Raw genomic sequence first — 115,343 nt, 5'->3', positions numbered from 1 at the left:
CCACCCAAATAACAAAGTAACATCACACTTAGAACAATCCAATACGATATTTTATAATTTTCCAGTAATAAAGCAGAGGACCAAATCAATGCATTAGAGAGAGCTATAACTTGCATTATAATATGATTTAGCGTATTTCCTTTATCCATAATAAAATGAATTAATAGACAAATAAGTTGAATAAGAATGGCACTAACATATAAACTCTTTGAAATAGCGAAAAACTCATTGTAAGCAATAAGTAATGAGAACTGTAAAAGCACGAATGCAAACCAGTACGCTACACGATACATGAGTTTATAGCTTAAATTCAACATAACTAATGAGAATGCTAATTGTGAAATAATAAATAGTGATCCATTAATTTCTGTTAAGTCTACTAGAAAAGCACAGAGAAATCCGGAAATAATTGAAATTGTAACTAGCGTTTCTGATTTCCAACGTATTGATGAATATATAATTTGCGCAAATGCAATGAGATAGCACACGATAGCCAACGGTATCGGTAATATTTCATAAGCTAAATGTGCCACTGATATCGTAATGATTAGCAATCCATGCGAACCACCTAATAATACTTTTCCGAGTGCAGCTCGCTTATGACGGTACTGACTTAAACCCAATACGTATAGTACAATCGCCGCGAAAACTCCGAGCCAACAGCGTACTGGTTCCGTAAGATATCCTTCCCTCACTACTGCAACAAAGCCCCATAGCATCCCTACTAATAGAACGATTATAAATACTGTAGGCAGCCACACGCGGGCAAGTGTATCTTCAAAATTACGAGAAGATTTCTCTTTTTGCACCTTCATATACGGCTGACCATAGGCGTATTGTTGCTGCTGCGCTGGGTGCGCTCCTTGCGGCCCGGCTTGGTTCCACTGCTGTGGATTCGCTCCTTGCGGCGCGGCTTGGTTCCACTGCTGTGGATTCGCTCCTTGCGGTGCGGCTTGGTTCCACTGCTGTGGATTCGCTCCCTGCGGTGCGGCTTGGTTCCACTGCTGTGGGTTCGCTCCCTGCGGCGCGGCTTGATTCCACTGCTGTGGATTCGCTCCCTGCGGCGCGGCTTGGTTCCACTGCTGTGGATTCGCTCCCTGCGGGGCGGCTTGGTTCCACTGCTGTGGGTTCGCTCCTTGCTGTGCGGCTTGATTCCACTGCTGTGGATTCGCTCCTTGCTGTGCGGCTTGGTTCCACTGCTGTGGATTCGTTCCTTGCGGGGCGGCTTGATTCCACTGCTGTGAATTCGCTCCTTGCGGTGCGACTTGGTTCCACTGCTGTGGATTCGCTCCCTGCGGCGCGGCTTGCTGATCCGCTTCGTTTTGCATAGCTTTCAGCTCTTCTTCCAGCTTCGCTATCTGTTTTTCAATTTCACTCTTCTTATTTTGTGAATCGATTATGAACTCCTCCTTAACTACTCCTCAGAATTGATTAATCTAAGACCGTTTAGAAATATATCCCATTCTTGATGTATTATATCATATCAGTTTAATCTCTAGACTATTATCTATATTCTTTTTTGTTGGAGCTTTAAATAAAGCCAAAAGAATACAAAACAGTACAAGATCGGGATAGCTAATGCAGCAATAATTTCAAAATTAGAATAATTTACAAAGTTAGATAACATATCGATCAGCTGAAATGTTGGTGGCAATATCCATAATGGATATTCAATCCATAACCCAAACGCTTCTACAATTCCACCCTTCGCTAAAGTGACAACAAGTATCATTAGTATGCATGAAATAGCAAAACTACCACTTTTAATAAATGTTCTATTAAAAAATAAGGGGATAACAATTCCTAAAAGTGAAATTTCGAGATGGACAGCAAGAGCTAATACCGACATTTGTAGCGTTACTGGCTCGTTGAACATATTTGTGACAAGCGGATAGATAACTGCAACTAAGCACAATACACAACAAAGCACAGATACCATTACTATTTTCCCAATTAAATATGCGCGTATACTGCCAGCATGTAGAGAAATTATTTGACCTTGTATTGGATTGGTAGAATTAATAAAACTATAACAAAGCCATGCAGATATCAGATATAGGAAAACTGCAGATAACGCATAAGTTTCCATAATCGGATTAGGCTTATAGGAATACATTATCATTAAACATAGGAAAAAACATATTAAAGCTGGAAAATACCGATGTGAACGAATATAGCTTTTCAATAAATAGTTGATCAAATGAAGGTTCAACTAAATTCCCCCTCTGGATCATAGCTCGTAAGTTCTAACACACTTTTGCACTCTATTTCCTTGGTTAAAGAAGTAATAGAATATTTATGACGTAGTAATTGTAGCATAACATAATCCCGATGCTCTTCTTTAACAATTAGCTCATTACCATACTTGTGAGATAGAATCATTTCTAGATTAAGACAGTGAGAAATAGGAACTTCAGTACTTCCATTACTAGTGTAAATAATTTTGAATACTGACTCTCTGTTTTGTATATTTGGATTATCGGAATGAACTTTGCCGTCCTTAATTACTATAATACGATCAGCAATTCCATTTAGCAGAGAATTTTCATGGCAAGTTAAAATAATGGTTATTCCTTGATTTTTGAATAGTTGCAACATAGTTATTAATTCAAGTTGAGAGCTCGCATCCAATCCTGAGAGAGGCTCATCAAGAATAAGTACAGTAGGATTTCCAAGCACAGCTTGTAACAAATTAACTTTTTGAAGCATACCTTTTGAAAAATAAGTCATATGATATCTTTCGTTCAAGTTAAACTTATGAAGTAATTCTATTATTTCCTGCTTTAATTCGGACCTATGTAGCCTCTGAATACGCCCCATTGCATATAAATATTGTTCTGCAGTAAATCTCAACTTCGGAAATTGTTCAGGTGCATAGCCGATTTTACAGTCTCCTGCATAAATAATTTCACCTGAAGTACAAGGTATAAGACCTGCAATCATTTTCAAAACCGTAGATTTGCCAGAGCCGTTATGACCTAAAATTGCAACACACTGATTTTTCATCAAATTAATGCTGATTTGATCTATAACCATCTGACCCTTTGAAAACGACTTACTTGCTTTTCTAAGTTCAATCATTGATTCCATAATTCACCTCATAGTTCTATAAAAAAAGCCTCATTACATAAAAAGATAACATTATCTTTATATGTAATGAAGCTTAATAATTATAGCTAAATTCCTTTAGTAGTACTCTTTGAATAGTGGTTTAAAGTATTGAAGTCCTGATGATATGATACAAACATACGGTTCACCGTTATCATCAACCGTTGTCAGAAGAGCAATTTCAGTATCTGCTAATTTCCATACTGACAGTAAATCAACATCCCCTGCAATAAGACTATCTCCATACTTCTCAAAATCCACATCACCGATTATATCTTCTGACCAAAATTCAAGATCTACTGTTGGTTCGCCAAATGCTGCTTCAAGCTCATAATATAAATCATAAGTAGCGTAAATATAGTCCATATTATCGTCATAATAAGTGTCTACATAATACGTTGCTCTGCCTAGTTTATTATTCGCAAACTCATATTCTACATCAGCATCATAGCCTGCTACGTAAATACCACCGAAGTATAAATAATCTGTGTCGGAAGTGAACAGTTTACCATATTCTACATCTCTCACTTGTTTCATAGTCATACCCCAAGTTGCGTCGCTTAGAGTATTTGTGTCAAATACTAAAGGGATATAATCTGATTCAATTGTAATCGTACGTGTATCTTTGTTCCATTCAACTTCAGCACCTGTAGCTTCACTAACAAAGCGAAGTGGGATCATTGTATTTCCATCTTTAACTATTGGAGCAACTAATAAAGGAACTTTTTCTCCATTTACAATGGCAGTTTTATTACCAATCGTTAATTTAAGCGTAATATCATCATTATATCCAGTAACTGTTTTAGTTTTTTGATCCCAAGAGTAGTCTAACCCTAACGCTTTGAAAACTGTCGTAAATTGGACTAGCGTAGTTCCTTGCGTTTGAATAGGATCAATATCAAATACAAGCTGCTCGTTATCAACATACACCTTAATAATGGATAAATTGACTGCTGCCGACACTCCAGTTGGTACAAGTAACATCATCGCAAGTACTAATACGATTATCTTTTTCATTTCGTTTCTCCCTCATATGTATAATTGTATGGAAAACATACCCTTTTTCCTTAAAGCAGTATACCTATGTTTGTTGGGTTTGACAAGAGTAATTCACTATTTCTATGGTTTACTTCCATATAACACCACAAAGTTATAATATTTATAAACACAATCCACATCCGAGAATCCAATACTCTTCAAAGCTTTTAATTGATCTTGTAAATTAGACATTTTATCTAGTTTTGTTCTTTCATATGCTGAAACGATTTCCTCATCACTTAGATCACTAGCTTCTACCTTGCTTTTCCAATCTGATTTATAGAGAGAATCAAGATAGACCGTTTCTCCAAGAACTTGATCAGCATTAATAAATATACCGGAATCAGTCAAATTGCTATAGCTATTTTTATATAATTCATATTTTTGTACATCCGTTAGATGATGAATGGAAAGCGCTGATATAATAATGTCAAACTTCTCTTGTGCTATATAGTTAGTATAATCCGCTACGACATAGTTAACATTGGGATACGATTGAAGCCTTAACTTAGCTACATCGAGCATTTTCTCTGAAATATCAATTAAAGTAATCGAAGCATCAGGGAACTTTTTCAATAGCAATGATGACATTAATCCCGTTCCAGCACCCAAATCCAAAATAGTAGGCGATGGTTTATTACTATTCGCAAGTGCAGCCGCTATGCCATAAAAATCATCAAAACAAGGAATTAACTTTTTGCGTTGTTCATCATATTGCTGCGCAACATCATTAAAGCTAGTTATTATCTCATTATGATTATTCATTGAATCAACCTCCGCTATAGTTAAGTTTTCACTATCATATAAGAATGAGGCTTATTACTGAAATATATAATAACTATAGAAGTGATAGGTTTTGACTATAAATCTTTTCATAGTCAGAATTCGAACTATATTATAATTTAGTTATTCCAGTAATAAAAAGATTTTATAATATACTTAATACCGCTCTAAATAAAGCAGAAAAAATGCAGATCATACCAAAGAACCTAGCTAGTCTAATAGACAAACCTAAGGTCAAAGAAACATTTTCACTTCATAGTAGTGAATCAGTCAGGTGCGGTAAATTAACATTGTGAATAGTATAAAGTAATCTTTTTATTAAGATAGGTGAAATTATGAAAAACATAAAAAAATCTTCCTTTTGATTTTTGGCTTATTATTAATTATGGCATGTTCCAATGTAGAGGATGGATCACCACTATGCAAATATCTAAGGGGAGAGTGAATCAAATGACTGTATCAAATGTAAATGAGTTAATTTCTGATATGGGGATTGGATGGAATCTAGGCAATACTTTTGAATGCTATGTAGCAATTCCAAACAGAACTGATCTATTTACATTGGCAAGAAGCACACCTACTTCGTGGGGAACACCAACTACACGAACATGTTTCTTTGATACAATAAAACATGCAGGATTCAAGACAATTAGAATTCCAATTACATGGGCTAACCATATAGATTCTTTAACAAATAATATTGATATTGAATATCTTGACTACATTAATGAATTTGTATCATATACTGTAAATACATTAGATATGTATTGCATTATAAATATGCATCATGATGATAGAATCTGGTTTAATGCAAATACTATGGTAAATGATCCAGCTTTAATGCAAAAATATACACATTTATGGAGTCAGATTGCATCGTATTTCAAAGACTACGGACAAAAACTTATATTTGCAGGGTTGAATGAGCCTCTTGACAGTCAAGAAAGATGGGACAATGCTGATAGTGTTGGACTATCTAATGTAAATACTATCCTACAAAACTTTGTTACTTCGGTCAGAGCTGTTTCTGGTAATGAGGATAGATATTTATGCCTCAATACCTATGCATCCAAAGTATATGCTCTAAAGACACTTGTATTTCCAGATAATAAATGCTTTGCAGATGTTCATATTTATGCGAGTAGTGCAAATGAAATCAAGGCTAAGATAGATGATGCATCTAGTTACGGCAAGCCATATGTTATTGGAGAGTTTGGAATAGGTAAAAACGGATGGAGTTCAATAGAGTCTGTTTCCTCACAGTGCTTCATGGTGACTTATGCTAGAACAAAAGGTGTTAGTTGTATTCTATGGGATGATTATGGAAACATGCAATTCCTAAGACGGAACAAAGTCACGCAAAGTAACTATAAAGACGCTCAAAACTTTAATGGGTATTTATTAGACCTACCTAGAATTTTAGTTGATTCCGACATTGTAAAGGTTTCTGAGTTACAAGTCTCTACCAGAAATGACAATATGAGTATTGGTAAGACTTTAGATGTATATCCGACAAATGCACAGCTAAATAGAATAACTTACAACTTTAGTTCTGATAACTCTGTAGCTAAATTTTTAGAAGGAGTTACCCATAATAGACTAACATCTATTAAAAACGGGCTAACTGTAGTGAGTTCATATAGTCCCTACGGGCATGTGGCTCAAAAAGTGATTAGTGTTGGAGGACAGGATAGTAAGGTTCTAGATAACCACGCTCTATCTTTACAGAATGTTGATAATTGGTTTGTAACCCTATCGAGAGTAATTGATGTGCTACCTAGTAATCCTTATATTATAAAATGTCCTGCTGATTATAATATCACTCTAGAAGAGTTGAATATAAATGATGAAGTTACTAAGACTACCATTATCTCAGAAGATTATAACTTTGAAACAAGTATTGTGACAAAAAAATTGAAAATAATAATTGAACATGTTAGTAAAAAAGATTATAACACATTATGTAGAGACTTCTATAGTAACTCAATTGATATGTCTATCTTATATAGCAAGTATCAAGATGAAGTCGTAACTGAGTATAATGAATTTATTAACAGCATTGTCCCTTGTGACAATATTATATTAAGTCAGTCTTCTTATAATATGCTGAACAATGATGTAATATTTGACCTAAACGACTACATGACTATAGTTCCAGCCAACGTGACACAAGTTGTAAGATTCAATGCGGTTGATCCATCTATTGTTCACGTATCATTAAATGGGGTTGTTACACCATTGAAGGAAGGTACAACAAATATCATTATCAGATGCGGAAATAAGTTTGCTGAATTTAGAGTTTTTGTTGACTATTCTGTGAGTATTGCCAAGAAAAAACTTAGTGCTATTATACAAGAACAATTGTTTGTACAAAACATGATGGTCTCAAGTGGTATAGATAATGCCGATAAACTAGAGTTAGAAGCTTTAACTATTGCTTCAAATATGATGTTCAACTCATTAACTGCATTGAGTTCAGAAATATATGACCATATCGAACTTGTTGAAGATAAGCTATTCTTATTTAGTTATAATAACTCTTTATTCTATAAATACCTATCTAGCAAGACGGATTCCAACACAGGGAATAACAAATTAACAAACATGTTATTCGATAATACTAAGAAAATCTTAGTTACATTTGGTTTGACTGATAATAAAACTACCACCTTTGTATCTGGTACTAATTTCTCAATGAGATATGAAAATAAAGACATTCGTGTAGTATATGGTAGCCAAGGGATATTCCATACTCAAAAGCTAAAACCTGGACCTATTGCTGTCTATACATTAGAAGTTTGTAAGAGTTCTCCAAATAGAGCAGTTGTTTTGAATGATGAAGTTCTTACTGCAACCATTGGAACCGGAAGTATTCCAATTAATAACCCTTTAAGCATATTTATAATTCAAAAAGCTTTTAGACTATTTAATATTAAGATATATGATTATGCTACAAATAATCTATTATATGATTTGATGCCTATTCAAGTGGATGATAAATTAGTAATGCTTGATATTGTTAATAATGTACAAAATGAAGTAGGTACAATTAGTACGCATGAACTGGGAACTTTAATGCAGTAACCTTTATAGATATTGCAATTTACACAACAAAAAAAACACTCTCCCATCAGAATTGTGTTCTGAAAAGAAAGTGGTCTAGTTTACAATAAAGTGTGCAGCCCTGCACACTAACTAATTCAATTATGTAAAATCACGATAAGGTCATATATGGTGCGGTAAAGAGGACTCGAACCTCCACGGGGTTGCCCCCACTAGCCCCTCAAGCTAGCGCGTCTGCCGTTCCGCCACTACCGCACGTTGAAGTAATCTGTCACAATAAAATATTTTACAGGAAAACTACCGAATTGTAAAGGTTTCTATTTATTAATCTCATCTAATTCAGCTATGTTTTTCATCAGGATCTAACCAAATAAACGGACATACGATACGCTAATTGGAGGAATTAGTTACTATTTTGATATGAGCGGACAGGAGAGACTTTATTCCCCCCGAAAAACAGATATTTATAGGTGTTTCGAAGCTACCCCTGTCCGCAAGCGTGTCGAAAATGACCTATCATGCAAAATAACGTATCTACCGCCCACTTAAGGGGGCTTAGTAGCCACATTAAGGGGGCTTAGTATTGATTGAGCCTAATTTGTTACTACTTAAGGGATCTACTAAAATTTTTACCCGACACACAAATAAAAAAACCTAGTATACAAGTATACTAGGCTTCACTATATGATGGCTATCGCCAATTTTTACAATATAATACCATTCATCCAGCTGACTTGACTTAAGAAGTAAACTGGTGAGCCATGAAGGACTCGAACCTTCGACACCCTGATTAAAAGTCAGGTGCTCTACCAACTGAGCTAATGGCTCGCATGATAATCATTACTCATGTGAGTTGCTCTCATATGAATGGTTGTGGTGACCCGTAGGGGACTCGAACCCCTGTTACCTCCGTGAAAGGGAGGTGTCTTAACCACTTGACCAACGGGCCATCTTAGTTTGTCTTGAAAAGCGACAAGATGTATCTTATCACGTTTTTTTTCACAATGCAACACTTTTTTTCGCGATTTTTCCCGAGTATTTTTAGCAAATAAAAAAGACCGCTTGACGGTCCTCTAAAAGCAAGCCTACCAAGAAAAAAATATGGCGGAGAAGGTGGGATTCGAACCCACGCACCACTTGCGCAGCCTAACCCCTTAGCAGAGGGTCCCCTTGAACCACTTGGGTACTTCCCCATAATGGCTCCCCGAACAGGACTCGAACCTGTGACAACTCGATTAACAGTCGAGTGCTCTACCAACTGAGCTATCAGGGAACAACAATAAGATAAAGCGAACACTTAATAATTTACCATGTACGTTATAGCTTGTCAAGCTCTTTCATCATTAATTGCCCACTACATTTTCCGCATCTATATTTACTCACATCCATCCGACGCTTACGATAATATTTCAGCTCACAATCTCTACATATGAGCAGATACTTATAGTTCGCACCTGTACGATTGCTTCGTTCAGGTAATGTATTGCAATAGCGGGAACCACCGACATGAGATAGCAGTTGCTTAAAATCCATATCGCGATGTTTATATCCCCGTTTCAAAATATGCAAATGGTAATGACAGAGTTCATGCTTAATTATTTTCTCAGTTTCCTCTTGTCCGAATGCCTCTAACTGATGAGGACTAATCTCTATATTATGACTATTCGTGAAATAGCGCCCACCGGTTGCTTTCAATCGACTATTAAATGTCGCAGTGTGTAGAAACGCTCTGTCAAAATATTGCAGCGAAACACGTTCCACCCATTGTTGCAACTTCTGATCATCCATCATTTTTCACCTTCTAAAACTTTTTTTCTCGTCCAGATACACTTCCTTGCAAACAAAAAGTAGCTTCGGAAGCATAATCTAAAACTTTTTATTATCTTCCTGATACACTACCTCGCAAACAAAAAGTCACATCAGAAGCATCTTACTCCTACTTGAATTGTAAGCCTACAATAGGCTACACTGTCAAGTAGAATATGCTTTTATTTGAGGGGAGAGTACCAACTTATTATGGCTATTATGCGCTATGTGTTAATGCAACAACAAACTAAGCTAACATTCATAGAAATGCCCGCAACTCACGCTTATCAGTTAAGCGCATTGAATTTGCGTCTTCGTAAAGAAATCGACAAGCTTACTGCGGATGAAGTACCTAACTTACCTTACGCAGTTGCTGAATGTGATGCCGTAGAACTCCATACCGATCTCGTTCACATTCAATCTGGTCTTGATTACATTAATGAACTTGAGGCAGATTTTGCTGCTGTCAAAGAAAAATCATACCCATTAATTTCTTTACTTACTGAAATTCGTGCCCTTCAAGCCCAGCTTGAACAATGGTATGAAGAGCTAGAAGATCAACAATTATAGTGCATGTTCAAAACTAACATGGCCTAATGAGCATGTTAGTTTTGAACTACATCTTATAGTAACATTTGACAGCTGTCGCATTTGTTAGGCAGACAGACACCTATAATCTCCAAATGCCATATGGTAATGAATCATCATCGCCTAGGCTGGAGGGAGGAACTGTTCATGCCTCATTGGCTTCGCAATCAATTAATGAAAGCTTTCTTGAAACGTGATCGTCGGCAAATTCGTCTACTTAATGATTGTTGGTATTTCTATCGTACCCACAACTTTCATGTAAATTCGGAAGCTGATTCTAATTAATCTTATAAATCCAATAGCAATTGAAATAAGCCTAAAGCCGGTAAAAGCTTTGGGCTTATTTCACGATCACATGCGATCGACTTGGTATGGCTTAAGCGGAGAGAACTAATCGCTAGTGGTGAGCGGTCTCCAGTTGGAACAATGACATAAGATCGAATCAAACTTCTTCTAGCGAGGCTTCTTCATCGTTAGCCCTACACGATTCCGCTTCATATCGACTTCCAGCACCCATACGGTTACTGTATCTCCGACCGAAACAACATCCATCGGATGTTTGACGAAGCGATCACTAAGCTGTGAAATATGGACAAGTCCGTCATTTTTCAAGCCAATGTCAACAAATGCCCCAAAGTCGATCACGTTGCGCACAGTACCATGCAGCTCCATATCTTTCGTCAAATCCTCGATATTCAGTACATCCGTATGGAAGATTGGCGCTGGTAATTCCTCACGAGGATCACGGCCTGGTCGTAATAGGCTATCGACAATATCCTTCATCGTCGGCACGCCAACCTCTAACTTAGCCGCAGTCTCTTCTATGTTCAAAGCTTTAAGTTCAGATGCCAGTTGTTCACTACCAACTGCTTGCTCCTTCATACCAAGCTCTTTCAATAATGCCTTCACCACACGGTAAGACTCTGGGTGAATTGGTGTGTTATCTAGCAGTTGCTCACCTTCAACTATACGCAAGAAACCAACACATTGCTCAAATGATTTGGCACCCAAACGTGGTACCTTTTGCAGCTGAGCACGCTTAATAAAACGCCCATTCTCATCGCGATATTTCACAATGTTTTTGGCAATTGTCCCATTAATCCCCGCTACATAAGATAATAGTGATGCAGATGCCGTATTGACGTCTACTCCAACATGGTTAACTGCTGATTCTACAACACCAGTCAGCGTCTCATCCAGCCTTTTTTGACTAACATCATGCTGGTACTGGCCCACGCCAATTGCTTTTGGCTCGATCTTCACAAGCTCGGCTAGTGGGTCCTGCAGACGTCTTGCGATAGATACAGCACTGCGCTCAGCAACATCAAGCTCAGGGAATTCTTCCGCTGCTAATTTGGAAGCAGAGTACACACTTGCTCCCGCTTCATTCACTATAATATATTTCAGCTGCGTTGCTTTTGAATGATTTTTGATAAGCGCTGCAATAAATTGCTCCGTCTCACGTGACGCAGTTCCATTACCAATAACGATCAGTTCAATATCGTACGTATCGATTAATTTGCTAATTTGCTTCTCAGCTTCAGCAGTTTTATGATGCGGCGCTGTAGGATAACAGACGCCAACCTCTAGCATTTTTCCAATATCATCAATGACTGCAAGCTTACAGCCAGTTCGGAAGGCTGGATCGACTCCGAGCACTCGTTTGCCACGAACAGGAGGCTGCAATAGTAGATTACGAAGATTTTCCGAGAAAATATCGATCGCATGAACTTCAGCTTTATCTGTCAGTTCCGTTCTCACTTCTCGTTCAATCGATGGCCCTAGTAGACGCTTATACGCGTCAACAATAACCTCTTGAAGTACTTGAATAATGCCTGAACTTGAAGGAGCATCCCGCTTCACTGTCTGCCTATGCATATACTGTTCAATTCGCTCGCTATCTAGTACGAAGCTAACCTTCAAAATTTCTTCCCGTTCCCCACGATTAATCGCAAGTATCCGATGCGGTGGCAATTTACTGATAGGTTCTTGATAGTTATAGTACATCTCGTATACCGATTCCGTCTCAGCGTCCTTAACTATCGTTTTCAATATACCATTGCTAAATGTGAACGTTCTAACCCATGTACGAATCTTCGCATCATCCGCCAATTGCTCTGCAATAATATCTTTCGCTCCTGCCAACGCATCTTCCGCGCTTTCTACGCCCTTCTCAGCGTCGATATAACGAGCCGCTTCAACTAACGGGGTAATCGGGCTAGCCTGAGCTAACAACCACTCTGCGAGCGGTTCAAGCCCTTTTTCTTTGGCTACACTCGCTCTCGTCTTACGCTTCTGACGGTAAGGACGATACAAATCTTCAATTTCTTGCAGCTTTACACTTTTATTAATCGCAAGCGCAAGTTCATCAGTTAGCTTACCTTGTTCTTCAATTAGTCTAAGGACCTCTTGCTTACGAGACTCAAGATTGCGCATATATTGCAGCTTTTCTTCAATATCACGTAATTGATTCTCATCAAGCTCACCAGTCATTTCTTTACGATAACGTGCGATAAATGGAATTGTATTTCCCTCATCAAGCAAGCCCACTGCTGATTTAACTTTACTTTGCGGAATATTTAATTGCTTAGCGATCTCGCTTATCATGTGGATTACGCTCTGTTCCATGTATGTACCTCACCTTTACTTCTTATTTAGAAATTACGCTTTATGCAAGCAGAAGCATTCCTGTGCTACTGCTAGGAATGCTTCTCATGTTAGTTATTTCACGTATGGATTGTTAGCTTTTTCGTAGCCAATCGTTGTTTTTGGACCATGTCCTGAGTATACGATCGTCGCATCGTCCAGCTTGTACAATTTATTTTGAATAGAATGATAGAGATCGACTTCTTTACCACCTGGAAGATCAGTACGACCAACAGATAAGCGGAATAATACATCTCCCGAGAAAATATATTGACCGCATACGAAGCTTACACTTCCTGGTGAATGACCTGGCGTATGAAGCACTTTGAAGGAATGACCGATCAATTCTAGCACCTGTCCCTCATCCAATCCATATTCAGCTGGATCAGTCGAAAGCGGCGGTGTTACATCCTGCCAGCGCATCGAGCCGTTTTTACGAGGATCAGTTAGCCAGTCCGCTTCAAGATCATGAATATATACTGGACATTTGGCAAGCTTACGAACCTCATCAACACCACCCATATGATCAAAATGTGCATGTGTTAACAAGATAGCTTCAATATGAACACCTTGAATTTTCTCAATTAAACGCTTCGGATTCATACCAGGATCAATAATAATTCCACGTTTTCCCCCCGTAGCTTCTTCTTCAACCGTTAACAAATAACAATTGGTTTGCAATGGCCCCAATGAAAAACTAGTAATTTGAAATGTTGGCGTAGTCATAATTAGACGCTCTCCAATACTTCACGTAATTCAGCAACAATATGAGCTTGATAGCCAGTACCTTCGCCATATTGCTCCATAATGCCTGCACGAACAACAGCCATACGATCCCCATAATCAGCAGCTTCACGATCAGGGTTAGTCGCTTTGAATTGTGCCATAACTTCTTGCACATGTTTCGGACGAGGACCCCATTGACCTAGTACAACGCCGCCAGTGTCAGCAATAATTACGACCGGAATAGAACGGCCACCATAAGTTAGAAATTGATCAATCGTATCAAGATGGTCTTCCATAATTAGCACATCAATCGGAATACCACTGTTTTCAAGAACATTAAATACGACTGGAATATTACGAACGGCATCGCCGCACCAATCTGCCATAACAATTAAGCAACGAAGGTCATCACGATTGTTCAATGATGCATAGAACTCTTTATCTTCTTCAGAAGGCCATTCGAATTGCTCCTTCCAAGCTATAAATTGCTCTTGATTTTTCGTCATGCCTGCAATAAATTGTTCAGGACTAATCCCTTTACCAATTTTACTCGCTACATTTTTGCTCATTATATATCCCTCTTTCTGCATGTCTCATTTATATAACAATAATTTCAATTGATTTAATTATAGCTAATTTTTGCGGAATCTGCGAATGTAGAAAATAATAAATGCAATACCGCATATTGCGATTAATCCATAAGCAATGTAGGAGTATACATCCATAAATGCTACGATATCTTCCCAACGATCACCGAGCATTGATCCAAGCGTCACAAGAATCGTGTTCCAAATTAATGTTCCGAGTGTTGTAAATAGTAGAAAAGGTACTAACTTCATACCAGACATACCGGCCGGAATCGAAATTAAACTCCTAATTAGCGGAACCATCCGACATAGAAATACTGCCCAGTTTCCATGTTTATCAAACCAAGCATCGGCACGACGAATATCTTCTTTCTTCACACGCAATATTTTTCCCCAGCGATCAATAATTTTCTCTAATCTCTCAACATCGAGTACACGACCAATATAATATAAAATAATTGCACCGATCAGCGATCCGATTGTTGCAACGACGATTACACCAAGTGGCGTCATTGCTGTTTTCGTTGTCATAAACCCACCAAAAGTCAATATTAATTCCGATGGTATCGGTGGAAATATATTCTCAATTGCGATCAACAACAAAATACCAAAGTAACCAAACTGCTCCATAATCTCCGTTATCCAATTTTCCATATTCATCCTCCATCAGTTCTATTACTAAACGATATTCTATCATACCTGCGGACATGCTACCAAATTTCATTATGTGACCAGCCTAATTATAATTGCATATTATGAGTTAAGTATATAGAAGGAGCTGAACTCTTCATGAAACATCAGGCTGCTAATCATAATCCCCAATTACCTACTGCAAGGAAAATTCGCCGATCATGTCAAGCTGAGTTATACCGTACAATCAAACGACTAAAAGTATTTATCCTTCCTGAAAAAGTAGAGCAAGCAGAAACGATCTATTTCAAAAAAGTTACAAATCATGCGGTTTGGCTTCACGAGAATCGCAGTAATCGTAAGAAACAAGTAGATTGGTGGGAAGAGAACGTATGCGACGAGCTCGTCGCAGTACTAGAAGTTGATCGTGCAGAGTTTGTTACAGCATTTCGCGCTGCTTATGGTGGCTAATTTTCTCTCGGTATGGCAACATCGAGGTGCTAGATTGCGATCACTCCACTAATCCTTCCCTTGATCGTAGTTCCATATATTCGTTAACATTCACTTCATTTGTTCCTACCAAAATAAGCGCAGCTACTTTCAAATACAAAAATAAGCGTAGATGCCATAATGGTTCTGCGCTTATTTTTGTCACTTTGACTCCATAGACTATAATTTTATAGTCCACCGCTCGTATGGTTCGTCTGTAGCATCAATTTTGGCGTTACAGAGCCACATTCGCTCGAATGGTTCGCCTGTAGCGTCAATTTTGTTTTATTAAGTTGGTGAATGAACTAGGTAGTAATGAAAAAAGTTATATTCCCTTTATTCATTATCCACCGCCCTGCGAAGAGTACCTTAGCACTCCCCCACGCTCCAGCGGAAAGAACTAATCACTAGTGGTATGCGATAGCGGTCGTTTTTGTCCTCGGAATTATACCACTATTACCTTTACAATAAATCCGAGGACAACGGCGATCGGAACAGTGATTGGTTCTTGGAGCGACCTCCGATTGGAACAGTAATTGGTTCTCGGAGCACTCTACTCCAAATCCTGCTCCACAATAATTCCCATTGAATCAGTAGTTGTCTCATCAACTAATCCATTATGCTCTGTGACATATCCGCCACCGAGTCCCTCATTGACCATTCGGTCTACATCCATGTCGTAACTCTCTCGCCCTCCATGCTCATCTGTAACGATCTCTTGTTCTTCTTTACGACGTTGTCTATCGCTGTTCATCATGTTATCCACATCAATTCTCCTCTTAGTCATTCCGATAATTATTGGAATCTAATAATAAATCTAACGCTAATTTCCCCGAATTGCAGTCAATTCATACAGCTGATAAATAGAATCTTTCAGACAACTTTATTGCATAATGGCATGTTTTATAGTATCTCAGAATAAATAGTGATAGAACGTTCTAAATTTATGTAAGCTGGAAAACGGAAGGAGTATTTGTGTGAGGCATAAGCAGAACTCAAATTGGTCGTTTTTATTGATGCGCGGACCTGATCAGTCTGTGAAGCAATTTAACGTGACAAAGCGATCTCTTATTGCTACACCAGTCGCTCTCATAGCTGTAGTAACTAGTTGCGTCATCGGTCTACAACTGCAAGCAGCTTCCGAATTAAGACGGATCGAGAGCCAGCAAGCCTTGCTACAGCAGCAATATGATTCGATGCTTTCCGAGCATAGCTTGGAAATAAATAATAAGGAAAGTTACATTCATACATTGCAATCCGAGCTAGTTAATTTACAACAGAATCAAGCCAATATTGATGCAAAGCTTATTGATTTACAGAAGCTTGAGGTTCAACTCCAGCAATTTATCCAGACGTATGGAGAGGAAGTACCTTTGAGCTTGAATAGAAGCATTATGGAGGATGAGGACGGCACGCACATACTAGAGCAATCTTCCTATCGCGTAGCTACGATGGCATATCAAGCCAACGCTCCATTACAAGAAATGAGCGACTATATCGAAGCGATGGGAGTTTCTATGCAGCAAACGCTACGTCAAGCAAGTAAGATTCGCGAAGCAGTAGATGCATATCCTAATCTTTGGCCTACGGTCTCTACTCAACTGACTTCAGGTTTTGGTTATCGAAGCGACCCTTTTTCCGGCCAATCACGTTTTCATGCTGGTATTGATATTGCCGGCAAGAAAGGCGATACCATTTTCAGTGCTGCGGATGGTGAAATTATCGAGACGGGATACGACGATCAATATGGCAACTATATTGTCATTTCACATTTACATGATCTGCAAACGATATATATGCATCTTGATGCCATTGAAGCTAGTATCGGTGATATCGTCGTTAGGGGAGAGAAGATTGGCTTAATGGGCACTACTGGGAAAAGTACAGGCACGCATTTACATTTTCAAATCGTCCAAAAAAATGTAGCAGTCTCACCGTTACCCTTTCTGAACAATCAAAAACATATTTAGCTTATCATTCCGTAGCAACTTTTCATTGCAAAATAGCCGCTCTGAGAAGCCATCTGAAGTTTTTAAGGAGGAAAGCAATGTTAAAGGGAGCGAAACGTCTTACAGCAACTGACACGTTAATTGGGCAAGGAACTGTTTTTGAAGGTTCCATTCAGACAGAGGCTAATCTTCGAATTGAAGGTGAATTTCACGGGGAAATTACATCTCAATGTGAGATCATTATCGGAGAGTACGGCGTAGCAAAGGCAGAAATTAAATGCTTGAACTTAACAATTGCAGGTCAATTACATGGCGATATTACCGTTACGGGTCGACTCATTATTACTCCATCTGGACAACTAAATGGCAATGCAGTCGTACAATCCATTATCGTTCAAGAAGGTGCTACCTTTAACGGTCAATGCAAGATGATTAATGCTTCAAGTAAAGCAAGTAATGCAGAGGTAGAAACGATTAATAAAAATCTTGAAAATAAAGCGGAAAATCGTAAAGCAAAACAGGCAGGCTAGCCACTAAAAGAGCTTATGTAGCTACTTATTATCAATTTCCCGATGCTGATAATGCGTCCTGCATCACTTCGTTATCAAAGTATACTATTTGTACTACCTCAAAAATAGGATCGTCTCTCAAGCCATTGTAACAATGACTGAGCGACGATCCTTTTTCTTATATACTAGTAACTGCTGCAAGTTTTCATATCATATGATCGAATATGATTAGCTGTTATTTCAACGCTAGCAGTAATTCCTTCTTACTTGATTCAAATGCAACTAGTAATGCATCCTCGCCAGCATGACCCGCATCCTGTGCTAGCTTAATATGCTGTAGCATTTTTTTGTAATCTTTCGGAATGACTTTCACGAAGCGAGTTAGTTCCGCATTGAAATTACCGAGAATCCGAGACGCTACTTCACTTTCCGTATAGATTACATGCTTTTGCAGCATGGAACGAAGTTCTTCGACATCTTCATGCTCTTCGATATGCTCAAGCAGAATCATTTCGAGATTGCTACGACTTAATAATAGACGTTTTGGATCGTATACGTAAGCGACGCCACCAGACATACCAGCACCAAAGTTACGTCCTGTTTCACCAAGCACAACGACACGTCCGCCAGTCATATATTCACAGCCATGGTCACCGACGCCTTCAACGACTACATTAGCACCAGAGTTTCTAACTGCGAATCGCTCTCCAGCTATACCGCGAATGTATGCTTCTCCACCCGTTGCACCGTATAATACGGTATTACCAGTAATAACATTCTCCTCAGCAACAAATGTAGATCGTTTCGATGGCGCTACTATAATTTTACCACCTGATAGTCCTTTACCGAAGTAATCATTCGTATCACCCTCAACGGAAAGCGTAATTCCTTTCGGAACAAATGCACCGAATGATTGACCAGCTGTACCGACAAATTGATACCAGATTGTATCTTCAGGAAGTCCTTGCGCACCATAGCGACTAGTAACCTCATAACCAAGCGTAGTACCAACAACACGATCTGTATTCAAGATCGGGAATGTTCCACGAACTTGTTCACCGTTCTCAAGCGCCGTTGCTGCATTTGGGATAAGTTCTCTAGCATCAAGTGAAAGCTCAAGTCCATGATTTTGCCCCTTAGAATTATAACGAGTAGTACCTTCAGCAGGCTGCTGCTCGTGTAGAATCGCAGATAGATCAAGACCTTTTGTTTTCAAATGATCAGCAAGTACTTTTGTTTGTAGTCGGTCTACACGACCAACCATATCTTGAACGCTGCGGAAACCTAGTTCAGCCATAATTTCACGTAGCTCCTCAGCAATAAAACGAAGGTAGTTGACGATATGAGATGGATCGCCAGTGAATTTCTTACGAAGCTCAGGGTTTTGTGTAGCTACACCAACTGGGCAAGTATCTAAGTGACATACGCGCATCATGACGCAACCTAGAACGACCAGTGGAGCTGTTGAGAAACCAAATTCCTCTGCGCCAAGTAGAGCAGCAATGGCAACATCACGACCATTCATCATTTTACCGTCGGACTCAAGTACGATCCGATCTCGTAAATTATTCAACATCAATGTTTGATGCGTTTCAGCAAGACCGAGCTCCCATGGAAGACCAGCATGACGAATAGATCCGATAGGTGAAGCACCTGTACCGCCGTCATATCCACTAATCATAATTAGATCAGCGCGACCTTTTGCAACACCCGCAGCAATCGTTCCAACACCTGCACCAGATACTAGCTTCACGCTAATACGGGCACGAGGGTTAGCATTTTTCAAGTCATGAATTAATTCAGCCAAATCTTCAATAGAATAAATATCATGATGCGGTGGAGGTGAGATTAGACCAACACCTGGAGTAGAGCCACGAACTTCAGCAACCCAAGGATATACTTTCTGACCTGGAAGTTGACCACCTTCACCTGGTTTAGCACCTTGTGCCATCTTAATCTGAATTTCATCAGCATTAACAAGGTAATGACTTGTTACACCGAATCGACCAGACGCAACTTGTTTAATCGCACTACGACGTAGATCACCATTCTCATCAGCAATAAAGCGTGATGGATGTTCTCCGCCTTCACCTGTATTAGATTTACCACCAAGACGGTTCATTGCAATCGCTAAGCTTTCATGAGCCTCTTGGCTAATAGAACCGTAAGACATTGCACCTGTTTTGAAACGTTTCACGATAGCATCTATCGATTCAACTTCTTCAAGTGGAATAGATTGACCATCTGTTTTGAAATCGATTAGAGAGCGTAGCATAAGATGCTTTTTGTTCTCACCTTGAACTAGAGTAGAGAATTTTTTATATAATTTATAGTCGTTGTTACGAGCTGATGTTTGAAGTGTATGAATCGTCTGTGGAGTAAGTAGATGATCTTCACCATCACGTCGCCATTGATATTCACCACCAGAATCAAGTTCACTTTCAGCACCTGCTTGTGATGCGAATCCACGATCATGTGAATTTTGTGCATCTTTGGCAATCTGCTCAAGATCAATACCACCAATTCTAGATGGTGTCCAAGTGAAATATTTCTCGATCAAACTTTCTTGTAACCCGACTGCTTCGAAGATTTGTGCACCACGATAAGACTGAATAGTAGAGATACCCATTTTGGATAAAACTTTAACTACGCCTTTTGTCGCTGCTTTGATGTAGTTCTTAACAGCTTTTTCATAAGTTACGCCGCGCATTGATCCTTTGGCAACCATATCCTCGAATGTTTCATATACAAGATAAGGGTTAATAACGTTAACACCGTAACCTAGCAATAATGCAAAGTGATGTACTTCTCTTGGTTCACCTGATTCAAGTAAGATCGACACTTTTGTACGAGCACCTGTACGAATAAGATGGTGATGTAAGGAAGATACAGCAAGCAATGCTGGAATAGCTGCATTTTCTTGATTAATACCACGATCAGATAGAATGATTAAGTTATGCCCCTTCTCAATAACACGATCTGCTGCTGCGAACATTTCATCCAATGCTTTCTCAATTCCAGTAGCACCGCTACCAGCAGAGAAGAACATTGGAATTGTTATCGCTTTGAATCCTTCACGACGAATATGACGAAGCTTAGCAAATTGTTCATTAGATAAGAATGGTGTGTCTAACTTCACATGACGGCAGCTCTCAGGTTCAGCATGCAATAGATTACGCTCTGGTCCAATTGTCGTAATCGTCGAAGTAACAAGCTCCTCACGTATCGCATCAATTGGTGGGTTAGTTACTTGGGCAAACAATTGCTTGAAGTAGTTATATAGCATTTGTGGACGCTCTGACAACACCGCTAATGGTGCATCATAACCCATGGAGCTCAAAGGTTCTTGACCTCCAAGTGCCATTGGCTCCAGCACTTTACGAATTTCTTCGTATGTGAAACCAAAAGCTTGTTGACGTTGCTGCAAGCTTTCCTTTCTCACTTCCGGCAGCGTAGGTGCATCTGGCAAATCAGTCAGCGTTACAAGATGCGCATCAAGCCACTGTTGATAAGGTTGCTCGGCGGCAATCATCGCTTTAATCTCTTCATCCGGTACGATACAACCTTTCGCTGTATCAACAAGCAGCATACGACCTGGACGTAGACGGTCTTTATATACAATTTCCTCTGGGGCAACTGGTACTGCTCCTGCCTCAGATCCTAAAATGATATGATCATCTTTTGTTACATAGTAACGTGCTGGACGTAGACCGTTACGATCAAGCATTGCACCAATCTGTACGCCATCTGTAAAGCCCATTGCTGCCGGGCCATCCCAAGGCTCCATTAGCGTACTATGATATTCATAGAATGCTTTGCGATCTTGATCCATACCTTCATGATTGGACCAAGGTTCTGGAACCATCATCATCGCTACATGAGGAAGAGATCGTCCTGCAAGTGTTAAAAATTCAAACGTATTATCAAACATTGCCGTATCAGAGCCATCCGGAGCAATGATTGGTTTGATCTTTTCTAGATCATCACCGAACAATTCGCTTGCGAACAATGTTTGACGAGCATGCATCCAGTTCACATTACCTCGCAATGTATTAATTTCACCATTGTGAATCATATAGTGGAATGGATGTGCTCTTTCCCAGCTTGGGAATGTATTGGTACTGAAGCGAGAGTGAACAAGTGCCATAGCAGATTCAACCGCAGCATTATTCAATTCGATATAGAAGGAGCGAACTTGCTCCGTCGTAAGCATACCTTTGTATACAATTTTGCGAGATGACATACTAGAGAAGTAGAACATCTCTCCGCCCACTTGCCCTCCGTAACGAATAGCAAGCTCAGCACGTTTACGAATGACGTACAATTTTCGTTCAAATGAAAGAGTGTCCACAAGGGCAGCATTACGTCTAATGAATACTTGAGCCACATACGGCTTTACAGACAATGCAGATTGACCAAGTTTTTCATCATTTGTTGGAACTTCACGGAAGCCGATCAATTGTTGTCCTTCTTCAGCAATAATGGACGCTAATTTCTCCTCGATGCCAGAACGTTGCTCTGCATTTTGAGGCATGAACATCATACCAACCGCATAGTTTTCTGGTTCAGGTAGAATTAGACCTTCCTTATTAAGTTCACTTACGAAAAATGCATGTGGGATTTGAATTAAGATCCCTGCGCCATCTCCTGTATTCGGCTCACTACCTTGACCACCGCGATGCTCCATATTTTCAAGCAATTGTAGCGCTTTACTAATGACGTCATGAGACTTTACGCCTTTAATACTAGCGACAAAGCCCATTCCGCAAGCATCTTTTTCGAATTGCGGGTCATATAGTCCTTGTCTAGGAGGTAAACTAACTGTTTGGTTTTTCATCGTATATTTCCCCTCTATATTAAATATAAAGATTATTCATTAACGTCTTCTTCTTTATGGAAAGTTATTATAAAATAGTAGAGAACGTAATATTCCCTACAACCTCCCATTTTTTATTGTTCATCTTATCTAAAGTAAATGATATTTTTTTCGATTCTCACGCCATCGTTTCATAACTCAAGTAAAACAACGAATCGGAATGATATTATATTAGCACTATTTGAACAATAAATATAGAGGGGATATCACGTTAAACCTTGATATACAAGGGAATTAACGAGAGAGGATTTGTATTATATGTATACTAATTTACAATCTAAAAAATGGAGAGGAAGTGTGGTCACCGCTTCATTAACCGCTCTAATACTACTATTTTCTGTATTTTCACCTATTTTAGCCCACGCTGAGCAACCAATGATCAGTGACGGAAAAATGCAAACGAAAAAAAATATTTTTAATGTTGTCGTTTTAGGTGATTCTTTGGCTGCTAGTTATCAAAAAGGGTTCGATGCGACTTCTGTACCTTATGGATTCAGCGAAATCATCTATGAACAAGCGTTGTTTCAAGGTAATCATGCATCCTATACGAATTATGGAGTACTAGGATTACGTTCAGAAGGATTATTGAACTGGTTAACTGCTGTGGAGAAACAACAATCAATTACAGCAAATGGAGTACAACAAGGATTGAAAGATCCAAGAGTGGATACGCTAATTGGAGATACGAATACACTATATGAATCCGTTTCTAGTGCTGATCTTATCGTACTCGCTATTGGTGGAAATGACTTTTTGAATATTCTTGCAGGGTTAGACCTAACGAAAAGCGTCTCTTCTATGAGTGCAGATGAGAAAAACGCATTATTATCTCAACTACAAACAGTAACAGTCGAATACAAAAAGAATTTGACTGCTATTCTAACTATTATTCAAAAACTTAATTCCGATGTTATTATTGCAAGCCAAAACCAATATCTGCCTTTGCCAAAAGTAAAACTCAACGGTGTAGAATACTATACTAAAGTTTCACCAGATTTAGCGGAGCTACTTGTCAGCGCACAGACCAACTTAAATAAAGATTTTGATTCTGTGATTGCAGATTTCAAGAAATCCGGGTTAAACATTGGCTATATTGATGCCGCAGCAATTATCAACAGTAGCAGTGCGCTTGGACTTACTGATATTGCGACATTAGATGTGCATCCAAACGCTACAGGATATCAAAAATTAGGGGAAGCCTATAGTACTTTGTTGTGGGGAGAATTCAAAACTGCTGCGGCAAAAAAAGCAGGGGATTCATTATCTGTTGTCGTTAATGGCAAAGACGTAGTAAGTAATTATCCTACGAAAGTTATTAAGGGTCGTACTTATCTAGTATTACGTGACATTACGAATGCTGTTGGCGCTGATCTATCTTGGAGCAACAAAACTGAGACAGCAACCGTCAAATTAAACGATCGTACCGTAGAGTTGAAAGTTGGTTCTAATACTTATATCGTAAATGGTCAATCATATCCATTAGATGCACCCGTATTTTTAGAGACAATAGGTAAGGAGAGTAAAACCTACGTACCTATTGCCGCTTTGTCTTCTGGACTAGACCTATTCGTTCAATACTGGGCCAAACAAAAATTGGTGTTTGTTAATAATTAAATGAAGCTTTAGCTTTGATAACGAAGTCTGCTTTGAACTACCTTATTAAAATGAAGGTTCAGAAAGCGGGCTTTCAGAACCAAGAAGATGGAGTGCTACTTGAGAAAGGCGGAAGCGCAAGTGTACGTGTTTGGTACACGCGAACCGTACTTTCCAAGTTCGCTACATATTCGATGTCGAGTATGCTACGTTAGCATATTCTTCGTTATCAAAGTCCGCTTTTTGAACTACCCTTTATAATCTTGGAGTAGCTCATTGAGTATCTCGATACTCTTCCCAGTCCACTGATTGAGCTTGTATAATTGATTCAACTGCTGATTGGCAGCTATTAGCAACGATTCTTTATACTCTGGAATTGCACCATTATACAGTTGAACATCTCTTGGCAGTACTGTAGTCTTTTCAGTATAACTAAGCGCTCTACGTTCATGAAACATAGCTACATCAGGCTCATTAGGATTATGTAAATCTCCTTGGTCAGGATGCTTAACGACCGCCAGTATTTTTACAACAAGACGTGGAGCATAAATCTCATATACTTCACCAATATAAATACCTGATCTTACCTTTGCTTGTACAAGTTGACCAATTTCAAATGCTGATTGCTGTTCCATTTTGTACCTCCCAAAACTTTTCATTAGATTCTTGATACACTTCATTGCAATTGAAAAGTTACATCGAAAGCATATTCTTCAACTTTTCATTAGATTCATCATAGCATCATTGCAAATGAAAAGTTACATCGGAAGCATATCCTACAATTTTTCATTAGATTCTTGATACACTTCATTGCAATTGAAAAGTTACATTGGAAGCATATTCTTCGACTTCTCATTTAAAATTACTGTAAATGATGAACATATGAATGGCAAGTAGAATAAACTGGACTTGTATAACATGGCATAGGCAAGTAATATGATATATATAAAGAAGGTGAAATTTATGAGTAAGAAAAGAGTATTGCTGCTATCCGAAGGATTTGGTTCTGGCCATACCCAAGCAGCTCATGCTCTTAGTGAGGGTCTCAAACAGCTTAATCCCGATCTTTCAACGAAAGTGTTTGAATTAGGTAGTTTTCTCAATCCTATCGTAGCTCCACTAATTATTAGTGCCTACCGCAAAACAGTTAGTTCGCAGCCTAAAGTTGTCGGAATGATGTATCGAAGCAACTATCGTAAACCAGCAAATGGAATTGCTAAGCTAGCACTTCATCGCTTATTTTATACTCAAGCACTAAGATTAGTAACCCAGCTAAAGCCAGATATTATTATATGTACACACCCTTTACCTAATATGATTATCTCTCGACTAAGAAAACATCGCATAAACACACCATTAATTACAGTGATTACTGACTATGATGCACATGGCTCTTGGGTGAATCAAGAGGTTAACCAATACCTCGTTTCTTCTACTATTGTAAAAGAACGACTACTTGCTAAAGGTGTACAAGAAAATCATATTGCTGTAACGGGTATTCCTATTCATCCAAAATTTTGGAAAGTTAATGACCGTGATCAAGTCCTTGCTCGTTTTCAACTTAATAACCTACCTACAATATTAATTATGGGTGGTGGTTGGGGATTACTTACTGAGGATAACGCGTTATCTTATATGACCAAATGGCGAGAAACGACGCAACTGATTATCTGTATTGGCTCCAATGACGATATGCGAAAAAAATTGTTGGATGACCCACTATTCCAGCATCACAACATACATATTATTGGTTTTACTCCTTATATTAATGAGTTAATGGATATTAGCGATTTGTTAGTTACGAAGCCTGGCGGCATGACTTGCACTGAAGGATTTAACAAAGCTTTGCCTATGCTCTTCTACGAGCCTATTCCCGGACAAGAAGAAGAAAATTGTGATCATTTTATTAATATGGGCTTTGGAGAAATGCTAACCTCTAATGATACCGTTGATCGTTGGTTTAATTTACTTCATAACGAAGAGGGGCTAGTTCAATATCGACAAAAGCTAAAAGATAAGCGAGATCAAACTTATAGTCCTCTAGATTGTCCTAAGGCTGTACTGCAATTGTTGTAGTACAGCTTTTTTATTTTTGAAACCATTAACTGTGTAAATCGTATTATTCATTAGTCGTATTTTAAAATAAAAGGAGCACGCTTAGATGGATGCAATTCTCGATTTCATGGAGAGCTTTGGCCCTTGGGGATTAGCGATACATTCCTTCCTAGACGCCGTAATTTTTCCTATTCCCGCATTTTTCACTCAAGTATCTTTAAGTATTGCTCATCCACAATCCGCACTATGGCTTGCTACTATAGGTTTTATTGCCTGTTTGCTAGGTACTCCTGTAGGATACTATATCGGTAAATTTTTCGGTGTAGCAATTTTACAACGCCTCTTAAAACCTGAATGGATTGAAAAAGCTACCCATTATTTCAATACAAAAGGTTCTAGTGCAATATTAATCGGTGCTTTTACTCCTATTCCATTTAAAGTATTTACGATATTATCTGGTGTCATGAAATATCCATTATGGCAGCTAATGGCTTATGCAATAGTTGGTAGAGCCGTTAAGTTTTATGTTGTAGGTACTTTATTCTATATGTTTGGTAAAGCTGCAGAATCGATGGTTTCTAACGTGTCCTTATATATTTTCCTTATAGCCGTACCGATCATTGTTATCTTCATTATTGTTCGCAAACAGCTACAGAAGAAAAAAGCACTTAAAGCATTAGCATTACAAGAAAACAGCAATCAATCTGTTGATATATAATGTTCTATATTTTGTGGCACAAAAAGCAGCATCCATCTACAACGAGGTTTCCCCTCGTCGATGGATACTGCTTTTTTGTGCTTCAGTTACTTTTTATCCTTCCGTTCTCATCTGCAACAAAGATATGATTCATTATTCCGTATTGTAGAGCTTGGTAATTCTTTTCATTATATCATCGACATGTGTAATAAACTGCTAATTTCGACAATTACATTTAAAAAACTAAAAAGAATGCATAGTAATCGGACAGTTGAACTGTGCCATTACTATGCATCCTTCGGAATTTCTATTATGTTATTATTTCAAGGCACTACCGCCATATAAGAAACGGTATTCCCAACTATTCCCTGTCACTTTGCTTGTTGTTACGCCGCCACCAGCATTGGAAAACGTATGAAGTACTTTACCATCACCCAAGTAAATACCAACATGAGTAATTCTTTGAGTTGATTTGTTTATACCATTATAACTAGATTTGCTAGAACCTTTAGATGACATGAAGAACATTAAGTCCCCACGTTTCAAATCATTAATATCAGTTACTGCATTACCAAGGTTTTTCACATATGTCCCTTGCTGTCTAGAGTCAGCAGGTAATTTGATACCTAATGCATCAATAAAAGCTTGTCTAACAAAGTCTGAACAATCAAAAGTTGTTGTCGTATTACGGTTAGATCCATATTCATATGGAGTTCCCAAATATTTCATTCCTGCAGATATAACTTTTTCTACAGATGAACTATTAGCTGACGTAGAGCCATTAGAGCTTGAACCATTGTTTGAGCTAGATCCACTATTAGAACCTGAATTGTTGGATGAACTTCCTACAACTTCAGTGTACTTACTCCCATTCGAAATATATCCTTTATTACCATTTTGATCTTGGACTTGTAGCCATCCGTTAGATGCAAATCCAACAACAGTAACTTTCTCACCTTTTGATAACTTTCTTATAACTGAGCTACTTGAGTTAGAACTAGTTCTCATGTTAACTCCCCATGTTATTTCTGCCTGTTGATTAACTGCGCTTACCTCTGTTGTAGATGCGCTAGGAGTCGCGCTAGGAGTCCCAGTACCACTGTTATTAGAACCTGTATTGTCGTTGGACGAAACACCTACAACTTCAGTATATTTGCTATTATCAGAAATAAATCCTTTTTGACCATTTTTATCTTGTACTTGAAGCCATCCATTAGAAGTAATTCCGATAATAGTAACTGTCTCGCCTTTCGATATCATTCTTATTACTGAGCTACTAGAGTTAGAACTAGTTCTCATATTAACTCCCCATGTTACTTGTGCCTGTTGATTAACCGCGCTTACTTCTGCTGCATATGCGCTAGGAGTCCCAGTAATAGACAGACCTCCTACTAATAAACTTACTGCAATTGCTGCAGATGCTACTTTGTATTTGATTGAATAACTCATTCTGCTATTCTTCCTTCCTCTTGCTGTATTCGCTTCGTTAAGCGTTGATGCAATTATAGGATTAAAAAGAGGGACTAGGCATCTGACTACTTACCTAAATACGTGTGCCAGCAAAAGGTTGAAAAATAGGTCGTGAAATAGTGAGAGAATATTAATAAAGGACACATCTCAGAAGAGATGTGCCCTTTATATTCTCATTATTATAGTTACCTCGAAGCATATGCACATTAGTAAAGTGAGAAGCTTCTCATTACTTTCTACTTTTCCCAAATTAGCATATTAGGTCTTTTGAACCAATTTCTTAGGACCTAGACATTATTACCTACATTTACCATTACTTTAGGATCATAATTTTTATCCATTTTATTTTAATTACTGTATTTATATGTTATATCCATCAGTATTATTCTATTGTTCTAATGGTTCTACATGCACATTTACATTTAGTATATTATGTTTTTTGAACAGTCTACGCTCAATTTCATCACATATGGTATGACTTTCAATGAGTGATAATTCATGATCAACCTGAACACTTACTTCTACAAGCACATTATTTCCATGTACTCGTGCCTTCAAGTCTGTAATTTCACATACACCTTTCGTATTAGATACAGTGGTATGAAGCTTTTTCAGTACCTTCTCATCTATTCCATCAGTTAATGCATGTGTAGAGGTCGTAAAAATATCCCATGCCGTTTTGCAAATGATAATACCTACAATTAATGCCGCTACAGGATCTAGCCACGGCATATTAAGTTGCGCTCCAAAAATACCGACCGCTGCACCAATACTTACTAAAGCATCGGACAAATTATCTTTTGCTGCAGCTTTTAACGCCTGATTGTTAATTTTATTAGCAAGGCGATTATTGTACATGTATACAGCTACCATAACTATCGCTGCTCCTATTGCGACCCAAGCAGTAAGTATATTGGGAGTATGATATTCACCTTTAATCATTGTACGAATGGCACCGATAAGTACCTGAATCCCTACAGTAGCCATAATAAACGAAGCAACCATTGCTGCTATCGTCTCTGCACGAAAATGTCCATATGGATGATCTTCATCAGGTGGCTTCTGAGATATTTTCAATCCTATCAATACTGCAATAGAAGCAATAATATCGGTTAGATTATTATATCCATCAGCAACTAGTGCACCAGACAAGAAAATATAACCTATAGTAAGCTTAACTGACGAAAGCACTAAGTATGCAGCAATGCTGATCCATGCTCCTTTTTCGCCTTCTTTTATTTCCTCATATTGCGTCAACTTAATAACCTCCTGATCCGTACTAGAACACACTAACGTATCATACACGATACAACTAATGTGGGTCTACAGAAACAGTGTTGACCTAATGCGTAACTTTATGCCCCAGTGCAACAAGTTATCATTAATCCAACATTGTAAGCTTGTCTATAAATTTCAATATATGCACGTATATACATAAAAAAAGCCTCTGACAACCTAGATGTTGAACAACTAGGTCATTAGAGGCTTCTTTAATATTAAAGTGTACCGCTGTACAATTTTTCACGAAGTTCTTTTACTTCAGCATTTTCAAGATATTCATCGTAAGTCATTAGACGATCGATTACCCCGTTTGGCGTAAATTCGATAATACGATTCGCTACCGTTTGAACGAACTGATGGTCATGAGATGTGAATAAGATTGTGCAATCTGTATCCATCAAACCATTATTCAATGCTGTAATGGATTCAAGGTCTAAGTGATTCGTTGGCTCATCCATAATAAATACGTTAGCACCTTCAAGCATCATCTTAGATAGCATACAACGAACTTTTTCTCCCCCTGAAAGCACACTTGCTTTCTTCATAGCTTCATCACCGGAGAATAACATACGTCCTAGGAAACCACGTAGGAATGTTTCATCAGGATCTTTAGAATACTGACGTAACCATTCAACCAAGTTCAGATCAACATCATCAAAGTATGCTGAGTTGTCTTTCGGGAAGTAAGTACGAGTCGTCGTAACTCCCCAAGAGAATGAACCTGCATCTGGCTCAAGTTCTCCAGATATAGCTTGGAAGAATGCTGTTTTCGGCAAGCCATTAGGACCTACAAAAGCAATTTTATCACCTTTATTAATAGCCATCGTCAAGTTATCAATTACTTTTTCACCGTCAACTGAAACTGTAAGATTTTCAGTCATTAGTAAGTGCTTTCCAGCTTCACGTTCACCTTTGAATAGAATAAACGGATATTTACGATTGGAAGGACGAATGTCATCAAGCGTAATTTTTTCAAGCGCCTTTTTACGAGAAGTTGCTTGTTTGGATTTCGATTTGTTCGCACTAAAACGTAGAACAAACGCTTGTAGTTCTTTAACTTTATCTTCTTTTTTCTTATTTTCATTACGCATTAGCGCAAGAGCCAATTGACTGGACTCATACCAGAAGTCGTAGTTACCAACATACATTTGAATTTTACCAAAGTCAATGTCGGCAATATGTGTACAAACTTCATTCAGGAAGTGACGGTCATGGCTGACTACAATTACAGTACCTTCATAGTCGCCTAAGAAGTTCTCTAACCAACGAATAGATTCGATATCAAGATGGTTAGTAGGCTCATCCAGCAATAGTATATGCGGTGAACCAAATAGTGCTTGTGCTAGCAATACGCGAACTTTCTCGCTACCATCTAGTTCAGACATCTGCTTGTCATGAAAATCTGAACCAATGCCCAGACCGTTCAACATCTCAGCAGCTTCCGACTCAGCTTCCCAACCATTCATATCAGCAAACTCAGCTTCAAGCTCACCAGCACGCATACCGTCTTCATCAGTGAAGTCAGCTTTTGCATACAAAGTATCTTTTTCCTTCATAATATCATACAACTTTTTATGACCCATAATAACAGTTTCAAGCACTTGGAACTCATCATATGCATAATGGTTCTGACTCAATACCGCAAGGCGCTCACCTGGCGTAATATGAACTTCACCTGATGACTGCTCAACTTCACCAGAAAGTATTTTAAGGAATGTTGATTTTCCTGCACCGTTAGCACCGATAAGACCATAACAGTTACCAGGGTTGAATTTAATACTTACATCTTCAAAGAGCGCACGCTTACCAAAACGTAGCGTGATGCCACTTGTACTAATCATTACGTAATCCCGTCCTTCATTATCATTCTCGTTATCTCAGACTATTATAGCATAGTCTCAACTGTAAAGACGCCGTTTTCCATGAATTTTCTTATTCATTGTTCATAATTTACGAAAATCGCTTTATTAATACGTCACTATTTTGCTATTGTATAAATAACTGCTACTCTTATAGTGATGAAATGCTATGAGCAGCAAATACTGTTATAATAGGAGACACTCAGTGAACCAATTGCTGTACAGTCGGAGATCTCTATGAGAACTAATTGCTGTTACAATCGAAGATCGCTACGTGGATGAATAAATAAAGACAAAGGTACTTTTCTGCGGCATAAACTCTAATTTTATAGTCTATGCGGCAAGTTCACTTTAACCGCCGAAATACGTGCTTGGATTGTCAATAAGGCTATTCTTTTCTATAAAAATGAAGGCTGTTATTAGAGAGTGTTAAATAAAAAGTTTTGGGAGGATTAATTATGAAGTTATTGTCGATTGAACCTACACCTAGTCCGAATTCTATGAAGCTGAATCTCGATGAAGCTTTGCCTAGAGGCCGTAGACTTACATATACGACCAAAGAATCAGCTGATCTTGCCCAGCCATATCGCAGTTTGCTTACGATTCAAGGAGTCAGAAGTTTATTCCATACCGCAGACTTTATTGCACTTGATCGCAAACCAGGAGCGGATTGGGCTGCCATCCTTGCAGAGGCAAGAATTATTTTACAAGCCGATCAACAATTAGGTGCGGCTGTCGCACAAGGTTCCGATGGATACGGGGAAGCACAAGTACTTGTACAAATGTTCCGAGGAATTCCGATGCAAATCCGCGTTAAAACTGTTGATGGAGAATTTCGTGCTGCTTTACCGCAAAAGTTTATCGATGCCATTACTCAAGCTGCCGGTTCATCGATGATACGTGAACGAAAACTTGAAGAATTCGGCGTTCGCTATGGCGTTCCCGAAGAAATTGCGAATGAAATTGTACAAGAACTAGAAGCTAGCTACACAAGTGAACGACTTCATAATCTAATTGAAGCCTCTCTCGCTATTGGTAGTGGCGTTCCTATCGAGGTTGTTAGACCTTTACCACTTAATGGAGCAGAAGTATTAGAACAATTACATGAAGACGAGTGGCAAGCACGTTATGCCGCCCTAGAGCGTTATGCGTTAGATGAGGAAGCAATCGAAGTACTACAAATAGCTTTAACAGACAGTAATACCTCAATACGACGACATGCGGTTATACTGCTTGGTGATTTGCGTACAGATGATGCGTTGTCACTGCTGTACAAAGCATTAGCGGACAGCTCCCCTTCCGTTCGCAGAACTGCTGGTGACACATTGTCTGATCTAGGTGATGTTGGTGCGATAGAACCGATGATCGTTGCTTTAGCTGACAAAAACAAACTTGTCCGTTGGCGTGCTGCCCGCTTCTTATACGAAGTTGGCGATGAGCGCGCGTTGGAAGCATTGAAGGTAGCATCCAATGATTCAGAATTTGAAATTCAATTGCAAGCGAAGATCGCAATTGAACGTATTGAACGCGGTGAAGAAGCAGCTGGCTCAGTATGGCAACAGATGACAGCAGCTAGACAAAAGGAACAACAGTAAGTCAAGTTAATCTAAGTTGTTATTACCCCCTATAAATGAAAAGCTCGACTAACGTAAAGTGTTAGTCGAGCTTTTTCTAACATAAGACGAACTAGTCCGTTCTAGCAGACCCATTATCGTGAGGTTAACAATGTGAATTATTACCTGTATTCTATCGTAATCGTAACGAGATAATCTCCCGCTTTGTTCCATTCCTGATAGCTAGTTTGGTAGGACAGACTTTTGTTCAATGATTTGAAAGCTTTATTGATATCATCAACTAATTGCTCTCCACCTGTATAGCGAAACTGTAGCTCTGTCTCGTCAGTTCCAACTGCAGATTTCACCATAGCTTTCATCTGCTCATAACTTTCAATCGTATTACTCGAATCCTCCATATGGTACCCTAATTGCTCTCTTGATTGTTGAACCATAATAAATGCTTCCGAAGCTGGATCAGCAGTTGCTAGTTGCTCATTCAACAATTGTTGGTAACTCATTGTTGCGACGGGATAATCCGCTTTCCATACATGATCCTGAGCTAACTGTGTATCACTAACCAAGTAGTACTTATAAGATACATCATCTTCTGCCTGACCAATCGGATCATCCCATGTGAGATCAATCTGATACCATTGCCCTTCGATTTTCACTAAGTTCCAAGCATGTTCTCCCGTGTTTACACTGCCTTCAACAATTCTAACATCAAAGCCTGCCTCACTATAGAAACGATAGCCTAACAATGCATAACCTTGACATACTGTTGTACCCTCAGTAATCGCTTCGTATGCTGTGTAACGAGTCAAACTCTGATCGTATTGAACATGCTGCACAATCCAGTCATGTATTAGTTTTACTTGTTCAAATGAAGAATATTGCTCTAGTTCAAGTGTTTTAATTACTTGCTTCACATAACTTGTAACCTCTGCACTCATCTCATGACTTTCTCGATATACAACAGTAAGAGCAACCTCAGACCTTGATAATCCACTACTCATCGAGTAACTGTATGATTCCATCGTATATTTGATGTAATCATCGACATCTATAGCTTGTTGAAGCCAGCTAGCGAATTGATTCTTAACATCATCGCTATTACCTTGAATCGTAATATCAATTGCCGTTCTACCTTCAGCAAGCTCTTTAGCTATATATCGCACAATATGTTCACTATCTTTCGACGAAAGCTTTTCTTCCCCTGTCTTACTAGAAGACGAAGATGACTCTACTGTCAACCCATCCTTAATAAAAAATGCCGTATCGTCAACTGTCTCTTGGATAGTAGTTGTGACCTGCTGCTTCCAATCCATATCGGTATTTTGCTCAAACCATTGGTAGCATCCAATAGCAATTGCGACAATTACGACGATCCCGAATAATTTTCTCAAAAGCATCTCACCCCTCAATCTTCAGTTAACTATGCCGAATCCACTACGAAGCCAATCATCGTTATCATCGCTTCATATTCGATGTCGAGTATGCTTTTTGAACTTCCTATTACAATAGAGGTTCAAAAAGTGGGCTTTCAGAACCGAGAAGATGACGCGCTACTTGAGAAAGGCGGAAGCGCAAGTGTACGTGTTTGGTACACGCGAACCGTACTTTCCAAGTTCGCTTCATATTCGATGTCGAGTATGCTACGTTAGCAGACTCATCGTTATCAAAGCCCGCTTTTTGAACTTCCTCTTAAATTGATGCGGCTAACGTGGTAAAGCTTTGCACCTGCTCTGTAATATCATCAAACTTACCTAGCTTCGCATTTTCCAAATTAACTAGCTTCGTCCCCATACCAACGGCATTAGCGCCTGCTTCAAAGTATTGCCTAAAATTATCGTAATTAACGCCGCCAGTAGCAATAATAGGTATGTCTTTGATCGGACCGCGAATCTCGCTTAAGTAGTTTATACCGAGCGAAGCCATCGGAAATAGTTTAATAGCATCAACGCCCGCTTTCATTGCTTGAATAATCTCCGTTGGTGTCATAACGCCTGGCCACATCGGTATATTTTGCTGCTGAGCATATTGAACAACTTCAAGATCTAAATTGGGCGATATAAGAAATTGAGCACCTGCTGCAACTGCTCGCTTCGCATGTTCAACATCAATAACTGTACCAGCACCAACATAAGCAATTCCGTCAAATGTTGTACGCCATTGTTCAATCATAGTGGTCGCACCTACAGTATTCATCGTAATTTCCATAAATTTGACGCCACCATCGACAATGGCATGCCCCGTAGCTATCGCATATGAATCTTCGATCCCTCGTAATATAGCAATAATTTTATGCTCTAATAGTTCATTAAGCAGTGTAGATTTCATCTTATTATTCCTCTTTCTTCTTCCAATATTTCTGAATGACTTTCAAAAATAAATTCGGAAACGGAAGAGTATTCATATCCGCCTCATTAATAAATCGATATTGACTCCCGTTATCAGTAGCAACCTCACTATTGTACGGTTCACTTCGTTCAGCAACTAGCTGTTCCGAATACTCATTTATCTGTGAAACTTCTGATTTTCCATCCATATCAGCATTATAAAATCGCATCTTCCAGCGAATATGACTAAATATATGCTCTTCATCACTGTACCATTGATACGGACGTACTAGCAGCTTTTGCTCATTATAGATGAAAGAGGAAATAGCTGCGCCTAGTTCAGGCTGCTCTTTCGGTTCGGCGTCGAATAATGAAATAGCATTACTATTATCAATTAGTGTATGCGGTAGTTCCCACATTCCTGCTAACAATCCTTCATTAGGACGCTGACGAATAAGAATCTTACCTTCATTCTCACCAGTTCCTTCTACGATTACAGCAACTCTATACTCAACTCTAGCTTTTTTTGCTTTTGTCTTGATTGGTATTTCTAGTTCTCTGCCTTGAATTCTTGCTTCGCAATGCTCCATAACAGGACAGATTAGACAGCTAGGCGATTTCGGAGAACAGATTAACGCGCCAAGCTCCATTAGTGCTTGATTAAAGTAACGGGCTTTACCTTCTGGAATCATCGTTAAAACTAGTTTTTCGATATTTATTCTTGTCGATGCCTTAGCGATATCATCCTCAAGCAAGAAAAATCGTGATAGGACACGCATAACATTGCCATCAACAGCTGGTACGGACTCATTGTACGCTATACTCATTATCGCTCCACAAGTATACGGTCCAACACCTTTAAGCTTCGCTACTTCTTCCGCAGTTGTTGGCACCTGTCCGTTATATTGCTCCATGACCATACGTGCTCCAGCTTGCAAATTACGAGCGCGTGAATAATAGCCTAATCCTTCCCAGCACTTTAACACTTCATCTTCCGGTGCCTCCGCTAACGCTCGTACTGTAGGAAACTTCTCCATAAATGTATTATAATAAGGAATTACTGTATCTACTCTAGTCTGTTGTAACATAATCTCTGATACCCATATACGATACGGATCATGATTTTGACGCCAAGGCAAATCGCGCTGTATATGAAAATACCACTCTAGTATGTCTAAGCCGTATTTTTCTTTTATCTGTTCAACACTTAATATTGTCATGTAATGTACTACCATCCCTTGTGTACTTGCATTAGTATTCATCTATAATAGATTTATCTCTATATATTATATCATTTCTGAGTAAGCTCTGCTTCCGAAGCGACTTTTTGTTGGCAGGAAGCACTTCAAGTAGGTAACAAAAAGTTGTAGTATTTCCTTCCGAAGTACTTTTCATTAACTAGAAGTACTTCAGGGAGATTATGAAAAGTTGTAGGAGGTTAGCAATGAAAGCCGCGAAAACTATTATGTCTGTAGCTTGTACCATTATTTGCGTTAGCGTTATTTTATCAGCATGTGGACAGCAAGGCTCAAATTCATCTTCAAATGGGCAACAACAATCCTCGAAGCCGATTTCACTTTCAACTGCTTCAAGTGAAGTTCAATCGATTTATAAAGCTCGATGTATTAGCTGTCATGCTACTGATCTTTCTGGCAAGATGGGTGAACAAACTAATTTACAGCTAATCTATGAATCACTGAGCTACGATGATATTGTTGCAACGATTACTAATGGTGGTGAGATCATGCAACCATTCAAAGATAAGCTCTCCGAGCAAGAAATCAATTCATTAGCTGCTTGGTTATCTAAGCAATAACATTATGAAAACATGTAAGGGGTGCATTAGAAGATTATCTTCTAATGCACCCCTTACTAATTACGGTCTACTTTCAACGACAACAAATGCTGAAGCAAGCTCTCGTTCATGGGTGATGGAAACATGAATGTCAAGATTCATATCTCCATATCCAAGCGCTTCTAGTGCTGTTGTTGTAACACTGCAAACGGGTTTCCCATTGACACTTCGCTTAATTTCAATGTCATGAAAGCCAAGCTTCGAGCCTATCCCACAGCCAAAAGCTTTGCTTACCGCTTCCTTCACGGCAAAGCGACCTGCTACATATTCAACTTTACGTACCTCGCCTACTGTTGCACTAAGCTCCACATATTCCTGCTCGGTAAAAATACGATGTAGAAACTTCTCGCCAATCGTTCCCGCTAGCAGCTTTCTTACTCGTGAAAGTTCCGTCAGATCGTGACCTATGCCAATAATCATTCTAGCGTGCTCCATCCTTTTGCTCTTGGTTGTATAGCATATTTGCTAATATCGGTTTGTTCGGTAAAAAGTAAATGATCTCTTCTTTGCTAATTGGTTTACTTATGTAAAAACCTTGAATGTAATGACACCCTAATTCGTCTAATAGCTCCAATTGAGTGCTATCTTCTACACCTTCTGCAACGATACGTAGATCTAGACTTTTTGCAATATTTATAATCGCATTAACGATTTTATATCCCTTGTCATCTGTAACCATTTCACGTATAAAACTTTTATCTATTTTCAAAATTTCGATTGGAAAATTTTTCAACACGGATAATGATGAATAGCTAATTCCAAAATCATCAATAGCTACAGAGATACCTATTTTTCTGATCTCCTCAATAACATTCAACACAACATGTGATTGATCGATAATCGTAGTTTCCGTAATTTCAAATGTTAAATGTGCAGGATTCATTCCAGTTTCCTCTAATATAGCTCGTACCGAGGACATGAATTGAATAGATTTCAATTGCAATCCAGATATATTAATTGAAATTTTAACTGGTTCATAGCCTTGTCTAATCCATTCCATCCCCTGTATACAAGCCGCTCGGATGACCCATGCCCCAATCGGTACAATTAATCCAACAGACTCCGCTATCGGGATAAATTTATCTGGTGATAAAATTACACCACTTTCCGTACGTAATCGAAGCAGTACCTCAATCCCATATATTCGCTTTGAACGTGCATGCACTTGTGGCTGAAATACTAACAGAAACTGCTCTTTGGCTAGTGCTTCACGCAATATTTTCTCCATCTTACGTTTGTCTTGCTGATAATTAATCATATATGGTTCATATCTCATAAAGTTATTCTTACCATTATGCTTCACTTGATATAGCGCTATATCTGCTTTTTTCAGTAACTCATCGTACTCAAGTCCATCACTTGGATATAAACTAATCCCAACGCTAACCGATAAATTGATATCACGATTCATACCTACAATCCGCTGAGAAATTGCTTCAGATATTTGTGCTGCGAAAATATCAATCTCCTCAACTTGATCGAATTGGAACAAAATTACAAACTCATCTCCACCAAAACGTGAAATATGATCCCCTTGCTTAATACAACGAGTAAGCACATCTGACAACGTTTCTATTATATCATCGCCAACATGATGCCCATATAAATCATTAATAAGCTTAAAATTATCAATATCTAACACACATAGCGCAAATTCACGATGCCCTGCTTGAATAACCTGTTTAATTTCCTCGTAAAATCTTCTGCGATTTACAAGTCCATGTGCTAATTCATTGCCATCATCACTAATACGCAGCTTTGAAATATCCCTTATCGTACCAATTAATTTTTGAATATTTCCTACATGATCTCTCGTACTTTCAGCGCTAATAATTGCGAAGTAATATGGACCATTATTAATCTGAATTCTTAATTCTATATAGAAAGGTTTGTTATCGCGGAAATGCTCATAAAAGTGCTTCTTAAGCAAACTCACATCTTCAGGGTGGACGAACTCCTCGAGCCCTAAAAATGTTGTTGGTTTTACTTTGAAGTTAAGATTACGATTCAACCATACTTTTTTCTTATCAAAATTCACTTCAAATAAAATATCATCGCTTAATCGAGTAATCACATCTTGTCGTTCAGACAACTCTTGCTGCTTTTGTCTAAGTGTTGCTGATTCATCTAATAATGAAAGTCTATCAATTGTGTTAGATACAATATCAAATAAATGTACAATTCTCATATATTCAGAAGTTCGCTGATTCGTCTTTTCATGAGATGTACCGAATGAAAGTAAGCTCCAATTATTTTGAGTTTGTCTATAAGGAAGAACATAAATTATTTCATTATCAGATTTCAAACTTTGCGATGAGAATATTGGTGGGTGAGCTGGCAATGTCTCATATTGCTTCAATTTAATTTGCTTAAGTTCGTTTTTTCTAGTTGTAAAATTAAAATATTCTTTCATTATCAAATGAGGCTGCTGCTGAGCGTTATATCCTTGTTGCTCAGTAATCGAACCCCAATTAAAATAATTATCGATTAAATCTGCAATATCACGGACATGTTTAAAACTGTGGCTTAATATATAACGATTAAATTCATAGTTAACATTATTTTCAGTACGTAAAGCATTAATATGATTGGCGTATTCTACTTGGATAATACTACTCTCGTTAGTTTCATTACCTTCCTCGATCCCGCAACCGCAGGATTGACGTCTAATAAGTGTACCGTCGATAACATCCAGCTTAAATGTTTGGGGGTGATCGATCCGTTGACATAAGTTTTCGATCGCTTTTATTAATATAAGATCTAGATTCTGTTCAAAACTAGTAATTGAAATTTCAGAGTGTCGCGCGGTACTAGAATTATCGAAGCCGATTAAAGCAATATCCTCCGGCACGCTATATCCTTTTTCAAGTAATTTATCAATCATCCCAAATACACAAAGATCTGTACCCACTAACGCAGCCGTCATTGGGAATTTTTCACTGATGATTCTCTCTGCGATTTGTTTGCCGCCAAATACACTCATATCAACAGAATCATATATATAATTCGCTTTTACTTCTAATCCTAATTCCTGCATAGCAGATAAATAACCATCGTAACGATATTTCATATCATCCATCGTCATACTTCCTAAATAACCAATTTTGGTATGACCATGTTTATGTAAATGAAAAATAGCTTCTTTTGCAGCTTTTTTATTATTAACTACGACCATTCCACCATTCATATTCAACTGTCGAATATCTTTGGCCACTGTCACTATAGGTTTTTGATATATTTCTTCAAGTTGCTTCAAAAAATGATCTTCCACTGCATAATTAACGACAAGCCAGCCATCTACTTTGTCCATTCCAATCGGAACATCAAAGTATTTACCTCCTGTACGAATAATAATTAGATTTACATCAAGTTTTCTAGCAGTAAATTGAATACCTTGGATCACTTCTGTATAATAATTTCCGCCTAGAAAAGGAGTTAAGACGCCGATTGTTCGTTGACGCTGCATTTGAGTTCCTCCTTTTATCCCCATAATATTTCTAATATTAGTAAGAAGTATAGCATATTATGTAAGGCTAATGTATAAAATTCATGAATTCCAGCGAAATTTGAAAGCGTTTCACTGCATAAACTTCTTTTGTTAGAAAAAGCCTATCGCTAAGTATGCGATAGGCTCTGTCGTCTAGATCCCTGGAATCAGCGATCTTTTATGCTCTGTTTTTAAGTATTGTTTTTCAAGCTTCTCACGTACATCCTCTGGAATTTCTTTCCCTTCCAAATAATCATTGTTATGTGTGTACGTTATACCAAGCTCGTTCTCATCTGTTTGACCATCCCATAATCCAGCAGTTGGCGCTTTAATAAGAACTGATTCGGGCACACCAATGTATGCACCTACTTGATTGACTTGTCGCTTGTTCAAGCTACTAAGTGGTGTGATATCTACTGCCCCATCGCCCCACTTTGTATAAAATCCGGTAATCGTTTCTGATGCATGATCAGTGCCTACAACAAGTAAATTCATATCAAATGCTAGTGCATATTGAACGACCATACGAGTGCGAGCCTTCACATTACCTTTTCCACTGCGACTAATATGCTGATGTTTTCCAACTGATTTGAAGGCATGTTCAACCTCTAATGAAATTTCATCAACAGCTTCTTCAATATTTGTTTCAACTTTATGCGTAAGATTAAATGCTTCAGCTACAGCATAGCTATCAGCAATATCGGATTGCTCACCGTAGGGTTGGAATACAGCAAGTGTGATGTACTCTTTTCCACTTTCACTGCTTAGTTCATCTGTAGCTTGTTTGCATAGTCCTGCTACAACCGCACTATCAAGACCACCACTAATTGCAATTAACAATCCAGAGGTCCCTGTATTACGAACATGTTGTTTCAAGAAGTCAACGCGCTTACGAACTTCTTCAGCAGCATTAATACTAGGCTTAACGCCAAATCTTTCAATAATTTGCGTTTGTAATGTACTCATATATTAACCACAAAATTTATCAAACGCTGCAGTCAAATCAGCAGATATATCAGCAGCAGAACGATTTTCAATACTGTGTCGTTCGATAAAGTATACTAATTCGCCATCCTTCATTAGCGCAATTGAAGGTGAAGAAGGTGGATATGGAGCGAAATATTCGCGTGCTTTTGCAGTAGCTTCTTTATCTTGACCTGCAAATACAGTAAATAATTGATCAGGTGTTACTGCATGTTGAAGTGCATCAGCTACACCAGGACGGCATTGACCAGCAGCACAGCCACATACTGAGTTAATAACAACAAGAGCAGTTCCTTTTGCTGTAGGAAGATTAGCTTCCACCTCTTCTACCGTACGCAATTCTGTAATACCAACGCTAGTAAGATCATCTCGCATTGGTTGAATCATATCTAACATATATCTTTCAAATGACATGGACATCCATAACACTCCCTTAGTTTTTTGTATCTGACTCTCATTATACCTTCCGAGCATGAAACAGTGCAACTCATTAAGCTTATATTATGAGCTTAATTGCTGTTTCTCAATCGGAAATAAAATTTGGAAAATGGCTCCTCGTTCTTTATTATTTAGTACTTTAATATGGGCATTATGGCGTTTTGCAATATCTGCACATAAGGGAAGTCCCAATCCAGTTCCTGTATCCTTCGTCGAGACAAACGGTTCAAATATTTTAATTTTCATATCGTCAGATATTCCAGGACCTAGATCAGATACGCAGAGTAATATCCCTTCACTACATCGCGTCGTACTAATATGTAAATGACCATCTTGATCCATAGCTTCCATCGCATTGCGAGAGAGATTCAACATAAGTTGCTTAATTTCTCGCTCATTAATCGAAATAGGCGGAAGCTGTTCAGCTAATGTAATTTCCATAGTCTGACCTCTAAGATTTGCATCAGCAAGCAGCAGCGGAGATAAATCATCAATAACTTTATTAATTTGTTGGAACTCTTTTTTGACTTCACGTTGCTGTGCTAGCGCGAGAAAATCAGTTATAATCGCGTTTGCTCGATCAAGCTCATCTATAATTATACGAAAGTACTCATGCCCCTTAGAACCACTTTTTTCTTCGAGTAACTGTACAAATCCGCGAATAACTGCCATTGGATTACGTATTTCATGCGTAATACTAGCCGCCATCTGGCCAACTAAGCTTAATCTATCCATATGGTCTATTTCATGACGAAGAATATGTAACTCCGTTATATCTTGCACAAATAATGAGACCGCTATCATTTTCTTATTATCTTGAGTGGAAATTGGTAACGCAGAGTACATATAACATTTCTCACCATCAAATTGAGTAATATTAGCTGCTATTTTGTTCAAAAATACTTGTTCAACAAGTTGTGTAACAGACGAGCTGTTAGATGAAGGAAGTACATCATCAAGTTTTAGATTACAATCCAATTTATATCTTACACTCTGGAGAAGCGAATGCTCCTCATAGGCTTTGTTGTTTGCATATATAATTTCATTATTTACATTTACATTCATTACAGCAAAAGGTGCATCTTTTATGACTTGAATCCATGTGCTTAATTCATGATGATAAGTACGGTTCAATGATTGATATAAAGTAATTATTCGGTCTTTATCCTCTTGTCTAATGAGTGCCACAACTGAAATCAGCAGCGAGCTATAAAATAGTAGTCCATATTCGATTTGTTCCCACCATGTATATACAATATTGTTAACCATGAGTGGACCTGCACTTTGTATATAAAGAAGTATGCATAGTATGCCGGCTACTGTAACACTGCTCATTATTAATATAATTCTCCCGATATTATGTAAAGTTTGATACTTATAGTATATGGTGAAGGTTACTATAGAGATAATAAACACATAGGTGGTATAGATAAGAAATTCTAAACCCGAGGTATAATAAAATAGATGAAACAACACTGCGCCAACTGCGACCATTGCAAGGTAATGCTTCCCTGCATATAGGCCAGTGAAAAATAATGGAACCATTGCAAACCAGTATTGAAGATTATTTACATCCAGCATATAGTGAGTTTGTATGATGAATGAGCAGAGTGAGATTGCACTTACAGTTAGTTTGCGTGAAGATTCAGAGTTAGCATTCGTAGGGTAGAAGTACATGTATGCAGCGGGTAAAGTAGTAACAATAGCATATGATACAATCGCATAAAGCATCAAGAATCCTCCTCTAGCAAATTAACATTACTTCGCCTATCGCTTCGATTTATGTTAATATCTAGTATACACAATTACAAGCATCTTTGGTTATAATTCTTACATTTATAGCCAAAATAATTATATGCATTTTATTTGCTTTTTCGACATTTTTTAATAATAAATGAAAATGAGGATTAATATGTATTACGATATTATTATTATCGGCGCCGGTTCTTCTGGACTAATGGCAGCTGTAGCAGCTGGAAAAAACAGTACTAATGTCTTGCTTTTGGATAAGGGAGACAAGCTTGGTAGAAAATTAGGCATCTCTGGTGGCGGAAGATGTAATGTAACTAACGCAAAAGATATTGATGAATTAATTAAGAATATCCCAGGAAATGGTAGATTCTTACATAGTTCTTTAGCTACTTTCAGTAATTACGATATTATGGCATTTTTTGAATCGCTTGGTATTGCCTTAAAAGAGGAAGATAATGGTCGCATGTTCCCAATATCTAATAAAGCAAAGTCGGTCGTTGATGCTTTAGTTGGAGAAGTTCGTAGACTCGGTGTTCATATTAAAGTCAATAGTCCTGTTGCTAAAGTCATTTATGAAGAAGGTAAAGTGACTGGTGTCAGACTAATGTCGGGAGAAATCGTTCATTGTCAAAAAGTAATTGTCGCTGTTGGCGGAAAATCAGTCCCTCACACAGGTTCAACGGGAGATGGTTATGCATGGGCAGAGGATGCAGGCCACTCAATATCCCAGTTATTCCCAACTGAAGTTCCACTTACGTCCAGAGAGCATTATATTACAGATAAAGAATTACAAGGTTTGTCTTTACGTGATGTTACACTTTCTGTTTGGAGCTTAAAGGGAAAGAAGCTTATTACACATCAAGGTGATATGATCTTTACACACTTTGGAATATCCGGTCCAATTGTACTGCGCTGTAGTCAATTTGTCGTTAAAGAATTGATGAAAAGTTCAGGTACGCCGATTCGCTTAACCGTTGATCTTAAGCCTGAGTTAACAGTACAGGAAGTCCATGATCAATCCTATCTACTTTGTCAAAGTGATGCCAAGAAAATGGTGAAAAATGTTCTGAAATCATTTGTTCCCGAACGAATGATTCCACTATTGATGCGACGAGCGAATTTACAAGAAGAGATTACTTTCGATCATATTCCAAAGCAGGAATGGCTGGAGCTAGCCAATCTTATTAAAGCCTTTCCGATCCGAATTCATGATTCCTTATCGATTGAGGAAGCTTTTGTTACAGGTGGGGGAGTTTCTTTGAAGGAAGTTAATCCAAGTACATTGGAATCGAAGCTGATGAGCGGGTTATACTTCTGTGGTGAAATTCTTGATATTCATGGCTACACTGGCGGCTACAATATTACCGCGGCATTTACGACAGGCTATAATGCTGGTCGAGATGCAGCTGAAAGCTTAACTTTACAATAATAATAAATTAAACAGGCTGTAGTATTGAAGGTTTTTCACTCCTTCAATACTACAGCCTGTTATTGCGTGAAAGTTCAAAAGATCCGCTTTTTGAACTACCCTGAAAATGATGAAAGACCCTCAATCGTTGGCAGCCCATCCTCTTCGGCAATTAAATCTTCATTAACAACATATGCAGGAATTAATATCGCATCAAGTCCATACGCAGTTGAAGCAATCAGTTCATCTTGAATATGAGCTTGTTCAACTAGTGTACCTCCATTGGCCTGAGTAATCTCAAGTGCCGAAGTAAGATCCTCATTAATAACATGAATATGTAATCTCGTTGCATCATGTAAAGAGGGATCATATCCTAGCTCTTGTAACAAAGAAAAAGCATTTAACGTACTTTGTTCATCAGGGAAATCAAATACAATCGCCGTCGGTGATGACATAAAAACAGCTCCTTCTATTGGATGAGTCCATTCCTGAGCATATAGCTTTCGGGATGTATCTTAGTTATCCAACAAGAAGGAGCTTTTTATACATATGAATTATCCACGGAATGGAACAAGCTGTTCATTAATAGAAACGGTTTGCGCATAAATTTGCTGATAAATTCGGAATAAACCTGCATATTGTTCAACAGCTTGAGCATTAGGTTCATAGCTATCCGCATGCTTCACAAATTGACTTGCACATTCCTCAAGACTAGTGAACCATTGACATCCATATGCTGCAAGCATCGCTGCACCTAGACCAGGACCTTGTTCGTTCTCAAGTGAAACAACAGTGGCATTGAAAATATCAGCCTGCATCTGTAACCATACTGGATTTTGTGCTCCGCCGCCAATCGATACGACTTTATCAACAACTTTACCTGCTTGACGGAACATATCAACTGATTCGTTCAAGCTGAATGTAATTCCTTCCATAACTGCACGTGCAAAATGAACACGCTCATGAGAACCATCTACACCAATAAAGCTTGCACGAATGTTAGCATCTGGATGTGGCGTACGTTCACCAACAAGATATGGAGTAAATAAAAGCCCGTTCGAACCTGGTTGAACGTCTTCAATTCCTGCGAGCATTTCGTTAAATGACTCAGTTGCAGCAAATGTTTTCTTGAACCAACTCAAGCTATAGCCTGCAGCAAGCGTTACACCCATTGCATAGAATGAATTTTCCTTACCATGGTTGAAGAAATGTACTTTTCCTGCAAAATCTTTGTCCTTGTCGTTCTCATAAGAAAGAATAACACCAGAAGTACCAATACTGCTAAGCGTTAATCCTTCCGATAAAATACCAGCACCGATTGCGCCACATGCATTATCAGCACCACCTGCAAATACTTTAGTCGATGCAGATAGTCCGGATGCAGTAGCAACCTCTGGAAGAAGTGTACCAACTAGACCATGTGATTCTACAAGTGGAGGGCAGAAGCTTGCAGGAAGATCGAATGCTTTCAATACTTCCTTACTCCATACTTTACTAGCTACATCTAATAGTAATGTACCAGCTGCATCGGAATAATCCATATGCAACTCACCAGTTAAGCGGTAACGTACATAGTCTTTCGGCAATAAGAAGATCGAAGCTTGATCAAATAATTCTTTTTCATGCTTACGAACCCATAAAATTTTCGGCAATGTAAATCCTTCAAGCGCTGGGTTGCGCGTTACGCTAAGTAATGTATCTCCAAGTACCGACTCAATTTCACGGCACTCTGCTGTAGTACGTGTATCGTTCCAAAGAATGGCATTACGTACAACGCCGCCAGCCTCATTCAATAGCACAAGACCATGCATTTGACCCGAGAAGCTAATTCCTTCAATAGTCGATGCATCAATACCTTCTGCAGAAGCTACTTCATTCATCGCTTCAATCGTTGCAGTTACCCAATCCTCAGGACGCTGTTCGCTATAGCCTGGGCGGTCATGGAAAAGAGGATAACTACGAGTAGCTTCCGCTGCAATATTACCTTTACGATCCATGAGCAACGTCTTAACCGCACTCGTACCCAAATCAACACCAATAACATAGCTCATTGACTGTAACCTCCTAAAACTTTTTGTCTCTAATTTCAGATAATGCTCCCTGAAACGAAAATCGCTTCGGAAGCATTATCTAGTAAGTCTCATATATTTTACATTTACTCATAGCCATCAAAGCAATGTAACAAAACCTAGCAATGTGTACGATACAAGTACACGAGCGTCAATTGTTCGAAGCTTCCAATAAAGGGTCAAAGTCCGCTTTTTGAATTTCCACTTCCAATAAAGGGTCAAAAAGCGGGCTTTCAAAACCGAGCAGGTGGAGCGTTACTTGAGAAAGGCGGAAGCGCAAGTGTACATGATTACGTACACGCGAACCGCACTTTCCAAGTTCGCTTCAGATGCGATGTCGACTAAGCTACGTTAGCATCCCCATCGTTATCAAAGTCCGCTTTTTGATCTTCCTATTAAACGCTGTAAATTGCTTCGCTTAATTGTAGACGCAATCTCTCGATACGACCAGATCTGTTATCAACAACTGGGTTTGTTAATGCATGTGCTTCAAGAGCTTTAAGAGAAGATTTACCTGCAACAACATCTGCACCGATACCAGTTGTGAATGTTGCATAACGATCATCAATTAGGCTATCGAAAGTTTTTTCTTCGATTAGTTTCGCAGCAGCTTTTAGGCCCCATGCGAAGCTATCCATACCAGCAATATGTCCTAGAGCTAGATCATCCATCTCGAAGGAAGTACGACGAACTTTAGCGTCAAAGTTAACGCCACCGCGACCAATACCACCAGCTTTAAGAACTTCATACATAGTAAGCGTTGTAGCATATAGATCAGTTGGGAACTCATCTGTATCCCAGCCAAGAAGCATATTACCTTGGTTAGCATCAAGCGATCCAAGCATGCCATTAGTTGCAGCAACACGAATTTCGTGCTCGAAAGTATGACCAGCTAGTGTAGCATGGTTAGCTTCAAGGTTAAGTTTGAATTTATCTTGTAAGCCGTATTTTTGTAGGAATGCAATTGTAGTTGCAGCATCGAAATCATATTGGTGAGTTGTTGGCTCTTTTGGCTTAGGCTCGATTAAGAATTGAGCGTCAAAACCGATTTCGTTAGCATAGTCAATTGACATTTGGTATAGGCGAGCAAGGTTATCAAGCTCAAGAGACATATTCGTGTTAAGAAGAGACTCGTAACCTTCACGACCGCCCCAGAACACATAGTTTTCAGCGCCTAGTTCTTTACCAACTTCTAGACCTTTTTTAATTTGAGCTGCTGCAAAAGCATAAGCGTTAGCATTAACAGCTGTACCAGCACCATGTACATAGCGAGGGTTTGTAAAGTTGTTAGCTGTGTTCCAAAGAAGCTTTTTGCCTGTTTGTTTTTGATAGTCTTTCAACATAGCAACGATAACATCGATGTTTTTGTTTGTTTCTTGTAGTGTTGCACCTTCAGGAGCGATATCTGCGTCATGGAAGCAGTAGTAAGGAATGTTCAATTTGTCCATAAATTCAAAGTTAGCTTCTACGCGTGCTTTTGAACGATCAAGACCATCGAATTTATCCCAAGAACGAATCATTGTAGCAGTACCGAAAGGATCAGAACCGTTAGCATTAAATGTATGCCAGTAAGCAACTGCAAAACGAAGATGTTCTTCCATAGTTTTACCTGAAACTACTTCGCTTGGGTTGTATTGTTTGAATGCGAATGGATTTTTAGAAGTTTTACCTTCAAATTGGATTTTATCAAAGCTAGTAAAATAAGTCATATAATGAATCCTCCTAAAATAGATAATTTAATTGAATAAATTGATATCTGACTAGATAGTGACTTCAAAAATTCAGTATTGAAATCGCTTTATCTAGCAACCTTGATATAACAATAACATAACAATACTTAGTTTGTCTATTAAATAAACAAAGTTTTATGCTATACTACTTTCAGTATTATATTTTCGGACGGAGGTTTCACTTTGAAAGCCAAATCTACAGGTGATCTTGCTTTAGTCAAAAAACTGAATTCATATATTGTTTTGAATTGTATTCGTAAGCACGCCCCACTTTCTCGTGCTCAAATATCTGAACAAACAGGGTTAAATAAAGCGACTGTCTCTAATTTAGTAGCCGAATTAATCGAGCATAATCTTGTACTAGAGATCGGCCCTGGTGAATCGAGCGGTGGTCGTAAGCCTGTTTTACTCTTATTTAACGATAAAGCTGGCTATGCGATAGGCATCGATCTCGGCGTCAATTATATTCGCGGTGTCCTAGTCGATCTTAACGGAAACATTGAACAGGAATACTATCAAAAGCTGACTAACCAGAAACGTGAGCTAGCATTTGATGCATTAATTCAGAGCATCGACACATTAATAGAACAAGCTACAACAAGTAATTACGGTATCGTCGGGATCGGTGTCGGTGTCCCCGGTATTGTAGACCAAAATGGCACAATTTTGTTCGCACCGAATATGAATTGGCGCGAAGTTCCACTTAAGCAAATGCTAGAGGAACGGTTTGATTACCCGATCATTATCGATAATGAAGCGAATGCTGGTGCTCAAGGTGAGCAAAAATATGGTGCGGGCAAAGGGATACGCAATCAAATTTATCTTAGCGTCGGCTATGGTATTGGCTCGGGAATCATTCTCGATAAAGAGCTTTACAAAGGTACGTCTGGCTTTTCTGGCGAGCTTGGTCATCTATCAATTGATTTCAACGGTAAAGAGTGCACCTGCGGCAATCTAGGCTGTTGGGAATTATATGCTTCAGAAAAAGCTTTGCTAGAGGATGCTTCTGAATATGGCTTTGAGCATCTTGATGAATTGATACAGGCAGCTGAACAAGGTGATGAGCGTGTACTGCATTTATTCGAGAAGATTGGACATTACCTCGGCATCGGAATTGCCAATATTATCAATACATTGAATCCAGATAGCGTGATGATTGGCAATCGGATGAGTAGAGCAGCAGAATGGATTATGCCATCGATCGAGAAAACAGTGCAACAACGGGCACTTTCGTTCCATACAGAGCAGCTCCAGTTTTTATTTGCTGAGCTACAGGAACTGTCTGCTGTTCGAGGTGCCGCATACTATGCGATTGATCGTTTTTTTGAACAATTTAAGGCGACGCATCAATAGGCTTACACTGAATAGGATACATTAAGTACAAAAACGCAGAATGGGATGCCCCAAGGTGATGAATTACCTTAGAGTATCCCATTTGTATTTTGTTTATTTCTATCCTCGTTACTCCCGCTTAAATTAGAAACTCAATAGCGCATGTCTTCCCTTATCTCACCTATTTCCTTGTCTACTTCCAACGATGGAGACTTACGAATGATGATGCTTTACCGATAATTTCTATAGTGACGGTATGTTGTTTTACGACGCCATTAGAGTAAGTCGCCACAAAGATTACATCATACATCCCTTTCTTCATATCTGAAAATTCGATATGCCATAGTTCACCTGTCCATTTCGTAGCATTTTGACGAAGTAGAGTCGTACCGTATTTATTAAGTAGCGAAACAGTTACTTCTCTTGCATAAGTAATCCCTGTTGAATTTGAACTTGAGTCTATCGCCCCTGTATTTGTCGTGCTTGCCTTCAGTATGAATTTTTCACCCCCATAAAATTGATCGCTATTCCATATAGCAGCACCATTCGTTGTTGCAGATTGATTGTAGCTTAATCTATATTGCTCCCATAGATCAGTATGGACAACTTCTCCAATGAGATCTAATTCATTAACAGTGATGAATTGAGTGAGCAGCACCGTAGCGCTCTTCCCATCGGATACCGTTTGCTCAATTTTATATTTTCCTATTGCAGCATTATGAATACTAAATGCATCGCTACTATATTGAGCTTTTGTTAGTGAATAGTTACTAGTTTGCGGATACATTGCAATCGTTCCATCTGGCGCGGTTACTTTATAGCGAACAAGCAGCATATCTCCATCTTGATCATCCACTTGATGCTTGAGTTGAATATGATCACCTTCCCAAATGGTAGCTGGCGACCATGTAAATCCTGCTGTTGGCGGCTGATTCGTTATAATATTGAAATATTTATCGGTTGCATATACGCTCCAATCATAGCCGTCAAAGGATCTAACACTAACTCGGTATACCGTATTTTCAATAAGATTCCAGTTGCTAGGAATGATAAATGATTGAGCTGAACCTGTAGCAACAGATGACGTTTGCAATATCGCTCCACTAATAGATTTCAAAACTAATTCATACTTAACTTGCGGATCGTTATCTGCATCTGTCATTTTCCAGTGTATTGTAGGAGTTAATGAAGTGAAGGTGGTAGCAGTCGCGGGGGATGTTGCAGTTGGAGTAGTAACTTCAACGTTAGGAAGACGATTAATAATAGTTATCGGTTTCACAATCAATGCGGTCGCACCGTCATTGTCGGTTACCGTTTGTTGTATATTCAATTTGCCAACTGTTTGAAATGATCTTGTGAAATCGCCACTTGAGCTTAATGTAATAATAGAGCCATCGTCTGCTAAATATTCGTATTTTTGCTTATCAACATATCCATCCAAATCAGTAGCTTTGCTCACAAAATTAATATCTACCCCTCGATACGTAGGATTCGGATTCATCGTAAAGCCTGGTATTGGTGCTAGATTCAAAATCGTTATGTTCTTTTTATCGATTTCACTCTTCGCATCCAATTGATCCACTACCCAATTTTCTAATACATAAGATCCCTTTTCAACATAAGTAATAGATATGTTTTGCGTGTACCATTCCCTTACTTTGCCTGAAGGTGACGTTAATCTCCAAAAGGTCTGTAGGCTTGCAACATCTTCCGTATCGGCATCGGATCGGCTAGAGGTGTAAGCATACGGTTCATTAATGTATCCTGTAGAACGACCGCTTGTAATGGTCGTGGTTGGCACTTGGTTGACTACATTAAATGCATGAGTCATATAGCTACTCGCACCTAATGGATCACTAGCTTTCAATTCTAGCTGCCATGAACCTACGGCTAATTTACCTAATCCTCTATCTTTAATTTTGAAACTCGGATGCTGGGCTGTTCCTAGATTATAGGATTTATCACCATAATAGAGCTTCCATTGATACGTTACATTGTCGCTATCTTGATCGGGATTAGCCGTTAGATTGGTAACTTTGTTCACCGTATCTCGATACGTATCTTCTAATGGTTCAAAATCAGCAATCGGTGGGAAGTTAACAACTTCTAAGAAATCGGTATACGTTTCTGACCATAATTCAGCATCTTTCACACGCAACGATAACTTATAACTGCCTAATTGATTAAACCCTGCTGCTACTGTAGCTGCCTTAATTTGATTTAATGTAGGGGTTGTACCGCTATTTAGAATAACTTGATTGTCTCGATATACTTTCCATTCTCTTGTTGTAATGGTGTCACCATCGGGATCATACGATTGATCGGTTACAATAGCTTGCTTGCTCCAGGAGACTGACTTCGGATCAATCGTGAACAAAGCAACTGGTGGCTGATTGAATGGATTCGTGGTCACATACTTCACAACTTCACTTGACCAAGCCCCGTCAATATCTTTTACCTTTAACGCTACAAAATAATCGGTATTCGCTTGCAGTTGACTAGGTGGCTTACCAACAGTCCAATCTGCATCGTCTACCTTCTTCCACTTCCAAACCCATGTGGTAACCCCTTTGTTACGCTGTGAATAGCGGTCTAGGTCATAGCTGTAATCTTGAATCGTTAATCTCCTGCTCGAATTAACAATAGCGGAAAACTCGGCTACTGGCGCACGATGCACATATAACACTAAGCGAGATAATGAATCTTGACTCCATAAATTATAATTGCTGAACTTAGTATTGGTAGTAGGATCATCCTGCACTTGGACCACCATTTCATACAATCCGACCTTTGTAAATTTGGTGGTCGGTGACTCCTGGTACTGTCCGATTCCTTCCATTACGCCTGTGTTGTTCTCATAGACACTAGGATCATGAGTCGTGAGGAATCGTTCATTAATCTTCCGATCCTTCTCGAAATCCTCATAGTACGTATTAATCATTACATCGGAGCTATAATCGCCTGTCGTGCTGTCATAGTTCAAGACTAATGTATCTGAGACACGTTTTGGATTTTTAACGGCTGTAGCTTCAACGTACTTCTTCAGCTCGCCTGTCATATAAGTAATATTTGTTCCTGCAAAGAAATAACCATTGCCATTGTTGGAAGCAATTAAGCTTTCATTCGCTACTTTATTATTAGCACTTCCCATAGCAGTAAAGAACGTATAATTCCCTTTCAAGAGCAATGAAACCTCTTCTTCGACAAGCGGATCATTAAATTCTGACATTGTACCTTGATTCAACCATAGAACGTAATTGTTGCGATCATCACGCCAATTCACTTGATTCAATAATTCATACAATGTTGAGCTGTTTGTACCTTTGATATATTGAGGTGTCACGATAATATTTGATTTTTGTAATTGCGTGGTTAGATCTTTAATTGATGTTGTAACGCTTGCTTCTGCTACACCTGGATTAGCCATTAAAATATGAAGATCTACTTCTTTTTTATCTGTAATATAGCTACCAATACTACCAAATGCAGTATTAATTTCACTGATATTATAGCGTTGTCCTTTCCCTAAAGCGGATTGAATTTTATTCGTCACAACTTCATTACCGCTGCTGCCGATACTAATATAATCGATCTGCTGTTTCGAAAGTTCTGCAATAGTATTTCCTAATGTAGCTTGTCGGTCTAAATGTGGAATAGCCGAATCATCGAGCCGAACATAATATTTTTCTGCATCTGTACGATAAGGCACTTCTTGTAGTATATCTGTGATATATCGTTTTTTAGCTGTATACCAATCAGGTAATTTGGGAAATTTAAACGAGGAATACGTTATCTGTCCATCAGTATATGCTTCAATTACTTCTTGTGTCGCTAGATTAACAAAATAGTGTCTATACTTAGTATCTCTTAAAACAATATAATCTCCGATATAAGCGATAACACCTTGATTTAAATTGAGATCATTTAAAAAATCCAGTGAAACTTCTGATGATGGATCTCTATAATCCTCTAGATATCTCCGCTTAAATCCCGTGCTATAATCGGAGTATACAAGTTGTACTCCATCTAAGAATTGAGCTGTAACTCCACCTCTTTGACTTCCAAGATTACCTGGATTTTCAGATAACGTTCTTGTCTCACCTGTTGTCGGATTATATATAGCTAAAGCATAAGCAGGATTATTAAGTGAGCCTGTAGATGTGATACGTGATATTATAATTTCCCCTGTTTCTTTTGAATAAGATAATATTTTTGCAGCACCTCTTAGGTAGTTTCTTGTAGGGATTGTTGTCACTGTTGGATCAAAGTAATATTCATGAGCACCTTTTGCTATTATATTGTCGTACATCCACGTGCCATCAGAGTATATCAGGTCCCAACGAAAAGTAGGGTAATCCAGACTAGCGGCTACATGTTGATCTTTCATCTTAGTACTTTCTCCGTTTTTAATAGCTTCTAATATATCTGTCGTGCTTCTTTGCGAATAAAGGTATCTAGGGTCGTTCCAAGGATCATGATAACTTCTACGTGATATAGCCATCCCATTAGGTGCTATTTTTACAGAACTTGCCATCCGTGAAGTTACTGTCGGATATCCATTAGGGCTAAATCTTTCAGGTGGTACTTTAGTTTGGTCTGCAAGAAAAACATTCTCTCTTGAGAATAATAATGTTGTTTCAGGATCATATGCAACATCCCATGCATGGGAATAATTTGTAAGATACTCCTTTTTAAATTGTTTCGTTAAGATATCAAAAGAGTACAATGTAGTTGGAGATGAATTTACATAATCACGGTCTGTTGAAAAGTAATAATACTTTGTTATACCTTCACTCGATTTCTCTACATGAACCTTATAATCTAAACCGCTTGCTTGCAGTTTCGGTCTAAGCTGTTCATTGATCATACTATTGACTTGCTCCATCGTATAATCCGTATTACCGACATCTACAATTACATCTACTTTACGCTTTTCTTTTACTTCAAAATCCACAAAAGGAGGGAGATTCAAAATCTCCCCCTTTTCATCCTTCTTTTCAATAGCAAAGATAGTTGTGGAAAATGAAGAAAGTGTTAATAGCAGTACGAGCAACATTAGAATGGATTTACTGGCTACTTTCTTCATATCGATTGTTCTCCTTTATTCCCATGTATTAGATTTTCTTCGGTCATTGGCTGTTACAAAGGCATCTATCGTAGGTTGTCCAAATTCTTCTTGCACTTCAAGGAAGAATCGATATTTACCGACATGCTTACTCTCGTAAACTACATTACTTTCATTCCCACTTTTGAATAATACTTTGGTTTCATTGTAGATGCCATCGTTATTCGCATCAAAGATTACATACCAATTACGTTTAGCAATCGGATCTCCATCAGTAGAATAGGAACGATCAGTAAATTCAAATGTTGCTAGATTGCCCTTTACTGGATCTCGATAGATTTTCTCCTGGAACGTAAAGTTAGTATAAGGTACTTCATCGGGCTTGATCGTAACGGCTCGTTGAACGGTATCTTTGTAACCTGCTGTATTTTCAACAGTTAACGTCACTAAGTATTCTCCTGCTTTCTTAAACAGCACATCGATTTCTTTTTTGCCTGTCAGACTTCCGCTATATTTGATTTCTGTAGCAGGAATATCACTATACAGTGATTCGATTTTCCATATTGTTTTTGCTGCAATGACTGGATATTTTGTAGGGGAATTTGATGATTCTTTGAACGTTACCTTGCGAGTTTCTTTAAGCGTACCGCTTTGCTGAATGGCTGCTTCTACGGTTGGTTCTACGACAACCAAGGAATGATATGTGCCATGCTGCAACCCATCGTTATCTTTCACATACAACAGCACCCTTTGAGCACCTAGCTTGTCATACCAAGTGTTAACGTCAGCATAGGTAGCATCATATTTGTTTTGCTCTACACTAACATCTTTTGCTCCTGCCATTACCCATCGATAAGATTCGATAGTTCCGTCTGTGTCGTAGGATTCGTAGCCATTAAAAGAAGTAATATCACCTAATTTCACTTCTGATTGTCCATCGATTACAGCTACAGGCGGTTGCTTCTGTGGACCTGTTGTTGGTTCTGGTGTAGGAACTGGCGCTTGTTTGTAGACGTACGTTGCTGCATTCAGCAATCCACTGTCTAATGTGCCGGTATAATATGAACTTGGTTTATAAGAGCCTTGAACACGTGCGGAGAACTGTTCCGTCACATCCTTAACGCTTGTGCTGCTTAACCGTGATTTGCTAATGGTGTACTTATACGTTTTTTTAACGGTTGTTTTTCCATTGGCTGCTATAATATCGCCTTTCGGATCTGAAATCATTGTTCCATCTTCAAGCCGAACGAATAGCTTGTACTCGTTTAATGCTCCTGGTTTATCAAGTCCTACGACTTCCCCCTCTAGGATCAGATCGATAACAAGATCATCGCCCTTGTATTGCACACTGCTAGGATCTGCCGTTAGTTTACCTACAAGCGTTGCTTTACCGTATGTCACATAGTTAGCCGTGATGTTTCCCCAATACTTGTATGTAATCGATGGGATCGTATCGGCTACGATGAAATATTCGTAGTAAACAGGGTACATCCAACAGCCTGCTTCACCTGTTAAAAAGTTTGAACTATGTGTTTTGATTTTATTAGAGTACATTTCCGCAAAAAAATTGCTATCCATGAGGTAGCGTACACCGATATTCGGATTTTTAGGATCGTAGTTGTTAGGATAGACAATACTTTTCGCTTTGAAGGTCGTATCGATTGCAAAAGCAGAACCTTTTGGTACTTGTAACGATGATGGATCAATTAAACTACGATTAATAGCGCTTCCCTCGATAACAGGTCGCTTTTCACGATCTAGTTCGTACTTGAAAAAATTAGTGTTGTTTAAACTTAGCGTTCGTTCAGAATTAGTAATAACATAACCCATAGTGTCTACTGGAGGATCAGTAGGGAATTTACTTTTACTAGAACTCATATAGTCGTTAAAAGATGTATTAAAATCTGTACTATTACGTGAATTAACTTGCCACTTCATTCCGTCACTGTATCGACAAACTGCATTACCAGGATTCGCTTTAAACAAAGCTCCATCGACATCTTTAACACCCACAACCTTATAACTTGATATTTTTTCTTCTTTCCCTTTAACAGTGAATATCAGTTGACGTTTGCTCATGTTAACTTCGGGCTTTCCAACGAGGGTTAAGCCGTTTTCAAGCTTAATGCTTGTTAGATCGATTTCAGCAGCATCTGTAGGCAAGTCCACTGTATAGGTGACCTGGCTTTTTGTTGCATCGCTCTCTTTGACTTTCAGTGGTCTTGAAAATTGAGAAACACTTCCACTTTCTGCTTGTGCAGTGAAGGAATATAGGCTGATGAATAAACCGAATATGAGTAACACATTAAGTCCACGTTTCATGTTATTCCACCTTTTCAGCTAATCTTTTTGAATTCAAAACATCTTTATTAACCGTACCCATAGAGATAAATTGAATATCTGCATCATCGTTTTTCAACAACGCTATATTTCCAGTCAATGATTCTCCTGGTTCTAACGACCAAGTATTAATATAGCTTCCTTTTTCATCAATCGTATTTTTGGTTGCTAAGCTTAGCGAAAAACTTCTAGCTGATGCATAACCAACTCTAATTTTTTGTTCTAAATCTGAATAGTCTCTTGCAATAGTTTTTGTACCTTTATTCGTAAACGTGACCTTTAAGAATAAAACGTGATTTGCACGATCGTAACGAGGAAAAGCATACTTTTCATTCAGAGCTTTTCCTTCTGCAGAAGTCTTTTTATATAAAAATGCTTCGTGATATGTAATTTCTAAGTTATTTGAAGTGATTGTGATCGGTAATTGTTCGAGTTCCTTCATACCGTAATCTGCAAAATTATTTGTAGCTACTGTGCCTGTTGTGAAATGAACGGTATTTGATGCATTATCATAACCGATCTTCACCCCTAGACCTTGTGCGATAAATCTTGCAGGAATGAATACACGACCTTTTTTCATTTCAGAAACAGTATCCATTACGACTTTCTTTCCATTAACCGTAATCTCTTTTTTACCGACAACAACAGAAACCGTATTTTCACCACGTACTAGAGTCGCTGTATTCGTTGCTGACGACCATGTAATATTTTTGTTTTCAACGCCCAATGCACTAGCGATCAAGCGTAGAGAACCCATTGTACGGTTGTCTTTGTTAACATATGGTGCAGGCTCACCAGTTGGCGTTACGAATAACTTCCCATTCACTTTGAACATTGGTACATCACTTGAAGCTGCACCTACTGAACCAACAAGACCAAATAGTAGAACGATTGATAATAATAATGTGATTGCTTTTTTCATAATAATCTCTCCTTAAAGTTTTTTAGTTTTAATGATAACTTTAATTTCTTATATGATTGGTTACACGGAGAATAGTAGTTGTACTCACTATTCCAATAAAAAAATCCCTCAAAGAACGAAAAAAAGAAGCACCTCCAAGATTTCTCTGGAAGTGCTTCTTCGCTACAACTAATATATCATAATCCGAAAATAGTTTCTATATATTTCCTGAAATTGATAATTACACATTATATTCATTTGCCTACAGTAGAAATAGATCTCGGAGCTTATCCTTTAACAGAACCTGCCGCAATACCTTCTACAATTTTATCAGATAGGAATAGGAACGCGATAAGTATAGGTAATATACTTATCATTAGTGTGGCACCAATTGCTCCCCAATCTGTTGTATACTGTCCAATGAAATTTTGGATGCCGACAGTAAGTGTTTTGTATTTATCTGAGCTAATGAATGTATTAACAAAAATAAACTCATTCCAATTATAAATAATATTAATAATACCTGTCGTTGCAAGTACAGAACTTGTCATTGGAAATATGATTCTGAAGAAAATCTTATGCACTGAACATCCATCGATAACTGCTGCCTCTTCAACTTCTTTCGGAAGCGTGTAATAGAATCCTAGTAATATCATAATGGTAATGGGCATATTAAATGCCACATAGCTTGCAATTAATGATAGTGGATTATCGATAAGATGAGCTTTACTAAACAAATTGAATAGCGGGATTAATGTGGAATGAACAGGTATCATCATTGCCACCATAAATAATCCTAACACGAACGAGCTGCCTTTCCATTTCATCCGTGTAATCGCGAATGTTACTAAACTTGCAACTAATATTGTTATCGCTGTTGCAGCAATCGTAATCCATACACTATTTAAGAAATATAGATCAATATTTCCGGAATTCCATACTTTGGCGTAGTTTTCCCATTTTGGATTTGTAGGCAGAGCTAATGGTGGCATATTGAATATTTCTTGATTGTTTTTCAGTGAGAAGAACATTAACCAGACTAAAGGAAATAGTTGAAATACTGCTACGCCTGCAAGTACAACATACAGTAAACCATAGCCGATTTTACTTATTATGTTATTGCTATAACTAGTTTTTTTATGTTTGATTGGAATTGTTCCCTGCATCATTCATTTCCCCCTAAAACTTTTCGTTACTTCATGAAATAATTCTCTGTAAGAAAAGTACATCGAAAGCATAGGCTATAACTTTTCATTCACTTTCGAAATAACTTCTCGTTATATGGAAAGTTACTTTGGAAGCATAATTCATGAATATTGAATTTGTTCTTTAGTTGCTGTTAATTTACGAACAATCCAAGTTACAACTAGACAGATCACTAATAGAAAGAAACCTATTGCACTAGCGTAACCAAAGTCATAAGATTTGAATGCAATGCGATACATATAGGAGGCCATTACTTCACTTGCTCCATTAGGACCACCATTGGTCATAACATAGATCAAATCAAAATATTTCAATGACCCTACAAGAGCCAGGACAATCGTAACTTTAATTACTTCCATCGCTAGAGGTAATTTGATTTTGTAGGCAATTTGGAAAGCATTTGCACCATCAATCGTTGCTGCCTCTTCAAGTGATGACGGTATGTTTTTCAAAGCAGCATAATAGATCAATATATAAAACCCAGCATATTGCCAAATAATCGGAATGATAAGTGCATATAACACAATGGACGGATTCGCTAACCATTCTGGTGTATTGGTAAAACCTAATGCTTCTAATAGAGTATTAATTATCCCGTTCGTCGGATGATAAATTTTCATCCATAATTGTGCGATAGCTACTGATGATAATAACATAGGTATGAGATAAATTTTCCGAAATGAATTTGATCCTTTAATTTTGGAAGACAACACTAATGCTACTGCCAAATATAGTACTAAACTCAATGTAGAGAAGACTGCTAATAGAAGCGAGTGACCTGCACTACTCCAAAAATCTTTATCTTGTAGTACCCCACTGTAGTTTTCTAGCCCAATAAACGTCATTGAACCGATACCATTCCATTCATGAAGACCATAATAGCCTGTTAATACAATAGGTATATATACAATCGCAATAATGAAAAGTAATGCTGGCAATACATATAATGCAATAATTCTTTTGTTAGACATAACTTTATCCATTAGTAATAACTCCCTTCATGGGCCAATAATTGAAAGAAATGGCTTATCTGATTAATGTACAGATAAGCCATTTCTAGATATAGGTTATACGCTACATCTTATTGTCCCGCAGAAATTGATGTATCATGTTCTTGTGCAAATTGCTCTGGAGTATTTGCTTTACCGAATAAAGCTTGGATTTGATTAAGATGTACTTCAGCGTCATCAGATTCCATCTGTACATCAGCGAATAATGTAATGCTGCTAGCTTTGCTCATTTCATTGAACAAATCGATATATAATGCAGGAAGATCCAATGTAGAAGTATCCACTTTCGTTGCTGGAATAACACCCGCACCAGTTACAGCACGTTCGCCCCATTTTTGAACAAAGTACTCTACAAATGCTTTAGATTCTTCTTTCACTTTAGAGTTTTCAGCGACGAATAGTCCAACACCAGGACCACCAACCCAGCCATCAATATTACCTTTACCACCATCAACTACCGGGAATTTGAAGAAGCCTACTTTATCTCTGAATTCTTGTGTGTAATCCTCATTCGTTGTGAAGTTTGGTAATTCCCAAGTTCCCATCAAGTACATAGCTGCTTTCTCGTTAACAAACTCTGATTTTCCTTCATCATTAGATAAGCCGTTGAAACCTTTGTTAAATGCGTTAGCGTTAACTAGATTTTGCACCTCTGTAGCTGCTTGAACTAATCCTGGATCAGCAAAAGATTTTGTGCCTTGAATAGCTCCTGCCAATGTTTCTTGACCAGCAATGCGATCAGCAAAATACATATACCAAAGTGAACCCGTCCAACGATCCTTGTTACCAAGAGCAATCGGAGTAATACCATTTTCTACAAGTACTTTCACAACATTTTGGAACTCCTCATATGTTGCGGGCACTTCTAAGTTTAATTGTTCAAAAATCGCTTTGTTATAGTAGATTGGTGCAATATTGAATTCTAACGGTAGAGCATACGTATGATCATTCATTGAATACGCTTCCGTAGTACCTGCAACGAATTGATCTTTAAGTGAACCAGCCAAAAGCTCTTCGATTGGCGCAAATAAATTACCTTCTACATAAGGTTGCATAAAGCCCGCTGCCCAAGTTACGCCTACATCTGGTAGCTTGTTAGATGAAGATAATACTTTTAGCTTATTTTTATATTGCTCATTTTCAAGCACTTCCGTCTTGATCGTTACATTTGTATGTTCAGTTTGATAATCGTTAATAATTTCATTTACAATTTTATTCTGACCCGCTGAAATACCTTCTGGCCATAAATGCATGAAATTGATCGTTACTTTTTCTGTTCCTGCTTTGTTACCACCATCTGCTGGAGATTTTCCTTCTTTAGATGAGTTACTACCACATCCAGCAACCAATAATGTGAAACATAGCGTTAATAGAACCAACATCTTTTTATTTTTGTACACGATTACACAACCCCTTTTTTTTTGTAAGCTTTCGTGGACTTATTAGCTTCATATTTATTCTAACAAGCACATTGCCTAGTTGTAAGGGCATACATTTTGGGATTATTACCACTATTATTGGATTGTTATATCCTTGTGAAAGCTTTTTTCTTTGCGATATTGCGCTGGACTTATACCTGATACTGTACGAAATACTTTTCCGAAATATTTATCAGTCTGATAACCTACTTGCTCCGCTATATCCGCCATTGAATCATTCGTCGTAAGCAGCAATTCTTTCGCTAATTGCATTCTTCCTCTCGTTACATAATCCGAAAATGTTAAGCCTACTTGCTCCTTGAACAATACACTGAAATAACTTGCATTCATATGTAATTGATCTGACATCTCTTTCATCGTAATTTGCTCCGACAAATGTTCATGAATATACGTTAGTGCCGTATTAATATGTGGATTTTGACTTGACTGCTGCGCCACTTCTAACCGCTTTGCGTCAACTACTTCAGTCATTACTTTATAACGCGCTTGCTCTTCTACACGTAACATAGCTTTATCAATCGCTTGTATGAGACTAGCTTTATCAATTGGCTTCAACAAATAATCAACAACGCCAAATCGCAACGCTTGCTGTGCATACGAGAAGTCTGAATAACCAGATACTAGAATAACATTCGGCCTGTTCTCTAACCTCTCTAACTTCTCAACCAATTCTAAGCCCGTTAATTCCGGCATCCTTATATCACTAATTAGCAAATGAGCTTCGTTATATTCTAGCCATTCTAGCGCTGCTATCCCATTAGCAGCCGTCTCAATCCGATATTTCCCTGCGGACCATACTTCAAGTACCTTTCGAATTCCATCTCTTGTGCGAGGTTCATCATCTACGATTAAAATTGTTTTCAACGTTATTCCCCCTTTAGTACAATTGGTATATCGAATGAGACAGTTGTCCCTTTTCCTTTTTCACTTTCGATTATCAGACCTTCACTTTCTGTTCCAAAATATAATTTAATACGTTGCTCGGTAATACTAAGCCCTACACCTGTCGATTTCCCCTCTTGATTGTCCCCTTGAATGCCACGTTTTTTTCGCTTAATACGCTCCATAACCTCGTCAACCTGTTGCTCACTCATCCCAGGTCCATTATCTGTAACGTTAATTTGAATATGCTGCTCAGATAAATTTTCAACTACACTCAGTTTTACAATACCTGATCCAATTTGTTGTTCTACACCGTGATAAATGGCATTTTCAATTAACGGTTGTACAAGTAGCTTGGGCATGACAATCACTCTGCAGTCTGGATCAACCTCGATACTCCATTCCAAGCGATCCATCATTCTCATCTTCATAATTTTCAAGTAGCGCTCTGCATGATCTAACTCATCACCGAGCGTTACCCATTCGTCCTGCTCATCTCGATTAATGACATATCTGAAAATCCCCGACATTGCAACGATCGCTTCAGCAAGTTGTTCTTCTCCACGAGTCTCCATCTCCCAATACAATGCCTCTAATGTATTGAATAGAAAATGCGGGTTAATCTGTGCTTGCAATGCTTTCAATTCCGTCTGACTTTGTAATATTTCTTTCTCATACACCATCTTAATTAGTCCATTCAGCGACTCAACCATCTGATTGTACGTATGATTCAATTCATTAATTTCTATCGTTGCTGATTCTATCGGAATGACTTTGAGTGTGCCTAGTCTGGCTACTCGCATTGCTCGTATTAATCGAAGAATAGGTTTACTAATCATTCCCGATAGAAAATAAGTAGCAATTAGAAAAAGTATAATACCAGCAAGCAAAGAAATAATAATTCCTGTTCTAAGCACTGAGATCCCTTCCGTTGCTTCATCCACCGGTGTTAAAATACTAATTTGCCAATTCACATCTTCAATATTACGTTGCACTCCATAATAATATTTGCCATCAATATTTATTGAGTTTTGTACAGTAATTGACTGAGGAAGGACTATGTTTTCAGGACTATTTGTATTCAATATTGTTCCAATATTATCAGTCAGCCACATATATTCATTACTAGCAACGGCACTATCACCATCCACTGAAAGATCGGTCAGTTCAAAATAATTAACATCCAAATAAATCAGCAAGTAACCAGCTTGCGCGAATGACTGATTCATTAATCGCACATGCCGCATAGCAATGACTATATCTGGATTATTCACATCCGTACCTAGCCAGACCAATTCACCTTTGCCCTGATCTGCCTTCGCAATCCATTCTGCGGATAGTCGATCATCCAATTTATCCTCGGTAAGCGGCAGTAGTGTCGAATAGTCGGTTGTGTATAGCTCTATAGAACGGATGCCTTTCATATAAGCTTCATGCTTTCTAACTTCTTGTTGCAGTTGTTGCCGAGCATCAAACGATAACGGCTTGCCATTCAATTCTTGCTGCATCATCGATTGTACAACCGCGTTAGTAGCGATCTGTGCAGTGAAGTTATCAATTTGATTCAATAATAGCTTTATGTTTCCAGTAGCTTGTACCGCAGTATTCTCCATATGACGCTCTGTATTTACTTGTAGTAATTTGGATACTTGGTCGTACAAATAGAAACCTACTGAGGATAAAATGGCAATCATAATAACCATATAGCTAAGAAAAATTTGATTTCTTAGTGTTTTAATATTAAATATATTTTTAATTATTTTAATCACCTCGCTTGCAAATGTTACTTTAGTACAATATTAGATAAATATTTGGAATTTGTCTAATAAATACCATCGTCGGCGAACTAGATTGCGCTCTACTACAGCCGCTTAAGAACATTATTCCGATTTAATAATAGAAACAACAAAAAAGTGTCCACGCTATGGTAGACACTTCTAAATGCATTTTAATAGTTCATCTTATCTAGCACGATCTTTTGGTAGCAACAGTGATAGAAAGCCAAAGAGTGGCAATAGACTTGCCCCTATCATCACAAATTCCATCGTCTTCACATCAGCCAGATTACCGAGCACGACCGAACCAACTGCTCCCATACCGAATGCAAATCCGGTAATTAGCCCTGATGCTGTGCCGACTTTTCCTGGCATTAATTCTTGTGCATAGACGACACTTACCGAAAAGCCTGATTGTAGAATCAGTCCTAACAATCCAATCACTGGATATACCCACATTAACGGTAAATGTGGCAGAATTAACGCTAATGGAATTGATCCTACAAGCGAAACAATCATCATCGTTCTTCTCCCAATTCGATCCGCAAACATGCCTCCGAAAAACGTTCCGACGACGCCAAATATCATAAACAAATAAAGTGGAATTTGAGCCTGTTGAATTGGCAGTGCATATTGCTCCTGTGCATAAAATTGATAGTAGTTACCAATTGCTGAGCTATACCATGAACGAGCAAATACGATCGTCATTAAAATTCCCATACCAATATATACAATTTTCGACGGTATCGGATTTTGTAAAGTTACTGCCGCTGCCTTCTTCTTCATTGAAACTGAACCATTGATTGCTAGCTGCTTACGATACCACGGCACTACGTACAATAGTATAACGATCGCTGCTACTGCCAGCAATGTCCCCCAGATTGCACCACGCTGTCCAAGTGGCACAAAAATAAAAATGGTCATAAGTGGAGCTAATGATGAGCCGAAGTTACCGCCAACCTGATAAATAGACTGTGCAAGTCCGCGCTTCTGACCCGCAGCTAAGTACACGACACGTGATCCTTCTGGATGAAAGACTGCTGAACCAAGACCAATACATATAACTGCGAGCAATACCAACCAAAATGTTGGTGCAAACGAAAGTGCTGCGATCCCGATTAGACTACTGCCCATCCCAGCTAGCAGCAACCAAGGCGTTGGACGCTTATCTGACCATAATCCAACTACTGGCTGCATAACGGAAGAGGTCATATTTAATGTAAAAGCAATCCAACCAATTTGCGCATACGTTAATTGAAGCGAGTCTTTAAATATCGGAAATAACGCTGAAACTACAACTTGCATCGAATCATTCAACATATGTACCGCGCTTACAGCAAATAAAACAGAATAAACCGTTAGTGATTGCATTGTCGTAGCTGATGAAGAAGTTCTAGCTGTTCTGGACACAAAAAGGACCTGCCTCTCATTTCATTCATATATTTCACTAGTAAAGCATATATCATTTGACATTACCATATGGTGCTAATACTACACAATATTTTTTTCAAGACTACCCAAAACTTTTATTTCATGGTACAATGTAAACGCTAACATTTCAGTTATTAGATTATCTAGGGGGTATTCGAATGTTGAGTGTTGCGTTAAATGAACGTACAATGTGTAAAGATTTTGATCTAGAGCAAGAGATCTTATTTTACAAAATAGGATCAGAAGGGCTTGTCAGTTTTCACGGAAGTAATTTCAGCAGAAAAGTTCAGCTTTCTCAGTCTGAACTAAAACAATTGACTAGAACAAAGGGATACTTTGCAATTAGCTCTACTTGCTATATTAACGTATCTCGAATCAAATCGATTGGGTCTGGTGCTATTTCTTTTGGTAGTGACTTTACAAGCACTAAAATACTTTCCGTAAGCAAGCGAAATGAATTGAAACTGAAGCAATTGCAGCAGATAAGCTAAAGACATAGAGCTAACGAAACAACCGCTAATCTTATGTTAGCGGTTGTTTGTTTTCTCCAATGCTGATATGCTGATTATCGAGAAGCTATGAAAAGTTTAGCTTATGCTTTCGATGTACTTTTCATCTACAGTGATGATTATCGAGAAGCTATGAAAAGTTTTAGGAGGAATTATATTGACTACGCAAAGCAAAGCATTTGAAGGATTATTTCATGATGAAGCTGCCATTTGGCTGCAATGGGGACAGTATGAAAGCGCTGTTCTTCCTAAAGTAGGAGCAAATCTAATTGCCTTTCGTGATCATGAACGCAACCTAACTCTATTAAGAGAACCAGCGGCTGCTGAAATGAATGATTTTCGTGCAAATCCAGGTATTCATGGCATTCCAGTACTATTCCCACCGAATCGCTATGAAGATGGTACATTTACATTTAACGGTCACAAATATGTATTCCCAGTCAATGAAGAAGCCACTGGCAACCATCTACACGGATTTTTCCATACTGCTCAGTGGAATGTTGACGATTTCAATACAACGGCTACTGAAAGCTATGTTGTATTGTCTATTTCTATTGATGAAAGTCATGAGATCTATCAGTACTTACCTCATCAATTCACATTAAAGCTACGTTACTCTTTGAGTGATCAAGGTCTATTGCAGCATGTATCTGTTCATAACAATGGTACAACAGCTATGCCTTGTATGATCGCGTTCCATACTGCGATCAATGCGCCATTTGCTGCAGGTAGTTCGAAGGAAGACTATTCATTCACAATGACTATGGAAAACCGTTGGGAATTGAATGAAAGAATGCTTCCCACAGGTAAGTATCAAGCTTTAACAAGTGAAGAACAAAAGATGAACGGCTCTGGTCTTAATCCGTTTTGGGAGTCGATGGACAACCATTACACAAGTTCAACTAAAAATGGTCGTAATATGATGGAGCTTACTGACAACCGTCTAGGATTAAAACTAATCTACGATGTTGGTGCTTCTTATAAGCAATGGATGATTTGGAACAATGGTGCAGGCGGTACCTTCTTCTGCCCTGAGCCACAGCTTAACCTTGTAAATGCGCCAAATAGCTTGCTTCCTGCACAGCAGATTGGGCTTGTTACACTTGAACCAGGTCATATTTGGGAAGAAACCAGTCGTATCTACATCGTGAACGTATAAAATACTGTTTCGCGTGGTGCAAAAGTAAATAGAACGGGGATGTCCTCAGTCATTTTACAATGACTTTCAGGACATCCCCGTTTTACATTAGCATAATCATCGCCATCACAAACCATGTAACAAAACCAGAAATGTGTACGGTACAAGTACACGAGCGGTCAACTGCCCGAAGCTTAAGCACAATGTTTAATCACGATGTTTAAGCACGAAGCTTAAAATGAAGGTTCAAAAAGCGGGCTTTCAGAACCGAGCAGGTGAAGCGCTACTTGAGAAAGGCGGAAGCGCAAGTGTACGTGTTTGGTACACGCGAACCGCACTTTCCAAGTTCGTTTCAGATGCGATGTCGACTAAGCTACGTCAGCATCACTTCGTTATCAAAGTCCGCTTTTTGAACTTCCCCTACTAGTTGATTTTGAATCTTTGTGATTCCTGTTGTAGTTCCTCCGCCACATTCGTCAAACCTTGAACGTTATCTTTCACTTCATTCATAATTTGCTCTTGTTCTTTCGCAACTTCAGAAACTTTTTTCGCCTGCTCCGAAGCTGTATCTGATAACTGTGTCATCTCGATCAATGCTGCAGTAACTTGCTGAGAGCTTGCAGACATTTCCTCAGAAGAAGCTGTTACTTCTTGCAATTGATAATTCAAAACATTAATGGACCCAACAATTTCTTCGAATACTTCGTATGTCAATTGAACTTCTTTCATCCCTTGTGTCGCTTCATGCTTTTCACGCTCAACTATCTCTACTGCAACTTTTGATTGCTTTTGAATTTGAGTAACTAAAGTTGATATATCTTTGGCAGCTGTTTTGGAAGAATCCGCCAAGTTTCGCACTTCACTTGCTACTACTGCAAATCCTTTACCATGCTCACCTGCTCTTGCCGCTTCAATGGAAGCATTTAACGCAAGTAAATTTACTTGTTCCGCAATTTCGTGGATATAAGTAACTGAACGACCAATCGCATTGGATTGCTCGGAAAACTTCTGGATAACCTCGGAGGTTTGCAGCGAGCCATCTAGAATGGAAGTCATCTGACTTTTAATTGCTTGCATACGCTCCTGGCCAATTATCGCTTGGTCATTAGCAACATTCGCCAATTCAGATACATTAGCCGCTGATTCGGAAATTCGTTGAATTCCTATTGCTACTTCCTCCATAGAACGGGTTGACTCTTGTGCATGCATAAACTGAGATTCTGCTGTATTGGCAATATTGTGCATATCTGATGCAATTTTGGAAGTATGTTCGGTCGATTGTTCAGCAGCAGCAAGTAATTGCTCTGAGCTAGCTGCAACAGATTCAGAATTACTAGACATTTTAGTAACAATATTGTACAATCCACCCACCATATTATTAAAGCTTGCAGATAGATTACCGAATTCATTATTCCACTTATACTCACTTCTAACTAGAAGATTACCTTCTTCAACCTGCTTCATATCAGAAATCAGTTGATTAATCGGCTGTTTGATCGTGATATAGACAAAGTAACCAAATAGTCCTGCAACTATAAGAATAATAACTAAAACAGAAAAAATAACTGTTCTACTTGTATTAGCATCGACTCTATTCGATTCATTAGTATTAGCTACTTCATCCATGTTAATTTGCTTTATTTCTCTCAATGTTGATAAAATCGTAGCCTGTACGCCACTTAGACGATTTTCAAAATACATAAATGCCTCTAAATTTTTCCCTTCGTCAATTCGTTCTTGCACCTTCAAAAATTCCTCATTAACAATAACTCCCTGTTCCTTATAGAGTGCATATAATGCTGCTGATGTCTCAGTCATCGGAAGTTTTTCTACTTTTAGTTGTATTTCCTTTTCACTTTCCTTTAATAAAGCATTAGCTTCCTTGAGCGCATTTAGATCTACATTAAATTGATTTAAAACAAGCTCTAGCTCATTCGTTTCAATTTGTACATTTGTAGTAATTAGCTGACTCAAGTACTCATTAGCCATCATCTGGTCTTCATACATCACTCTAGCATTATTGTTAATCTTGTTAACTGAGGCAATCCCAACAATCCCCATCAAAATCATAAATACAATTAATGATACGATGAGAACCATTAATTTTACCGATACTTTTTGATTCATTACAAATTGTTTAATCATGTTGTGCTCCTTCTTATGTAAGATAAAATATGTAAATATGTTTACTATAACAAAACTATTATAGCGAAAATTTACCAAATATACTAGCTATTCCATTTGTCGATTTACAAACTTGTTTTTACTTACCTATGAGCTTGATGATTGCATACGTAAACTTCTAGCAATACAGAATTGAGCTCCATAATATGTACTCATAATTAACAGCGATGAAAATTCAATTGGTACTACGAACAAATTCAATGCAAGAATAGAATCCGACACCATAAAGCACAAACTTCCTACAATTACCCATATATTTTTCGTTAACGATGCCATCCATACCATTAGTGATATGACGGCAATATACAAAATAACAGGGATGACTAGACTGTTGTTTTGTCCCTCGATTAATGACATAACCATAATAACCGCCATAATAATAGCATAAACACTAATACATAGACCAATTAATTTATTAGGTTTCCCTTTACTTCTCCTTAGATTAAAGGCAAATATATAGAAAATATGCCCCACTAAAAAACTGAATAACCCAATGATAAACCATTGTAACGAATAGTCACCAAGCATACAAAATAATAAACCAAGAATAACTAGATAATGATGTAGTTCCTTCTTTTTCGGTAATTGTAGACAACCATACACAATAATTAAAACCATCGGAATAAGCTTAAAAAGCATCAAATTCGATACAAATATGTATAAACTACTCATGATGATAATAATAATTGGAAGCAACCAATCACGATTTTTTTTAATAGTAACACCCTCCTTAAACTTTTCATTAATTCCTCGATATACTTCTCAGCAATGAAAAGTACCTCAAAAGCATAAAGAACTTTTATTAACTTCTATGTAACTTCATCATCCTTATATTATATTGATTCGCACTCAATAAATCACTAAGTAACTTTAAATTAGTAAAAAGCTATAGTATGAAAAGAACAACTTGTCTCTCCATGCTACAGCTAATCAATACAACCTATTATATACCTTTCAGTATAAATGAATATTGGTAGTTTCTATTGCTGTGCAGTATCGCTGTTGGATCAGGAAGAGCACCCCAGCTATCATTACCTGCAACGCCCATTTGATAACCGTTAATTGATAGTACCGTCTTGGTTGGTACTGGTAATTTGTGCAAATGATCATTCTGTTCCAGCTCTTCCGCCGTATAAGGAATGGCGTTAAATTCTATGCCTTGTGCGGATTGAACTAGCAACCCTTCACCATGCTCATTACAAACCATCGCATGACGAACACTCATCTTATTACCCGATTCCTGGGGTCTTATATATCTAGCTAATTGGTCCGTAACCATACCAGAATAAATCCCTAGTTTCCCACCAACTTGTCGGTCAACATAGGTTTCACTTGGACCTTTTCCATACCATGAAAGTTCATTATAAAGAACATCCATTTGAAGGTTCATACCGATTACAGGAATTTCTGTAGCTTGTTGTTGGGCATTTAAAGTAAATTCCACTTTAATTTCGCCATCACCATTAATATTATACTCTATTTGTAATTTCGTTCCATTAGCTAATAAATAACTTGTTAGAACAATGCAGTGAGTTTCTGTTACTGTGTGACTAAGACCAAGTAATTTGCGATCCCTTGCTGCATATTGCCAGCCTTCGCTACGCAAATGTTGCTTATTACCGCGATCATTATCTGTCATAGCACGCCAGAAATATGGTACTAGCGGTGCAAGTAGTCGTTCCGTGCCATTCCACATATAAGAGCATAATTGTCCTGTCTGTACTTCAAAGTTTACCGAAAATTGCGGCTCCATACCTACAATTGACAACGATGCAGAATCTCTGTTCACTTTAATTGGTGATATTGGATCATCATTAGAAACTGTACTCCAATTCGCTGGCAATATAAATTGTTCAAATGCCACTTCATGACCTGCTTCTACCCACTTCTCGTCTTGCTTCAATGCAATACTAATCGTTAGAACCGCTTCATCACTTTCTTGTTCCAAATGAGGTAGATGATACGGCAGTTTCCAGTCTGCTTCAGCTAATGGAGCAAGTTCTGCTACGAATATTTGTTGCTCTTCTATCTCACCATTGATCGCAATCGACCAGCTAATCTCATATTCACTTAGATCGGTAAACAAATTCCAGTTCTTCACATGAACAATTCCTTGTTCTAGATCAACCGCATTCATTTGTACCATTTGATATACTTTCTTCACTTCTTGCAGCTTCGGAGTAATGGTACGATCAGCGAAAATCAATCCATTTCCACAGAAGTTTCCATCATTAGGTGAATCTCCGAAATCGCCACCGTACGTCATACGAACGGTTCCATCTTCATCAACGATTCTAATCGATTGATCGATCCAATCCCAGATGAATCCACCTTGCAATATTGGATATTTATCAAACATATCACGGTATAACTGTAGTCCACCACATGAGTTACCCATCGCATGTGCATATTCACATATGATGAATGGCTTCGTCGGATTATTAAGCGCGTATTGCTCGATCACTTGAGGTGTAGAATACATATGACTTTCAATATCTGAAGCCGCATCGCTTGGACGATAATGGAATGTTCCTTCATAATGCACAGGACGTGAACGATCCACTTCATGGAAATAATCACGCATAGCTATAAAGTTATCTCCACCGAACGATTCATTACCTAGTGACCACATAATGATCGATGTATGATTTTTATCTCGCTCATACATTGACTTACAGCGATCTAATACAGCACCCGTCCACTGTGGATTACTACCAGGAATAGCAGTACCTAGATCTTGCTGACCATATGTCCATGAGCCATGTGTTTCTAGGTTATTCTCATCAATAACGTATAAGCCGTACTCATCACATAGCTGATACCATAGTAATTGGTTAGGGTAATGTGATGTTCTAACTGCATTAATATTGTATTGCTTCATAATAACGATATCAGTAATCATATCCTGCTTCGTAATTGCTCGGCCGGTATCACATGAGAATTCATGGCGATTCACACCATTGAACAATACGCGTTGACCGTTAATAAGCATCAATTTAGCTTTAATTTCAAATTTACGGAAGCCGATTTTCGATACGATACTTTCTTGTACTTGATCTGCTTCATCTAGAACATTAATAACTAACTCGTATAAGTAAGGCTTCTCTGCACTCCACTTATATGGATTGCTTACCATTCGCCCTAAAGAGAGTGATTGTAAATCTAGTCCATTGACATCAATATTCACTTTAGCTTGCATAGGTTGTTCCCATACCGCTTGCTTATTGGCATCGTATAAATGAACTTCAATATTCGCAGCCGTTTCCAAATTCATATAGTTCATCAGATGAACATCTAGTACAAATTCAGCATCTTCGTAGTTAGCATCTAGTAGCGTTTGAACTTTATAATCGTAAATATGCACGTTGGGCACAGTATACAAATAAACATCACGGAAAATTCCGCTCATACGCCAAAAATCTTGATCCTCTAACCAACTGGCATCGCTCCAGCGATATACTTCCACTGCAAGCTTATTGCTGCCTTCTTGAACATATGGTGTAAGGTCAAATTCAGCTGGTGTAAACGTATCTTCAGAATAGCCAACTAATTCTCCGTTAAGCCATACATAAAAGGCTGATTCTACACCTTGAAAGCTAATAAATAGTGGCTGATCTTGCCAATCTTTATTCCATTCAAACTCGGTAATATATGATCCTACTGGATTATATTGTGTAGGTGCAAACGGAGCTTGTACCTCTTCGTTACCGACCCATGGATAGACGACATTACTATATTGAGGATAATCATATCCTTGTAATTGCCAATGTGCCGGCACTTGAATCGTTGCCCATTCGCTACTGTCATAATTTCGCTTATAGAAATCTGTAATTCTACCGTCTGGATTACTAGCAAACGAGAACTTCCATAATCCATTCAATAATTGCATATTAGATGAAGAAAAGGGATCATCAAGCTGAGCTTCCTCATAACTTACAAACGGTATAAGTGATGCATGAGCTTGCATCCGGTTCAATGCAAAGATTTCAGGGTTGTTATTCCATTCAGGATAGCCATTACTTGGTGCGACATATTGAAATTTTTTCAACACAGTTATAATCACTCCATTCATTACTATTTACAGTCTCAACTAAGAGATTGCATCTATTATAGTATGTTCACGAATGAAATGAAATCTTCATTTATCCATATCGCAATTAAAATCAACACTATTTATCATTAATGATGAATATCTTTATATTCTCTAGGTGTATATCCTGTTAATTTTTTGAACAACTTCTGAAAATAGACTGGATCACCGTATCCGACAGATTGCGAAATTTCATAATTTTTCATATGGGGATAATTGATCAAATATTGCTTTGCTTTGTCGATTCGAATGTCAATTAAGTAATCGGTAATCGTTACACCCGTTTTCTGTTTGAATAGACGACTTAAATAATGGGAGCTCATTCCTATCGTTTCAGATATTAGTTCAAGATCAAAGTTGCGATCATATTGTTCTACTAATATATTTTTCAGTTTTTCAATCGCATGATGAACTTTAACTGCATCCATTGGTTCCGCAGGTAAATCCTCGTAATTCGTTAACGAGTGCTCATCAAATTGGGCATGCTTTTGTTGCTTAATACGTATTAACACATTTAATAATTGCTGCTTGTCGATTGGTTTCAATAAATAATCACATGCTCCATACCGTAACGCCTTGCGAGCATAATCAAATTCGCTAAAACCACTAAACACCATTTTCGCAAACTTTCGCCCTTGCGTAGCTTCGATCAGCTTCAAGCCATCCATCATCGGCATTTTAATATCTGTAATCAATAAATCTATTTCATGATCGCCAATTTTATCGATATGAGTTAGTGCATCAAAGCCATTACTATATGATCCTATAACCTGTATATTCATATTTAATCTGCTAATCATCTTCTCAAATCCAGCACGAATCATTAGTTCGTCGTCTACAATAATGACATTCATTATGCACACCTCCTACGAAATTGAGTATGATAACGACTTACTTCACTGCACCACTCGTTACACCAGCAAAAATATAACGTTGTAAAAACATATACATTATCGCTGTAGGAATCATAATAATAAGAATCGCAGCAGAGATTAGCTGCCAATCACCACTATTATTCCCGAAAAACCGCATCAATGAAGTAGACACGACAACATGCTCTGCTCTTGGTAAATATAAGTATGGAACGAAGAAATCATTATAAATAGCAATCGTCTTCAATATAATGATCGTTACCGTCGCTGGGGCTAGTAAGGGGAAAATAATTGTACGGTAAATTCTAATTAAGGACGCTCCTTCAATCATAGCACTTTCATCAAGCTTATAAGGAATATTTCGGATAAACTGCAGGTAAATATAAATCTGGATTATGTCTGCTCCCACATATAATAATACTGGTCCCATCAGATTGTTTGTTAGACCTAATGCCATTATCGTTTTGTAATTAACTACTTGTGTAGTTATTTGTGGAATAATGGTAGCAAATAGAAACAACCCCACTATTGCTCCTTGAAACTTAAACTGAAAACGTGAAATCGCATAACAAAAAGCTGATCCTAACAATATATTGAACGCTAACGTGACCAATATGATCGTTAATGTATTGCCAAATGCTAATGGAATTGTAGCTTGCTTAAATGCCTTCGCGAAATTTTCAAAGTAAAACAGGGAATCTGGCAATGAAATAGCTGAAGTCTGATTGAATTTCTCCTTCGTCTTAAAAGCATTAACAACAATAATATAAGGTGGAAATAGGATAACTAAACCTGCTAGCGATAATATAATGTATTTCAATGCTTGCTGTACGTTTTTCATTACGCTCATGCTAATCATCCTTCCTTGAAAGAATGTATCGTTGAATTGAAAGTACGAAGACAACGAATACGAGTAATACAACGCTCATTGCGGAAGCTAGACCAAAATTGTTAAATTGGAATGCTGTTTCAATGATTTTCATTACGAATGTTTCACTTGCATGGGCGGGTCCACCTTTCGTCAATACGAATGGTAGGTCAAACACTTCTAAAGCTCCAGTTACGGTTAAAAACAAATTAAGCTCAATGATCTTATATATATTAGGCAGTGTGATTCTCGTAAACTTCTGCCATCCGTTTGCACCATCAATTGAAGCTGCTTCATACAAATCTTTTGGAATTGATTGTAAAGCTCCTAGATAAATTACCATATTAAAGCCCATAAATCGCCATAAACCAACTGATGCCAGCGTATAGTTCACATACTCTTTCGTACCTAGCCAGCTTGTTTGAGATAATTGATCAAAACCTAATGCACCTAGTAAATAATTCAGTGATCCATTTGTCGTATCGAATACATAGCCGAATAAGTAAGCTACAGCTACCCCGTTCAATATATAAGGAAGAAATAATAATAATCTAAAACCATTACGCCCTCTTAACTTAGTATTAAGTAATACCGCGAAGAAAAGAGCGAGAATATTCTGTATAATACCTACCACAAAGTATGCGAAATTATGTTTGAATACGCTAAATATACTCGGATCGGAAAACACCTCAATATAGTTAGCAAAACCAATCCATTCCTTATGAGCACTCACTCCATTCCACTTCATAAAACTTAGACGGAACAATTCAAGTGCTGGATAATATGCAAATGTAAAAAGGAGCACTAATGGAATTGTAATGAAAGAGATGAGTACGATTCTCTTTTGAGTGTGAAACGATAGGTTGTTAAACATCAATCGTCACTGCCTTTCATTCAGGTGTAATAGCATTAGAGGATCATCGCTACCGATAATCCCCCTATGCTTAGCTTTTTATTGTGATACGCCCAAATCTTTTCTTGCTTTTGCCCAAGATTTATTCACTTTATCTAATACACTTTGAGGATCATCTGACAATACAAATTCTTGTACAGTTGATGCCTGATCAAGACGAGCTTGGTTTTGAATTTCTGTCGCTAGATCTAAAGGCTGAGCTGGTTCAAAATATTTCACTTCGAAACTATTAAATTCAGCTAATTGAGCCAACTTGGGTTCTTTTGATTTCAGTGTAGGGATAAATCCAGCAAAATCATCATAACCAGAATCTTCAATTAGCCATTGAATGAAAGCTTTTGCTGCAGGAACATTACCTTTTTTATTAACAGCATAGAAGAAGTCGGGGTTAAGTGGAGCTTTTGCTTGACCGCTATTATCAACTGGGAACGGGAAGAAACCAATATTATCTGCTTCTGCTCCATTTTCGATAACTTGATTAATTACCCAGTTACCAAGTAAGTACATACCGAATGTCCCATTTGCAACGTCCTTTTTGGATTGTTCCCAATTCGTAGAGTTAACGTCTTGTTCTAGGTATCCTTTAGTATAAAGTTCGCGAATAATACCCCAAGATTTTCCGTATGCGTTATCCAATGTATATGGTGTATCTGTTTCTGCACGTTTGTTCTGGTGATCAGAAGCTTCACCTGTTAAAGAAGGCATATCATATACCCACACATCCAGTGGCCATTTGTCTTTGAAGTTAGAAGCTAGAGGGACAATACCTGCTTGCTTTAACTGCTCACAAGCTGCAAGAAATTCATCGTAAGTTTGTGGTATTTCAGTAATTCCAGCTTTTTCGAATGCTTCTTTGTTGTATACGATACCTACTGTTGAAGCCCCTGAGGAAATACCATACATTTGACCTTCATGACTTCTTAACTCTGAGAAATAGATCTCACTTGAAAATTCAATATCATTCAGTGGAGCAAAGTATTCAGAAAACTCCGAGTTAGCTAATGTTGGTAAAAAAACAACATCCGGGAATTCTCCTGAATTCATACGCACTTTAAGTGTTGCATCATAATCTTGAATAGCTTCAAACTTAACATCTACATCTGGATACTTTTCCTTGAAGCTTTTTGCATAGTCATCGTACACATTTCCAACCATATCTGTACGGTTTGTTAGAAAAATAATTTCCCCACTAATCTTTTCGTTAACTGCTGAGCTATTTTCCGGACTTGTTGCTGGACTAGTTCCTGGCTCACTTTTTGTATTACTACCACAAGCTGATAACCCAGTTAGCATAACGAATACTGCTAACAATAACGAAATACTCTTTTTCATTGTTTTTCCCCCAATCATTTTTGTAAACGCTAACATAATTAAGTTTATTATATTTAGTTTCTTGATAAAATGGTTTAAAATGCTATTTATAGTCTTCTAATGTCTTTAATACTTTCGTTTAAATTGTCATTCCTTAAAGGATGACGTTATTTCAAAATGAAAGAAGTGCTATAATTTCTCATGCGATCAACCAAAAATAAGTAATATTTTTAAAAATGTCTTGCCAAGTCATATACCTTTCATGTTTACTTGTTATATAACTAATATTCATTTATAACTAACAAATATAACAAGTTTAAGGAGTGTTTCAATGAGCCAAACATTATCGTATATCGCAGGTATGACTTGGGGCTGGACTGGTATTCGCGGCACATGGGCTAATAATAAGGCTGATGAGTCATTACAACTAATGAATGATTCACTAGCGATCAATTGGACTGCCATCACATTCGCTGCCTTACAAGATCATCCTCAAGCAACAGTTATTCGCTATCAAGAAGAACCTACTGTCACCGATGATGAGATTCGTTATGCAATTACTAGTGCAAAGCGGCTTGGTTTGAAAGTATGTTTGAAGCCTGTCGTTAACTGCAGTGATGGTACTTGGCGCGCACATATTAATTTTTTCGATATCGATGTTCCTTGTGAGCCGAAATGGAGTGATTGGTTCGTATCCTATCGTCAATTCATGGTGCATTATGCAAAGTTAGCACAAGAAATGAATTGTGAAATGCTTTGTATTGGCTGTGAGATGGTTCAAACTGACCGCCGTGAGCAACAATGGCGTGAAGTTATTCAGGCGGTTCGAAAAGTGTATGACGGACTCATTACTTATAACTGTGATAAATATCAAGAAAATGAAGTAAAGTGGTGGGATGCTGTAGATATCATCTCATCGAGTGGATATTACCCAGTCGATCAATGGGAGCAACAGCTCGAACGTATTGCAGCGGTTGTTGAACAATATGACAAACCATTTTTCTTCATGGAGGCTGGTTGTCCTAGTCGTGAAGGTTCGCAATTTCTGCCTAATGATTGGGGACTTCAAGGAGAAGTAAGCGAGTTGGCACAACAACAATTTTATGAAGCGATGTTCACAGCCTCTACTGAGCGAGAATGGGTAAGAGGATTTATGCTATGGGATTGGCCAGCTCAACTTTATTCTATTTCTGAAGCTCCAAAAAACAATGATTATTGTATGTATGGCAAATTAGCTGAAACGACCGTAAGGCACTATTATGTTGAGCAAACGAGGGATGATCATGATCAATAATCATAATGCAATGCAACAATGGAAAGAGAAGTTCGAATCGGAGTTAAAGGAAGGTATTCTCGACTTTTGGCTTAAACATAGCATCGATGACTTGAATGGAGGCTTTCTCGGAGAAGTACAGCGAGATCTAACGGTTATTGAAAATGCGCCGAAGAGCCTTGTCCTTAACACACGAATTCTGTGGACTTTTTCAGTAGCATATCGCTTGGATCAGAATAGTGAGTATTTAACTATGGCACAGAGAGCCTATCACTATTTGAACGAACATTTCATTGATTTCGACAATGGTGGCTTATATTGGATGCTTAATGCAAAGGGTGAACCACTAGAAACGAAGAAACAAATATATGGTCAAGCATTTGCGATCTACGCTTTTAGTGAATATTATCGTGCAGTACAAGATGAAGCAGCGCTTGCACATGCCATTGAGCTCTTTCAATTGCTAGAGCAACATGGCTACGATCACAACTATAAAGGTTATATCGAAGCATTAACCAAAGATTGGGGAGACACGGATGATCTCAGTCTAAGTAATAAAGATTTGAATGAAAAGAAATCAATGAATACTCATCTACACATTATGGAAGCTTATACGAATTTGTATCGCGTATGGCCTTCAGAGCAATTGTCTGTGAAGTTGCGTGAATTGATAGAGATTACAGCTCTGCATATCGTCGATTCAGAATCTGGACATTTCCGCCTGTTTTTCGATGAAAAATGGAACTCTCAATCAGCGCATGTTTCTTACGGTCATGATATTGAAGGTAGCTGGCTGCTAGTTGAGGCTGCTGAAGTACTGGGGGATGAAGTTCTACTAGAGCGTGTAAAGCAAACAGCATTACAAATGGCTGAAGCTGTACTACTCCACGGGATAGATGACGACGGTGCTTTGTTCAATGAAGCTGAACATGGGCAGATTATTGATGACCATAAAGATTGGTGGCCGCAAGCTGAGGCCGTTGTTGGCTTTTATAATGCCTACCAAATGACAAACGATGATAGATTTCTCCAGGCATCCCAGCTAACTTGGGATTTTATTCAGAAGTATCTCATCGATCGACAATATGGAGAGTGGTATTGGAGTGTAGAGCGAGACGGCACCCCAAGCGATAATTTACAGAAGATTAGTGCGTGGAAGTGTCCGTATCATAACAGCCGGATGTGCTTCGAAATGCTAATCCGCTTGTGATCACGATGTGATGTATACTATTACTTATTATTGGGAGGGTTATTATGTCTTTATTTAATGAACGAAAGCAACAGATTATTGCACGATATGAGGAGCTTATTACTCGGCCTAACTATGCAGAGCAACTGGGTAATGGAATCTATGATCGTTATCAACACCCTATTTTAACAGCAGCACATGCTCCGGTACATTGGCAGTATGATTTTAACCCAGAAACTAATCCATTCTTTATGGAGAGATTGGGTATTCATTGTGTGTTCAATCCTGGGGCAATTTACTTGGATGGCAAATATTATTTGGTAGCTCGCGTGGAAGGTACTGATCGCAAGTCGTTTTTTGCTATAGCTGAAAGCGACAATGGTGTTGACGGCTTCCGCTTCTGGGATCAACCGGTTGTATTGCCTGAAACGAATAATCCAGATATTAATGTGTATGATATGAGACTTGTTCAGCATGAAGATGGCTGGATTTATGGCTTGTTCTGTACAGAACGCAAAGATCCTAATGCTGCACCGGGGGATCTATCAAGTGCAATTGCACAATGCGGCATCGCTCGTACAAAAGATTTGAAGCAATGGGAACGTCTTGCTGATTTACAGACAAAATCTAATCAGCAACGCAATGTAGTCCTTCATCCAGAATTTGTCGATGGCAAGTATGCTTTCTATACTCGCCCACAAGATGGATTCATCGATACTGGTTCAGGTGGGGGAATCGGGTGGGGATTATCAGAAGGTATCGAGCAAGCTGTTATTGACGAGGAGATCATTATTGACGAACGTCATTATCATACGATCAAAGAAGTAAAAAATGGTCAAGGTCCTGCTCCATTGAAAACGGACAAAGGCTGGCTTCATCTTGCTCATGGCGTACGTAATACGGCTGCGGGACTTCGCTATGTCATCTATGTGTTCATCACAAGTCTTGACGATCCTGCGAAGGTTATCTATGCTCCTGGCGGTCATCTCATTGCTCCTACAGGTGAAGAACGAGTTGGTGATGTATCGAATGTTACGTTCTGCAATGGTGCTGTTGTTAATGAAGATGGCAAAGTGTTTATCTACTATGCTTCATCTGATACTCGTTGCCATGTTGCGACTTCTACGATCGATCAACTGCTTGATTACGCCATCAATACACCAGCTGACCCGCTTCGTTCCTATGCTTGTGTACAGCAACGAATTCAATTGATTGAAAATAACGCGGCATTTCTATAGGCGATTAGCTCCAGCGACTACACTCTAGCCCATCTAGATAATAGTCAAAAATTAATGCCAACAACATAAACTAGATAATCCAATACACAACAATAAGGATTGAGCACTGCAAGATGCAGAGAGCTCAATCCTTATTGTTTACTTAGCATATTGCAGTATTGCAATAGCTGCACGTTCTCTTCTCTCTACATCATCCGAAAGCATTGCTGTTTTTAGTATTTTCATAGCATCCTCGATAGTCTGCTTATCTACAAGCGATGCTTTTGCATAATCATTACGGTTATCGTCTTCTAACCAACTCTCTAATAATTCATAAGATACTAGTCGATCGAACTTTGAAATATTTGCTTGCTGACCTACGAATATTTGTAGTTCTTCAGTTAACTTCTCTATTGGAACGCACTTTAACCACGTCACACCTCTACGATGAGAGCTATTTATTTCCTCATCATCTAATCCGTTCACATAGTAATAGTCTCCCACATCGCCAATATGAACGAAACCATCACTTGCTATTAATATATAATCTCCATCCTGCATGCTATAGACAAATGTATTAATTTCCTCTAGTTGTCTTATCCATTCGATCTGCTCAGTGCCAAAAGCGTTTACCGAAAGAAGCGCTTTGCTTCTAAATTCTGCTTCACTAATATTCTCTAAGTCCCCAATCTCTTTCCAACCGAAGCTTACATAGTTGTCTTCCAAATATACTTTCATGAGCTTTATTTCATTAGAACCGTCTTTCATCTGAAATAATTGCATCGTATCACTCCAACTCATATGTCATACCATTATACTAATTGATTATTTACAAATTTTAAATTAGATTAAAATATATTTTAGTAGTATAATTCTTTACTATCACAAATAATATCGAACCCACTATCTAGTGAACATAGAAATATTGAAAGATAGGAAGAAAGAGAGTGGAACATCATTGATTACTAACAAAATCTGGACCAAAAGCTTCATTGCGATTTGTGCAAGTAGCTTTTTTATTTTCTTAAACTTTTATGTACTTGCTACAGCATTACCATTGTATGTGAGCGAATATTTGCATGGTAACCAACAGCAAATGGGACTTGTCATCACACTATGGGCTGTAGGCTGCGTTATTTTACGTCTGTTCTCTGGAAGATGGTCTGACCGATTCGGCAAAAAGAAAGTTTCAATTATAGCACTATCTATATTTCTACTTTCCTCTATTTTTTATTTCGGAGTAGCTAGCATTGCATTTTTATTTATTATTCGTATTATTCATGGAGGTAGCTATGGAGTAGCTGCAACATCAACTAGTGCATTAGCTACTGATATTATTCCTGAATCTCGTAAAGGTGAAGGTATTGGATACTTTAGTATGTTTATGAGTGTTGCTATGGTCGTCGGTCCAGCACTTGGTATTATGGTATGGAATAAATATCAAAGTGCAAATACGCTATTCACATTAAGTGCGATTATTTCAGTACTCGCACTGGTTTGTACGCTTATCGTGAAACCTAATGAAATACCACAGCAATCCATCAAACAAGAAAAAATGTCATTCAAAAACTTAATCGATAAAAATGCACTTCCTATCTCATTAGCGGGCTTTATTCTTGCGATCTCCTATAGCTCGCTCACTCTGTACATTACTTCTTATACTAAGGAATTAGATCAAGAAAACTCTGCAGGATTATTTTTTATCGTGTTTGCATTGACGATTATTATTTCTAGACCATTTATAGGGAAAATGTTTGATCGATTAGGTGAAAACTTTCTTGCGTACCCTGGTCTAATCTGCTTCGCTGGTGGAATGATCATTCTTAGTCAGGAAACATCTAGCACTGTACTTCTACTATCAGCAGTCATCATGGGATTAGGCTACGGAGCAATCTTACCTTGTTTTCAAACGATTGCTATTCAATCTGTTCCTGCCGAGCGACGTGGACTCGCTACTGCGACGTTCTTCTTACTGTTCGATGCTGGATATGGAGTAGGATCTTACTTAATGGGAGTTATTGCAACTCATTCGAATTATCGTGTCATGTATTTCAGTGCTGGTGTACTCGCTCTAATTAGTTTATTCATCTATTACTTGATGCATCATCGTCAAACTGATAAATCCAACAAGAATATGAGTTCTGCTATTCTTCCGAAAACTAGTTAATTGATAACGACAATCAGCCCGTATCAATTATTAAAAACGACCTGATCGAAATATAGAATAAATGAGCACCACAAACATAAAAACTGTAGCAACGCCCTCCATCGCAAGTAAACATTTCCCAAGCAATGTTAATTCTGCGGGTATTTTAATTTTATGCTTATAGGCAACATTGAATAACTATTCTCTTGCGGCTGTTGAGTCTCGGTATATTAATTCACTTTTTACTAATATTTTAACGATCGGTTCATCAGGTGTTGCTAGTCGATTAAGTAATCGTTCCACTGCTTTCTTCCCTAACGTCTCCTTTGGTACATGTACCGTAGTTAAAGCAGGAGACAGACGATAGGAATCTTCAATATTATCGAAGCCGGAGACGGAGATGTGCTCTGGCACCTTAATACCTAATCCTTGCAACATCTGCACTGCACCAAGCGCGATGGCATCATTACCGCAAACAATTGCAGTAGGCATTACTTTTTTCCTCGTGATCCATTGCTTCAACTGCTGAGCAAATTGTTCGGATTCGAAACCTTCAATATCGAGAAAGCTATGGTCAATACAAGAGCTATAGGAAAGTGACGTAATCTTTTCTCCATCGTTTTTTTGCTGTCTATATAATTGCTCCTCCATCGCAGCCCGATAACCTAGAAATCGGTCGTAAAAGCTTCGTGAAAATTGCGTATTACCAACAAATACGATCTCATTATGCCCCGTTCCAATAAGTTGCTTCGTTAATCGATACGTTGCTTCATAATTATCTACGAAAATACTATCCGCAGGAATCAAATAATCCTCATGATCGACCAGTACCATCGTCATACCAAGTCGGTGTATCTCTAGTAGCATCGTAGATGATATTTCGCCAATACCAACAATCCCCAATATCCCATCAAGATTAATAAATTGCGTAAAATGATCGATACTTTGTTCAGATATAATAACCATTCCTATTCCACGTTGTTCTAACTCTGCTGATACACCGTCTAAGATTCGTCCCCAATAAAGTGACTCTTTCGTTTGAAACCGAATATTAGGCATTAACACAAGTACTGATTGCTTGCTTGATGCTTGTGAACGGGCATTAGTTTCTACTCTATTCGGTTTCATATATGCATTTTTTTGTGAGAAATACCCTAATTGAGAAGCAGCTTCAATGACTCTTTCCTTCGTATGGTCACTAACTCCACCTTTTCCTGATAACGCTTTGGATACAACGAATTTAGAAACGCCTAAGTAATTGGCAATTTGTTGCATTGTGATTTTTTTTGACATCTATATTTTCCACCTTACTGATGTGTGATGATGGTACGTGCTTCTGTCCATCGCTTATTATACTGTTCAAATACTTCTTGAAGACTAGGCGCAGCTATCCATTCTTGAATGTAAGACCCGGACCATAACGTAATTTTTGCTATTGAAGCAAGTTCGAGTAACCGATCACTTGGAATCATCCGCTCTACAGGAATACTACCATACGATTCAAATTCTTGAAATTGTGGTAGTGTTGGAACTTTGGTCGTATCAACAGGGAGAAATCCGGAATCATCAACAAACCCTGACTCATGGATGAAATACTCAATCCATTCTATCGCAATGTCTGTATGTTCACTGTACTTACTAACACCAACGAACCAATCGGGATTCAAAGGCGAATATAACGGCTTCTCATTAGAATAAGGAAAAGGGAAAAACCCAATAGTTTCTGGATCTGCACCAAGTGCAATTAATTGATTAATAACCCAATTACCCATAAAGTACATCCCCGCTCTACCTGCAGCAAGCTCTAGCTTGGATGCTTCCCATTGATTAGATATTAATGATTTTTCAACATAATCATTCTCAATTAATGTCTTAACGATCGTAATCGCTTGTCCCCATTCATTATCTACTTGCCATGGCTCATCTAATCCGATCATATCATTCAAATAAGCAGCATCGCCCTTCATAATACTAACAAGCTCTTCTCCCCAATTGATAAGTGGCCACTGCGCCCCATAGTTCAAATAAATTGGAGTTATACCTGCCCTTTTCAATTTATGACAAGCCTCATAAAATTCATCTAACGTTGTCGGTATGCTAGTGATGCCAGCCGCCTTAAATGCCTCTTTATTGTACACAATTCCTGTTGATGCTGCGCCTGCTGCTATACCATAACGCTCGCCGTTGTAAGTTTTATAATCAGAAAAACGAATATTTTGAAACATCTCATCTGGTAAAGGGGTAAAGTAGTTGGGCAATACTTCATTTTTCAAATGATTCGGGATTAACAATACATCGCCAAAATTTTGTGTCGATAAGCGGACCGATATATCAGATACATAGTTCGTTAACCCTTCGAATTGTATCGTTACTTGTGGATGTGCTAGCTTGAACTCATCTGCGTACTTTTGGAATCCACCATTTTCAATCAAATCTACTCGATTCGTTAGTACCGTTAATACGATATCTTCATTCATTTCCTGTAGCTGATCTTGCTCTATGTCTATTGATGGATTCGGTTTAACAGTATTATTACTACACGAAGTTAGTTGGATAACGCATATCAACGTTATAAGGAAGCTACATATCGCTCTCTTCACCAATCACTTTCCCCTTCCCTAGCGGAAGTTGTAGAATGACTTCTGTTCCTATACCAAGCTGACTATCTACACGTATTCCATATTGTTGGCCGTACTGAAGCTTGATTCGTTCATTCACATTTTTCAAGCCAATACCTCCGATGCCGAATTTCGTTTCATCAACAAACCCGTCTCGTAATCCACTATTCAACTTGGCAAGTTTACTTCTCTCTATTCCAATCCCATCATCGACAATATGTATCATAAGCAATGGATATTTCACAGTCGAGCGAATCTTAAGATGCATAATACCTTTAGCATCATCTAACCCATGATATATAGCATTCTCAATAATAGGCTGTAATAATAATCTAATCATTCTATATTGCATTACGCTACGATCGACATCAATTTCAAGTTGGAAACGATCTGGATAACGATAATTTAATAACTCGATATAATGTTGAACGTGGTTCATTTCCTCTTCAATATTCGTCTCATCATGCAGATTACTAATACTATAGCGTAACAATTTACCAAGTATAGCGATCATATCTGCTGTTGTACTATCATCATTCATTTCCGCGCTCATTCGTATCGACTCAAGTGTATTGTACATAAAATGAGGATTAATCTGGTTTTGTAATGCTTGTAATTCTGCTTTCTTCTTCTTCGTTTCCATCTCATAAATATGTTGAATAAGTTGATCCAGTCTTACAATCATGCGATTAAACTGGCTGCCTAGCATACCGACCTCATCATGATATTTCACAGGGAATTTCACGTTGAAATTACCCTCTTGTACACTTTTCATAAGTCTAGACATTGTACGTAATGGTCTAGTAATTGCAAATGATAAGATAATTGCTACAACAATAGAAATAAGTACTGCAACTGCTGTCGTAATCCAGATGATCCGTTTTACAACGATAGTATCCTTCGTAAGTTCAGTAACTGGAATAGAAGTAATAACCTTCCACCCAGTACTGGCCGAAGTTGCATACATATGAAGATATTGAATACCATCCTTCTCTAGATAGAAACTCCCCTTCTTATTCAATGCATGATTTACAATATCATGGTCGCTCATATTACTAGCAATCCACTTCTTCTCACTATCGAAGATAACATTACCTTGCTTATCTATAATTAATGAAGCTCCCTTTGTCACTTGATCTAGTTCGCTAGTCTGATCTTCAATAATGCTAATATCTGCATCGATTGCAATTAAACCAATGACCGATAAGGAATCATCTACAATCTTACGAACAACAGAAAATGCATACCTTTCCGATTGTAAGTTACTTGTATACTTTTGCGTTCTAAGTAGTACCGCTTCGCCCCGTGATAATTCCGCTTCATTCAACCAATAATGATAGCTATTCTCCAGATCATTACGTATACCACCTGAGACGATAGCGTAATAACTATTACCGAATTCATCGAATAAGTAGACGGAATTAGCTCCCCTCTTAATCGAATTGATGAATGAAAGCTGACCTTCTATTCCACGTTGAATGGACAATAGTTGATCAAAATTATTCGGTAATGATGTAGTAACTTCTGAGGATTGTCGCTCGGCATAATATCCATTCGAGCGAATAAGATTACTTTTAATGTCATCAATATAGGCAGGAATAGAGGATATACTTTTCATATCCTCTATATAATCATCCACACGAACCATCATACTCTCTTGCATTTTAATTGAGTATGCTATCGTTTTTTCCTCTATTGACGTTGCATATTTGGATGATGAATTGTAGCCCACCACAGATAGAGGAATCGTAACAAGTAATATGAACGAGAGTAATAGTTTACGATCCATCTTCATATCACCAATACGAAGCTTCGATCTCATCGTTATACCCTCCTAAATCTTTTCATATCGTCTAGCTATGCTCCTTGAGATGATAAGTAACATCGGATGCATAAGCTCCATTACTCTCGCAATTAGATTAGATCGTAGGCATTACATTTCCGCCATTAACAGGAATGAACGCACCCGTAATGAAGCTAGCAAGATCAGAGGCAAGAAATGCGACAGCATTGGCAACTTCTTGATCCGTACCGCGTCTACGTAATGGAACTGTACTGCTATATCCAACATTGACTTCTGTACCCGCTTCACGATCACGCGCACTTATCGTCCAGCCTGGAGCAATCTGGTTAACTGTAATTTGATGCTCCCCTACCTCTTTCGCCAATACGCGATATACACCATCCATCCCACGTTTGCCAGCAACATATGCAGATTGCGTAGGCGCATTTTGCATCGAGCATTCCGAATTAATACCTATGAAGCGACCAGAGCCACGCTCGATCATGGCAGGTATGAATGATTTGGCAAGAAATACACTTTGCATAACGCAGGAATCGAATTGTCCTTGAAAATCTGCTGCATTTTGCTCTAATATAGACGTCCACTCATATTGAATCACTGCATTAGCTACAACAATATGTATATCCCCCATCTCTGCTGTCGCTGCCTTATACATGGCTTGAATATCTGCTTCTCGTGTAATATTGCCTTTAATAATCATCGCCTTCTGACCGAGCTGCTTCACTTCTTCACGTAGCTCTATCGCTTTTTGTTCGTTTGAATGATAATGAATAATAACATTTGCACCGCATGCCGCTAATGTTTTCACAATTACTCTACCCAAATCCCCTGTTGCTCCAGTAACTAATGCCGTTTGACCTGTCAATTCTAAATCCATAATAATCCCCCTTATAATTAGTTTTGTTAGTGACAATGCTACCATATCCACTAACATTTATCATTGAATATTTTATTGGCGGGCGCTTTTATTTTATAGAAACAAAAATTAGAAATAGCCAACGGAAGTCAATATGTAGATTGACTATCGCTGGCTATTTCATTATACAATCACTTATTATTTATTATTTCAATGCATAAAAAATATTTAAAGCTCCTCATACCTTAATATTAAGCATAAAAATAACTGCAGTAACGGTAAGTATACTTATTAATGTGGAAATGAATACTGCTTGTGATGCAAATTCCTTCTCGTTATCGAACTCAACTGCAAGTAATACACTACTTAACGAAGTAGGTACTGCTGATGAAACGATTAATGCCGCAGATGTTAAAGGATCAAGGTTCATCACAGTAACAACTAACCAAGCTAATACTGGGCCACCAATTAAGCGAAGTACGCCTGCGATAGATACATCTATGGCAAGTGATTTTGATATTTTCCATTTCATCTGACCAAGCTGAACACCAAGAGTTAGTAGCGCCATACCAATAAAGGCATCCGTAATGTAATCAATTGGTGTTTGGATCGGAGCTGGAATCGGAATTGCAAATCCTCTCATCATAAATGCGAGCGGGATAGCATAGATGACAGGCATAGAAAGAATCGTCTTCCATATTTCCTTCATATTAGCTTTATGTGAATTAACACTGTAAACGCCATATGTATTCGGAATAAGCGACTGCATCATCATAATAATGACTTGAATACCTAGCGTTTCCTTGTTTCCTGCAAACGCGAGCTGATTCAGCGGCACGCCATAATTAGCACTATTATAAAATAGCACACTATTTTTCATCGCACTTTTCATCGTTGGACTATAACCCCGAAGTCGTACGACGATTTCAACGACGATAAACTGTAGAACCATAAAGATCACAAAAAACAGTAATACATTCCCCATAACGCTAGCTGAAATAGATGTTTCATATATTAGAGAAAAAATGATTGCTGGTGAGAACAAATAAAAATTCAGCTTGGAAAGCGTCTTAATATCTAGATGAAAGATTTTCTCAAGTGTAATACCGATAACAACCATAATCATCATCGGCATTACATTGTTCAATAAAATGTGAAGGAATATACTCATCCTAGTGGTATTCCTATTCTACACTATACGACATAATCAATTCGTCTAATGATTTTCTTGGAGTAGGAGCATTTACCTTATGGAATGACTCATCAAGTAGATCAATCGTGCCTGGCTTACCAATTGCGATAACAACATGGGGAACAAAATTCTCAGGCATTGCTAACAATTGTTTCGCCTTTTCGCGATCATAGCCACCCATCGCTCTAGTAGATAGCCCGATCATTTTCGCTTGAAATGCGATAGAAGCCCAAGCTGCTCCCGAATCAAATGCCTGATTATTATTTGTTTTGCCTTCAGGTAAAGATGTATCTCCTGCAAGTAAAATATAAGCAGAAGCTTTCTGTGACCACACCGCATTACGAGGCATAATAAATTGCTCGAATAAAGCTTTTTGAGCTTCAGTTGTAGCTACAAAGAAACGCCATGGTTGAAAATTATTCGCAGATGGTGCATAGCTCGCTGCTTCAAGAATTGTATTGATTTCTTCCTCAGTAATTTCATAAGGCTCAAACGCACGTGTAGACCAACGATTAATGAACAGTGGACTTACCTCATGCTTTGGTTGACGGATAGCTAGCGCTTCCTTATTGTAAGCTGTAATATTCTGCACTTCTATCACTTTAGTATGGTTTGAATTCATTTTATTTCCTCCTAAAAACTTTTTGTTTACTTCTTGATGCACTTCATTGCTGACGAAAAGTTACTTCGTAAGCATAATCTAAAAACTTTTTGTTTACTTCTTGATGAACTACCTTGCTAATGATAAGTTAGCAGTTATATCATTTAAATAAATGAATGAGTAATATTCCACAAATGGCAAGAATCATGCCAATAACCTCAAACTTAGTTAATGGCTCTTTTACAACAAATCTAGTATAGAGTAGAATAATGACAACATTCAATGCGATAACAGCCGATACAAGCCCTGTCTTACCTATTTCGAATGATTGTAAAATAAATATCATACCAACCGCATTCGTGATCCCTACTGCCAAACCGATCCCAAACGTTGAACGATTACTGTATCGTTTCACCGTTTGCTTTGCTGCGCTAATTGCTACTTGCGCTGCTTTCCCTCGCTGTTCGATAAGCCACCATACGCCGAAGCATACTGTTCCAGTTGCAAACATGATAAACATTGTTGGAAATCGCTCTGCTTGAAGCATCGTTGACCATTTGCCAGAGAGGTCATTTCCAGCGAAAAATAACATCGTTAATAGTGCCCATTGTGCTCCCTGCATATTTGAGAGTGAGATCTCAGAAGAGTAACGAATCGTTACTACACCGATAATTAATACAAGAAACGCTAATAACTGCATCGCATGTAATCTTTCATCCCAAAGTAGATAAGCAACAGCAACGACAACAACTGACTGCAAAGATGAAAGTATTGCTACTATTGACGCTTTGCCTACTGCAAACGCCTTGTACATACATGCACTAGCAGCAAATGAGAATAGCCCCATTTGTATACCAACCATGGATGATGCTGACCACTCTGCACCAGTTACTAAAATTATTACTCCATTAATAATGACGCCTGAAGCAAATACACCACATAACATTAGATTTCTATCAAGCTGTAATGTACTCGTCTTATGATACAATACGCCGCGTAAACCAAAGGCAAGAGCGGCAAATAATGCATACATTAACCACATACTCTAGTTGCTCCTCTTCTATCGATATTCATTCATTCTATATCTAGTATCTCAAAACGGCAAATGAAAACTTGTAATGAGCTACTAAGCTAGCTACAATCATACTAATTAAATCAGTTAATATCACTATTATTTTTCATTATAATCATTCAATAAGAAGGGGATATCGTTATGAGCAAATTTCAATTAAATAAACAACTTTCACTAGGTGTATGCTATTATCCTGAACAGTGGCCACAGCATTTATGGGCAGATGATATGACACGTATGAAAGAAATGGGCATTTCGATTATTCGTATCGCTGAATTTGCATGGTCAGTCTTCGAGCCGTTAGAAGGAAAGTTCAGCTTTGAGCTATTCGACAAAGTTTTGCAACTTGCCAAGGAACATGATATGAAAGTAATTATCGGAACGCCAACTGCAACACCACCTGCATGGCTTACCGAGAAATATCCTCAAGTACTCAATGCAACGATTGAAGGTCATCTATTACAGCATGGATTACGACGTCATACGAATTATTCAAGTACAATATATCATCAATTTTGCGCTATCATTACTACTAAACTAGTAGAGCATTATCGTACCCATCCTAATGTGATCGGCTGGCAAATCGATAATGAATTTAACTGTGAAATCGGAGAGTTCTATAGCGAAGCTGATCATGTCGCTTTCCGTCAATGGGTAGAGGCTCGTTATATAACGCTCGATGCATTGAATGAAGCTTGGGGTACAACGTTCTGGAGCCAAACCTATTCGAGCTGGGAACAAGTATATCTTCCACGTCTAGTTCCAGGTGGTCGACAACCGAATCCGCATCTTGCACTTGATGAAAAACGTTTTATATCTGATAGTGTCATTGCTTTCGCTCGCATCCAAGCAGATATTATTGCCGAGCTTGCACCGCATCAGTTTATAACGACAAATGGATTATTCGGACATTTGAACAGTCATCAATTAACTGATCAATTACTCGACTTTTTCAGTTACGATTCTTATCCGCAGTTTTCTACTATTTTTAATGATCCAAACGAGGAAAATCCTTTGGCTGATCGAAGTTGGAGTCAAACGCTTAGCGCTGTTCGTTCTATCTCATCGCAGTTTTGCATAATGGAGCAGCAAGCAGGTCCAGGTGGCTGGGTGAATAAGATGGATATGCCATCGCCTCGTCCTGGTCAGTTACGTCTTTGGAGCTATCAATCAATCGCACATGGCGCTAATATGGTCGTCTATTTCCGTTGGCGGACAGCAGCGTTCGGGCAAGAAATCTATTGGCATGGTCTCAATGATTATAGTAATAAACCAAATCGGCGTCTTGCTGAAGCTGCTAAAGTCGGACAAGAATTACAACATATTAGTGATCTACTTGCGCCTACTACTTATGAAGCAAACGTTGCCATTATGCGTGACTATAATAATGAGTGGGACGGCGAATATGATGTATGGCACGGACCATATGGTTGGAAGAGCAGTAAGGAATGGTATAAGGCTCTAACGCGAAAACATATCCCGACAAACATTGTATATATGGAAGAGAGTACTAATTTAGAAGAGCTACAAAAATATCAACTTATAATCTATCCCCATCCTGCCATTATGAGTGCTGCTACAGCTTCATTATTAGAGCAATATGTGGAGCTCGGAGGACAAATTATCTTTGGCTGCCGGACTGGCTATAAAGATACTCGCGGTCATTGCTATATGCTACCATTCCCAGGCGTAGCCTCCAAATTAACTGGCATTGAGCTTGAGGAATATACCGTTATAAAAGGGACAAGATCAGCACCATCTATTAAGCTTTTGAGCAATGGCAACACAGTAGCTACACAGCATTTCAATGAAATTATTGAGCCTATTTCAGATGACGTTGAAGTACTTGCTACATATGAGGATGATTATTACGCTGGTAAGCCTGCATTAACTCGACATCGTTACGGTAAAGGGTTTGCTTGGTATTATGGCTCAGTATTCAGTGAGCAGCTTGCTAATGAAATATTATCATTATTACCCCAGGTACATTCGCCAGCAACTTGGTTACACTTACCTGCTGAGGTTGAGCTTGCTGTTCGTAGTAATGAGAGCAGACGCATTTACATACTATTGAATTATAGTGAGCAGTCCATGTCAATTCAGCTTGATGAGCAGAAACTCAATCTGCTAACGAATGAAATGATCGGTGGTCTGATCGAGTTAAAAGGGTACGATGTGTTACTATTAGTAGAGGAAGTTCAAAACATCCACTTGTGATCACGATGTATTTGCTAACGTAGCTTAATCGACATCGAATATGTTCCCCCATCGAAAGCCTGCGTGTGCTCACGTACACAATACGTACGCTGTGCTACTCGTTTCCGCTGTGGGGCATCTTCTTGGTGCTGACAAGCGAATGTTTTGAACCTTTATTTTAAGCGGAAGTTCAATTAGCAGACTTTGATAACGAAGTGACGCAGGAAGCTTAATCCACATTGAATTGAAAGCTAACAATCGAGGAAATGTAGGTCTTGAAAGGAGTATTACCATGTTTACACTTCAAGAAAAGCAATTTTTACTGCAATTATTGAAGAGCAAGACACGCTGGAGTTGGTTCAATCGCAAGAAAAAGCAAGCGATGCAGCAAGAGTTGATTGAGAAGATTGAACAAATGATACGCAACGAGCAGGTCAACAAAGCCCGCTTGTGATCACGATGTAATGCTACGTAGTGGAAAGAACTAATCGTTCGTGGAAAAGCGATAGCGGTCGTTTTTGTCCTCGGATTTATTCTGCTTGTACCATTACGATAAATCCGAGGACAACGACGATTGGAACAACGATTGGTCATCGTAGCGTCACACTAGCATCGCTCGAACAACAATTGGTCATCCCAGCGTCACACTAGCTAAAGCTACAACTTCAACTAGATTTCACAGCAGGAGGTTTCATGAACGGTAAAACACATTTGGCGATCGGAGCTACGATTGGAGCAGCTTGTACTTTGTACTTTTCACCTGCCCAGCAATTAGACTCTGTTGTCGCATATATCGGGGTAGCAAGCTTTTCGGCACTAGCTGCTGATCTTGATGGCCCTAGTATTTTAACAAGGAAATTAACAAAGATAAGTCGGAATCTTCATCAGTTTACACTAATCGGTGGTATCGCAGGGTTAGCTTTTTCACTTTACTTATGGCTATCCACTTCTGCCTTCTCGCCATTATGGATCGGTGCATCTGTTGCAGCTATACTTATCGGATTAATCGTTAATCGCAGCGCTATGCGAAATGCATTGGTAAGTATTATCGGTGCAGCACTTGGAGTTTACGGAATTTCGGAAAGCTGGTATTGGCTCATTGGGCTCGGTCTATTTACTGTTATTGCTCCTTGGCTCAAACATCGTGGACTAACTCATACAATATGGATTATACCTTTATGGGGACTAATGGGATATGGGTTAGAGCAACAGTTAGCAGTAGACGGACTAGGCTTAACAGCTGCGCTAGGTTATCTTTCACATATTATCGCTGACATGCTGACACCCGCTGGCGTACGGTGGCTATATCCGTTAACGAAGAAAAAGTTCAAACTGAAATTATAATTTTGATGATAAACAACTAATATAGATTACTTTATATGTAAAAGGAGCAGTCCTCAGATTATCGAGAACTGCTCCTATTTATAATGGCTAGAGACGTTAAACATCACAAACGCCTATTTTCCCCGAATCTTAAAGTGCATTCAATGTTTCAGTTAATACTGGAACGATTTGAGATTTACGAGATACGACACCTTTCAATAGTGCAGTGTTGTTATCAAGTGTTACGTTATAAGCTTTTTCTACAGCAGAAGCTTGCTTACCTAGTGCTAGTGCAACGGAATCATTGTTAAGAATATCCGTTGTAACTAGTAAAAATAGATCAAGACCTTTTGCTTCGATAATTGCTTGAAGAGCTGGCTCAAGCTCAGCTTGGCGAGATAGAACATCGTTCGTATCTACAGCATTAACTTGTGCGATTTCTACTTTATAGTTACCCATAGAGAACTCTTTAGCATCTAGGGAAATTAATTGTTGAATTGTTTTATCACTTAGGTCTGCACCTGCTTTAAGCATCTCAAGACCATATACTTGTGGGTCAACACCAGCGATAGCTGCAAGCTCATTAGCTGCTGCAACATCTTGCTCTGTACAAGTTGGAGATTTGAATAGTAGCGAATCAGAAATGATAGCTGAAAGCATTAGACCAGCCACTTCTTTCGTTACGGCTACACCGTTTTCTTTGTGAAGCTTATTAAGAATAGTTGCTGTGCAGCCTACTGGCTCAGCACGGAAATATAGAGGAGCACTAGTCTCAAAGTTAGCAATACGGTGATGATCGATAACTTCAACAACACGTACTTGATCGATATCATCAGCACTTTGTTGACGCTCATTGTGGTCAACAAGAATAACTTCACTTACTTCATTAGCAACAGTTGCTACATAACGAGGAGCTTCAACTCCGAAATAGTCCAATGCATATTGAGTTTCACCGTTAACATCGCCTAAACGAACAGCTTCAACGTCTGCACCTAGCTTAGTTTTCAAGTCAGCATATACTAATGCTGAAGTAATAGTATCCGTATCAGGATTTTTGTGACCGAAAATTAAAGTTTTTGACATAGTTTTTTAACTCCTTCAATTTTTCATTGTCTTCTCGATATTCTTCATATGTAATTGAAAAATACATCGGAAGCATAATTAGTTATTCTAATATTATAAGTGCATTCTGACTTACAAGCATCTAAAATATATTATACTATCTTTTCCACATTATTCCTAGTACTTTACTATGATTATTTTCCCTATTTTTGTGTGATAGTATTTTGCGCAATATTAAAAAAGCTAAAGCCCTGCATAGGTACACGATGCAAGACAATAGCTTATTCATATTTATACTAATTACGCACGATAAAATTGCTCAATCGTAGTAGCAATCGCCGCTTTGTCACCCGCAATACGAGTTTGGCGTTGCGATTGATTGAATAGCGCTTGAATCTGCTCTGGGTACTCTTGCTCAATTCCACATAATTCAATGGCTTCATTGAATTTAGCAGGATGGGCAGTAGCAAGAGAAATCGTAATTTCACCTTTAGCAGCACATTGATTGGCAGCAGCAACACCACATGCACTATGAGGATCTAGCAAATAATTCGTCGATTCTTTGTAATCTGAAATCGTAGTAAGACATTCTTGACCTTGAACACCATATGCCGCAAATTCAGCTTGAACTTTAGCAAGTGCTTCTGGAGAAATCGATATTTCACCTTCAACTTTAAATTGCTCCATAATTGAAGTAATAAGCTCAGCATCTTCACCGAGCACATAATATAAGTAGCGCTCGAAGTTACTTGCTACTTGAATATCCATAGACGGACTGTATGTCATACGGAAATCACCAGGCATATATACTCCTTCGTTAATAAAACGCTCAAGAATATTATTTTCATTAGTTGCCAAAATCAATTTATTAATAGGTAGTCCCATTCGTTTAGCTAAATATCCCGCGAAAATATCGCCGAAGTTACCCGTTGGCACACTAAAGTTCACTTTAACTGAACCGGCTTCTTTGGAAACTTGGAAATATGCATAGAAGTAGTATACAGTCTGTGCAAGGATACGGACAAAGTTTATCGAATTGATTGCAGCAAGTTTGTTTTCAGCTTTAAAATCAAGATCAGCAAACAATTCTTTAATAATTCCTTGGCAATCATCAAAATTACCATCTACAGAAAGATTCAATACATTATCTTCTTTTACCGTCGTCATTTGCAATTCTTGAACTTTACTTACTTTACCATGCGGATGAAGAATACATATTTTGATGCCATCTTTACCACGCACGCCTTCAATAGCAGAAGCACCAGTATCACCTGATGTTGCACCTAGAATATGGATTTGGACACCTTGTTTTTTCGCTACATAGGAATAGAACTGTCCCATGAATTGTAATGCAATATCTTTAAATGCAAATGTAGGACCATGGAATAACTCCAATAAATATAACTCATCAGAGAGCTTTTTCACTGGTGTTACTTCTGGATGACGGAATGTGCTGTAACTTGCCGTTACTAATTCCTTCATATCATCTGCCGGAATTTCATCATTTGTGAAATGCGAGAATATTTCAAGCACTAGCTCTGTATAGCTTAGCTTACTCCAAGCCTGTAATGTTTCTTCAGAGAAAGTTGGGATTTCCTTCGGAATTAGTAAGCCACCATCATTAGCAAGCCCCATCATGAATGCATCGACAAAACCAATACTACCAACGTTACCTCTTGTACTAATGTACTCCATTATCGTACCTCCTAAAAATTTTTATTGCCTCAATGAACTACTTCCTCGCTATAAAAACTTGCAGCGGAAGCAATAGTCTATTTCATTGCTTCTTATGTGAAAGCATAAGCTATTGTACTAGAATTCACATTTACGTGAGGTGCGACGTCAATCAATATTAATATATGCTGACGACTTCAATTCACGCACCTATATTGTATACATGCATACATCTACTACTAGCATTTTACCATCGTTTGACCAAAAAATGAATGTTCAATTTGTTTAATGACTTTTTATTCAATTGCAAGTAATCGTGAATGGTAATAATTTCAAGATCGCATTATTGCAACATTATGCTTGCTTCTGTCGTTTGATTCATATAACTCAATACTATTCTAACATAACAGGTGACTACTTATGGTTTTTAGCAGTTTATTATTTATTGTGTTCTTTCTTCCTACCGTTCTATTTCTTTATTATATTTGTCCGCCGAAGTTTCGCAATTGGATTTTGCTTATTAGCTCCTTTATTTTCTACGCATGGGGTGAACCGATCTACATAGTCCTTTTGTTAGTATCAACGACAACTGATTTTTGGCTTGGTAAATGGATTGGAAATACGCAGCGTGGTGAGCGTTCACGCAAAATGTTGCTTATTGTATCCATTGTGATTAACTTAGCTGTTCTATTGTTTTTCAAATATGCAGGCTTCCTTATTGAAAATGTGAACAATGTACTAGGCACCAATATTGCCGAGCTCGATCTACCATTGCCGATCGGGATATCATTTTACACCTTTCAATCGATCTCATACATAATTGATGTGTATCGACGTAAAGTCCAGCCGCAGCAGCGTTGGGTTCCGTTCGCAACCTATATTGCACTCTTCCCGCAGTTAGTTGCTGGACCAATTGTTCAGTACAGTACCATTGCGGCACAATTACAAAATCGTAAATTCAACGAAGCTCAATTTGCCGAAGGTATACAACGTTTTATTCGTGGGCTTGCCAAAAAGGTACTGCTTGCCAATAATATTGGTTTACTTTGGGATCATATCCAGTCGCAGCCAACGGATGCCATGTCGATATGGTTAGCTTGGCTCGGTATCATTGCATTCGCCTTCCAGATTTACTTCGATTTCAGCGGTTACTCGGATATGGCAATTGGACTTGGACTTATGTTTGGCTTCCGCTTCAATGAAAACTTTAATTTACCTTATCTAGCTAGAAGTATTACAGACTTTTGGCGGAGATGGCATATTTCACTTAGTAGCTGGTTCAGGGATTATGTATATATTCCACTCGGTGGCAATCGACAAGGACTGTGGAAGCAGCTTCGCAATATAATGATTGTATGGGCACTTACTGGAATATGGCATGGAGCAAGCTGGAATTTTGCCTTATGGGGTATTTATTTCGGTATCGTCTTAATTTGTGAAAAACTATTCCTATTAAAATGGTTAACTCGTTTGCCACGCTGGCTACAGCATAGTTATGCGATCATTTTTATTCTTTGTGGCTGGGTACTGTTCGTGTTCGAAGATATGACAGCGATGGGGAAATATATAATGTCAATGCTTGGCATGCATGAAGGCTCAGTATGGATTAGCAATGAGTTATTATTCCAGCTTCGAAATTATATTGTATTATTAGCGATACTCGTTATCGTATCAATTTCACCAAAAATTAAGCTATGGAATCGATTTACGCAAGCGACTAGTGGGCAGGTTGTTATCTGGGCAATTCATATGCTCTTGCTATTCATATCGATTGCGTATTTGGTAGACGCCAGCTTCAACCCATTTCTATATTTCCGCTTTTAGGGGTAGTTCAAATAGCACGAACATTTTGCCTATTCTTTCGAAGTACTTTTCTTTGCATAGACGCTTTACTTCAAGTAAGAAAAGTTTAAGGAGTTACAACGATGACTAACAAATGGAATGCTAAATTATATATTATTGGATTTACGGCGATGCTTGGAGGGTTATTGATATTATTTCTAGTCTCGCCAAAGGGTAGCTTTTCGCAGTTTGAAAATCGAACGCTACAAAGCAAAGTGACGTTTAGCTGGGACGCATTAATGGATAAATCGTTTGCTGAAGATACAGAGAAATATCTTTCTGACCAATTTCCATATCGTCAGCAATGGTTTATGGTTAAATCAATCGCTGAACAAGCTCGCCTAATGACTGTTAATAACGGAATTATTCATGGGGATAATGGCTACTTATTCGAACCGATGAAAGAGCCTGTTTGGGGAGATGTGGAAAAATATGTGGATAGTATTAACAAATTCCAAGTTAATTTCACTAATACACATATGTCTTTGCTATTAGCACCTACTTCCGTGGAATTGTATCCACAATATTTGCCGAAATGGAGTAGTTCTTTCTCTCAGCAGTATACGAACGAGTCAATTCAAACGCATTTATCCACAGATATTAATTTCATTAATGGAATTGAAGCACTTCAACCTCATATCGCTGATGAAAAAATGTTATATTTCCGTAACGATCATCACTGGACGAGCTATGGTGCTTATTACGCTTATGTGGAATATATGAATAGCCTTGGCATCGAGCCTATTGCTTTGGATGAATTACAGCCTACAACGATGTCGACTAGCTTCCTTGGCAGCTATGATACAAAGGGACAATTTTGGGGATCACAGCCTGATGAGCTTGTTGCTTTCACTAGCCGCTGGTTTAGTTCACATATGTTTATTGCTGATGATGAATCAACTAGTGATTCGTTGTACTATGATAGCTTCCTCGAAGTCAAAGATCAGTATAGCTATTATCTCGGTGGGGTTCATGCACTAATGACGATTACGAATGAACCGATCAATGGACAAACGAAAAAAGAGCCTGAAATTGATAAATTACTTGTCATTAAAGATTCTTATGCCCATAATTTTATTCCATTATTAGTGAACCACGCTCGTGAAATCCATGTTGTCGATCTACGTTATTATAACGGCTCGATGAAAGACTATATGGAGCAGGAACAATTTGACGAAGTACTACTACTATATAATACGCCAACATTTATTACGGAGCGCAGTTTGCTTAATTTGAAATATTAATTTGAACGATCTATTTAGAATAGCTCTAACTGCTCAACGCTCTGTCGTATTGCATCCATTGGTTGCTGGCCGTCAGGGCGTTGTTGCCCTAATAACGTCATAAGCTGCTTAGCATTACCGGCAGCATGTCCACCTGAGTTATTATTGAATATGACATAGACATCTTGACTGCCTTGCGACAACTGTTCTAGCCTCGGTAACCATTCCATTAACTGCTGCTCGCTATAATTGTACAAATATCTTACTTCACGCCACTTTTCATCTCCTGTATCGTTCCAACCACTTTCATTGCGACCATGTAATCTTACCATCGTTATTTTCGCATCCGTTGACTCAACTATCATCGGAACACTACCATCACCAGCTTGCGGTTCATCACAAACAGTATGAATCCATTGCTCATCCTTCATAAATTGAATTGTCTTCTCGCGCATCTCATTCTTAAACCAGCTTAGATGTCGAAATTCTAACGCACAGGAAATGTTGCCCATTAACTTTTTCGTTGAACGAAGCACCATCACATGCTTAGTCATGCAATCAAACCAAGGTGGAAATTGAAATAAGACGCATACCAGCCGGTTTTGCTCGATTAGAGGCTGCAGCATTGCGATAAATGAAGCGAACATTTCCCCTCGTTTGGAGGCAATGCCAGTGCTTCTTCGTTGATGTCCGGTCATTCCTTGATAAGCTTTCACAATAAATTTGAATTGAGGCGGAGTTTGAGCTAGCCATAGACTCATCCGTTCAGCTGATTGGATAGCATAAAAAGTACTATCGATTTCAACTACCTCATAGTGATTACTATATAACGCTAGCTTATTTGTACTGTTCGCACCTTTAACATATAGTGAATCATGATCTCCCCAGCCACCAAGTCCTATATAGATACTCATATCATCACCTCATACTAATAATTATTATTTTTATTAATAAGGGCTCAACCTCATAATAAGTGCTTGACTGTTTAAATTTGTATACGTAAGCGGACATCAGGTACGTTATCGGCATGATTGATCATTTTTAAGATAGCTTTGGCCCCTTGGTACACGTGTAAATAACAAAGCCAAAGTAGCCTTAATGTGCGCTGGATGGGGCTACTTCGGCACATCCGTATATCCATTCATATTTCGTCAAGCGCTGGTTTTGGTTTTGAGCCTTATTAAGATACAGCAATTGCTACTCCAACATAAAAACACTCTATTCTTGCTTATTACTTTAGCAAGAGTAGAGTGTTTTTTCAATATTGGACGAACCCATTAATTACTTGTTAAAGCACTAAGCAGATTGCTTAGTTCCTTCACCTTTAGCATGCTTATTGTTAGATAGTATCCAACCAAGCACAGCGATTCCAATAAGTACGATATAGAATGTTAACTTCCAGCCCGTTGATTCTGCAAAATCATGAGAGATTACGCCAACAGCCTCATGAGCCAATGTATGAACAGCAAGCTTAATACCAACCCAACCAACAATACAGAATGCCGCAATTTCAAGACCTGGACGACTTTCAAGTAATTTAACAAACATATTTGCTGCGAAACGCATAATAATTACGCCGACTAGTCCACCAAGGAATATGACGATGAAATGACCACCATCCATACCACCTATTTTCGGTAAATTCGTAGCCGGTAAAGATACAGCAAGTGCAATGGCTGCCAATATCGAATCAATCGCAAAAGCAATATCTGCTAATTCTACTTTTAATACAGTAACCCAGAAGCCACTTCCTTTTTTCTCTTTTTTAGGCTTCGTTGAATTTTTTCCGTGAAACCATAATTTTCTTAGTATATGGTTGAGTGCAATAAAGAGTAAGTACAATGCTCCGATTGCTTGGACCTGCCATATATCCACCAAGAAAGAAATAATAAACAATGATAAAAATCTAAATACTAATGCGCCAAACAACCCGTAAAACAATGCCTTTTTGCGTTCTTCTTCTGGTAAATGCTTTACCATAATTGCAAGTACGAGTGCATTATCTGCTGCTAATAAACCTTCTAATGCAATTAGAATTAGTAAAACTGAACCATACTCAAAAAAAATTGACCAATCCATCGTATTCCTCCTAGATTTGTTATTAACTATTGAATAAGCGTCAATTTCCTTTCAGCACATAAAAAAAACCTTTGCCAAAATAGGCAAAGGTCTTGCAAACAACGATTATTGCATTCGTTGCCAATAAAACCGGAGATTTCTCTCGTGATGACGATTTTATTGTAGTAGCTACTCCCCTTTGGAGGTATATGCATATGAAATTTTACGACCTATCTCTTTCTATACGAGCCTTTGTTCATAAGGGTTTCATTTTTCCCAAAAAAATATTATGATTATTCCGATGGAGGGAATACATATGAATCAAATCATTACAGAACTTACTGAAGATCAACTTCACCAGATGGCATCCATAGAAATCGGACGAGTCGCCATACTTTTTACATCACCGTTTTGCGGGACATGTAAAGTAGCCTTAACGATGCTACAAATTGTACAAGCAGTTGGCGTTCCATATTCACTTTATCAAGCAAATATTAATTACACACCATATTTCCGTGAATTATGGCAGCTACGCAGTATACCAGCACTCGTCCTTATTCATAATGGTAAAATGATCGATGTTGTCTATGCGATTCAATCCGTAGACGCACTCTATGCGAAATTACAAATTAATTAAACTACAATCGTTCAACCTTGTAGCCTTGCGCTTCTAGTAGCTTAATAATACTATCAGAGCCAGCCATATGAAGCGCACCTGCAATGACAAAATATGTTTTCGTCTCAGTTCCGTTCAAATAACCTACAACTTTATCTGCCATACCTTTATTACGGTTAGCAAGCATACCATTGTAGTAATCAAGCTCTTCCTTTTTCAATGATTCCGCCATACTATCTAGCGGCTCAATATCTCCCGCTTTCCAAATATTAAGGAGATAGTCAGAACCATTATTCACATCATAGCCTAGTTCAGCATATCGAATCATCTTAAGCGCATTTTTCAATGCTTCTTCTTCATATTCGTCAGAGAAGCTACTTAACATTTGGTATTGTAAATAAGCTGTTTCTAATTCTAGATTAGGTATTTTTCTGTCTTGAGCTGACTCTAAGAAATAAGTATCAATACCGTAGTCAGGACTGATTTTCTCATCCTCCGGAATTAAATCTTCAAGTATCATATTAACGAGCCAAACTTTCGTCTGATCAACTGCTTCCATATTAAAGCCTTCTTTTTTCGCCAAAACAACTATCTTCGCATATGTTTCTGGAGATATATGATCTTTAAGTGTCGTACCATCTTCATAATATATCAATTTGTCGATAGCTTCTTCTTCTTCTTTCGTTAACTCTTTATTAGTATCCACTTCAGTTACCACAACATCTGATGCTGCGAATGCCTTATTAATTTCAGCTCTTAATGGATATAATGCTTCATCGCCAACATGGATCGAGCCTAGTAGATATACAGTATTTCCATTGTGTTCAGTCTTCCATAAAAATCCTTGAGAAGCTAATTGATCTTCTATCGTATCTTCATCCGTTGTTGGATTCGTTGCTGGATACATATCCGTTAAATAGATCGAGTTACTCTCTTTCTTCCATTCCATATTCAATAATGTAATCGGTTGTAATTCTCTAAGTGGGGCATAGGTCGTATAATTACGTTGAATAACATCTAGCTTGTCGACGATAATCTCGCCATATTCAGAAACTTTATTTTTTTTCAAATCAATAGTAGATTTAAAACCTTCATATGAAACTATAATAGTTTTCTGTTTATCCGAATAGGATACATTATAGCCTAGCTCTTCGAAATAGCTCCGCAATGGTATGTATGTTTTACCTTTTTCAATAAATGGAGCTTCCGTTAATGATAATTTTTCTCCATTATAATAGACCGTTGCGTTCGTTGAACTCGCTGCTTGAGCTGGTAAAGCGATTGTGAAAATTAGCAAAAATGAAAATAAAACAGCTAAACTTTTTTTCACTAGTCTCTCATCTCCAAATCATATATTTGTAGCAATGCTAGCAAACATCGTACCATAATTTGGTAGCATGATCTAGTGTATAATATCAACGCTACGAGTACTAGTAGCTGTTCCACTAGCAATTAGTTCTCGTAGCTACTGCTTGGCTTAGCGCACTTCTTGAACCACTCCAAAGCGAAATAGTCTTTTCAACACAGCAGTTCCAATTACAACAATTCCCGCTCCTATCATACCACCAGCAGTATTCAGAATAAGATCGTCTACGTCGAAGGAACCCATTGCTAGTATTAATTGTAGGCTTTCTAGCATTAGGCTAATTCCAAATGATATGAGAATAGATAATGACCATCGCTTCGTCACCATCAAACTAATTAAAATACCAGTTGGGATAAAAATAGCAATGTTGCCATACAAATTCATAAATTGTGACATGCTTAGTTGAAGTCCAAGACTTGGTGTTATCGTATCGAAAGGTACAAGATTAGCCCATTTCCATCTATTAATAATGATGTCTGGATGCTCGTATGTATTTTTTGCTTGCTCTATTAAAGTCATCAGCGACACTGGACCAAATTTGAATAAAATAATTTTCAATAAAACGAATAAATTGATGATAAAAAGCGGAACTAACAGCATTTTTCGCAACACCTTTATTGTCCTCCTAACTCTAACGTCACGATAATCCCATTGCTATTATCTCCTGAAATAGTATAGCTTTTATTTGTCGGAACTTTAATCTGCAACTCTTGTTCAAACTCATAATAGTTAATCAAATATTTCTTCCCAGCAATTGTTGTTTGCAAATTACGATTTTCTCTTACATATTGCAAATATTCTTCAAGCACCCAACGCCGGTCTTGCATAATGACACTATGTGGAACTCCCACATAACGAAAATGCCAAGGCTCATATTCAATTCCCGTAATATCGACTTTATCCTCGGGATAGCGTAATATAAAACCAAAACGAGCAGCATTTTCCCTTAGCCATTTCCCTTCAGGTGCATCCTCTATCTTGCCTACTAATGAACCGATGTCCAATGATAATCCGATATTATGCTCGCTATATCCCGCTGGTAAAGCGTATTGAGAACCCATTTCATTATATAACGAAGCTTGCTTCTCTTTATTTCGATAGCCACTATTCAATATTAAATGTGTTATTCCATCTTCTTGCGCATCGTCAACCATATTTTGAAAGTTGCGAATGACTAATTCTGATAGCTTAATATCGTCATTATCAAGCCGATATCCGCTAGTATATTGATCTTCTTTCACAACAAGGACGAGATCATCAACTAAGCCTTCATCGCGTAGCTTATAGTCTTTGTTAACGAGAATTAAATTCCCCGCATATTTCATTTCTTCATCTACAGGCATAAGCTCATATCCATCTTGTTGTAATTCATTATTATACGGTTTAAGCTGCACGCCACGTTCCTTGAAACCAACAAATAGATAGATTAGCACTGCTGCTACGCATGATAATACGATTGCTTTCTTCATTTCTAGCTTCCTCTCATTACATTGTTCATCTATCATAACGAAAGGATATTAATAAAAAAGATGGGGAAATCTTAAGTATTTCTTAAGTTTCCAATCCTATGGGCAATATTACTGTAAATTGTGTAGCGGTAACCTCACTTTGCACGCTAATCGTACCGCCATGCTGTTCGATAATGTTTTTCGCAATATATAAACCTAGTCCAGTACTACCTTCTTGTTCTGTCCGAGCACGATCCCCACTATAGAACATATCAAATAGAAACGGGAGCTCTTCCTGAGGAATATAACTACCGTAATTTTTCACGATAATTTCAATATGATCATCAAATATTTCCCCTTCAATATCGACGTATTTCCCTTCATGCCCATACCTTGCTGCATTAGTAAACAAATTTTCAAAAACACGCGCGAGTAGTTCCCCATCGCCATTTATTTGAACAACTGATGGTAAGCTTAATCTCGCCTCCAGCTGATGTGATTCGAAGATAGGATATAATTCCTCCGTCAACTGAACAAGCAATTGAATGAGATCAAGCGGCTTTTGCTTTAATGAAAGATGACCATAGTTCATTCTAGTAATTTCAAACAACTGTTCAATAAGTGTTTCTAATCGCTTGGACTTTGTATAAGCGATCATCGTATAATGCGTTGATGTTTCTTTCGCTAACTCTTCATGCTGTAAAATGTACTCCAAATACCCGATAACTGAAGTAAGTGGCGTTCGTAGATCATGAGCCAAATTGAGCACAAGCTGATCTTTACTGCTTTCGGCAAAATCACCTCGCGTTACAGCTTCTTGAAGCTTCATTCCTGCACGATTAATGTCTTCAGCAATAATTTGAAATTCATCGCGTGACGCAATAACAACCTGCTCCGAAAATTCACCATTGGCTAGATGATGAATACCACGGGATATAGATCTGAAATAGCCCGAATACGGGATCGTCAGTAGATAGAACATTAAAATAGCTAACGGAATAAAAACAATAAGGAAAAAGTTCACATCGCCAACATTTAGTATCCATTTTCGCCACAATGCTATAGTGTCTTCAGCGTATACATAATTATGGTAGTAATATTGCATCCCCCGGTAAATTCCATATGTAATAATGGCCGACGTTGCAATACTGAGCATGAATAATAAGAGCATTTTAGTTCGAAAGCCTTTAATTGCTCTACCCATTAAACGTATACCCCACTCCCCATATTGTTTTAATCCATTGATCCTTGTCTTTTCCAAGCTTTTTGCGAAGCGTACGAATATGTACCATTACCGTATTGGCACCGTCCTGATACGACTCCCCCCATACTTGAACGAATATATTTTCTATGCTAAACACCTTTTTTGGATGCTGCGCTAAAAGATACAAAATATCAAACTCTTTGGGAGTCAGCTCGATCACTTGATCATACAACGTAACTATTCTTGTAGAGGGATCGATTTGTAAGCCACCTTGTATAAGCAACTGGGATTCCTTTCCCGTCAAGCTTTGGTTAAGCTGTGTATATCTTCTAAGCTGCGCATTCACTCTTGCTACTAATTCCATCGGATTAAATGGTTTGGTCATATAATCATCAGCACCCATAATAAGTCCAGTAATTTTATCCATGTCGGATGTTTTAGCACTTAGAAAAATAATCGGCATACTATACTTCTCTCTTATTTTCCGCGTTAGCTCCAGACCATCTAGTAGTGGCATCATAATATCTAATATAATGAGATCAATTGATCGGGACATAATGATATCTAAAGCTGCCTGTCCATCATATGCAAGTATCGTTTTATGTCCCTCATGCTCAATATGCATCGCTACTAATTGAGCAATTTCTTGATCATCCTCGGCAATAAGTATCGTAGACACGATCATTCCCCTCTTTCAAAGCTTGTTACTAACAGTTGCCTTTGCTGTAATTGTTGATCATAATTATCTACCTTAGCAAAGACGAAACAATTTCAAACGAACGAAGTCTAGCCGCATGGTCGTGAATATATGCGGTCACCATCACTTCATCAACTCCAGTAGCTGCAATTAACTGCTCAAGCTTCTGCTTAACCGTTTCCTTGCTTCCAATAATAGATGAGCCGACTTGCTGGTCTACAAACATTTTCTCTTGTGCACTCCAAATAGTATCCATATTACGAACTGGCGGAGCTAATGGAGCAGACTTACTTCTCACGAAGCCAAGGAACAACTGATACATCGAAGTCGCTAAGTATTGTGCTTCTTCATCCGTTTCAGCGGCAATCACATTGACAGCTACCATACTATATGGCTCGGGATAACGAGTCGAGGGCTCAAATTGTGATTGGTATAATTTTAATGCCGGTACAATATATGTTGGGGAAAAATGTCCAGCAAACGCGAACGGCAAGCTTTGCTGAGCAGCCAGCGTGGCACTAAAATCACTTGATCCTAATAGCCAAATTGGAACATCACTACCTTCCCCAGGAATAGCTCGTATCGCTGGACGGCTGGTACCATATGTTGGATCAATATACTTTCTCAATTCATCTAGCTGATCAGGAAAATTTTGTCCATTGGTTCCACGCTCACCACGAAGTGCCTTTGCCGTTAGCGGATCCGTTCCTGGCGCTCTGCCTAATCCAAGATCTATACGCCCTGGAAATAAAGCTTCCAATGTACCAAATTGCTCAGCAATCGCTAATGATGCATGATTGGGCAGCATGACGCCTCCTGATCCTACTCTAATCGATGTTGTTTGGGATGCAACATGACCAATAACTACTGCTGTAGCTGAACTTGCAATGCTTGGAGAGTTATGATGCTCAGCAAGCCAATAACGAGAATACCCCCATTGCTCTGCATGCTGTGCCAAATCAACCGTACGCTGAAGCGCATCGCCTACAGTACCGCCTTGTATAATAGGTGAAACATCTAATATTGATAATTTATTAATCATTTGAGTAGCTCCTTTATTTTGTAATCAATGTTGTTGTTATAATAGTAGCAAGTTATATGATGTTAAGCAAAGCCTAGTATTAGTGGTATACTACACTTACAACTAATCGATTCGTGAGGATATTGTTTATGCATAATGATAATCATTCTAAAGCGGAGCAGATGCTCCAATTGTTTCAATCTGATCATATAAGAGCCCCACAGCGACTAACGCTGTTTCCTGTTCAGCTACGCTGTGTCTTGATGGAACAAAATGATCAATATATGATGTTCCTTGAAATATTTGCTGGACTCAAAAAAAAATTTCATATTGCACAACCAAAAGCCTTTTTGGAAGCTATTGTTAATCGGCTTTATTTTCCTATTTCCAAAACTGCCTATTATGATCCTGATCAGCATTATATTGCTCCAGCAATGAGGCAGCTTGCTGTTGTACTACTGCAAATGCTAGAACTTGAACGAGCATCTACCCGTATGAAAAGTATTCCATTACCAGCAGCTTGGTATCATCGGATTGCAGGTCAGCTACTCGCTTACGAGCATGTTAATGTTGAATACTATTTACCTGCAGGCCCACTTGATGAGCAACTACAGCGGTTTGATTCGATTGAAATAGCGGAAGGCAAGCTTCCACTACCATTAACGATTACAGAGGATACTAAGCAATATTGGCTGCGTTGCAGTACCCTCCATCATTTAATAGTAATGCCAGCCTACGAGTTAGCGATTATGTACGGTCAATGGTTCAACATAAGCTATGAGCATGCTAAGCAACTGCAAGGTATCCAAAAGCTACTTCTAGCTGATGATCATTATGAAATGATGATTGAACCGCATCTGCTATCATCTCTATTAGACGTTGTACTGCCAAAGCTTCATCGTATTGCACATATCGTCATTGCGGATGAAATTACAGCGAAGGTTATCCAGCAACCTCTGAAAGCACAGTTATTTCTCGATAGAGTTCGCGACCGTTTGCTAGTTGGACTGGAATTTCATTATGGCGGCCTCATTATTAATCCGCTATTACCTGAAGCCGCCCAAATGCAATCTGGATTTATTATGCTTAGAGAACGGGAGAAGGAACAAGCTATTCTTGATATTATCGCTCAAATACCAAGCCTGCAAACAGAAGGTGGCTGGATTATTGAAGGTGATGAAGATGAATATAGTTTTCTGCATGATGCACTCCCCAAACTTAAACTCTGTGCAACCATACTAGCGACAACCGCAGTCCGTGTGCGTTATGTTGCTGAAGATGTATATCCCGAGCTTACACTTAGCTGGGATGAAAAAAGTAACTGGCTCCAGTACTCTTTCTCTATGACAGGAATTAGTAATGATGAGCTTCGTGAAGTTATTCAATCATTGAAGCTCAAACGTCGCTTCTATCGGCTTTCCCAAGGTACGTTATTATCACTTGAACATGAGAAATACGATCAACTTATTAAAGTGATGAACGAGCTTGGACTTGAACATCCTACCCTGTTTGATGATCAGATTCCGATTAGAAGAAGTATTGGTTATATTCAAAGCTTGCCTAGCGATAGTCCGATCAAGCTATCTCGCTCGCTGAAGAAATTCATTGATCATATTCAGCACCCAGAGCTATATGAAGTTCCAATACCTCAAGCTCTAACAGCTACTTTACGTGATTATCAAATCGATGGCTATCAATGGATGAGAATGCTCGCTGATTATAATCTTGGAGGGTTACTAGCTGATGAGATGGGATTAGGTAAAACGATACAAGTTATCGCATTTCTTACGTCAGTACTAGAAGATATTCGTCAATCCGAGCAGAAGGTGCTAATCGTAACACCAGCTTCACTGCTCTATAACTGGCAAGCGGAATTCCAACGTTTCTCGCCAACCGTGCGAACTTGTGTCGTTGAAGCTTCGGATATGAAAACTGGTGCCGTTACGACTAGTGACCAACAACAAGCGGATGTTTGGATTGTATCGTATCAAGCATTACGACAGCATATTGCTGCATTTATGACATTGCGCTATCATACGCTCGTTTGCGATGAAGCTCAAGCTTTCAAAAATGACTATACACAAACAGCCAAGGCGGTTAAAGCGATTGATGCAAAATATCGTTTTGCTTTGACAGGCACACCGATTGAAAATCGCTTGGACGAATTGTGGTCCATTATGAACCTAGTTAATCCGAACACATTTACAGAGAAACAGCATTTTATGGACTGGCCACGAGATGTGCTCTTAGCTCGAATCTCACCATTCTTATTGCGACGAAAGAAAAGCGATGTTATCGAAGAGTTGCCAGATAAGATCGAAACGACACTAGTTGCTCCATTATTACCAGAGCAGAAAAAGATATATCTCGCATTTCTTGCGAAGCTACAAGAGGATACATTGAAGCATCTTGATCCAAAGCAGCGTGGAAAAACAAGAATTAAGTTGCTAGCTGGTATTACGAGATTGCGTCAAATCTGTTGTCACCCTTCACTGTTCATGGAAAATTATAATGGAGGTTCTGCTAAATTAGAGCAGCTACTAGAACTAGTTGCAGATAGCTACCGCGAAGGGAAACGACTACTTATCTTCTCTCAGTTCACTTCTATGCTGCATATTATTTCCCAGCAGCTAGCATTGCGTGGTTATCAATTTTTCTATATTGATGGTCAGACTCCACCGCTTGAACGTGTGCAAAACTGCGATCGATTCAACAATGGCGAGCGAGATATGTTCCTCTTATCGTTGAAAGCTGGTGGAACCGGACTGAACTTAACTGGGGCAGATACAGTTGTCTTATATGACCTATGGTGGAATCCTGCGGTAGAACAACAAGCGGCTGATCGTGTTCATCGGATCGGACAACGTAATGTCGTCAATATTATTAAATTAGTTGCGGAAGGTACATTGGAAGATAAAATGCTGCAATTGCAACAGAGGAAGCAACAGCTTATCGATGACATATTAGAAGCAGATGAGACGAAGGAATCGATGTGGGATCCGGAGCAGGTGCTGGAGTTACTTGCACCTTCGGGTGATTTTACTTTGGAAGAGACTGATGTGGAGATATAGTAGACTGAGCAAAACTATTGTTAATAACGGAGTTATGGAGCAACACTATTAGAGGTCTAATTAGCTACTAATCTATACCGCTCATTGTAAAAAGCACATTCCCCCCTCATTAAGCATACTGAGTGGTGAATGTGCTTTTTACTTATGTTACATCACAAGCTTTAGCGAAATACTCACTTTGAATAAATCACCTTCCGTTTCAATATTAAGACTGCCTTCATGAAGGTCCACGATTGATTTGGCAATGGCAAGTCCAAGTCCAGAGCCTTCCGTTTGTCGTGAAGTATCTCCACGTTTGAACCTTTCAAATAGCTCATCTATGTTTTCGCTAAGTTCAAATTTAGATACATTTTTAAACGTAACAGTCGCCTGATTGTCAGTTGCCTGTACTATAATATAGACACGGGAGTTCTCTAGTGAATAATTAAGAACATTTTCGATTAAGTTATCAAAGACACGCCACAACTTATTCCCATCAACAAGAGCGTAAACAGGCATTTCGGCGTACTTAATCCGGAATTGAAGACTGGAGTCATTGATCGTGTTGTTATGTTCGGCAAGTGCCTGTTGTAACAGCTGCACAAGATCAACCTTTTCCCTTGTCAATGCTATATTTCCACTAGCCATTTTTGAAACTTCAAATAAATCATCGATTAATACCTTTAGTCGCTTTGATTTCCTGTCAATGATTTCAAGATAGGCTGATCTATCCTCATTGGATAAACCTTCTCGTTTCAATAGATCGGTATAAGTAATGATAGAGGTTAACGGTGTCCGCAGATCATGGCTTACATTTGTAATTAACTCTGTTTTAAGACGTTCGCTCTTCGCTTGTTCGTTCTGCGATATTTTTACCCCTTGTTTCAACGTATTGATATTGCCAGCAAGATTGGCTAGAACAGATTTCCCATGCACCGATAGATCATGCCCTAGATTTCCAAGGACCAATTCATTCGTTTTGATAACAATCAAATTAAAATACCCAACGCTTTTGATTAAGAACATTACAATTGGCAGTCCAATAAACGCAAGTAGAACCAGATAGATAAGAAGAAATATCGGATCTACGGTAATCATCATCGCTGCTATACCTAAACCAAATACTACCACCAAAATAATAAACAACTGTATGCCCATACTCTTATTCAAAAAAGCGTCTCTCAGGCTACACTTTGCTTTATTAATCAGTGCACCCATGCCTTTTCTAGATCTTCCAAGGATCTTTTTAGTACTCTGACCAGCTCTATTGAGCAGCGCCTTATCCCATTCATTCTTAAAGTTATTTCGATCCTTTAATGATGTAACAAGAAATTCCCCTTGAATGAGCATTAGCCCCCAACAAATCGCTCCAATTGCAATATAACTTAATATATCTAAAACATAAACATATAGATTTTCAATATCATAAAAAATTTGTTCATTAATGAAAAATAGTAACATAACAGCGCAAAATCCTGCTATGATGAACAAAATTACTCTTAAGTCAATGGGAAGCTTGTTATAATAGAGCCTCCATGTTTCACTTCCAGTAGGGACATCTTTCGCTTTTTTCAGATAGAAACATAAAATAAGAGCGCCAATACTCGCTAAAGTATATACTAACCAGATGATTTGCTTCTGCTTGTACCGTTCGTATTCGATCATAACTGGGTTTGATGATGGTAAAGATTTAGGTACCGCAATCTGTCCTTCGAATGGGATAAATGAATTCACCAGTTCGTCAGATATTGCTGGAATGCTAGCATTCATCGAATATTCCTTAGGTATAGAATAACTTGTTATAAATAACAAATCGCCATTAAACATTTCTTCTGAGTTTTGCAGATTTGTATACGACTTACCGGTTACTTTGTTTTTAAATAAGTATTGGAATGTTTCTTTGTATATCAAATAATCTGCACGGTAATACTCTCGTTCCTGATAATATTCTCTTAACA

The 115,343-nt window shown here is 38.3% G+C and carries 89 protein-coding genes and 5 tRNA genes (2 of these 94 only partly in view); 26 read left to right on the top strand and 68 right to left on the bottom strand.

From position 1 onward, the window contains the following. The 5 genes from AC1TO5_RS08815 to AC1TO5_RS08795 form a co-directional block, all read right to left on the bottom strand. A protein-coding gene (locus AC1TO5_RS08815; protein WP_482062413.1) for a proline-rich domain-containing protein crosses the window boundary here: on the bottom strand, positions 1–1,328 show its 5' portion. It extends 751 nt beyond the left edge of the window; only the first 1,328 of its 2,079 coding nucleotides appear in the window; its start codon is at positions 1,326–1,328; its stop codon lies beyond the left edge, outside the window. Between the two features lie 179 nt (positions 1,329–1,507). Beyond that, positions 1,508–2,212, bottom strand: a complete 705-nt coding sequence (locus AC1TO5_RS08810; RefSeq protein WP_482062412.1) for a hypothetical protein — start codon at positions 2,210–2,212, stop codon at positions 1,508–1,510. Continuing rightward, positions 2,209–3,090, bottom strand: a complete 882-nt coding sequence (locus AC1TO5_RS08805; protein ID WP_482062411.1) for an ATP-binding cassette domain-containing protein — start codon at positions 3,088–3,090, stop codon at positions 2,209–2,211. The genes AC1TO5_RS08810 and AC1TO5_RS08805 overlap by 4 nt, the downstream gene beginning before the upstream one ends. Positions 3,091–3,186: 96 nt before the next feature. Then, entirely contained in the window at positions 3,187–4,125 is a 939-nt protein-coding gene (locus AC1TO5_RS08800) for a copper amine oxidase N-terminal domain-containing protein (protein WP_482062410.1), read from the bottom strand. Positions 4,126–4,227: 102 nt separating this feature from the next. Beyond that, the gene (locus tag AC1TO5_RS08795; protein ID WP_482062409.1) at positions 4,228–4,911 is read right to left on the bottom strand and encodes a class I SAM-dependent methyltransferase; all 684 of its coding nucleotides are present in this window, start codon (positions 4,909–4,911) and stop codon (positions 4,228–4,230) included. Between the two features lie 468 nt (positions 4,912–5,379). Between AC1TO5_RS08795 and AC1TO5_RS08790 the strand changes: the two genes are divergently transcribed. Next, positions 5,380–8,013 (top strand): glycoside hydrolase family 5 protein, encoded by a 2,634-nt coding sequence (locus AC1TO5_RS08790; RefSeq protein ID WP_482062408.1) that lies wholly within the window; start codon positions 5,380–5,382, stop codon positions 8,011–8,013. A gap of 148 nt (positions 8,014–8,161) precedes the next feature. Here the strand turns inward: AC1TO5_RS08790 and AC1TO5_RS08785 are convergent. From AC1TO5_RS08785 to AC1TO5_RS08760, 6 genes are all read right to left on the bottom strand, one after another. After that, positions 8,162–8,247, bottom strand: a tRNA-Leu gene (locus AC1TO5_RS08785). Between the two features lie 497 nt (positions 8,248–8,744). Beyond that, positions 8,745–8,820 (bottom strand) — tRNA-Lys (locus AC1TO5_RS08780). A 46-nt stretch (positions 8,821–8,866) separates the two neighbouring features. After that, positions 8,867–8,941: transfer RNA gene (locus AC1TO5_RS08775), tRNA-Glu, on the bottom strand. Positions 8,942–9,094: 153 nt separating this feature from the next. After that, a tRNA-Ser gene (locus tag AC1TO5_RS08770) sits at positions 9,095–9,185 on the bottom strand. Positions 9,186–9,189: 4 nt separating this feature from the next. Beyond that, positions 9,190–9,265, bottom strand: a tRNA-Asn gene (locus AC1TO5_RS08765). A 44-nt stretch (positions 9,266–9,309) separates the two neighbouring features. Next, positions 9,310–9,780, bottom strand: a complete 471-nt coding sequence (locus AC1TO5_RS08760) for a SprT family protein (RefSeq protein WP_482062504.1) — start codon at positions 9,778–9,780, stop codon at positions 9,310–9,312. A 228-nt stretch (positions 9,781–10,008) separates the two neighbouring features. On the opposite strand from AC1TO5_RS08760, the gene AC1TO5_RS08755 reads away from it, so the two are divergent. Both AC1TO5_RS08755 and cmpA read left to right on the top strand, forming a co-directional pair. After that, positions 10,009–10,368 carry a hydrolase/acyltransferase gene (locus AC1TO5_RS08755; RefSeq protein ID WP_482062407.1) on the top strand — a complete coding sequence of 120 codons (360 nt, stop codon included), beginning with the start codon at positions 10,009–10,011 and terminating at the stop codon, positions 10,366–10,368. 165 nt (positions 10,369–10,533) lie between these two features. Beyond that, entirely contained in the window at positions 10,534–10,671 is a 138-nt protein-coding gene (gene cmpA, locus AC1TO5_RS08750; protein ID WP_482062406.1) for a cortex morphogenetic protein CmpA, read from the top strand. A gap of 168 nt (positions 10,672–10,839) precedes the next feature. On the opposite strand, the gene AC1TO5_RS08745 is transcribed toward cmpA, so the two are convergent. The 4 genes from AC1TO5_RS08745 to AC1TO5_RS08730 all read right to left on the bottom strand — a co-directional run bounded on the left by AC1TO5_RS08745 (position 10,840) and on the right by AC1TO5_RS08730 (position 14,999). Then, positions 10,840–13,014 (bottom strand): Tex family protein, encoded by a 2,175-nt coding sequence (locus AC1TO5_RS08745; protein WP_482062405.1) that lies wholly within the window; start codon positions 13,012–13,014, stop codon positions 10,840–10,842. 93 nt (positions 13,015–13,107) lie between these two features. After that, complete coding sequence (locus AC1TO5_RS08740) at positions 13,108–13,758, bottom strand: MBL fold metallo-hydrolase (RefSeq protein ID WP_482062404.1); 651 nt, start codon at positions 13,756–13,758, stop codon at positions 13,108–13,110. Positions 13,759–13,760: 2 nt separating this feature from the next. After that, on the bottom strand, positions 13,761–14,327 hold the full coding sequence (locus AC1TO5_RS08735) for a thioredoxin family protein (RefSeq protein ID WP_482062403.1): 567 nt from the start codon (positions 14,325–14,327) through the stop codon (positions 13,761–13,763). A gap of 63 nt (positions 14,328–14,390) precedes the next feature. Further along, positions 14,391–14,999, bottom strand: a complete 609-nt coding sequence (locus AC1TO5_RS08730; protein WP_482062402.1) for a DedA family protein — start codon at positions 14,997–14,999, stop codon at positions 14,391–14,393. Positions 15,000–15,134: 135 nt separating this feature from the next. On the opposite strand from AC1TO5_RS08730, the gene AC1TO5_RS08725 reads away from it, so the two are divergent. Next, complete coding sequence (locus AC1TO5_RS08725; RefSeq protein ID WP_482062401.1) at positions 15,135–15,446, top strand: dehydrogenase; 312 nt, start codon at positions 15,135–15,137, stop codon at positions 15,444–15,446. Between the two features lie 40 nt (positions 15,447–15,486). On the opposite strand, the gene AC1TO5_RS08720 is transcribed toward AC1TO5_RS08725, so the two are convergent. Then, a complete protein-coding gene (locus AC1TO5_RS08720; RefSeq protein ID WP_482062400.1) occupies positions 15,487–15,630 on the bottom strand; it encodes a hypothetical protein in 144 nt (47 codons plus the stop codon). Positions 15,631–16,017: 387 nt separating this feature from the next. After that, positions 16,018–16,221 carry a hypothetical protein gene (locus AC1TO5_RS08715; protein WP_482062503.1) on the bottom strand — a complete coding sequence of 68 codons (204 nt, stop codon included), beginning with the start codon at positions 16,219–16,221 and terminating at the stop codon, positions 16,018–16,020. A gap of 220 nt (positions 16,222–16,441) precedes the next feature. Between AC1TO5_RS08715 and AC1TO5_RS08710 the strand changes: the two genes are divergently transcribed. Both AC1TO5_RS08710 and AC1TO5_RS08705 read left to right on the top strand, forming a co-directional pair. Next, the gene (locus tag AC1TO5_RS08710; protein WP_482062399.1) at positions 16,442–17,434 is read left to right on the top strand and encodes a M23 family metallopeptidase; all 993 of its coding nucleotides are present in this window, start codon (positions 16,442–16,444) and stop codon (positions 17,432–17,434) included. Positions 17,435–17,511: 77 nt separating this feature from the next. Continuing rightward, positions 17,512–17,943 (top strand): bactofilin family protein, encoded by a 432-nt coding sequence (locus AC1TO5_RS08705; protein ID WP_482062398.1) that lies wholly within the window; start codon positions 17,512–17,514, stop codon positions 17,941–17,943. Positions 17,944–18,157: 214 nt separating this feature from the next. Here AC1TO5_RS08705 and gltB read toward each other — a convergent pair whose 3' ends face one another. Beyond that, entirely contained in the window at positions 18,158–22,759 is a 4,602-nt protein-coding gene (gene gltB / locus AC1TO5_RS08700; RefSeq protein ID WP_482062397.1) for a glutamate synthase large subunit, read from the bottom strand. 297 nt (positions 22,760–23,056) lie between these two features. Here gltB and AC1TO5_RS08695 point away from each other — a divergent pair, with 297 nt between their 5' ends. Further along, positions 23,057–24,412, top strand: coding sequence for a stalk domain-containing protein (locus AC1TO5_RS08695; protein ID WP_482062396.1), 1,356 nt, complete (start codon positions 23,057–23,059; stop codon positions 24,410–24,412). Between the two features lie 227 nt (positions 24,413–24,639). On the opposite strand, the gene kapB is transcribed toward AC1TO5_RS08695, so the two are convergent. After that, positions 24,640–25,026 carry a sporulation phosphorelay system protein KapB gene (kapB, locus tag AC1TO5_RS08690; RefSeq protein WP_482062395.1) on the bottom strand — a complete coding sequence of 129 codons (387 nt, stop codon included), beginning with the start codon at positions 25,024–25,026 and terminating at the stop codon, positions 24,640–24,642. A 328-nt stretch (positions 25,027–25,354) separates the two neighbouring features. On the opposite strand from kapB, the gene AC1TO5_RS08685 reads away from it, so the two are divergent. Together AC1TO5_RS08685 and AC1TO5_RS08680 are read left to right on the top strand one after the other, a co-directional pair. Next, positions 25,355–26,467, top strand: coding sequence for an MGDG synthase family glycosyltransferase (locus AC1TO5_RS08685; RefSeq protein ID WP_482062394.1), 1,113 nt, complete (start codon positions 25,355–25,357; stop codon positions 26,465–26,467). A gap of 85 nt (positions 26,468–26,552) precedes the next feature. Continuing rightward, a complete protein-coding gene (locus AC1TO5_RS08680) occupies positions 26,553–27,164 on the top strand; it encodes a YqaA family protein (RefSeq protein ID WP_482062393.1) in 612 nt (203 codons plus the stop codon). 297 nt (positions 27,165–27,461) lie between these two features. On the opposite strand, the gene AC1TO5_RS08675 is transcribed toward AC1TO5_RS08680, so the two are convergent. From AC1TO5_RS08675 to AC1TO5_RS08665, 3 genes are all read right to left on the bottom strand, one after another. Then, a complete protein-coding gene (locus AC1TO5_RS08675; protein WP_482062392.1) occupies positions 27,462–28,592 on the bottom strand; it encodes a C40 family peptidase in 1,131 nt (376 codons plus the stop codon). Between the two features lie 408 nt (positions 28,593–29,000). Next, entirely contained in the window at positions 29,001–29,870 is an 870-nt protein-coding gene (locus AC1TO5_RS08670) for a cation diffusion facilitator family transporter (RefSeq protein WP_482062391.1), read from the bottom strand. A 239-nt stretch (positions 29,871–30,109) separates the two neighbouring features. Continuing rightward, the gene (locus tag AC1TO5_RS08665; protein ID WP_482062390.1) at positions 30,110–31,735 is read right to left on the bottom strand and encodes an ABC-F family ATP-binding cassette domain-containing protein; all 1,626 of its coding nucleotides are present in this window, start codon (positions 31,733–31,735) and stop codon (positions 30,110–30,112) included. Positions 31,736–32,211: 476 nt separating this feature from the next. Between AC1TO5_RS08665 and AC1TO5_RS08660 the strand changes: the two genes are divergently transcribed. Next, on the top strand, positions 32,212–33,348 hold the full coding sequence (locus AC1TO5_RS08660; protein WP_482062389.1) for a conserved virulence factor C family protein: 1,137 nt from the start codon (positions 32,212–32,214) through the stop codon (positions 33,346–33,348). A 140-nt stretch (positions 33,349–33,488) separates the two neighbouring features. Here AC1TO5_RS08660 and AC1TO5_RS08655 read toward each other — a convergent pair whose 3' ends face one another. The 3 genes from AC1TO5_RS08655 to mutY form a co-directional block, all read right to left on the bottom strand. After that, positions 33,489–34,715: a transglutaminase domain-containing protein gene (locus AC1TO5_RS08655; protein WP_482062388.1), complete on the bottom strand. Its 1,227-nt coding sequence runs from the start codon at positions 34,713–34,715 to the stop codon at positions 33,489–33,491. A gap of 298 nt (positions 34,716–35,013) precedes the next feature. After that, positions 35,014–35,649: a bifunctional 4-hydroxy-2-oxoglutarate aldolase/2-dehydro-3-deoxy-phosphogluconate aldolase gene (locus AC1TO5_RS08650; RefSeq protein ID WP_482062387.1), complete on the bottom strand. Its 636-nt coding sequence runs from the start codon at positions 35,647–35,649 to the stop codon at positions 35,014–35,016. A 4-nt stretch (positions 35,650–35,653) separates the two neighbouring features. Then, positions 35,654–36,868, bottom strand: coding sequence for an A/G-specific adenine glycosylase (gene mutY, locus AC1TO5_RS08645; protein ID WP_482062386.1), 1,215 nt, complete (start codon positions 36,866–36,868; stop codon positions 35,654–35,656). Between the two features lie 224 nt (positions 36,869–37,092). On the opposite strand from mutY, the gene AC1TO5_RS08640 reads away from it, so the two are divergent. Then, positions 37,093–37,464: a c-type cytochrome gene (locus AC1TO5_RS08640; RefSeq protein WP_482062385.1), complete on the top strand. Its 372-nt coding sequence runs from the start codon at positions 37,093–37,095 to the stop codon at positions 37,462–37,464. Positions 37,465–37,524: 60 nt separating this feature from the next. On the opposite strand, the gene acpS is transcribed toward AC1TO5_RS08640, so the two are convergent. The 5 genes from acpS to AC1TO5_RS08615 form a co-directional block, all read right to left on the bottom strand. Continuing rightward, complete coding sequence (gene acpS, locus AC1TO5_RS08635; RefSeq protein WP_482062384.1) at positions 37,525–37,923, bottom strand: holo-ACP synthase; 399 nt, start codon at positions 37,921–37,923, stop codon at positions 37,525–37,527. 1 nt (position 37,924) lies between these two features. After that, entirely contained in the window at positions 37,925–40,969 is a 3,045-nt protein-coding gene (locus AC1TO5_RS08630; protein WP_482062383.1) for an EAL domain-containing protein, read from the bottom strand. 174 nt (positions 40,970–41,143) lie between these two features. After that, positions 41,144–41,956: an ammonia-dependent NAD(+) synthetase gene (gene nadE, locus AC1TO5_RS08625; RefSeq protein WP_482062382.1), complete on the bottom strand. Its 813-nt coding sequence runs from the start codon at positions 41,954–41,956 to the stop codon at positions 41,144–41,146. A gap of 3 nt (positions 41,957–41,959) precedes the next feature. Then, positions 41,960–42,394: a BrxA/BrxB family bacilliredoxin gene (locus AC1TO5_RS08620; RefSeq protein ID WP_482062381.1), complete on the bottom strand. Its 435-nt coding sequence runs from the start codon at positions 42,392–42,394 to the stop codon at positions 41,960–41,962. A gap of 81 nt (positions 42,395–42,475) precedes the next feature. Then, positions 42,476–44,143: a two-component system sensor histidine kinase NtrB gene (locus AC1TO5_RS08615; RefSeq protein ID WP_482062380.1), complete on the bottom strand. Its 1,668-nt coding sequence runs from the start codon at positions 44,141–44,143 to the stop codon at positions 42,476–42,478. A 181-nt stretch (positions 44,144–44,324) separates the two neighbouring features. Between AC1TO5_RS08615 and AC1TO5_RS08610 the strand changes: the two genes are divergently transcribed. Beyond that, on the top strand, positions 44,325–45,593 hold the full coding sequence (locus tag AC1TO5_RS08610) for a BaiN/RdsA family NAD(P)/FAD-dependent oxidoreductase (RefSeq protein WP_482062379.1): 1,269 nt from the start codon (positions 44,325–44,327) through the stop codon (positions 45,591–45,593). Between the two features lie 95 nt (positions 45,594–45,688). Here AC1TO5_RS08610 and AC1TO5_RS08605 read toward each other — a convergent pair whose 3' ends face one another. From AC1TO5_RS08605 to xylA, 3 genes are all read right to left on the bottom strand, one after another. Continuing rightward, positions 45,689–46,027 carry a hypothetical protein gene (locus tag AC1TO5_RS08605; protein WP_482062378.1) on the bottom strand — a complete coding sequence of 113 codons (339 nt, stop codon included), beginning with the start codon at positions 46,025–46,027 and terminating at the stop codon, positions 45,689–45,691. 99 nt (positions 46,028–46,126) lie between these two features. Next, the gene (gene xylB / locus AC1TO5_RS08600; RefSeq protein WP_482062377.1) at positions 46,127–47,623 is read right to left on the bottom strand and encodes a xylulokinase; all 1,497 of its coding nucleotides are present in this window, start codon (positions 47,621–47,623) and stop codon (positions 46,127–46,129) included. Between the two features lie 413 nt (positions 47,624–48,036). Continuing rightward, positions 48,037–49,350, bottom strand: a complete 1,314-nt coding sequence (xylA, locus tag AC1TO5_RS08595) for a xylose isomerase (RefSeq protein WP_482062376.1) — start codon at positions 49,348–49,350, stop codon at positions 48,037–48,039. 204 nt (positions 49,351–49,554) lie between these two features. Here xylA and AC1TO5_RS08590 point away from each other — a divergent pair, with 204 nt between their 5' ends. Further along, positions 49,555–50,724, top strand: coding sequence for an ROK family protein (locus AC1TO5_RS08590; RefSeq protein WP_482062375.1), 1,170 nt, complete (start codon positions 49,555–49,557; stop codon positions 50,722–50,724). A gap of 172 nt (positions 50,725–50,896) precedes the next feature. On the opposite strand, the gene AC1TO5_RS08585 is transcribed toward AC1TO5_RS08590, so the two are convergent. The 9 genes from AC1TO5_RS08585 to AC1TO5_RS08545 all read right to left on the bottom strand — a co-directional run bounded on the left by AC1TO5_RS08585 (position 50,897) and on the right by AC1TO5_RS08545 (position 66,692). Next, positions 50,897–55,789, bottom strand: coding sequence for a fibronectin type III domain-containing protein (locus tag AC1TO5_RS08585; protein WP_482062374.1), 4,893 nt, complete (start codon positions 55,787–55,789; stop codon positions 50,897–50,899). A 15-nt stretch (positions 55,790–55,804) separates the two neighbouring features. Then, complete coding sequence (locus AC1TO5_RS08580) at positions 55,805–58,090, bottom strand: PKD domain-containing protein (RefSeq protein ID WP_482062373.1); 2,286 nt, start codon at positions 58,088–58,090, stop codon at positions 55,805–55,807. 1 nt (position 58,091) lies between these two features. Continuing rightward, positions 58,092–59,030: a copper amine oxidase N-terminal domain-containing protein gene (locus AC1TO5_RS08575; RefSeq protein ID WP_482062372.1), complete on the bottom strand. Its 939-nt coding sequence runs from the start codon at positions 59,028–59,030 to the stop codon at positions 58,092–58,094. A gap of 266 nt (positions 59,031–59,296) precedes the next feature. Beyond that, the gene (locus AC1TO5_RS08570) at positions 59,297–60,175 is read right to left on the bottom strand and encodes a carbohydrate ABC transporter permease (protein WP_482062502.1); all 879 of its coding nucleotides are present in this window, start codon (positions 60,173–60,175) and stop codon (positions 59,297–59,299) included. Positions 60,176–60,316: 141 nt separating this feature from the next. After that, a complete protein-coding gene (locus tag AC1TO5_RS08565) occupies positions 60,317–61,198 on the bottom strand; it encodes a carbohydrate ABC transporter permease (protein WP_482062371.1) in 882 nt (293 codons plus the stop codon). A 98-nt stretch (positions 61,199–61,296) separates the two neighbouring features. Then, positions 61,297–62,607, bottom strand: coding sequence for an extracellular solute-binding protein (locus tag AC1TO5_RS08560; RefSeq protein ID WP_482062501.1), 1,311 nt, complete (start codon positions 62,605–62,607; stop codon positions 61,297–61,299). Positions 62,608–62,739: 132 nt separating this feature from the next. After that, positions 62,740–63,528, bottom strand: a complete 789-nt coding sequence (locus tag AC1TO5_RS08555) for a response regulator transcription factor (protein ID WP_482062370.1) — start codon at positions 63,526–63,528, stop codon at positions 62,740–62,742. Between the two features lie 2 nt (positions 63,529–63,530). Beyond that, positions 63,531–65,207, bottom strand: a complete 1,677-nt coding sequence (locus AC1TO5_RS08550; protein WP_482062369.1) for a cache domain-containing sensor histidine kinase — start codon at positions 65,205–65,207, stop codon at positions 63,531–63,533. A 300-nt stretch (positions 65,208–65,507) separates the two neighbouring features. Then, on the bottom strand, positions 65,508–66,692 hold the full coding sequence (locus AC1TO5_RS08545) for an MFS transporter (protein WP_482062500.1): 1,185 nt from the start codon (positions 66,690–66,692) through the stop codon (positions 65,508–65,510). A gap of 218 nt (positions 66,693–66,910) precedes the next feature. On the opposite strand from AC1TO5_RS08545, the gene AC1TO5_RS08540 reads away from it, so the two are divergent. Both AC1TO5_RS08540 and AC1TO5_RS08535 read left to right on the top strand, forming a co-directional pair. After that, positions 66,911–67,243 (top strand): hypothetical protein, encoded by a 333-nt coding sequence (locus tag AC1TO5_RS08540; RefSeq protein ID WP_482062368.1) that lies wholly within the window; start codon positions 66,911–66,913, stop codon positions 67,241–67,243. Positions 67,244–67,418: 175 nt separating this feature from the next. Then, positions 67,419–68,420: an aldose epimerase family protein gene (locus AC1TO5_RS08535; protein ID WP_482062367.1), complete on the top strand. Its 1,002-nt coding sequence runs from the start codon at positions 67,419–67,421 to the stop codon at positions 68,418–68,420. Positions 68,421–68,822: 402 nt separating this feature from the next. Here the strand turns inward: AC1TO5_RS08535 and AC1TO5_RS08530 are convergent, their stop codons facing one another. The 7 genes from AC1TO5_RS08530 to AC1TO5_RS08500 form a co-directional block, all read right to left on the bottom strand. Continuing rightward, positions 68,823–70,544: a methyl-accepting chemotaxis protein gene (locus tag AC1TO5_RS08530; protein ID WP_482062366.1), complete on the bottom strand. Its 1,722-nt coding sequence runs from the start codon at positions 70,542–70,544 to the stop codon at positions 68,823–68,825. A gap of 126 nt (positions 70,545–70,670) precedes the next feature. Beyond that, positions 70,671–71,255: a lysoplasmalogenase gene (locus AC1TO5_RS08525; protein ID WP_482062365.1), complete on the bottom strand. Its 585-nt coding sequence runs from the start codon at positions 71,253–71,255 to the stop codon at positions 70,671–70,673. Between the two features lie 271 nt (positions 71,256–71,526). Then, entirely contained in the window at positions 71,527–74,634 is a 3,108-nt protein-coding gene (gene lacZ / locus AC1TO5_RS08520) for a beta-galactosidase, LacZ type (protein ID WP_482062364.1), read from the bottom strand. A gap of 128 nt (positions 74,635–74,762) precedes the next feature. Further along, entirely contained in the window at positions 74,763–75,527 is a 765-nt protein-coding gene (locus AC1TO5_RS08515) for a response regulator transcription factor (RefSeq protein ID WP_482062363.1), read from the bottom strand. A gap of 37 nt (positions 75,528–75,564) precedes the next feature. Further along, a complete protein-coding gene (locus AC1TO5_RS08510; RefSeq protein WP_482062362.1) occupies positions 75,565–76,395 on the bottom strand; it encodes a carbohydrate ABC transporter permease in 831 nt (276 codons plus the stop codon). Position 76,396: 1 nt separating this feature from the next. Further along, complete coding sequence (locus tag AC1TO5_RS08505; protein WP_482062361.1) at positions 76,397–77,287, bottom strand: carbohydrate ABC transporter permease; 891 nt, start codon at positions 77,285–77,287, stop codon at positions 76,397–76,399. Between the two features lie 78 nt (positions 77,288–77,365). Further along, a complete protein-coding gene (locus AC1TO5_RS08500; RefSeq protein WP_482062360.1) occupies positions 77,366–78,658 on the bottom strand; it encodes an ABC transporter substrate-binding protein in 1,293 nt (430 codons plus the stop codon). A 310-nt stretch (positions 78,659–78,968) separates the two neighbouring features. On the opposite strand from AC1TO5_RS08500, the gene AC1TO5_RS08495 reads away from it, so the two are divergent. Genes AC1TO5_RS08495 through AC1TO5_RS08485 form a run of 3 tightly spaced genes read left to right on the top strand, consistent with a single transcriptional unit; the run spans position 78,969 to position 82,337 of the window. After that, complete coding sequence (locus tag AC1TO5_RS08495) at positions 78,969–79,931, top strand: glycoside hydrolase family 113 (protein WP_482062359.1); 963 nt, start codon at positions 78,969–78,971, stop codon at positions 79,929–79,931. After that, positions 79,921–81,120: an AGE family epimerase/isomerase gene (locus tag AC1TO5_RS08490; RefSeq protein WP_482062358.1), complete on the top strand. Its 1,200-nt coding sequence runs from the start codon at positions 79,921–79,923 to the stop codon at positions 81,118–81,120. The genes AC1TO5_RS08495 and AC1TO5_RS08490 overlap by 11 nt, the downstream gene beginning before the upstream one ends. Positions 81,121–81,164: 44 nt before the next feature. After that, a complete protein-coding gene (locus tag AC1TO5_RS08485; RefSeq protein ID WP_482062357.1) occupies positions 81,165–82,337 on the top strand; it encodes a glycoside hydrolase family 130 protein in 1,173 nt (390 codons plus the stop codon). 138 nt (positions 82,338–82,475) lie between these two features. Here the strand turns inward: AC1TO5_RS08485 and AC1TO5_RS08480 are convergent, their stop codons facing one another. Then, a complete protein-coding gene (locus tag AC1TO5_RS08480; RefSeq protein WP_482062356.1) occupies positions 82,476–83,099 on the bottom strand; it encodes a hypothetical protein in 624 nt (207 codons plus the stop codon). 175 nt (positions 83,100–83,274) lie between these two features. On the opposite strand from AC1TO5_RS08480, the gene AC1TO5_RS08475 reads away from it, so the two are divergent. Next, complete coding sequence (locus AC1TO5_RS08475) at positions 83,275–84,483, top strand: MFS transporter (RefSeq protein ID WP_482062355.1); 1,209 nt, start codon at positions 83,275–83,277, stop codon at positions 84,481–84,483. A 177-nt stretch (positions 84,484–84,660) separates the two neighbouring features. On the opposite strand, the gene AC1TO5_RS08470 is transcribed toward AC1TO5_RS08475, so the two are convergent. From AC1TO5_RS08470 to AC1TO5_RS08440, 7 genes are all read right to left on the bottom strand, one after another. After that, positions 84,661–85,755 (bottom strand): LacI family DNA-binding transcriptional regulator, encoded by a 1,095-nt coding sequence (locus AC1TO5_RS08470; RefSeq protein WP_482062354.1) that lies wholly within the window; start codon positions 85,753–85,755, stop codon positions 84,661–84,663. A gap of 14 nt (positions 85,756–85,769) precedes the next feature. Then, entirely contained in the window at positions 85,770–87,062 is a 1,293-nt protein-coding gene (locus AC1TO5_RS08465; RefSeq protein ID WP_482062353.1) for an ABC transporter substrate-binding protein, read from the bottom strand. Continuing rightward, entirely contained in the window at positions 87,043–88,902 is a 1,860-nt protein-coding gene (locus AC1TO5_RS08460) for a sensor histidine kinase (protein ID WP_482062352.1), read from the bottom strand. Before AC1TO5_RS08460 ends, AC1TO5_RS08465 begins: the two co-directional genes overlap by 20 nt. A 97-nt stretch (positions 88,903–88,999) precedes the next feature. After that, positions 89,000–89,761, bottom strand: coding sequence for an SDR family NAD(P)-dependent oxidoreductase (locus tag AC1TO5_RS08455; protein WP_482062351.1), 762 nt, complete (start codon positions 89,759–89,761; stop codon positions 89,000–89,002). 217 nt (positions 89,762–89,978) lie between these two features. Beyond that, positions 89,979–90,911, bottom strand: coding sequence for an AEC family transporter (locus AC1TO5_RS08450; RefSeq protein ID WP_482062350.1), 933 nt, complete (start codon positions 90,909–90,911; stop codon positions 89,979–89,981). A gap of 13 nt (positions 90,912–90,924) precedes the next feature. Next, a complete protein-coding gene (locus AC1TO5_RS08445; RefSeq protein WP_482062349.1) occupies positions 90,925–91,554 on the bottom strand; it encodes a nitroreductase family protein in 630 nt (209 codons plus the stop codon). A gap of 139 nt (positions 91,555–91,693) precedes the next feature. Continuing rightward, the gene (locus tag AC1TO5_RS08440) at positions 91,694–92,575 is read right to left on the bottom strand and encodes an EamA family transporter (RefSeq protein ID WP_482062348.1); all 882 of its coding nucleotides are present in this window, start codon (positions 92,573–92,575) and stop codon (positions 91,694–91,696) included. Positions 92,576–92,746: 171 nt separating this feature from the next. Between AC1TO5_RS08440 and AC1TO5_RS08435 the strand changes: the two genes are divergently transcribed. From AC1TO5_RS08435 to AC1TO5_RS08425, 3 genes are all read left to right on the top strand, one after another. Then, entirely contained in the window at positions 92,747–94,822 is a 2,076-nt protein-coding gene (locus AC1TO5_RS08435; RefSeq protein WP_482062347.1) for a beta-galactosidase, read from the top strand. A gap of 271 nt (positions 94,823–95,093) precedes the next feature. Continuing rightward, entirely contained in the window at positions 95,094–95,255 is a 162-nt protein-coding gene (locus AC1TO5_RS08430) for a hypothetical protein (protein ID WP_482062346.1), read from the top strand. Positions 95,256–95,494: 239 nt separating this feature from the next. Further along, positions 95,495–96,145 carry a metal-dependent hydrolase gene (locus tag AC1TO5_RS08425; protein WP_482062345.1) on the top strand — a complete coding sequence of 217 codons (651 nt, stop codon included), beginning with the start codon at positions 95,495–95,497 and terminating at the stop codon, positions 96,143–96,145. A 129-nt stretch (positions 96,146–96,274) separates the two neighbouring features. On the opposite strand, the gene AC1TO5_RS08420 is transcribed toward AC1TO5_RS08425, so the two are convergent. Together AC1TO5_RS08420 and thrC are read right to left on the bottom strand one after the other, a co-directional pair. Beyond that, positions 96,275–97,207 carry a manganese-dependent inorganic pyrophosphatase gene (locus tag AC1TO5_RS08420; protein ID WP_482062344.1) on the bottom strand — a complete coding sequence of 311 codons (933 nt, stop codon included), beginning with the start codon at positions 97,205–97,207 and terminating at the stop codon, positions 96,275–96,277. 279 nt (positions 97,208–97,486) lie between these two features. After that, positions 97,487–98,881 carry a threonine synthase gene (thrC, locus tag AC1TO5_RS08415; RefSeq protein ID WP_482062343.1) on the bottom strand — a complete coding sequence of 465 codons (1,395 nt, stop codon included), beginning with the start codon at positions 98,879–98,881 and terminating at the stop codon, positions 97,487–97,489. Between the two features lie 399 nt (positions 98,882–99,280). On the opposite strand from thrC, the gene AC1TO5_RS08410 reads away from it, so the two are divergent. Both AC1TO5_RS08410 and AC1TO5_RS08405 read left to right on the top strand, forming a co-directional pair. Next, positions 99,281–100,684 carry an MBOAT family O-acyltransferase gene (locus AC1TO5_RS08410; RefSeq protein ID WP_482062342.1) on the top strand — a complete coding sequence of 468 codons (1,404 nt, stop codon included), beginning with the start codon at positions 99,281–99,283 and terminating at the stop codon, positions 100,682–100,684. Between the two features lie 101 nt (positions 100,685–100,785). Next, entirely contained in the window at positions 100,786–101,946 is a 1,161-nt protein-coding gene (locus AC1TO5_RS08405; RefSeq protein ID WP_482062341.1) for a DHHW family protein, read from the top strand. 14 nt (positions 101,947–101,960) lie between these two features. Here AC1TO5_RS08405 and AC1TO5_RS08400 read toward each other — a convergent pair whose 3' ends face one another. Further along, positions 101,961–102,839 carry a DUF72 domain-containing protein gene (locus AC1TO5_RS08400; protein WP_482062340.1) on the bottom strand — a complete coding sequence of 293 codons (879 nt, stop codon included), beginning with the start codon at positions 102,837–102,839 and terminating at the stop codon, positions 101,961–101,963. A gap of 382 nt (positions 102,840–103,221) precedes the next feature. Further along, positions 103,222–104,004 (bottom strand): TerC family protein, encoded by a 783-nt coding sequence (locus tag AC1TO5_RS08395; protein ID WP_482062339.1) that lies wholly within the window; start codon positions 104,002–104,004, stop codon positions 103,222–103,224. 295 nt (positions 104,005–104,299) lie between these two features. Here AC1TO5_RS08395 and AC1TO5_RS08390 point away from each other — a divergent pair, with 295 nt between their 5' ends. Further along, the gene (locus tag AC1TO5_RS08390) at positions 104,300–104,620 is read left to right on the top strand and encodes a thioredoxin family protein (protein ID WP_482062338.1); all 321 of its coding nucleotides are present in this window, start codon (positions 104,300–104,302) and stop codon (positions 104,618–104,620) included. Position 104,621: 1 nt separating this feature from the next. Here the strand turns inward: AC1TO5_RS08390 and AC1TO5_RS08385 are convergent, their stop codons facing one another. From AC1TO5_RS08385 to AC1TO5_RS08360, 6 genes are all read right to left on the bottom strand, one after another. Beyond that, on the bottom strand, positions 104,622–105,929 hold the full coding sequence (locus AC1TO5_RS08385) for a TraB/GumN family protein (protein WP_482062337.1): 1,308 nt from the start codon (positions 105,927–105,929) through the stop codon (positions 104,622–104,624). Positions 105,930–106,076: 147 nt separating this feature from the next. Next, positions 106,077–106,577 carry a VanZ family protein gene (locus AC1TO5_RS08380; RefSeq protein WP_482062336.1) on the bottom strand — a complete coding sequence of 167 codons (501 nt, stop codon included), beginning with the start codon at positions 106,575–106,577 and terminating at the stop codon, positions 106,077–106,079. A 2-nt stretch (positions 106,578–106,579) separates the two neighbouring features. Continuing rightward, positions 106,580–107,434 (bottom strand): M15 family metallopeptidase, encoded by an 855-nt coding sequence (locus AC1TO5_RS08375; protein ID WP_482062335.1) that lies wholly within the window; start codon positions 107,432–107,434, stop codon positions 106,580–106,582. An 82-nt stretch (positions 107,435–107,516) separates the two neighbouring features. Continuing rightward, positions 107,517–108,617, bottom strand: coding sequence for a HAMP domain-containing sensor histidine kinase (locus tag AC1TO5_RS08370; protein WP_482062334.1), 1,101 nt, complete (start codon positions 108,615–108,617; stop codon positions 107,517–107,519). After that, a complete protein-coding gene (locus AC1TO5_RS08365) occupies positions 108,610–109,302 on the bottom strand; it encodes a response regulator transcription factor (protein ID WP_482062333.1) in 693 nt (230 codons plus the stop codon). The genes AC1TO5_RS08370 and AC1TO5_RS08365 overlap by 8 nt, the downstream gene beginning before the upstream one ends. 61 nt (positions 109,303–109,363) lie before the next feature. Next, positions 109,364–110,356 carry an LLM class flavin-dependent oxidoreductase gene (locus AC1TO5_RS08360; RefSeq protein ID WP_482062332.1) on the bottom strand — a complete coding sequence of 331 codons (993 nt, stop codon included), beginning with the start codon at positions 110,354–110,356 and terminating at the stop codon, positions 109,364–109,366. Positions 110,357–110,484: 128 nt separating this feature from the next. Here AC1TO5_RS08360 and AC1TO5_RS08355 point away from each other — a divergent pair, with 128 nt between their 5' ends. Continuing rightward, positions 110,485–113,406: a DEAD/DEAH box helicase gene (locus tag AC1TO5_RS08355; RefSeq protein ID WP_482062331.1), complete on the top strand. Its 2,922-nt coding sequence runs from the start codon at positions 110,485–110,487 to the stop codon at positions 113,404–113,406. Positions 113,407–113,553: 147 nt separating this feature from the next. Here the strand turns inward: AC1TO5_RS08355 and AC1TO5_RS08350 are convergent, their stop codons facing one another. Next, positions 113,554–115,343: the 3' portion of a sensor histidine kinase gene (locus AC1TO5_RS08350; RefSeq protein WP_482062330.1), read on the bottom strand. It continues 394 nt past the right edge of the window; only the last 1,790 of its 2,184 coding nucleotides appear in the window; its start codon lies beyond the right edge, outside the window; it ends in the stop codon at positions 113,554–113,556.

This window comes from Paenibacillus sp. Y930 (assembly GCF_056786375.1).
This window is presented reverse-complemented; position numbering and strand designations above follow the sequence as displayed.

Coding starts and splice junctions, on each gene's coding strand:
- AC1TO5_RS08805 (WP_482062411.1), bottom strand. CDS start 3,090: ATGGAATCAATGATTGAACTTAGAAAAGCAAGTAAGTCGTTTTCAAAG.
- AC1TO5_RS08800 (WP_482062410.1), bottom strand. CDS start 4,125: ATGAAAAAGATAATCGTATTAGTACTTGCGATGATGTTACTTGTACCA.
- AC1TO5_RS08795 (WP_482062409.1), bottom strand. CDS start 4,911: ATGAATAATCATAATGAGATAATAACTAGCTTTAATGATGTTGCGCAG.
- AC1TO5_RS08790 (WP_482062408.1), top strand. CDS start 5,380: ATGACTGTATCAAATGTAAATGAGTTAATTTCTGATATGGGGATTGGA.
- AC1TO5_RS08760 (WP_482062504.1), bottom strand. CDS start 9,780: ATGGATGATCAGAAGTTGCAACAATGGGTGGAACGTGTTTCGCTGCAA.
- AC1TO5_RS08755 (WP_482062407.1), top strand. CDS start 10,009: ATGGCTATTATGCGCTATGTGTTAATGCAACAACAAACTAAGCTAACA.
- cmpA (WP_482062406.1), top strand. CDS start 10,534: ATGCCTCATTGGCTTCGCAATCAATTAATGAAAGCTTTCTTGAAACGT.
- AC1TO5_RS08745 (WP_482062405.1), bottom strand. CDS start 13,014: ATGGAACAGAGCGTAATCCACATGATAAGCGAGATCGCTAAGCAATTA.
- AC1TO5_RS08740 (WP_482062404.1), bottom strand. CDS start 13,758: ATGACTACGCCAACATTTCAAATTACTAGTTTTTCATTGGGGCCATTG.
- AC1TO5_RS08735 (WP_482062403.1), bottom strand. CDS start 14,327: ATGAGCAAAAATGTAGCGAGTAAAATTGGTAAAGGGATTAGTCCTGAA.
- AC1TO5_RS08730 (WP_482062402.1), bottom strand. CDS start 14,999: ATGGAAAATTGGATAACGGAGATTATGGAGCAGTTTGGTTACTTTGGT.
- AC1TO5_RS08725 (WP_482062401.1), top strand. CDS start 15,135: ATGAAACATCAGGCTGCTAATCATAATCCCCAATTACCTACTGCAAGG.
- AC1TO5_RS08715 (WP_482062503.1), bottom strand. CDS start 16,221: ATGATGAACAGCGATAGACAACGTCGTAAAGAAGAACAAGAGATCGTT.
- AC1TO5_RS08705 (WP_482062398.1), top strand. CDS start 17,512: ATGTTAAAGGGAGCGAAACGTCTTACAGCAACTGACACGTTAATTGGG.
- gltB (WP_482062397.1), bottom strand. CDS start 22,759: ATGAAAAACCAAACAGTTAGTTTACCTCCTAGACAAGGACTATATGAC.
- AC1TO5_RS08695 (WP_482062396.1), top strand. CDS start 23,057: ATGTATACTAATTTACAATCTAAAAAATGGAGAGGAAGTGTGGTCACC.
- kapB (WP_482062395.1), bottom strand. CDS start 25,026: ATGGAACAGCAATCAGCATTTGAAATTGGTCAACTTGTACAAGCAAAG.
- AC1TO5_RS08685 (WP_482062394.1), top strand. CDS start 25,355: ATGAGTAAGAAAAGAGTATTGCTGCTATCCGAAGGATTTGGTTCTGGC.
- AC1TO5_RS08680 (WP_482062393.1), top strand. CDS start 26,553: ATGGATGCAATTCTCGATTTCATGGAGAGCTTTGGCCCTTGGGGATTA.
- AC1TO5_RS08675 (WP_482062392.1), bottom strand. CDS start 28,592: ATGAGTTATTCAATCAAATACAAAGTAGCATCTGCAGCAATTGCAGTA.
- AC1TO5_RS08665 (WP_482062390.1), bottom strand. CDS start 31,735: ATGATTAGTACAAGTGGCATCACGCTACGTTTTGGTAAGCGTGCGCTC.
- AC1TO5_RS08660 (WP_482062389.1), top strand. CDS start 32,212: ATGAAGTTATTGTCGATTGAACCTACACCTAGTCCGAATTCTATGAAG.
- AC1TO5_RS08650 (WP_482062387.1), bottom strand. CDS start 35,649: ATGAAATCTACACTGCTTAATGAACTATTAGAGCATAAAATTATTGCT.
- mutY (WP_482062386.1), bottom strand. CDS start 36,868: ATGACAATATTAAGTGTTGAACAGATAAAAGAAAAATACGGCTTAGAC.
- AC1TO5_RS08640 (WP_482062385.1), top strand. CDS start 37,093: ATGAAAGCCGCGAAAACTATTATGTCTGTAGCTTGTACCATTATTTGC.
- acpS (WP_482062384.1), bottom strand. CDS start 37,923: ATGATTATTGGCATAGGTCACGATCTGACGGAACTTTCACGAGTAAGA.
- AC1TO5_RS08630 (WP_482062383.1), bottom strand. CDS start 40,969: ATGCAGCGTCAACGAACAATCGGCGTCTTAACTCCTTTTCTAGGCGGA.
- nadE (WP_482062382.1), bottom strand. CDS start 41,956: ATGAGTACATTACAAACGCAAATTATTGAAAGATTTGGCGTTAAGCCT.
- AC1TO5_RS08620 (WP_482062381.1), bottom strand. CDS start 42,394: ATGTCCATGTCATTTGAAAGATATATGTTAGATATGATTCAACCAATG.
- AC1TO5_RS08615 (WP_482062380.1), bottom strand. CDS start 44,143: ATGCTTTATGCGATTGTATCATATGCTATTGTTACTACTTTACCCGCT.
- AC1TO5_RS08610 (WP_482062379.1), top strand. CDS start 44,325: ATGTATTACGATATTATTATTATCGGCGCCGGTTCTTCTGGACTAATG.
- AC1TO5_RS08605 (WP_482062378.1), bottom strand. CDS start 46,027: ATGTCATCACCGACGGCGATTGTATTTGATTTCCCTGATGAACAAAGT.
- xylB (WP_482062377.1), bottom strand. CDS start 47,623: ATGAGCTATGTTATTGGTGTTGATTTGGGTACGAGTGCGGTTAAGACG.
- xylA (WP_482062376.1), bottom strand. CDS start 49,350: ATGACTTATTTTACTAGCTTTGATAAAATCCAATTTGAAGGTAAAACT.
- AC1TO5_RS08585 (WP_482062374.1), bottom strand. CDS start 55,789: ATGAAGAAAGTAGCCAGTAAATCCATTCTAATGTTGCTCGTACTGCTA.
- AC1TO5_RS08580 (WP_482062373.1), bottom strand. CDS start 58,090: ATGAAACGTGGACTTAATGTGTTACTCATATTCGGTTTATTCATCAGC.
- AC1TO5_RS08575 (WP_482062372.1), bottom strand. CDS start 59,030: ATGAAAAAAGCAATCACATTATTATTATCAATCGTTCTACTATTTGGT.
- AC1TO5_RS08570 (WP_482062502.1), bottom strand. CDS start 60,175: ATGCAGGGAACAATTCCAATCAAACATAAAAAAACTAGTTATAGCAAT.
- AC1TO5_RS08565 (WP_482062371.1), bottom strand. CDS start 61,198: ATGGATAAAGTTATGTCTAACAAAAGAATTATTGCATTATATGTATTG.
- AC1TO5_RS08560 (WP_482062501.1), bottom strand. CDS start 62,607: ATGTTGGTTCTATTAACGCTATGTTTCACATTATTGGTTGCTGGATGT.
- AC1TO5_RS08545 (WP_482062500.1), bottom strand. CDS start 66,692: ATGCAATCACTAACGGTTTATTCTGTTTTATTTGCTGTAAGCGCGGTA.
- AC1TO5_RS08540 (WP_482062368.1), top strand. CDS start 66,911: ATGTTGAGTGTTGCGTTAAATGAACGTACAATGTGTAAAGATTTTGAT.
- AC1TO5_RS08530 (WP_482062366.1), bottom strand. CDS start 70,544: ATGATTAAACAATTTGTAATGAATCAAAAAGTATCGGTAAAATTAATG.
- AC1TO5_RS08525 (WP_482062365.1), bottom strand. CDS start 71,255: ATGAGTAGTTTATACATATTTGTATCGAATTTGATGCTTTTTAAGCTT.
- AC1TO5_RS08515 (WP_482062363.1), bottom strand. CDS start 75,527: ATGAATGTCATTATTGTAGACGACGAACTAATGATTCGTGCTGGATTT.
- AC1TO5_RS08510 (WP_482062362.1), bottom strand. CDS start 76,395: ATGAGCGTAATGAAAAACGTACAGCAAGCATTGAAATACATTATATTA.
- AC1TO5_RS08505 (WP_482062361.1), bottom strand. CDS start 77,287: ATGTTTAACAACCTATCGTTTCACACTCAAAAGAGAATCGTACTCATC.
- AC1TO5_RS08500 (WP_482062360.1), bottom strand. CDS start 78,658: ATGAAAAAGAGTATTTCGTTATTGTTAGCAGTATTCGTTATGCTAACT.
- AC1TO5_RS08495 (WP_482062359.1), top strand. CDS start 78,969: ATGAGCCAAACATTATCGTATATCGCAGGTATGACTTGGGGCTGGACT.
- AC1TO5_RS08490 (WP_482062358.1), top strand. CDS start 79,921: ATGATCAATAATCATAATGCAATGCAACAATGGAAAGAGAAGTTCGAA.
- AC1TO5_RS08485 (WP_482062357.1), top strand. CDS start 81,165: ATGTCTTTATTTAATGAACGAAAGCAACAGATTATTGCACGATATGAG.
- AC1TO5_RS08480 (WP_482062356.1), bottom strand. CDS start 83,099: ATGCAATTATTTCAGATGAAAGACGGTTCTAATGAAATAAAGCTCATG.
- AC1TO5_RS08470 (WP_482062354.1), bottom strand. CDS start 85,755: ATGTCAAAAAAAATCACAATGCAACAAATTGCCAATTACTTAGGCGTT.
- AC1TO5_RS08460 (WP_482062352.1), bottom strand. CDS start 88,902: ATGAGATCGAAGCTTCGTATTGGTGATATGAAGATGGATCGTAAACTA.
- AC1TO5_RS08455 (WP_482062351.1), bottom strand. CDS start 89,761: ATGGATTTAGAATTGACAGGTCAAACGGCATTAGTTACTGGAGCAACA.
- AC1TO5_RS08450 (WP_482062350.1), bottom strand. CDS start 90,911: ATGAGTATATTCCTTCACATTTTATTGAACAATGTAATGCCGATGATG.
- AC1TO5_RS08445 (WP_482062349.1), bottom strand. CDS start 91,554: ATGAATTCAAACCATACTAAAGTGATAGAAGTGCAGAATATTACAGCT.
- AC1TO5_RS08440 (WP_482062348.1), bottom strand. CDS start 92,575: ATGTGGTTAATGTATGCATTATTTGCCGCTCTTGCCTTTGGTTTACGC.
- AC1TO5_RS08435 (WP_482062347.1), top strand. CDS start 92,747: ATGAGCAAATTTCAATTAAATAAACAACTTTCACTAGGTGTATGCTAT.
- AC1TO5_RS08430 (WP_482062346.1), top strand. CDS start 95,094: ATGTTTACACTTCAAGAAAAGCAATTTTTACTGCAATTATTGAAGAGC.
- AC1TO5_RS08425 (WP_482062345.1), top strand. CDS start 95,495: ATGAACGGTAAAACACATTTGGCGATCGGAGCTACGATTGGAGCAGCT.
- AC1TO5_RS08420 (WP_482062344.1), bottom strand. CDS start 97,207: ATGTCAAAAACTTTAATTTTCGGTCACAAAAATCCTGATACGGATACT.
- thrC (WP_482062343.1), bottom strand. CDS start 98,881: ATGGAGTACATTAGTACAAGAGGTAACGTTGGTAGTATTGGTTTTGTC.
- AC1TO5_RS08410 (WP_482062342.1), top strand. CDS start 99,281: ATGGTTTTTAGCAGTTTATTATTTATTGTGTTCTTTCTTCCTACCGTT.
- AC1TO5_RS08405 (WP_482062341.1), top strand. CDS start 100,786: ATGACTAACAAATGGAATGCTAAATTATATATTATTGGATTTACGGCG.
- AC1TO5_RS08400 (WP_482062340.1), bottom strand. CDS start 102,839: ATGAGTATCTATATAGGACTTGGTGGCTGGGGAGATCATGATTCACTA.
- AC1TO5_RS08395 (WP_482062339.1), bottom strand. CDS start 104,004: ATGGATTGGTCAATTTTTTTTGAGTATGGTTCAGTTTTACTAATTCTA.
- AC1TO5_RS08390 (WP_482062338.1), top strand. CDS start 104,300: ATGAATCAAATCATTACAGAACTTACTGAAGATCAACTTCACCAGATG.
- AC1TO5_RS08375 (WP_482062335.1), bottom strand. CDS start 107,434: ATGAAGAAAGCAATCGTATTATCATGCGTAGCAGCAGTGCTAATCTAT.
- AC1TO5_RS08370 (WP_482062334.1), bottom strand. CDS start 108,617: ATGGGTAGAGCAATTAAAGGCTTTCGAACTAAAATGCTCTTATTATTC.
- AC1TO5_RS08365 (WP_482062333.1), bottom strand. CDS start 109,302: ATGATCGTGTCTACGATACTTATTGCCGAGGATGATCAAGAAATTGCT.
- AC1TO5_RS08360 (WP_482062332.1), bottom strand. CDS start 110,356: ATGATTAATAAATTATCAATATTAGATGTTTCACCTATTATACAAGGC.
- AC1TO5_RS08355 (WP_482062331.1), top strand. CDS start 110,485: ATGCATAATGATAATCATTCTAAAGCGGAGCAGATGCTCCAATTGTTT.